This is a genomic window from Streptomyces sp. NPDC051286 (assembly GCF_044455345.1).
Classification (GTDB): Bacteria; Actinomycetota; Actinomycetes; order Streptomycetales; family Streptomycetaceae; genus Streptomyces.
In genome coordinates this window covers 170,008-259,653 of record NZ_JBITER010000004.1, presented here as the reverse complement: position 1 = coordinate 259,653, position 89,646 = coordinate 170,008, and the positions used below count along the sequence as shown (strand labels likewise).

The window sequence follows — 89,646 nt, the reverse complement described above, 5'->3', positions numbered from 1 at the left end:
GTTGATAGGCCAGATGTGGAAGCCCGGTAACGGGTGGAGCTGACTGGTACTAATAGGCCGAGGGCTTGTCCTCAGTTGCTCGCGTCCACTGTGTTAGTTCTGAAATAACGAACGGCCGTGTTGTTGTCCGGTGTTGGTTAATTTCATAGTGTTTCGGTGGTCATTGCGTTAGGGAAACGCCCGGTTACATTCCGAACCCGGAAGCTAAGCCTTTCAGCGCCGATGGTACTGCAGGGGGGACCCTGTGGGAGAGTAGGACGCCGCCGAACAATTATTCCGGGAAAGCCCCGCACCTCTGGTGCGGGGCTTTTCTGCGTTCACGAGGCCGGCCGTCCTCACGTCCCTGGTCGTCGCGTCCCTGCAGTGCCCGCTGCTTCGCGTGGCTGGTCTTTCGGATGTCCTCGCGCGTGGTTATGCATTTCCCCGAATTCGGGGTATGCTCTATCTCGTTGCCGCAGGGCAGCAGGCCCCAATAGCTCAGTCGGTAGAGCGTCTCCATGGTAAGGAGAAGGTCTACGGTTCGATTCCGTATTGGGGCTCAATCAAAGCGAAAGGTCCTCACCACTGGTGGGGACCTTTCGCTTTACCCATGGAACGAGCCGAGGCGAGCCAGTTCGCCTGCTGAAAGGCGCAGCGCGGCCGCGGCCACGTTCTCCATGAGGTGGTCCGGATTGCCGGTCCCAGGGATGGCCAGCACGTGCGGACCCTGTTGCAGAGTCCAGGCCAGGCGGACCTGTGCGACCGTCGCGCTGTGCGCGCGAGCGATGGTGCGCAACACCTCGTCGCCGCTCCAGTCGGCGGCACGGGCCCCCCGCTCGCGGCCTTCGCCTGCGATGGCGAAGAAGGGCACGAAGGCGATGCCCTGTTCTCCGCAGAGCCGCAGGATGGCATCGGCATCCGCGGACCTGGACTGGAGGCCGTAGCGGTTCTGCACGCAGACCACCGGGGCCACGGACTGTGCCTCGGCGAGGTGTTCGCTGTTGATGTTGGAGATGCCGAGGTGGCGGATGAGGCCGGCCTCGCGGAGTTCGGCCAGGGCGGCGAAGTGCTCGGAGACCGAATCCTGGCCCATGAGACGGAGGTTGACCACGTCGAGGTGGTCGCGGCCCAGCTGGCGCAGGTTCTCCTCCACCTGGCCGCGCAACTCCTCCGGCCGGGCATGGGGCTGCCATGCGCCCGACGGGTCCCGTACCGGGCCGACCTTGGTGGTGATGACCAGTTCCTTGGGATACGGCGCAAGTGCCCGGTTGATCAGCTCGTTGGCCGAGCGCAGCGACGAGAAATAGAACGCTGCGGTGTCGATGTGGTTCACACCGAGCTCGACCGCGCGCCGGAGCACTCCGATCGACTGCTCACGGTTGCTCGGCGTACCGAGGTCGAAAGCGGCGCTGCCGGTCAGGCGCATTGCGCCGAAACCGAGACGGTTGACGGTCAGGTCGCCGAGCTGCCACGTGCCCGCGGCATCCGCGGTGATCGTTTCTGTGGTCATGACCCGGAGTCTGTCAGAGGCGACTCACCGGTGAAGCGCAGTCAGGCGGCGGGCGGTTCAGGGACACGCATGGCCAGGATGGCCATGTCGTCGGAGGCGGGGTCGGCGGCGAAGCGCTCCACGGCCCGCAGGACACGGCCCGCCACCGCGCCGGCCGTCAGGCCCGTACATCCTGTGAGCACATCGGCCAGACCGTCGTCGCCGAGCATGCGAGTGCCTTCACGGCGTTCCGTGACGCCGTCCGTCACGCACAGCAGGACGTCGCCCGGGTCGAGGGTGACGGTCTGTTCGTACAGTTCGAGGTCCTCGATGACGCCCAGCAGTGGCTGCGGTTCGGCCGCGGCCTCGACGGTGCCGTCCTGCCGCAGGCGCAGCGGAAGAGGATGCCCGGCGCACACCACCTTCAGCAGGGCGCTGCCGTCCTCCTGAGGCCACAGTTCCCCGTAGAGCAGGGTGAGGAAACGACTGCGGGAGCCCTCGTCGAGGATCGCGGCGTTGAGGCGCTCCAGAACGGCGGGACCGCCGAAGCCCTCGCGGGCGAGCAGGCGCAGGGCGTGGCGCGCCAGCCCTGTGACGGCCGCGGCCTCCGGGCCCGTACCGCAGACGTCACCGATGGCGAAACCGTAGGCGCCGTCGCGGATCGGGAAGACGTCGTAGAAGTCGCCACCGACTTCGTTGCCCTCGCCCGCGGCCCGGTAGATGACCTCGATCTCGACATTGGGGACGTCGGGCAGGCCCGGGGGCAGCAGGCTGCGCTGGAGGGACTGGCTGATCGCCACGCGTTCCGAGTAGAGGCGGGCGTTGTCGAGGGCGAGCGCGGCGCGACGGGAGAGGTCCTCGGCGAGTTCGAGGATCTCTTGACGGAAGTGGTCGTCGGACGGCTTGCCGAGCGTGAGCATGCCGATGACGCGGTTGCGGGCGACGAGAGGGAGGACCACTGTCTCGCCTCCCACCGCGGCCGCGGTGGCCAGGATCGTACGGATGCCGGAGTCGAGACCGTCTGCCTGGTCGCGGCCGAGGCTGCGCATGGAGGCGCGCAGGGCGGCCTCATGGGCCGCCTCGGAGGGGGCGGCCCAGACGCGGGCGCCAGGAGTCGGCACGGGGTCAGGCGGGGAGATCTTGGAGAGCAGGTCTTTGAGACCGTCGATGAGTTCTTCGTCCTCGTGGAGGACGTACGAGAGGTACGGCTCCGAGGACTGGTCGGCGATCGTGTAGACGGCGCACCAGGTGGCCAGGGTGGGGACCGTCATCTGGGCCATCAGGGCAAGTGTCTGGTCCCGGTCGAGGGTGCCGGCGAGGAGGTCGGACGCCTCGACGAGGAAGGACAGCGAACCGCGGCGGAGCCGTTCCAGTTCGCCGAGGCGAGCCGATTCGACGGCGAGCGCGATACGGTCCGCGGCGAACTGGAGACGCAGGGCCTCCTCGTTGGTGTACCGGCCGGGCGATTCCGTCGCGACGCCCAGGGACCCCGTGAGGCGTCCTTCGACCTTCAGCGGGACGGTCACGACGGAGCGCATTCCCGTGTCGCTGAGCAGCGGCACGGCGCCGGGGACGACCGTGAGGTCTTCGTGCACGGCCGGCATCCGGGCGGAGCCGTACCGACCCGCTCCTGCTTCCACAGGGACGCGGGCGAAACGCTGACGGGCGGACGGGAGGCCGGTCGTGGCCCGGACCTCCAGCTCGGTCTCGTCATCGGTGGCCAGCAGCAGGAAGGCGGAATCCGCGTCGAGCATGTCGCGGGCCCGTTCGACGGTGCGCTGGAGCAGCCCGTCGAGGTCGTCGGGGGCGGGGGAGCCGATGAACACCTCGAAGGGGTCCGTCGTGCGGCTCTCGGAGCCCGCGTCGGTGACCGGGGTGCGCACCGGTGACTGGAGTACGGCACGTTCGTGGTCGCGGACCAGAAGACAGACCGTGGACGGTTCGCCCTGGGTGTCGCGGACTCTGAGGTGAGAGGCGTACACGGGCATGGTGCGGCCGTCGGCGCCTCGGATGCCGTAACTGCCTTCCCAGCGGGAGAGCTGGAGCGCGTCGGCGATTCCGGTGCTGGTGCCGGGGGTGTGCGGCCAGGCGGTGAAGTCGGTGAGCTGTTTGCCGGTGACCTGTTCCGCGGAGTGGCCGAAGAGGAACGCGGCGTCGTCGTTCCACCCGGCGATGGAACCGGAGTGGTCGATCTGTACGACGGCGACCCGGACGCGCTCGTCCGCGACCGGGAGGAGGTCGACGGGGAGCAGCGGGCCCGCGGAACGGATGCCCACCGGGCGCTCGGGAAGATCGAGCTGGAACCAGACCTGTTTGCGCGCCGGGGTGTACTCGACGCCCCACCGGGAAGCGAGTGCCGCGCAGAGCAGCAGACCGCGGCCGCCCTCACGATCGGGGCTGCCGAAGTCGAGTCCGGTGCTCTGGAGCGGGATCTCCCGCTCCGGGTAGTGGTCGGAGACCTCGACCCGGACGCCGTCCTCCGTACGCAGGCACAGCACATCGGCGGCGGTGCCTGCATGCACCACAGCATTGGTCACGAGCTCGCTGGTGAGCACGACCGCGTCGTCGACGATGTCGGCGTACCCCCACCCCTGCAGGGTGTCACGGACAAAGGCGCGGGCGGTCGCGACGGAGCGCCCGGCCGGGTCGAAGGTGGCAGCCGCGCGCGCGGTGATCACAGCACTCCCCATATGGTGTCTCGTCGCTTCCCCGAGTCCTGTGCCCGTTTCTCGCCGCTTCGATTCGCCTGCCAGGCTAGACGCTCGCTCCCGGTGTCGGGTACACGAGGGCCGACTTCGGGCAAGCGCGACCAGGAAACGGTGTCTGGTCGGACAAGTGTGGTCTTCTCAACGGAGGGATGCGGGACAACCGTTGGAGGTTCCACCTCGATCAGTTCCGGCCTGGTAGCTTTCAACGATTTGACGTCCGCATGGTCACCCGTCGACGGTGGACCGTGGCGGTGAGCCAATGTGGAACTGGGCAAGATCCCAGGCAAGGCCCGAGCGATACGGTCAACCCCTGCGGGAGGGACACGGTGGAGTCTGGCGTGGCGGCGCGGGGATCAGCAACGCGCACAAAAGGCGGACAGTCCGTGAAGAAGCAGCGCAATGGAACCATCGAAGTGGACGCCGCGGCACTCAACAGACTGCTGGCCGGCCTGGTGGCGATGCGCGACGGGAATTTCCGCAGGCGTCTGACCGTCTCCGGCGAGGGGCCGTTGGCAGAGATCTCGGCGGTCTTCAACGAGGTCGCCGACCGCAATCTCCACCTCACCGGCGAGCTGGCCCGGGTACGTCGGGTGGTCGGGCGTGAGGGGAAGCTCACCGAGCGCCTGGAGACAGGGGCCTGCGAGGGCTCGTGGGCCGCGGCCATCGATGCGTCGAACGAGTTGGTCGACGACCTGGCGCGGCCGGTCTCGGAGGTCGGGCGGGTGCTGTCGGCGGTGGCCGACGGTGATCTGGAACAGCGGATGGAACTCCGGTCGCACACGGCCGACGAGACCGTGCGCCCGCTGCGCGGCGAGTTCCTGAAGGTGGCCCGTACGGTCAACAATCTGGTCGACCAGTTGTCGGCATTCACCGAGCAGGTGACGCGGGTCGCGGTCGAGGTGGGTACCGAGGGCAAGCTGGGCGGACAGGCCCAGGTGCGCGGAATGTCCGGTTCCTGGAAGGACCTCACGGACTCCGTCAACACCATGGCGTACCGGCTGACCGCGCAGGTGCGGGATATCGCCCTGGTGACGACGGCGGTCGCCAAGGGCGATCTGTCGCGGAAGGTCACCGTGCACGTGGCCGGCGAGATGCTGCAGCTGAAGAACACCGTCAACACGATGGTCGACCAGCTGTCGTCGTTCTCCTCCGAGGTGACCCGGGTCGCCCGTGAGGTGGGCACGGAGGGGGAGCTCGGCGGGCAGGCGACGGTCCCCGGTGTGGCCGGGGTGTGGAAGGACCTCACCGACTCCGTCAACACGATGGCCGGGAACCTCACCTCGCAGGTGCGCGGGATCGCGGAGGTGACGACGGCGGTCGCCAGCGGCGACCTGTCGCAGAAGGTCACCGTGAGCGCCCGTGGCGAGGTGGCGCAGCTCGCCGAGACGATCAACCAGATGACCGAGACGCTGCGGACCTTCGCGGACGAAGTGACGCGAGTGGCCAGCGAGGTCGGTGGCGAGGGGCTGCTCGGCGGGCAGGCGCAGGTGCCGGGTGCGGCGGGCACCTGGAAGGACCTCACCGACTCGGTGAACACGGTCTTCCGGAACCTGACGACGCAGGTGCGGGACATCGCGCAGGTGACCACGGCGGTGGCCAGCGGTGACATGACGCAGAAGGTCACCGTGGATGTGGCCGGCGAGATGCTGGAGCTGAAGAACACCGTCAACACGATGGTGGACCAGCTCCAGTCCTTCGGTTCGGAAGTGACCCGGGTCGCCCGGGAGGTCGGTGTCGAGGGCCGGCTGGGCGGTCAGGCCGAGGTGCCGGGTGCGGCGGGTACGTGGAAGGACCTCACGGACTCGGTGAACACGGCGTTCCGGAACCTGACGGGTCAGGTGCGGGACATCGCGCAGGTGACGACCGCGGTCGCGAACGGTGATCTGTCGCAGAAGGTCACCGTGGATGTGGCCGGCGAGATGCTGGAGCTGAAGAACACCGTCAACACGATGGTGGCGCAGCTGTCGTCCTTCGCCGACCAGGTGACCCGGATGGCGCGGGACGTGGGCACGGAGGGCCGCCTCGGCGGTCAGGCGCGGGTCGACGGCGTCTCCGGTACCTGGAAGGAGCTCACCGACTCCGTCAACTTCATGGCCGGGAATCTGACCTCCCAGGTGCGTCAGATCGCGCAGGTGACCACGGCGGTCGCCCGGGGCGATCTGTCGCAGAAGATCGACGTGGACGCCCGAGGCGAGATCCTCGAACTGAAGAACACCATCAACACGATGGTGGACCAGCTTTCCGCTTTCGCCGACCAGGTGACCAGGGTGGCCCGCGAGGTGGGCACCGACGGTCGGCTCGGCGGCCAGGCGCAGGTCCCCGGCGTGGCCGGGGTGTGGCGCGATCTGACCGACTCGGTGAACGGCATGGCGGGGAACCTCACCGCTCAGGTCCGTAACATCGCGCAGGTCGCCACCGCGGTGGCGCGCGGTGACCTGTCCCAGAAGATCGACGTGGACGCCCGCGGCGAGATCCTGGAGCTGAAGAACACCCTCAACACGATGGTGGACCAGCTCTCGAACTTCGCCGAGCAGGTGACGCGGGTCGCCCGTGAGGTGGGTACGGAAGGCATCCTGGGCGGCCAGGCCGAGGTGCAGGGTGTGTCCGGTACGTGGAAGGACCTCACCCAGTCCGTCAACGGCATGGCGAACAACCTGACCTTGCAGGTCCGCAACATCGCCGAGGTCACCACCGCGGTCGCCAAGGGCGATCTCTCCAAGAAGATCACCGTCGACGCCAAGGGCGAGATCCTCGAACTGGTGACGACCGTCAACACGATGGTCGACCAGCTGCTCAACTTTGCCGACGAGGTGACGCGGGTCGCCCGTGAGGTGGGTACCGAGGGCATCCTGGGCGGTCAGGCGCGGGTGCGCGGTGCGACCGGCATCTGGAAGGACCTCAGCGACAACGTCAACCTGATGGCCAACAACCTGACCAGCCAGGTCCGGAACATCTCCCGGGTCTCGTCCGCGGTCGCCAACGGCGATCTGACCAAGAAGGTCACCGTCGAGGCACGTGGCGAGGTCGCCGAGCTCGCCGACACCGTCAACACGATGGTGACGACGCTGTCCTCGTTCGCCGACGAGGTGACGCGAGTCGCCCGCGAGGTGGGTACCGAGGGCGAGCTGGGCGGTCAGGCGCGGGTGCCGGGCGTCTCCGGTACGTGGAAGGACCTCACCGAGTCGGTGAACTCGATGGCGTCCAATCTGACCGGCCAGGTGCGCCAGATCGCCACGGTCACCACCGCCATCGCCAAGGGCGATCTCACCAAGAAGATCGACATCGACGCGCGTGGTGAGATCCAGGAGCTGAAGAACACCATCAACACGATGGTCGACCAGCTGTCGTCCTTCGCCGAGCAGGTGACCCGGGTGGCCCGTGAGGTGGGTACGGAGGGTCAGCTGGGCGGTCAGGCGCGGGTCCGGGACGTCGACGGAACCTGGCGCGATCTCACCGAGTCCGTGAACGAGATGGCCGGGAACCTGACCCGCCAGGTGCGGGCCATCGCGGCCGTCGCCACCGCAGTGACCCGTGGCGATCTCAACCTCAAGATCGATGTGGACGCGGCCGGCGAGATCCAGGCCCTGCAGGACAACATCAACACGATGATCGCCAACCTGCGCGACACCACGGCCACCAACAAGGAGCAGGACTGGCTCAAGGGCAACCTCGCCCGGATCTCCGGTCTGATGCAGGGACGCCGTGATCTCGACGACGTCGCCTCGCTGATCATGAGCGAGCTGACCCCGGTCGTCTCGGCGCAGCACGGGGCGTTCTTCCTGGCCATGCCGACCGGTGACACCGACGCGGTGGTGGCGGACGCGGACCAGGAGGGTGCGTACGTACTCCGCATGCGGGGCAGCTACGGCTACTCCGCAGGCTCGATGCCGACGTCCTTCCGGCCCGGCGAAACGCTCATCGGTACGGCGGCGGAGGAGAAGCGGACGATCCAGGTGGACAACGTGCCGCCGGGCTATCTCAAGATCTCCTCGGGCCTGGGCGAGGCACCGCCGGCGCATGTGATCGTGCTGCCGGTGCTCTTCGAGGGGCAGGTCCTCGGTGTGATCGAACTGGCCTCGTTCCAGCCGTTCACCCACATTCAGCGGGACTTCCTCAACCAGCTCGCCGAGATGATCGCGACCAGCGTCAACACGATCAGCGTCAACACCAAGACGGAGAAGCTCCTGGAGCAGTCGCAGGAGCTGACCGAGCAGCTCCGCGACCGCTCGGAGGAGCTGGAGAACCGGCAGAAGGCGCTCCAGGCATCCAACGCCGAACTGGAGGAGAAGGCCGAACTGCTGGCCCGGCAGAACCGTGACATCGAGGTGAAGAACACCGAGATCGAGGAGGCGCGGCAGGTCCTGGAGGAGCGTGCCGAACAGCTTGCGGTCTCGATGCGGTACAAGTCCGAGTTCCTGGCGAACATGTCGCACGAGCTGCGCACGCCGCTCAACTCACTGCTCATCCTGGCCAAGCTGCTCGCGGACAACGCCGAGGAAAATCTCTCCCCGAAGCAGGTGGAGTTCGCCGAGACGATCCACGGCGCAGGTTCCGACCTGCTGCAGCTGATCAACGACATCCTCGATCTGTCGAAGGTCGAGGCGGGCAAGATGGACGTCAGCCCGACCCGGATCGCACTCGTCCAGCTGGTCGACTACGTGGAGGCGACCTTCCGGCCGCTCACTGCCGAGAAGGGGCTCGACTTCTCCGTACGGGTGTCGCCGGAGCTTCCCGCCACGCTGCACACGGACGAGCAGCGTCTCCTCCAGGTACTGCGGAACCTCCTTTCCAACGCGGTGAAGTTCACCGACAGCGGCGCCGTCGAGCTGGTGATCCGGCCGGCCGGCGCGGATGTGCCGAACGCCATCCGCGAGCAGCTCCTGGAAGCCGGTTCGCTGCGCGACGCCGACGCCGATCTGATCGCGTTCTCGGTCGCCGACACCGGGATCGGGATCGCGTCGAGCAAGATGCTGGTGATCTTCGAGGCGTTCAAGCAGGCGGACGGTACGACCAGTCGCAAGTACGGCGGTACGGGGCTCGGGCTGTCCATCAGCCGGGAGATCGCCCGGCTGCTCGGTGGCGAGATCCATGCGTCGAGCGAGCCGGGCCGCGGCTCGACCTTCACGCTGTATCTGCCGCTGCACCTCAGCGAGCTGCCGGCGCAGGGCTACCCGCAGATCGGCCCCGGTTCCATCGAGGCGCACGGTGCCGTGTCCGGGAACGGTCCGGTTCCGGACGCGGGTTCGGGGACGGCGCTGCATGAAGCGGCCGGTTCCGCGGGGCTGTTCCGGCGGCGTCGCAAGGCACTCGGCGGGGTGGAGCGGCGGACCGCGCTGCCGCCCAGGACCGCCGGGCATGCCGAGCCGGCTGCGCCGGCTCAGGAGTCGTTGACCCAGTCCGGCCAGGAGGAGTCCGAGGCCCGCAGGGTCTTCCGGTTCAACGGCGAGAAGGTCCTCATCGTCGACGACGACATCCGTAACGTCTTCGCGCTCACCAGCGTGCTGGAGCAGCACGGGCTCTCGGTGCTGTACGCGGAGAACGGGCGCGAGGGCATCGAAGTCCTGGAGCAGCACGACGATGTGACGGTCGTGCTGATGGACATCATGATGCCGGAGATGGACGGCTACGCGACGACGACGGCGATCCGCAGGATGCCGCAGTTCGCCGGGCTGCCCATCATCGCGCTGACCGCGAAGGCGATGAAGGGCGACCGGGAGAAGGCGATCGACTCCGGTGCTTCCGACTATGTCACCAAGCCTGCCGATGCTGATCATCTGCTCTCCGTCATGGAGCAGTGGATGCGCGGAGAGTGATCGCCTCTGGAACGAATAGCGGTAAGTTGCTGATCGACTGCGCTCGAAGGGGTGTGAGAACGCGGTGGGCGGGGAACCTTCTGGTCTCCCACCGCGTTTCCGGTATGTGCACAGTGACATCGCGGTGACAGGGTGTGGTGACAGGCGGGGTGCGGCTACCATGACCGGCACAAGGACGGACGGCGTAAGGGAGTCGTCCCCTGGGGCGGCGCCCGGTGCAATTCCGGGGCGAGGAGGACGGGCCATGGTGCAGAAGGCCAAGATCCTCCTGGTCGATGACCGGCCGGAGAATCTGCTGGCGCTGGAGGCCATCCTCTCTGCGCTCGATCAGACGCTGGTACGGGCATCGTCAGGGGAGGAAGCGCTCAAAGCGCTGCTCACGGACGATTTCGCGGTCATTCTGCTGGACGTCCAGATGCCTGGGATGGACGGTTTCGAGACCGCCGCGCACATCAAGCGACGGGAGCGGACCCGGGACATCCCGATCATCTTCCTCACCGCGATCAACCACGGTCCGCACCACACCTTCCGGGGTTACGCGGCCGGCGCGGTGGACTACATCTCGAAGCCGTTCGATCCCTGGGTGCTGCGCGCCAAGGTCTCGGTCTTCGTCGAGCTGTACATGAAGAACTGCCAGTTGCGTGAACAGGCGGCGCTGTTGCGGCTACAGCTGGAGGGCGGCGGCCACCCCGGCGCCGGCCAGGAGAAGGAGCCTGCCGGTCTGCTGGCCGAGCTCTCGGCGCGCCTCGCGGCCGTCGAGGAGCAGGCGGAGGCGCTCTCCAAGCAGCTTGACGACGAGTCGGCGGACGCCGCCGCGGTGGCCACCGCGGCCCATCTCGAACGGAAACTGACCGGACTGAGGCGCGCGCTCGATGCGCTGGAGCCCGGCACCGGAAGCGGCACGGCCGCGCTTCCCTCATAACGCCGCCGCTCGCCGAACCCCCCGGCCCGGGAACCGGGTTCGGGGGCAGCCGCTCGATCCGCCCCTGGTGAGGGCGTGTCAGTTTCCGGTCTCTGCAGGACGACACGGTCGGGTGAACCAAGAGGGGCACGTGTTCACGGCGGCCAACACCGGTAACCTCGGCCCCATGGCCTCACGTACGTCCGGCAAGGGTTCCCAGGGCACGGCGGGCACCGCGAAGCGTCCCGGCCGTACCGCGGGCCCGGCGAAGAAAGCCGCGCCCGCGAAGAAGACCGCACCCGCGAAGAAGGCTCCGGCCAAGAAGGCGGTGGCGAAGAAGGCGGCTGCGCCCAAGCCCGCACCGTCTCCCACCGGGGGTGTGTACCGGTTGGTGCGCGCCGTCTGGCTCGGTGCGGCCCACGCCGTCGGCGCGATGTTCCGCGGCATAGGCCGCGGTGCCAAGGGACTCGATCCCGCACACCGCAAGGACGGCGTCGCGCTGTTGCTGCTCGGTCTCGCGCTGGTCGTGGCCGCGGGCACCTGGTCGAATCTGCGGGGTCCCGTCGGCGACCTTGTCGAGATGCTCGTCACCGGTGCCTTCGGGCGGCTCGATCTGCTCGTGCCCATACTGCTCGGTGCCATTGCCGTACGGCTGATCCTCTACCCCGAGAAGCCCGAGGCCAACGGCCGTATCGTCATCGGACTCTCGGCTCTGGTCATCGGTGTGCTCGGGCAGGTCCACATCGCGTGCGGATCGCCCGGCCGCGGAGACGGCACCGCGGCGATGCAGGACGCCGGCGGACTCATCGGCTGGGCCGCCTCCAAGCCGCTGGTCTTCACCATGGGCGAGGTCCTCGCCGTACCGCTGCTCCTGCTGCTCACTGTCTTCGGTCTGCTCGTCGTCACCGCGACCCCGGTGAACGCGATTCCGCAGCGGCTGCGGCTGCTCGGCTCCAGGCTGGGGATCGTCGACCCGGTGTACGACCCCGAGGCGGAGGGCGAGAGCGACGACGAGCGGTACGACGAGCAGTGGCGCGAGGCGCTTCCCGCCCGCTCGCGACGCCCGTCCGTGCGCCGCTCCGAGGCGCCCGAGGAGTACGCTCCCGAGCAGGCGGAGGCCGAGGCGCTCTCCAAGCGCCGCAGGCCGCGCAGGCCGTCCGTGCAGCCCGCGATGAACCGCACCATGGACGCGGTGGATGTCGCAGCGGCCGCGGCCGCGGCGCTCGACGGCGCGGTGCTCAACGGCATGCCGCCCTCGGCGATCGTCGCCGACCTGACCCAGGGCGTCTCCGTCGAGCGTGACCGCGCGCAGTCGGGCAATCCGGTGCCGGGCGCCCGTGAGGCGGAGCCGGGCACCGGGGCGGGGAAGGGTGCGGCGACCTCCGGCGGTGTACCCGATCTGACGAAGCCCGCCCCCGATCCGTCGCAGTCCCAGCCCTTGCCGGCCCGCGCCGAGCAGCTGCAGCTCTCCGGCGACATCACGTACGCGCTGCCCTCGCTCGACCTGCTGGAACGCGGCGGTCCGGGCAAGACGCGGAGTGCTGCCAACGACGCGATCGTCGCCTCCCTGACCAACGTCTTCACCGAGTTCAAGGTCGACGCCGCCGTCACCGGCTTCACCCGTGGACCGACGGTGACGCGGTACGAGGTGGAGCTCGGCCCGGCCGTGAAGGTCGAGCGGATCACCGCGCTGGCCAAGAACATCGCGTACGCCGTCGCCAGCCCCGACGTCCGGATCATCTCGCCGATCCCGGGGAAGTCCGCCGTCGGCATCGAGATCCCCAACACCGACCGGGAGATGGTCAACCTCGGCGATGTGCTGCGGCTCGCGGACGCGGCCGAGGACGACCACCCGATGCTGGTCGCGCTCGGCAAGGACGTCGAGGGCGGCTACGTGATGGCCAACCTCGCGAAGATGCCGCACGTACTGGTGGCCGGTGCGACCGGTTCCGGCAAGTCGTCCTGCATCAACTGCCTGATCACCTCGGTCATGGTGCGGGCGACCCCGGACGACGTGCGGATGGTACTGGTCGACCCCAAGCGCGTCGAACTGACCGCTTACGAGGGCATCCCGCACCTGATCACGCCGATCATCACCAACCCGAAGCGCGCCGCCGAGGCCCTGCAATGGGTCGTACGGGAGATGGACCTCCGGTACGACGACCTGGCCGCGTTCGGTTTCCGGCACATCGACGACTTCAACCAGGCCGTGCGCAACGGCAAGGTCAAGCCGCCGGAAGGCAGCGAGCGCGAGCTCTCGCCGTACCCGTATCTCCTGGTGATCGTCGACGAGCTCGCCGACCTGATGATGGTCGCTCCACGCGACGTCGAGGACGCCATCGTCCGCATCACCCAGCTGGCGCGCGCTGCCGGAATCCACCTGGTGCTCGCGACCCAGCGGCCGTCGGTCGACGTGGTCACCGGTCTGATCAAGGCGAACGTGCCATCCCGGCTCGCCTTCGCGACTTCGTCGCTCGCTGACAGCCGCGTGATCCTGGATCAACCCGGCGCCGAGAAGCTCATCGGAAAGGGCGACGGACTGTTTCTGCCGATGGGTGCCAACAAGCCCACCCGCATGCAGGGCGCCTTCGTCACCGAGGGCGAGGTCGCGGCCATCGTCCAGCACTGCAAGGATCAGATGGCGCCGGTCTTCCGCGAGGACGTGGTGGTCGGCTCCGCCAAGAAGAAGGAGATCGACGAGGACATCGGCGACGACCTCGACCTGCTCTGCCAGGCAGCCGAACTGGTCGTCTCCACCCAGTTCGGGTCCACCTCGATGCTCCAGCGCAAGCTGCGGGTCGGTTTCGCCAAGGCAGGCCGGCTGATGGATCTGATGGAGTCGCGCAACATCGTCGGACCGAGCGAGGGGTCCAAGGCGCGCGACGTCATGGTGAAACCGGACGAGCTGGATGGGGTGTTGGCCCAGATCCGCGGGGAAACAGCGTCGTAAGGGTGGGAAGAGCAACCGTTTCGTCGGGTCGTACGTCAATTTGACTGGAGGGACAGCAGAATGTACTTCCACGGGGCGGTCCGGTAAATGGGACAGTGTTCGAATCTGATGGCGTACAAAGTCCTCTCTCCCGGTTGCCCCACCCTTTCGTACCACCCCTAGACTGAACACCCAGCAGGTGGCTCACGCTCGAAAGGCGCCCCCGTGTCCATCGGCAACTCCCCCGAAGACGACCGGCCTTCGATCGGTCGAGTGCTCCAGCAGGCTCGAATCGCCGCAGGTCTCACGGTCGAAGAGGTCAGCTCGTCCACCCGGGTGCGCATCCCCATCGTGCACGCGATCGAAGAGGACGACTTCACCCGCTGTGGCGGCGATGTATACGCCCGCGGCCATATCCGTACGCTGGCGCGTGCAGTCGGCATCGATCCGGAACCACTGGTTTCGCAATACGACGGCGAGCACGGCGGCCGACCCGCGCCCACACCGGCGGCGCCGCTGTTCGAAGCCGAGCGGATCCGTTCCGATCCTCGTCGGCCCAACTGGACCGCCGCCATGGTCGCGGCGATCGTCGTCGTGATCGGCTTCGTCGGCTTCACCTTCTTGAAGGGTGGCGACGACGGCGGTACGAACACCCAGGTCGCGGAGGGCTCGACGCCCAACACGAACAGTCCCAAGCCCAAGTCCACCAAGACCTCAGCCCCCAAGCCCGCACCCTCCGACAGTGCCATCGCCGCGGCCCCGCGGGACAAGGTGACGGTCAAGCTCAGCGCCACTCAGGGCAAGAGCTGGATCTCCGCCAAGGACCACAACGGGCGGATGCTCTTCGACGGTCTGCTGCAGAAGGGCCAGTCCAAGACCTTCCAGGACAAGGAGCGCGTCGACCTCGTCCTCGGAGACGCCGGTTCGATCGAGCTCTTCGTCAACGGCAAGAAGGTCGAGGACAAGTTCCAGCCGGGTCAGGTCGAACGGCTCACGTACACGAAGGGCGACCCTGAGGTCGGCTGACCGACAGCACGTTGTGACACGAGCGCCCGGCTGTTCAGCCGGGCGCTCGACTCGTTGTTACTCGCTGTCACAGGGGAACCCTGCTCGGCGGGGCCCGTGCCAGGACAACGTAGTCTTGAGCCCATGCCCGAACGCCGTACCGTCGCCCTTGTCACTCTTGGCTGCGCCCGTAACGAGGTGGACTCGGAGGAGCTCGCAGGCCGCTTGGCAGCGGACGGCTGGGAGCTCGTCGAGGATGCCTCCGACGCGGATGTCGCCGTCGTCAACACCTGTGGGTTCGTCGAGGCCGCCAAGAAGGACTCCGTCGACGCACTCCTCGAAGCCAACGATCTGAAGGACCATGGCCGGACCCAGGCCGTGGTCGCCGTCGGCTGCATGGCCGAACGCTACGGCAAGGACCTTGCCGAAGCCCTGCCGGAAGCCGACGGAGTCCTCGGATTCGACGACTACGCCGACATCTCCGACCGCCTCCAGACCATCCTCAGCGGGGGCATCCACGCCTCCCACACCCCGCGTGACCGGCGCAAGCTGCTGCCGATCAGCCCGGCCGAGCGGCAGGACGCCGCCGTCGCGCTGCCCGGACACGCGCAGGAAGCCGCCCCGGCCCCCGCGGACCTCCCGGACGGCGTTGCTCCGGTCTCCGGGCCGCGCGCCCCGCTGCGCCGCCGGCTGGGCACCAGCCCGGTCGCCTCGGTGAAGCTCGCCTCCGGCTGCGACCGCCGCTGCTCGTTCTGCGCCATCCCGTCCTTCCGCGGTTCCTTCATCTCGCGGCGCCCCTCGGACGTGCTGCAGGAGACCCGCTGGCTGGCCGAGCAGGGCGTCAAGGAGGTCATGCTGGTCTCCGAGAACAACACCTCGTACGGCAAGGACCTCGGCGACATCCGGCTGCTGGAGACGCTGCTGCCGGAGCTCGCCGACGTCGACGGGATCGAGCGGATCCGGGTCAGCTACCTGCAGCCCGCCGAGATGCGGCCCGGTCTGATCGACGTACTGACCTCGACGCCGAAGGTCGCCCCGTACTTCGACCTCTCCTTCCAGCACTCCGCCCCCGGTGTGCTGCGGGCGATGCGCCGCTTCGGCGACACCGACCGCTTCCTGGAGCTTCTGGAGACCATCCGGAACAAGGCGCCGCAGGCCGGTGCGCGGTCGAACTTCATCGTGGGCTTCCCCGGGGAGACCGAGGCGGACCTCGCCGAGCTGGAACGCTTCCTCACGGGCGCACGGCTCGACGCGATCGGCGTCTTCGGTTACTCCGACGAGGAGGGCACCGAGGCGGTCGGTTACGACAACAAGCTGGACGCCGACGTCATCGCGGAGCGGCTCGCGCACATCTCGCAGCTGGCCGAGGAGCTGACCTCGCAGCGTGCCGAGGAGCGGCTCGGGGAGTCCCTGCAGGTGCTGGTCGAGTCCGTCGACCCCACCGAGGACGAGCCGCGCGCGGTGGGGCGTGCTGCGCACCAGGCACCCGAAACGGACGGCCAGGTGCTCTTCACCGCACGCGAGGGTCTCGCGCCGGGCCGTATGGTCGAGGCAAAGGTGGTGGGCACCGAAGGAGTGGACCTGGTGGCCGAGTGTTCCGAGCTTGCGGAGGCGGCCAGATGACGGGAGTCCCGGCATCCGCGGCAGGCGGTTCCGGCGCGAAGCCGGTCCGCGGCGGCAAGCTGGGCGCTGCGGCCGTCAACCAGGCCAGCCTGTGGAACATCGCCAATATCCTCACCATGGCGCGGCTGCTGCTGGTGCCGGGTTTCGTTGTGCTGCTGCTCCACGACGGCGGCTACGACCCCGCCTGGCGGTCCTTCGCCTGGGCGGCGTTCGCCATCGCCATGATCACCGACCTCTTCGACGGTCATCTGGCGCGTACGTACAACCTGGTCACCGACTTCGGGAAGATCGCCGACCCGATCGCCGACAAGGCGATCATGGGGGCCGCGCTGATCTGTCTGTCGTACCTCGGTGATCTGCCGTGGTGGGTCACCGGCCTGATCCTCTTCCGCGAGATCGGCATCACGCTGATGCGGTTCTGGGTGATCCGGCATGCGGTGATCCCGGCCAGTCGCGGCGGGAAGATGAAGACGCTGGCACAGGGGACGGCCGTCGGGATGTACATCCTGGCGCTGACCGGCCCGCTCGCCACACTGCGCTTCTGGGTGATGGCGGTGGCCGTCGTGCTGACGGTCGTCACCGGACTCGACTACGTGCGTCAGGCCGTGGTGCTGCGGCGCCAGGGTCTGGCGGCCGAACGGGCCGCAGCGGCGGCTGCCGAGGCGGCCGAGGTCCGTGGCCCGGCGGAGGCCGAGCGGTGACTGCCGCGGCCCGGGTGCTGCAGCAGCTCGTACGGCGAGGGGAGACCCTCGCCGTCGCCGAGTCGCTGACCGGCGGCCTGGTTGCGGCGGAGCTCACTTCCGTACCCGGTGCCTCGCGCTCCTTCCGCGGGTCCGTGACGGCCTACGCGACGTCCCTGAAGCGGGATGTGCTGGCCGTGGACGGGGCCCTGCTGGCAGCGCGCGGAGCCGTGGATCCCGAGGTCGCCCGACAGATGGCGATCGGTGTCCGGCGGATTCTCGGTGCAGACTGGGGAGTGGCGACGACCGGCGTCGCGGGACCCGATGAACAGGACGGAAAGCCGGTCGGCACGGTCTACGTCGCTGTGGCGGGACCGGAGGGCGCGGAGAAAGTGGCCGCGCTGCGGTTGAACGGTGACCGGGCGGACATCCGTAGAAAGAGCGTACGGAGCCTGCTCGAACTGCTCTCCGGAGAACTCGACGACAATGCGAGCGCACAGGATACGGAACAGAACGGGGGGAATTGATGTTTGCAGCCCTGAGTGAACACGACATCGCTCCCCGCACGGCCGCAGCGCGAGGCGGTACGGTGGGGCGTGAAGGATGCGGCTACGCGGTCCGAGGAGGGAGCCACCGATGATTCTGCTCCGTCGCCTGCTTGGTGACGTGCTGCGTCGGCAGCGCCAGCGCCAAGGCCGTACTCTGCGCGAAGTCTCCTCGTCCGCCCGAGTCTCGCTCGGCTATCTCTCCGAGGTGGAGCGGGGGCAGAAGGAGGCATCCTCCGAGCTGCTCTCCGCCATTTGCGACGCGCTTGACGTACGGATGTCCGAGCTCATGCGTGAAGTGAGCGATGAGCTGTCGCTGGCTGAGCTGGCCGAGTCGGCAGCAGCCAGCGATCCGGTGCCAGTGCCGGTACGCCCAATGCTCAATTCCGTCTCCGTGACGTCGGTGGCAGGTGTGCCGACGGGAAGGGTGACGATCAAGGCACCCGCGGAAGCGGTGGATGTCGTCGCCGCCTGACCCGCGCGGTCCGGTGTGAACCAGAGCCCCGGTCGGCCCCCTTCGCGGGGGTGGCCGGGGCTCTGGTGTGTGCGGACGCCGCCGTCAGGGACTCGCGCGCCCTTCCGGACGGGTGTGCCGGTCAACGAAGCTTGTGTCCTCAGGGCGCCCTGCGTCCGGAGCACCGCTTCAGCTCAACCACCGCGTAGAAGTAGCTGCCCCCGACGGCGACACCAGAGATTCTGGATGCGGCTCCGGTGGTCCCGGGCGAGACTGCAGAGGGGAACACCACGGTCACCGAGATCGCAGTGCCTGAGCGGTATCGGTTCCGGAGCGCTGTTCCCTGCGCAGCTCGGGCCGTCAACCTGCGGCAGCACGCCTGGACGAGCCAGACGGAGAGCGCGTAACGGTGTCCGCCCCCGGACAAGCGCGCCGGTACTGCGCCGGTACGCCCTCCCGCTGGGCGATCGGGCCGGACTAGGTTCGGCCGGAGGAGGCAGCCATGGTACGGAGATGGGTGCCCGCGCTCGTTCTCGGCGGAGTGTGGTGGTGGGCCGTGCTCCGGCTGGTCCTTCAGCCGGAACATGCCGGGCTGGTCGAGGGCGCGGTGACGGCGGGCGGGTGGGGGCTCAGCCTCCTGCCCGTCCATGTGGCCGCGAGCGTCCGGCCCACGGGAACGCTCAGGGCGCGTGCGGAGGCGATCGGTGCTGCCGCGGGCGCGTGGTGCGTGGCAGGGGTGCGCGGTGTCGAGACGGCCTGGCGTACTACCAGGGCATGGCGACGCCACCGTTCGGACGGAGAATCTGACCCGTCATGAAGGACGAAGCATCGGATGCGAGGTGCAGGACCGTGTGGGCGACATCCTCGGCCTCACCCACGCGGCCGAGCGGGGATATCCGTACCATCACGCCCTCGGCCCGGTGCTGCTGCTCTGCGTCGTGGCGGGCGGTCATCGGCGTACGGATCCAGCCGGGGGCGACAGCGTTGACGCGGATGCCCTGAGGGCCCAGCTCGGTCGCCAGAGTCCTGGTCAACTGGACGACCGCCGCCTTGGCCGCGCTGTAGCAGAGCAGGCCCGGACTTGAGGCGTCTACCGCGCCCGAGGCCATGGTGATCATCGAGCCCGGTGCGCCGCGCGCGATCATGCTGCGGGCGACTTCCTGGCACGCATACAGAACCCCCTTGAAATTGACGGCCATGACCCGGTCGAGGTCCTCGTCAGCCGTCTCCAGAACGCTGCTCGTATGCATGATTCCGGCGACGGCGGCCAGGATGCCGACCTCACCCGCTGTGGTGACCGCACTCCTGAGCTGACTGCGGTCGGTGACGTCGAGGGGATGGGCGTGGGCTTCGCCACCTGCCGCAGTGATCATTTCCCGGGTCTCCAGCAGGCCCTTCTCGTCGAGGTCTGCGCAGTGGACGGCGGCTCCCGCCTCCGCGAGCAGGACGGCACAGGCTCGGCCGATGCCGCCGCCCGCTCCGGTGATGAACGCGGATCGGCCGGTGAGGTCGTACGCGGTGAGAGGCATGTCCGGACCGTACGGGTGGATCTGACGATGCGTCAACTATGGTGTGGGGCCTGATTGGCAACGTGGGCACCAGTAGGCGGGGCGGGTGTTCTGCTCCGCCACGCGGATGGGGGTGCCGCAGCGCAGACAGGGGCGGTGCGTCCTGCCGTAGACCCAGAGACGCTCACGGGGGCCGTAGCCGTTGGGCTGTGCTCGGGTGGTCGTGCGGACCGTGCGGTTGCGGTTGGCTTCGAGGAGCTGCTTGGCCGTGGCGACCAGACGGGCGGCGGTGGAGGCGGGCAGCTCACCGACGGGGAGCCAGGGGGTGGCGCGCGCGAGGAAGCAGAGCTCGGCCTTGTAGATGTTGCCGATACCGGCCAGGTTGCGCTGGTCGAGGAGGGCTTCGCCGAGGGGGCGGTCAGGGTCGGCCAGCAGGTTGCGCAGGGCGGTGTCGGGGTCCCAGCCGGGGCCCAGCAGATCGGGCCCGAGGTGGCCGACCGCCTTCTCCTCGTCGACTGTGCGGAGGAGTTCGAGAACGGGGAGCCGGTAGCCGACCGCGGTGTGGTGGGCGGTGGAGAGGACCGCGCGGATCTGGTGGTCCGGGCCGCCGCGCCAGCGCTCACGCGGAGTGTAGAGGCGCCAGGCGCCGTCCAGCCCGAGATGACTGTGCAGGGTGAGGCCGCCCTCGATCCGGGTGAGGAGATGCTTGCCGCGCGGGGTGACGTCGTGAACGGTCCGGCCCGTGAGGTCCGCCGTGGCGAAGCGGGGAACGCGCAGGTCGGAGTGGGTGAGGATCTGACCGGCCAGCGCGGTTTGCAGACGCTGGGCGGTCTGCAGGACGGTGTCTCCTTCGGGCATACCTCCATGATGCGTGGTGCGGGGCGGGTATGCGGGTGGGTATCGGTGGATGTGTGGGCTGAGAGCCTGTCGGGTGACCTTCGATCGGAGAGCAGACGCGGCGTGGTGCGTGCGATTCCAAGGCGCCGGAAGGTCCTCGGATGGGTTCTCCCCTGCTCGAACGAAGCTGAGAGATTGGGGAAGGAGCTGCTAGGGCCTGTTCTGAGTTCCCCGTCGTTCGCGCGAAGCGCGGGCGCAGCGGCGGTCGGTGCGTGCGATCGGCGTGCGGTGTCGCAGGTCGTGTGGCGGAGCCACCTGTCCTGCGGGGCCGTGCGGCGAGCGTGCGTGCGGGGCGTCGGGGCGCAGGCGGGGAACTCAGAACAGGCCCTAGGGGGCATTTCGGCAACGCCGGAAGCGTGCGTGCCACGCCGTGGCCGCCCGATCAGAGGGCGGCCGACAGGCTCTGAGGTGCGGTGCGGGGTCACGCGCGCAGGCGGAGGCCTCTTGGAGTGGCGTGGAATCCGGCCGTCTCCAGCGTGCGGCCCAGCGGCGAGGTCAGGGACGAGGCGCCGTTGGTGCGCTCCACCGTGACCGTGCCGAGCGCCCCGGCGCGCGCTGCACCGGCCAGCGCCTCAGCCGCCGCCCGGAGCGCGGGGTCCTCCGGGTCGGTCGGCCAAGCGAGCAGCGTCTTGCCGCCGCGCTCCATGTACAGCGTCAGTTCGCCGTCGACCAGGACGACCAGGGCACCTGCCTTGCGCCCCGGTCTGTGTCCGGCGCCGTCCGGCGGTTCGGGCCAGGACAGGGCCGCGCCGTACGCATTGGCCGGGTCGGCGGCCGCGAGAACCAGTGCGCGGGGCGCCGCGCCCATTTCCGCACGGTCGCGGGCGGTGGAGGCCGCACGGAGCCGGTCGACCGCGCCGTCCATCGCGAACTGGGCCGCCCCCAGACCCTCGACGACATAGCCGCGGCGGGCCTGCCCGTTGTCCTCGAAGGCGGCCAGGATCCGATACGTCGCGGCAAAGCCGCCCTCGACGCCTTCGGCCTGGACCGCGCCACGGGTCACCACACCGTGCCGGTCGAGGAGGGTGCGGGCCAGGGCGTGGGCGCGGTGCGTGGGATCGGGCTCGGTTCCGGTCAGCAGTGACCAACGGCCCGAGACGGTGGGCGGACCGGTGCGCGATGCGGGGCGGGCCGTGGCGGTGAGTGAGCCGTAACGGCCGCGTGGGACGCTGCGCTTGGCGCGGTGGGCCGTCGATCCCGCTGTGCGTCCGGAGCCGAGAAGTGAGCGCAGCGGAGCCAGCGTGTCGTTGGTCAGCCGGCCGGACCAGGTCAGGTCCCAGAGGGCATCGGCGAGTTGGGGATCGGTGCAGTCCGGGTGCGTGGTGGCGCGCACCTGATCGGCGATCTGCCGGAAGAACAGCCCGTATCCGCCGGTCAGTGCGGTGAGGACGGATTCGTGCAGCGAACTGAGTTCGAGAGGGTGCGGGGGCGGGAGGAGCAGGGGTGCGCTGTCGGCGAGATAGAGGGACAGCCAGCCGTCCTTCCCGGGAAGGGCACCGGCACCGGCCCAGATCACCTCGCCGGTGGTGGTGAGTTCATCGAGCAGGGCTGGGGTGTATCCCGTGATGCGTCCCGGCAGGATCAGCTTTTCCAGTGCCGACGCGGGGACGGGAGCGCCCTGCAACTGCTCGATGGCGCGGGCCAGTCCGTCGATTCCTCGCAGGCTGTTGTTCCCGAGATGCTGCCACTGCGGAAGGAAGCCGGCGAGGGCTGCGGGCGGGACCGGCTCCAGCTCTTGACGCAGGGCGGCGAGCGAGCGGCGGCGGAGCCGGCGCAGCACCGTGGCGTCACACCACTCCTGGCCGATGCCGGCGGGGTGGAACTCGCCCTGCACAATCCGGCCCGAGGCGGCGAGCCGCTGCAGCGCGCCGTCCGTGACGGCGATGCCGAGACCGAAGCGGGCAGCCGCCTGGGTGGAGGTGAACGGGCCGTGCGTGCGGGCATAGCGGGCAAGGAGATCGCCGAGCGGGTCCTTCACCGGCTCGGTGAACGCCTCCGGCACGCCGACCGGGAGGGCCGTGCCCAGCGCGTCCCGCAGCCGGCCTGCGTCCTCGATCGCCGCCCAGTGGTCGGCTCCGCCGATCCGGACCCGGATGGCCCGTCGGGCCGAGGCCAGCTCCGGGGCCCAGGGCTGCTCGGCGCCGCGCTCGGCCAACTCGGCCTCGGTGAGCGGGCCGAGGACGCGCAGCAAATCGGCGACGCCTTCGATGTCCTTGATCCGGCGGTCCTCGGTGAGCCACTGGAGTTCCTGCTGCAGCTCGCCCAGTACCTCGGCGTCGAGCAGCTCGCGCAGTTCCGCCTGGCCGAGAAGCTCGGCGAGGAGGTGGGAGTCCAGCGAGAGCGCGGCCGCCCGCCGCTCGGCCAGCGGCGAGTCGCCCTCGTACAGGAACTGCGCGACGTAACCGAAGAGGAGCGAGCGGGCGAAGGGCGAGGGCTCCTGGGTGGTCACCTCGACCAGACGGACGCGGCGTGCTTCGAGGTCGCCCATCAGCTCCACGAGCCCGGGAACGTCGAAGACGTCCTGAAGACATTCGCGGACCGCTTCGAGAACGATCGGGAAGGAGCCGAACTCAGAGGCCACCTGGAGGAGCTGGGCGGCACGCTGGCGCTGCTGCCAGAGCGGGGTGCGCTTGCCGGGGCTGCGACGGGGCAGCAGCAGGGCACGCGCCGCGCACTCGCGGAAGCGGGAGGCGAACAGGGCCGATCCGCCGACCTGGTCGGTGACGATCTGGTTGATCTCGCCCTGGTCGAAGGCGACGTCCGCGGCGCCGACCGGAGGCTGGTCGCTGTCGTATGCCGCGGCCAACGGGGCAGCCGCCTCCCGGACCGGGTTCCCGGACGGATCGAAGGACGGATCGAAATCCAGGAGGTCCAGGCCCATCATGTCGGCGTCGGGGAGCCGCAGCACGATGCCGTCGTCGGCATGCATCACCTGGGCATCCATGCCGTACCGCTCGGCGAGGCGCGCACTCAGAGCCAGCGCCCAAGGGGCGTGGACCTGCGCGCCGAAGGGGGAGTGCACGACGACCCGCCAGTCGCCCAGCTCGTCGCGGAAGCGCTCGACGAGGATGGTCCGGTCGTCGGGGACATGGCCGCAGGCGTCGCGCTGCTCGTCGATGTACGACAGGACGTTGTCGGCGGCCCAGGTGTCGAGACCGGCGGCGAGCAGCCGCGACCTGGCGTCCCCGGGCGACAGTCCGCCGATCTCGCGGAGGAACGCGCCCAGCGCGCGGCCGAGCTCCAGCGGGCGGCCCAGCTGGTCGCCCTTCCAGAACGGCAGCCGTCCCGGAACGCCCGGGGCGGGCGACACCAGGACCCGGTCGCGGGTGATGTCCTCGATCCGCCAGGACGTGGTGCCCAGGGTGAAGACATCGCCGACCCGGGACTCGTACACCATCTCCTCGTCCAGCTCGCCGACCCGGCCGCCGCCCTTCTTGGGGTCGGCCCCGGCGAGGAAGACCCCGAACAGCCCGCGGTCGGGGATCGTGCCGCCGGAGGTGACGGCGAGCCGCTGGGCGCCGGGGCGGCCCGTGACCGTACCGGCGACGCGGTCCCACACCACGCGCGGACGCAGCTCGGCGAAGGCATCGGACGGATAGCGGCCCGCCAGCATGTCCAGCACGGCAGTGAACGCCGACTCCGGGAGCGAGGCGAAGGGGGCCGCGCGGCGGGTCACGGCCAGCAGGTCGTCCACCTGCCAGGTGTCCAGGGCGACCATGGCGACCAGCTGCTGGGCCAGCACGTCCAGCGGGTTCGACGGGATCCGGAGCGCCTCGATCGCGCCTGTGCGCATCCGCTCGGTGACCACCGCCGACTGCACCAGGTCCCCCCGGTACTTCGGGAACACCACTCCGGTGGAGACCGCGCCGACCTGGTGGCCGGCCCGGCCGACCCGCTGCAGCCCGGAGGCGACCGACGGCGGTGACTCCACCTGGATCACCAGATCGACCGCGCCCATGTCGATGCCCAGCTCCAGGCTGGAGGTGGCGACCACGGCGGGCAGCCGGCCCGCCTTGAGGTCCTCCTCGACCTGGGCGCGCTGCTCCTTGGAGACCGAACCGTGGTGGGCGCGGGCGAGCAGCGCGGGGGCGCCCTTCGCCGCACCGGACTCGGCCATGATCCCGGCGGGGGAGTGGGCCTCCGGCATCGTTTCGCCGGTGGCTCGCTCGTAGGCGATCTCGTTGAGCCGGTTGCACAACCGTTCCGCGAGACGGCGGGAGTTGGCGAAGACGATGGTGGAGCGGTGTGCCTGGACGAGATCGGCGATCCGCTCCTCGACATGCGGCCAGATCGATGGCTTGTCCGCCTGGCCCGCCTGGTCCGGGTCCGTGGCGGGAGAACCGCCGAGCTCGCCCAGATCCTCCACCGGCACGACCACCGACAGGTCGAACTGCTTGGTGGACGGCGGCTGGACGATCTCCACCTTCCGCTGCGGGGAGAGGAACCGCGCCACCTCGTCGACCGGACGGACCGTCGCGGACAGACCGATCCGCCGCGCGGGACGCGGCAGCAGCTCGTCGAGGCGCTCCAGCGATACGGCGAGATGGGCGCCCCGCTTCGTACCGGCGACGGCGTGCACCTCGTCCAGAATCACCGTCTCGATCCCCGACAGCGCCTCGCGCGCCGACGACGTCAGCATCAGGAACAGCGACTCGGGGGTGGTGATCAGGATGTCCGGCGGGCGGGTCGCCATGGAGCGACGCTCGGCGGGCGGGGTGTCGCCCGACCGGATGGCCACCCGCACATCGGGCTCGGGCAGCCCGAGGCGCACCGATTCCTGGCGGATGCCGGTCAGCGGCGAGCGGAGGTTGCGCTCCACATCGACCGCGAGGGCCTTGAGCGGCGACACGTACAACACGCGGCAGCGCTTCTTCGCCTCGGCGGGCGGCGGAACGGCTGCCAGCCGGTCCAGCGCGGCGAGAAACGCGGCGAGCGTCTTGCCCGATCCGGTGGGCGCGACGACCAGCACGTCCGAGCCCTCGCCGATCGCCCGCCAGGCGCCCTCCTGCGCGGACGTCGGCGCGCTGAAGGCACCCGCGAACCAGCTGCGGGTGGCGGGGGAGAACGCATGGAGAGCAGAGCCGGCCATGTCCCCCATCGTGCACCCGACCACTGACAACGGACTGATGCCGGGGGTGACAAGGATCGGTACCCCAGGGTGACGAGGGCCGGTACTGGACGGTGAGGATGGCCGGTACCGGGCGCTGACCACGTCCGGTACCTGCGAGAATTCCGGCTATGGCGGCACCATTGAATCCGGGGCCGGCCCCGGATTCGGCCCCGGGGGAGTGGGCCAGGTACTGGCAGTACGCGGAACTGCCCGATCTCGATCTTCTGCGCGCCCGGTACGTCCGCCACACCTTCCCGCGCCACAGTCACGAGGGCTATGTCTTCGGCACCATCACCCGGGGCGTCGAGGACGTCGGGCTGCCCGGCGGCACCGTGCACGCGGGTCCCGGCACCGTCGTCATGATCAATCCGGAGGTGCCGCACACCGCCCGGGCCGGGACCCCCGAGGGCTGGGTGTACGCCACGCTGTACCCGTCCGCGCAGGTGATCAACGACATCGCTGCCGATACGACGCGGCTGCGCGGCACGGTCGGCTTCGCCGAGACCAGCGTCCTGGACCCGGAGGCGGCCCGGCTCATCGGCGAGGTGCACCGGGCGGCCGAGGAGGGCAATGCGCTCGCCGCCGACAGCATGCTGCGGATCATGGTCGCGCGGCTGCTCAGCCGCCACGGCACCGTGCTGCCCGCCCGTGCTCCCCGGTCGGCCGGCACCCAGGACGCGGAGCGGGCGCGTGCGGTGCTGGAGAGCCGCATGGCCGAGCCGCCGACACTGGAGACGCTGGCCGCCGAGCTCGGCACCAGCCCCTTCGCCCTGTTGCGTGCGTTCAAGAAGCAGTACGGGATGCCGCCGCACACCTGGCTCACCGATGCCCGGGTGCGGCGTGCACGGCGGCTGCTCGATGCGGGCATCGCGCCGGCGGACGCGGCGGCAGGGGTCGGCTTCACCGATCAGCCGCACCTCAACCGTCATTTCACCCGGATCGTGGGGGTGCCGCCCGGCGCGTACCAGCGCGAACGCGCAAAAACGTACAAGACCGGTCCAGCTTCGTCCGCGTAGCGTTCTGGCCGTGCCAGAACAGACAGCATCCTCAAAGAGACTCGGCGAGACAGCCGAGACAGCCGAGACCGCCGTCGGCGAGGCGAAGCCGGACGCGGCCGTCATCCGCGACGCCCTCGGCGTCGGTATCGCGGTGGGCCTCTCCGGCTTCGCCTTCGGTGTCACCTCGGCGGGCTCCGGCCTGAGCCTGCTCCAGACCTGCGCGCTCAGCCTCCTCGTCTTCACAGGCGCCTCGCAGTTCGCGCTGGTGGGCGCCCTTGCCGCAGGCGGAAACCCGTACACCGCCGCCGCCGGTGCGTTCTTCCTCGGCGTACGCAACGCCTTCTACGGTCTGCGGCTGTCACAGCTGCTCGCCCTCCCGCGCGCCGTGCGACCGCTCGCCGCCCACTGGGTCATCGACGAGACGACCGCGGTGACGCTGCCGCAGCCCACCCGGCGGGCCGCACGGATCGGCTTCACCGTCACCGGACTCACCCTGTACGTGCTGTGGAACCTGACCACACTGCTGGGGGCGCTGGGCGCCGAGGCGCTCGGCGACACCGACACCTGGGGGCTGGACGCGGCAAGCCCCGCCGTCTTCCTCGCCCTGCTCGCTCCGATGCTGAAGAGCACCACGGAGCGCGTCACGGCCGCTCTCGCCGTCCTGCTCGCCCTGGGGGCGCTGCCCGTGCTGCCCGCGGGCGTACCCGTGCTGCTTGCCGCGCTCGCCGCACCCGCTGTCCTCTTCTTGATGGGACGCAGGAAGGCATCGGCCACGGACAGCGCGGCCAAGGACGCGACCACGACGGAGGACGCCCGATGAACGTATGGATAGCGATCGCCCTCACCGCCGCCGGCTGCTACCTCGCCAAGCTGCTGGGACTGCTCGTCCCCGCGGGGGCACTGGAACGCCCGCTCGTACAGCGTCTTGCCGCGCTCCTGCCGGTGGCGCTCCTGGCGGCCCTCACGGCACAGCAGACCTTCGGGAACGGACAGCACCTGGTGCTCGACGCCCGGGGTGCGGGGCTCGCCGCCGCCGCACTCGCCTTGGTGCTGCGCGCACCCTTCCTGGTGGTCGTGGGAGCTGCCGTCGTCGTCACGGCGGGGGTGCGCGCGCTCGGGTAGCCAACCTGGCCGGACAGGCAACGCGTGCGTCCGTCGCGCCCCGGCCCTGGCAGCCACCGGGTCGCTGCCCTGTTGCGCTGCCCCGCCCCGGGGATCGACGGCGCGTCCGCCGCCCCATGGCGGCTGCGTCGGGGGCGAACCGCGCCGCCCGGTCTCAGTGGAGGCTGCGGCCGTGCGCCCGCAGCGTCAGCAGCGCCTTGAGCGTCACCAGGGGGCGGCCCTCCAGTGCGGTGCCAGGTGCCCACTGCCGCCAGTTCACCGGCCAGCCGCCGTCCGCCTGCTGCTCCGCCGCCAGATGGTCGAGCGAGCGTTCCAGCTCCTCGTCGGTGAACCAGCGGCGGGCGAGCGATTCGGGGGTGCGGGCGTAGTCGTACGGGAAATGCTGCTCGCCCGGTGCGTAACCGGCCGCCACCGGGTACTCCGCACGCCGCTCCGGATCCAGTACGGCCAGCCGCTGTTCCCGTACCAGCCGCCCGAGGCGGTCCGCCGTCGCCTCCGCCCGTGCCTGGTCCGGAGCGCCGTCGAGGAAGGCGACCGCGGCTGCGATCTCGTACGGATGCGATTTCTCCAGCGAGTCGACCGCCGCCCAGCAGAAATCGGTGGCCCGGAACAGCCAGGCGTGCCACACCGCGTTGCGGTGCAGCAGTCCGACGACGGGGCCGGTGGCCAGCAACTGGGCCGGAGGGTCGTCGACGATCGGGATGAACGGCGCGGCCGGATAGCCGCGCTGCGAGGGGAGAAGTGCGGGCAGCGCCCCCTCCTTGGTCGACACATCGGTCAGGAAGCGGCAGATCCGTTCCACCCGCAGGCCGCTGCAACGCCCGATGGAGTCCAGGACGCTGAGCGCATGGGCCGTGTGCAGCGGCTGGCTGACAGGGCCCCGCAGATCCGGTTCGAGTGCGTGACCATATCCGCCGTCCTCATTGAGATAGGCAGCGAGCGCGGTCTCCACCGCGTCCGCGCCCCCTCCCAGGAAGTGATGGGCGAACCGCCGCTGTTCGAGGACGCGGGCCGTGAGCCAGATGAACTGCTCGGCACGCTTGAGGGGGCTTGCTCCTGTTCCGGCCATGGACCGACCGTAGGCCGGTAAGCGCTCTCGACAATGCATAGCGGCGCGGCTGCACTCCCAGGAGCGGGATACTGAAGTCATGCGGTTGACGATTTTCTGGGAACGGATGGCGGACCACTTCGGTGCGGGGTACGCCGACTCCTTTGCGCGCGACCACGTGATGGCCGAGCTCGGCGGGCGTACGGTGCACCAGGCGCTGGCCGAGGGCTGGGAAGCGAAGGACGTCTGGCGCGGTGTCTGCACGGCGGTCGGCATCCCCGCCGACAAACGCTGACGCCTTGCCCGCCCACCGCTGGACCTCAGCTGTTCCGGGGGCGGGCGGCCGGCTGGCACAGCCGTAGGCGAGACTGGATCCGTGGCACCGACAGACGAGACAGCACAGACCCAGCCGCCCTTGACCCAGCCCGTCCCGCCGGCCGCGCCACCGACCCCGCCTTCCGGCAGCGGGTCGGCCCGAATGCCCGCATGGTTGCCGCGAGCCATGGTTCTCGCCCTGGCGCTCTACGCCTGCTTCCGGCTCGGCAGTTGGGCGTTCGACCAGCTCATCGGGCTGTTGATCAATATCCTGATCGCCTTCTTCCTGGCGCTCGCCATAGAGCCTGCGGTGAGCCGGATGTCGGCGCGCGGTATGCGCCGCGGTCTGGCCACCTTCCTGGTCTTCCTCGTGGTGCTGATCGCCGTGGCCGGGTTCGTCGCGCTGCTCGGCTCGATGCTCGCGGGCCAGATCGTCGACATGGTCGAGGAGTTCCCCAAGTACCTCGACTCGGTGATCAACTGGATCAACCAGAGTTTCCACACCGATCTCTCCCGGGTCGAGGTTCAGGACAGCCTTCTGCACTCCGACTGGCTGCAGAAGTACGTCCAGAACAGCGCGACCGGTGTGCTCGACGTGTCGACCACCGTGCTCAGCGGGCTCTTCCGGCTGCTGACGATCTTCCTGTTCTCGTTCTACTTCGCGGCCGACGGTCCCCGGCTGCGCCGCGCCCTGTGCTCCATGCTGCCGCCCGCCCGGCAGGCCGAAGTGCTGAGGGCCTGGGAGATCGCGGTCGACAAGACCGGCGGTTTTCTCTACTCGCGTGGACTGATGGCGCTCATCTCCGGGATCGCGCACTACATCCTGCTGGTGATCCTCGGTGTGCCGTACGCCCCGGCGCTCGCGGTCTGGGTCGGCCTCGTCTCGCAGTTCATTCCCACGATCGGTACGTATCTGGCGGGCGCCCTGCCGATGCTGATCGCGTTCACCGTCGACCCCTGGTACGCCCTGTGGGTACTCGGATTCGTCGTGATCTACCAGCAGTTCGAGAACTATGTGCTGCAGCCCAAGCTCACCTCGAAAACCGTGGACATTCATCCGGCGGTCGCCTTCGGCTCGGTCATCGCCGGTACGGCTCTGATGGGCGCCGTGGGCGCGCTCATCGCGATCCCGGCAGTCGCCACGCTGCAGGCATTCCTCGGTGCCTATGTGAAGCGCTACGACGTGACGGACGACCCGCGCGTGCACGGACGGCATCTGTGGCGGCGCGGCGAGTCGGTGCTCCCACGGCTGAGGGGCGTGGCGACCCGGGCTCCGGGGGGCGACGGTGACGCGGATGCCGAGCGGCCGAACGTCCCGGACCCGAGGGCCTGAAACGACAACCGGACGGGAGGTGGCCCGGCAGGTTGCGTCGCGCGCGGTGCGGGAGCGCGGGTTGCGGAGGTGTGGGGGTGTGGTCCGCGGGCGGGCTCAGCGATAGCCCGTCACGTCGGCCGACAGGCCCGTGTCCTGGACCTCGGGGACGTACCGCCAGGCGTCGGGGCGGCTGTCGTCAAGGTCGGTGAAGCCGTAGACCTGCGCCGGTCGCCCGCTGGACAACGACTGCCCGTTCCGGCGTGCGACCTCCGGGTCCTGCGCGAGCGCGGCCACCGCCCTGCCGACGAATGCGGAACTCTCGGAGATGGCGGAATGCGGCGCGTGGGCGATCGCGTCGCGCCGGTTCGCCTCGGTGACGCCGTCCGCGGTCTCATCGATGGTCTCCGGACGGTTCATCTCCGACCGTTGGGTCCCGGTCGTCCGCCCGGTCACGTGGACAGTCGCTCCGACCGCTCCCAGCTGAACGGCGATGCCTCGGACCGCGCCGCGCGTGGCGCCGGCGACGAGGGCCGCTCTTTCTGTCGGCGATGTCCCCTTGCGACCGGAATCCGGTGTGAGGTCGACCATGTTTTCTTGACTCCCCAAGTGCGTGATGCTAGGGCGCTACCCTGGGGGCGAGCTGGTCCGGCGTGGTGCGCTTGACACTGAAATCGAACATCCATTCTCATGGGATTCCGGCCGGGTTTTCCCGGGCCCGACCGTGGAGTTGTCCACAGGCCGGGAGGACGTCGAGGCCCATTGTCAGTGGCAGGGGTTAGCGTCTTTGACGTGAAGCGATCGACTCAAGCAAATCGGGTGGAACCCATGGCAGGAACCGACCGCGAGAAGGCGCTGGACGCCGCACTCGCACAGATTGAACGGCAATTCGGCAAGGGCGCGGTGATGCGCCTCGGTGAGCGGCCGAACGAGCCCATCGAGGTGATCCCCACCGGGTCGACCGCACTCGACGTCGCCCTCGGCGTCGGCGGACTGCCGCGCGGCCGTGTGGTGGAGGTCTACGGGCCGGAGTCCTCCGGCAAGACGACACTGACGCTGCACGCGGTGGCGAATGCGCAGCGGCTCGGCGGTTCGGTGGCCTTCATCGACGCGGAGCACGCCCTCGATCCCGAGTACGCGAAGAAGCTCGGCGTCGACATCGACAGCCTCATCCTGTCCCAGCCGGACAACGGTGAGCAGGCGCTCGAGATCGTGGACATGCTGGTTCGTTCGGGCGCTCTCGACCTGATCGTCATCGACTCCGTCGCGGCGCTCGTGCCGCGCGCGGAGATCGAGGGTGAGATGGGTGACTCGCACGTGGGTCTGCAGGCCCGTCTGATGAGCCAGGCGCTCCGCAAGATCACCAGCGCGCTCAACCAGTCCAAGACCACCGCGATCTTCATCAACCAGCTCCGCGAGAAGATCGGTGTGATGTTCGGCTCCCCGGAGACCACGACCGGTGGCCGGGCGCTGAAGTTCTACGCATCGGTGCGCCTTGACATCCGCCGCATCGAGACGCTGAAGGACGGCACCGACGCGGTCGGCAACCGCACCCGCGTCAAGGTCGTCAAGAACAAGGTCGCGCCGCCGTTCAAGCAGGCCGAGTTCGACATCCTCTACGGCCAGGGCATCAGCCGCGAGGGCGGTCTGATCGACATGGGCGTGGAGCACGGCTTCGTGCGCAAGGCGGGCGCCTGGTACACCTACGAGGGCGACCAGCTCGGCCAGGGCAAGGAGAACGCCCGTAACTTCCTCAAGGACAACCCCGACCTCGCCAACGAGATCGAGAAGAAGATTCTCGAAAAGCTGGGCATCGGCGTCAGGCCGGACGCGGCTCTGGGTGTCGAGCCCGGTGCGGACGCGGCGGGCGGCGCTGCGGCTCCGGCCGACGGCGCGAAGTCGGTGCCCGCTCCGGCCGGCAAGGTCAAGCCGGCCAAGGCTGCGGCGGCCAAGAGCTAGGCCGTGACGCGTCGTACGGAGTGGCCGGACAGTGCTGTCGGCGCCGGTCCCGGCCCAGGAGCCGCCGGGCGCACGGCCGATTCCGCGTCCGAGTCCGCATACGGGTCGGAGGCCGGTCACGGCACCGGCTCGGGCGGGCGATTCGGCGAGGGGGCGGACCGTCATGCCCGCTCCCGCTCAAGGAACAGCGGCTCCCCTTCCTCGTCGAGGGCCGAGAAGGGGGAGCCGCGAGACCCGGTCGAGCAGGCGCGCAATATATGTCTGCGGCTGCTCACTGGAACGCCGCGCACCCGCAAGCAGCTTGCGGATGCGTTGCGTAAACGGGAGATCCCGGACGAGGCGGCCGAAGAGGTGCTGTCGCGTTTCGAGGATGTCGGGCTGATCGACGACGCGGCGTTCGCGGACGCCTGGGTGGAGTCCCGGCACCACGGCCGGGGGCTGGCCCGCCGCGCTCTCGTCCGGGAGCTGCGGACCAAGGGGGTGGACTCGGCGGTGATCGACGAGGCCGTCGGGCAGCTCGACTCCGAGCAGGAGGAGGAGACGGCCCACGAACTCGTCGCGCGCAAACTCCGCTCCACTCGCGGACTGGACCGCGACAAGCGGCTGCGCCGCCTTGCGGGCATGCTCGCGCGCAAGGGGTACGGGGAGGGGATGGCCCTGCGCGTGGTGCGCCAGGCACTCGAAGCGGAGGGCGAGGACACAGAAGGCCTGGACGAGCCGTTCTGACGGCGTCCCTGTGGGGATGTGCAGGGCTGCGTACAGGGGGCATGTACGCAGCGGATGTACACGGCGCGGGCGTTGAGCGCAGCGGGCGTGCACGGTCACGGTGTGCACGCCGGGGGTTGCTGCGGGTCGGGGAGGCGTGGCGGTCACTGTCCGGCATGTGAGGCGCGGCGGATGGTGGCGTCCAGCAGGGCCACAGCATCCGCCGCGGTGCGGCCTGGGTGTCGGTTCCAGGGGCCGATCAGGTCGGTCCAGCCCTGCGAGCGAAGCTCGGCGACGATCCAGGCGCCGGCCCGGTCCACGGTGTCGAGGGAGCCGTAGCCCAGGCGGTGTGCGGTGAGGAGGGCGCCGCAGACGCACCGGGCGCCGCGGGCATTCCGCAGCCGGTACGGGGTGTTCTGCCAGCCCCACTCGGTCAGGATCTGCCGCGCGTAGGCGAGGTGGGTGGAGGGCCGCAGTTCGGGCTGCCCGATGCGGCGCCAGCTGTGGAACCGATCGGGGAGGATCGCGCCGAGGCGCCCGGGGAGCGGGCGCTCGCGTGGGGCGGCCGGGGGCACGGAGCGGACCGAGTCGGCGATCAGCTGATCGACGGTCACGGACAGCAGATCGCGCCAGTCGGCCGGATGCCGGTCCGCCGGGTGCGGCACGGTGCCGGGTGAGGCGGAACGCACCGGTTCGGGGACGGTGATGTCCCAGCCCGTGACGATCTGTTGCCAGGCCTCCGTGTCATGGAGGCGGGCGGCCTGACGGTCGAGCTGGTCGGGGGTGAGGGCGGTGGTCGGCATCTGCGTGGCATCTCCGTCATATCGATTTCTTGTATGAGGCGAATGTCTGCCTTGTGTGGAATGTGCTCCACCGGGGTGAGCCATTCGGGTGGGTGTCGGTTCGGATCCCGGTCGGTCCCGGGTCAGTCCCGGCTCGGTTCCGGGTCGGTTCCGAGGGAAGGCGGGGCAGCGGCCGGGGGAAAACCCCCGTACGAAGACGCCGACGCGCTCCAGTGCCCAGGCATCTGTGCACAGAGCACTGTGTGACGCATGGCAGAGAAGTCCGGTGGCACCGACATCACAGAGCTGGCCGCTCTCGCAGTGCTCGCACAGCCGAGGCGGCAGCAGATCCTTCAGCACCTCACCCTGCACGGCCCCGCGACGTCCACGATCCTTGCCCGCGCCCTCGGGCTGAACACCGGGGCCACCAGCTACCACCTGCGCGAACTGGCCAGGTACGGCTTCGTGGAGGACATCCCGGCCGAGGAGCCGGACGGGCGTCGGGCGAGGTGGTGGCGGGCGGTTCCCGGCGACCGGCGCTTCCCGCCCCGGTCCCGCCAGAGCCCCGAGGTGCGGCGCGCCATGGATGAGCTGAACCGCCATGCATACGCCGCCGACCTCGCCCTCTTCGAGCAGCTTCAGCGCGACAGCGGCGAACGGGGCGAGTGGGCCGACGCGTTCCCGTACTCGCGCGGCACCATCCGGCTTACGCTCCCCGAGCTCCGCGCGTTCTTCGAGGAGTACATCGCCCTCATGAACCGCTACAAGCGGTCCGACGCCGACACTCCGCCGGGGGCCCGCACGGTCCACACCCGGCTGCTCGCCTTCCCGGCCCCGCCCCTTGCGGCCGACAACCGCACGAGAGAGACGGACGCATCATGATGCTGCGCTACGCCCTGCAGACGATCCGAGACCGCAAGGGCGGGTTCCTCGGCGCCCTGGTGGCCCTGATGTGCGCCGCTGCCCTTGTCACCGCCTGCGGCACGCTTCTGGAGACCGGTCTGCGCGGACGGATCGCGACCGAGCGCTATGCCGCGGCTCCGCTCATCGTCTCCGCCGACCAGAATGTCCACCGGACCACCGTCAAGCACAAGGGCAACGGGAAGACGAAGGTCAAGCACAAGGCGAAACCCGTCGCTGAGCGCGCCTGGCTCCCCGCAGCCACCGCGGACCGGATCCGGAACGTGGTCGGCGTACGCAAGGTGGTCCCCGAACTCACCTTCCTCGCCGTGCCCGTTGCCCAGTCCGCCGGCAAGCCGGCCAGCAAGGCCACTACATCTTCCACGCCTTCCTACGGACACTCCTGGGCCTCCGCCTCTCTCACGCCTTTCGCTCTCACCGCGGGCCGTCCCCCCGTCTCCGCCGACGACGTGGTGATCGACCGGGGTCTCGCCGAGCGGACCGGCCTGAAGCCCGGAGACCGGCTCACCGTGCAGTCCACCGGCGCTCCCCGCCCGTACCGCATCAGCGGTGTCGCGGCCCCGGCCCACCGCGGCGATCTCCGGCAGCAGACCACCCTCTTCTTCTCCGGCGCCGAGGCCGCCCGCCTCTCCGCCCGTCCCGGCCAGGTCACCGCCCTCGGCGTGGTGCCCGCGCCGGGCACGGACCTCGACCGGCTGAAGCAGCAGGTGGAGCAGGCGCTCAGGGGCACCACCGCGCAGGTGTCCACAGGCGACGACCGCGGCCCCGTCGAGTTCCGGGATGCCGCGGGCGCCCGGATCAAGCTCATTTCCATGGGCGGTGCGATGGGGGGCACCTCACTCCTCGTCGCGATCCTCGTGGTCGTCGGCACCTTTGCGCTCTCCATCCAGCAGCGCCACCGTGAGCTGGCCCTGCTGCGCGCCATCGCCGCCACACCGCGCCAGGTCCGCCGTCTTCTGGGGCGTGAGGCGCTGGTTGTCGGGGCCGTGGCCGGCGTGCTCGGCTCCTTCGCCGGACTGCCGCTCGCGGGCTGGCTCCACGGTCGATTCATCGACATGGGTGCGATCCCACCGTCACTGGAACGCACCACGGGCATCTTCCCGGTTTTCGCCGCCCTCGCCGTCACGCTCCTCGGCGCCTGGGCAGCCGCCAGGATCTCCGGCCGCAGGATCGCCCGTATCCGCCCTGGCGAGGCCATGGCCGAGTCCACGGTCGAGCGCGAGCGGCCGGCCACGGTCCGGATCGCCGCAGGTCTGGTGCTGCTCGCGGGCGGCGGAGCGCTCGTCGCCGTACTCGGCAGCCTGCGCACCGAGGCGGCCTCGACCCCCGTCACCTTCCTGGCCGTCGTGGTGCTGGCCACGGCCGTGTCGCTGCTCGGACCGCTGCTCGTCAAGATGGCGGCGGCACTGCTCGCGGGCCCGCTCCGGCCGACCGGGTCCGGGGGCACTCTCGCCACCGCGAACATCCGTGGAAACTCCATCCGGATGGCCGCCGTCGTCACTCCGTTCACCCTGCTCATCGCGATGACCTGCACGGTTCTCTTCGTCCAGCCGACCCTCGGTGACGCTGCCCGCGCCCAGGCCCGCGAAGGAACCCGTGCCACCTGGGTCCTCTCCTCCCAGGGGCCCGGGGTCCCGTCCGCCGCCGCGGAGACCGTGCGCAGGACACAGGGGGTGACGGCCGCCACCGAGGTTGTACGGACCACGGTCAGGGTCGGCCTCGAGAAGTTCACGGCTCAGGGCGTCACCCAGGCCGGTCTCGCCCAGACCTGGGACCCCGAGGTGACCAGCGGCTCGCTTGCCGGTTTCGCCGCCCGCCCCGGCACCGCCGCGATCAGTGAACTCGCCGCCGAACAGTTGGGGCTGCACGCCGGCAGCGAGCTGACAGTGCACCTCGGCGACGGCACACCCACCACCCTCACGGTCGCCGCGGTCTACACCCGCGGCCTCGGTTTCGGCGATCTGACCCTGCCCCACGACCTGATTGCCCGTCACATGGACAACCCCCTCGCGGCCACGGTCCTGGTAGCCGGAGACAGCGACCGCGGCCGGCTCGTCGCCGCTCTGCGGAAGTTCCCCGGCGTCTCCGTGCTCGCCCCTGCCACCGCCGACCGGCTCCAGGCGGACCGGCAGCAGCAGAACGCAGAGGTCAACTATCTGGCCATGGGCCTGGTTCTCGCCTTCACCGCGATCGCGGTCGTCAACACCCTCGCCATGTCGGTGTCCGAGCGGATCCGGGAGTTCGCCATGCTCCGGCTGGCCGGTGCCACTCGCCGCCAGGTCCTGCGGATGCTCCGCATCGAAGCCCTGTCGGTTCTGCTGATCGCCGCCGTCCTCGGCACCGGCATCGCTCTCGCCGTGCTGACCGCCTTCAGCATCGGCATGACCGGCAGTGCGGCGCCCACCGTCCTGCCGTCGGTGTACGCGATGGTGGTGGGCGCAGCCGCACTGCTGGCACTCGTCGCCTCGACGCTGCCCGGCCGGCTGGCACTCAGGGTCAGCCCGGTGGAGGTGGCGACGTCCAAGCAGTGACACCGCGGGCCGGTGGAGGGCGGAACAGTGCAGCGAGCAGCGCGGCCGGGCCGCCACCGGTCAGGCGCCGACCGGCAGCCCCGCCGCCCGCCACGCCTGGAACCCGCCGATCAGATCGGTCGCCCGGTGCAGCCCCAACTGCCTCAGGGACGCGACCGCGAGACTCGACGCGTACCCCTCGTTGCAGACCACCACCACCTGCACATCGTGGCTGACCGCCTCCGGCGCGCGATGGCTGCCCTGCGGGTCGAGCCGCCACTCCAGCTCGTTGCGCTCGACGACCAGCGCCCCCGGAATCAGCCCGTCCCGCTCGCGCAGCGCCGCGTAGCGTATGTCCACCAGCAGGGCGCCGTCCGCGGCGGCGGCGATCGCCTCGTGCGGACCGATGCGGTCGTATCCGGCCCGGACCCGCTCCAGCAGTTCGTCGATCCCCACCCGCTCCGCACCGTTGTCGTGCTCGTCGCTCACTGCCAGTCCTCCGGGCGTTCGATGTGCTCAAGACGGAGTAGCGCACCGCTACGGCTGTAGCGCCTGATCTGCGGCAGCGGCGGATAGTACGCATGGACCGAGACCGCGTGCTCGGTGCCGGATTCGTTCAGCACCTCGTGCACATGGTGCCGGCCGAACGCCCTGCCCCGGCCGGTCGTCAACTGCCGGGACCGGTCGACGCCTTCGGCCAGTTCGAGGGTTTTCCAGCCGTCGGCGGGCAGCCTGGCCGCGAGCGAATGCTCCGTGAGCGTGCCGGCCGCGGTGGTGAAGGCGCCGATCGAGTCGGCGTGGTCGTGCCAGCCGGTGCCGGTGCTCGGCGGCCAGCCGATCAGCCAGGCCTCGCTGCCGCCGGGTCCGTCGAGCCGGATCCAGGTGCGGCCCTCGGGATCGAGGGGGAGCGAGGCGATCAGACCGGGGTCCGCCGCCGTACGACGGACGAAGTCGAGCAGTTCCGCAGCCGTGGGACCGGCACCGGAGTCCGGGCCGGAAGAAGGCGTGCGCACAGAAGGCAGGGGAGAGACAGACACAGGGACCGTCCTGAGAGTTCGCGCGTGATGCCCGGCATGCGGTAGAGGGCACGCCGTGGCAGGGAGAGGCGGTTCAGCAGGACGAGCGACACACACAGCCCGCATAGCGGACGAGGTCCATATGGACCCTCCGCCACAGGCGCACATCGGTGTCGGTCACATTTCGGAGTAGACCATGTGCTGCCCGTGGGGGTCAATTGATGTCTGCGGTCTGGTCGGAGCGTACGGAGGCACGTGGCGCGCCGCCGCGCACCGCGTCCGCCGCAGCGAAAAGTTCTGCGGGCCGGACCCCGCCGAACGATGCCACCAGATGTCCGTCCGGCCTGATCAGCAGCACGGTATGGGCCGGGGCACCCGGGTAGGCCTCGGTCACCAGCAACTCCCCCTTCACCGGCAGAGCGTCGACCGACTCGACGAGCCGGGGCATCACCCCCGCGGTCAACCAGTGGCGCCGGTCCCACACCCCGGTCCCCGGAGCGACCAGCACGACCAGCAGACGGCCCCGCCCCAGCCGCTCGCGCAGCCGTACGGTCGTGCCGTCGGGCGCCGTCACCCGTACATCGTCGACCGGTGCGCCCGGGGGCGTACCCACCGATGTGTGCGCCTCGGCGTACGCAGGCGCAAGGGGGGAGTGCGAGTAGGAGGGCGGCGCACCCAGTGGGCCGCACCCCAGGTGCCCGTCGGCGAGCAGTGAATCGTGCCCCCGTGCGCTCCCGGGGACGATGCTCCGTAGCCCTCCGCCGCCCCGCAGTATCGGCAGCGACTGGTCCGCCGCGCGCAGACGTGAGGCGACCGCGGCCCGCCGCTCCGCCTGGTAGCTGTCGAGCAGCACGTCGGAGGCGCCGTGATGCCAGGCCTGCGCCAGCTTCCAGGCCAGGTTCTCGGCGTCCCGCAGGCCTTCGTCGAGCCCCTGCGTACCGAGTGCACCGAGCAGATGGGCGGCGTCCCCGGCAAGGAAGGCCCGCTGGACCCGCCAGCGCCTGGCCAGCCGGTGATGCAGCGTGTACACGCCTGTGTCCAGCAGTTCGTACGGCGGGGTTTCGCCGCCGCACCAGCCCGCGAGAGTGTCCCGCACCCGGGTGATCAACGCGTCGGGGGTGACGAGCTCGCCGCGTGGCGGGAGCAGCCAGTCCAGCCGCCACGCACCGTCCGGCAGCGGGCGAGCGGTGACCTCGGTGCCCCCGGTGCGCCACGGCGGCAGCCGGTGCAGCACGGCCTCGCCCGGCCAGGGCAGGTCGGTGCGCAGTGCGGCGACGGCGTGCCGCTCCACTGCTGTGCGCCCCGGGAACCGGACGTCCAGGAGCTTGCGGACGGTGGATCTGGCGCCGTCGCAGCCGACCAGGTAACTCCCGCGCCACCAGGTCGAATCGGGTTCCCTGGTGTGCACCGTGAGCCCGGCCGGATCCTGCTCCAGGGTGTCGATCCGGCTGGGCGGCGCCATGTGCACCAGCTCCTGCCCGGCGACCGCGGCCCGCAGCCCGCGCATCAGGGCGTGCTGGGGCAGATGGAGCGGGGCCGGGAGCGGATCACCGTACGGGGAGTCCTCGCCGAGGCGCAGTTCGCGTACCAGCTGCTTGCGGCGCATGGAGCGCCAGCCCCTCCAGCGGGCCCCCTCGTTCCGAAGTGCCTTGCACCCGAGCCGCTCCACCAGGGCCGCGGTGTCCTCGCGCAGCACCACCGTCCGGGCGGGGCGGGTCTCGTCCCTCCCCGGATCCTCGTCGAGGACGACGGAGGGAACGCCCTGCGCGGCGAGGGCGAGCGACAGCGTCAGGCCCACAGGTCCGGCGCCGACGACAATCACCGGGTCCACGGCGCGACTCCCTGGGCCCGTGCGGTCGGAGGAGTGGAAGCGGAAGCGGGGGCTCGGTCGGGGATCACAGAACGTATGCAACCCACTGCCGGTGCTTGCGTCAAGTGACTACCGAGCGCGGCGAGGGGCGCCGGTGCATGCACCGGCGCCCCTGCGCAGACATTGCCGACGTACGGTCAGACGGCGCGTCCGTCGTCGACGACGAGCGCCGGCGTACCGATGGTCTCCAGGTCACCGGAGGGTGCGGCACCGACCACCGCACCGGTGCCCTTCTTTGTCCGCCGGAGCCGCCGCTCCAGCCAGCTCGCGAACGACGTGAGTGCGAAGTTCACGACGACGTAGATCAAGGCGACGACGGTGAAGCACGCGATGGTGTTCGCGCCGTAGTTCGCGCTCATCGGGCGGATCGAGGCCAGCAGCTCGGGGAAGGTCATCATGGCGCCACCGAGCGCGGTGTCCTTCACGATAACGACCAGCTGGCTGACGATCGCCGGCAGCATGGCCGTCACCGCCTGCGGCAGCAGCACGAACACCATGGTCTGGCCCTTGCGCATACCGATGGCCTTGGCTGCGTCCGTCTGGCCCTGCGGAAGGGAGTGGATGCCGGCCCGCACGATCTCGGCGAGCACAGAGGCGTTGTAGAGGACCAGGCCCGTGACCACGGCGTACAGTGGCCGCGAGTCGCTGCTGATGTTCGTGTACTCGGAGTACACCGCATTCGCGATGATCATCAGGATCAGCACCGGGATGGCGCGGAAGAACTCCACCACTGCACCGGCCGGCAGCCGTACCCACCGATGGTCGGAGAGCCGTCCGATGCCGAACAGCGCACCGAGCGGCAGCGCGATGATCAGGGCGAAGAACGCGGCCTTGAGCGTGTTCTGGAGGCCCGGCCAGATGTACGTCTCCCAGGGCTGCGCGCTGGTGAAGAACGGCTTCCACTTGATCCAGTCGAGCTGGTGCTTGGAAGCGAGGCCGTCGTAGACCCACCACGCCACCGCCGCGGCGCACAGCACGAACAGCACCGTGTACAGGATGTTGCGCTGCTTGGCGCGCGGTCCCTGGGCGTCGTAGAGGACGGAAGTCATCGCTTCACCGCCACCTTCTTGCTCACCCAGCCGAGGATCAGGCCGGTCGGGAGGGTCAGGATGATGAAGCCGAACGCGAAGACCGCGGCGATGAGCATCAGCTGGGCCTCGGCCTCGATCATGCCCTTCATCAGGTAAGAGGCCTCGGCGACTCCGATCGCGGAGGCGACCGTGGTGTTCTTGGTCAGCGCGATCAGCACATTGGACAGCGGGTTGACGACCGCACGGAACGCCTGCGGGAGGACGATCAGCCGCAGCACCTGGGTGAAGCTCAGACCGAGGGCACGTGCCGCCTCGGCCTGACCGACCGGGACGGTGTTGATGCCGGAACGCAGTGCCTCGCACACGAACGCGGAGGTGTAGGCGATCAGGGCGAGCACCGCGAGCCGGAAGTTGATGTCCTTGGAATCGCTGGCGCCGAGGGTGATGCTCAGGGTCTGGTAGAGGCCCAGCGACGAGCACACGATGATCACGGTCAGCGGAATGTTCCGGACCACGTTCACATAGGCGGTTGCGAAGCCGCGCATAAGGGGGACCGGGCTGACCTTCATGCCGGTCAGCAGCGTTCCCCATATGAGGGAGCCGAGGGCGGAGTAGACGGTGAGCTGCACCGTTACCCAGAAGGCCCCCAGCAGGTCGTAACCTTCAAGAAAGTCGAACACGATCTCCCGCGCTTCTGCGTGTCGGAGGGCACGGCGCGCCGCCGTTCACAGGCGGCGCGCCCGGTCAGCCCTGCTTCACTTGACGATGTTGCCGATCTTCGGGGCGGGCTCGTTCTTGTAGTTCGCCGGGCCGAAGTTGTCCTTCACGGCCTTGTCCCAGGAACCGTCCGAGACCATCTTGGTGAGCGCGTCGTTGATCTTCTTCTTGAGGTCGGCGTCGCCCTTCTTGAGACCGATGCCGTAGTTCTCGTTGCTCATCTTGAAACCGGCCAGCTTGAACTTGCCCTGGAAGTTCTGCTGCGCGGCGAAACCGGCCAGGATGGAGTCGTCGGTGGTCAGTGCGTCGACGACCTTGTTCTCCAGGCCGGTCAGGCACTCCGAGTACCCACCGAACTCCTGGAGGTCGGCCTTCGGGGCCAGCTTGTCCTTGACATTCTGCGCCGAGGTCGAGCCGGTGACCGAACACAGCTTCTTCTTGTTCAGGTCCTCCGGCGACTTGATCGAGTCGTCGTCGGCACGGACGAGGATGTCCTGGTGCGCCAGCAGGTACGGGCCCGCGAAGTCGACCTTCTGCTGCCGCTCGTCGTTGATCGAGTAGGTGGCGGCGATGAATTTCACGTCACCGCGCTCGATGGCCGTCTCGCGGTCGGCGCTCTTGGTCTCCTTGAAGACGATGTCCTTGGCGTCGTAGCCGAGTTCCTTGGCAACATACGTGGCGACGTCGACATCGAAACCGGTGTACTTGCCGTCGGGGGTCTTCAGACCCAGGCCCGGCTGGTCGATCTTGATGCCGATGGTGATCTTCTTGCCGCCGCCCGAACCGTTCGAGCCGCTGTCCTTGTCGTCGGAACCACAGGCGGTGGCGGTCAGGGCGAGGGCGAGCACGGCGGCCGAGGCGGCGGTGACCTTATGAAGCTGCATGATGAATTTCCCTAGGGTTGACGCGATGTGAGTGATCAGCCGGTGCGGGAACCGGTGGTGAAGGCTCCATCAGTGGTGAAGGATCTTCGAGAGGAAGTCCTTGGCCCGGTCACTGCGCGGGTTGCTGAAGAACTGGTCGGGCGTCGCCTCTTCGACGATCTTCCCGTCCGCCATGAAGACGACACGGTTGGCCGCCGAGCGCGCGAAGCCCATCTCGTGGGTGACGACGACCATGGTCATGCCGTCCCGGGCGAGCTGCTGCATGACTTCCAGCACCTCATTGATCATCTCCGGGTCGAGCGCGGACGTCGGCTCGTCGAAGAGCATGACCTTGGGGTCCATCGCCAACGCCCGTGCGATGGCCACGCGTTGCTGCTGGCCTCCGGAGAGCTGCGAGGGGTACTTGTCGGCCTGCGTCGCCACGCCCACCCGGTCGAGCAGCGAACGGGCCTTCTCCTCGGCAGCCGTCTTGTCCGCCTTGCGGACCTTGAGCTGCCCCAGCATCACGTTCTCGAGCACCGTCTTGTGCGCGAAGAGATTGAACGACTGGAAGACCATGCCGACATCGGCACGCAGCCTGGCCAGCTCCTTGCCCTCCTGGGGCAACGGCTTGCCGTCGATCGATATCGTGCCCGAGTCGATCGTCTCCAAGCGGTTGATCGTGCGGCACAGCGTGGACTTTCCGGACCCGGAAGGCCCGATCACGACCACGACCTCGCCGCGCGCGATGGTCAGGTCGATGTCCTGGAGCACATGCAGCGCGCCGAAGTGCTTGTTGACGTTGCTCAGTACGACAAGGTCGTTCGCCGTGGGTACGGCATCCTCGGCGGCCTTGCTCACTGAAACTCCGCTCATCGGCTTCTTGCTCCGTCCTCCTCGGTTGGAAAGGACCCTAGTGACGCAGCGCGACCACCGTCATCACATCTGAGCGGAAATTGAGCATAACGATCCGGCGGCAACCGGACACTCGGCGTGAACGGGACGGTGGGAGAGGTACCGGGGGCGTACCGGGTGCATAACGGAAACCCCGATGTAACAGGAAGGGCCTTGACTGGCGTACCGGTCATCGGAGTGGATGCCCTGGTACGTGATGACGTGAAACGCCTCGGTACGGGGAAGTGCCGGGAAGATGGACAGGCGCCGGGGAGTGCGGGAAGACCGCGCCACGAAACAACAGCGGAGAGGAAGGGGGGCCATGAGACTGCTGCTCGTCGAGGACGACAACCATGTGGCGGCCGCCCTGTCCGCGGTGCTCGCCCGGCACGGTTTCCAGGTCGTGCACGCGCGCAGCGGCGACGAGGCCCTGAAGGCCCTGCTGCCGGCGGACACGGAGCCCTTCGGCGTCGTGCTCCTCGACCTCGGGCTGCCCGACCAGGACGGTTACGAGGTCTGCGGGAAGATCCGCAAGCGCTGTTCCATTCCCGTGATCATGGTGACCGCGCGGGCCGATGTCCGGTCGAGGATCCATGGTCTGAACCTCGGGGCGGACGACTACGTGGTCAAGCCGTACGACACCGGTGAACTCCTCGCGCGTATCCACGCGGTCAGCAGGCGCAACTCGGTCGGCGAGGACACGGTGCCGACGCCCGTCGCGGCGCTGCGCCTGGGGCATGTCCACATCGAGCTGCCGACCCGCAGGGTCAGTGTCGACGGCGCCGAAGTCCAGCTCACCCGCAAGGAGTTCGATCTGCTCGCGCTCCTCGCCCAGCGCCCCGGCGTGGTGTTCCGCCGGGAGCAGATCATCAGCGAGGTGTGGCGCACGAGTTGGGAGGGAACGGGGCGCACGCTCGAAGTGCATGTCGCGTCCCTGCGGTCCAAACTGCGGCTGCCCGCACTGATCGAGACCGTGCGCGGGGTCGGCTACCGCCTCGTCGCCCCGTCCGCGTAAAGGCGTACGGCCCCGGTGCGTACCCGTCTTCTCCCCCTGCTCATCATCCTCATGGCAGCCGTGCTGCTCGCGCTCGGCTTTCCGCTGGCCGTCAGCGTGGCCGCCGCCCAGCAGCAGGGCGTCGTGATCGACCGCATCGACGACACGGCGCGCTTCGCCGCACTGGCCCAGTTCGTCACGGAACCGGCCGGGAGCAACGACGAGCGGCGCCGCGTGCTCCAGTCGGAGCTGGAGACGTACGACTCGGTGTACGGAATCCGGGCCGGCGTCTTCTACCGCGACGACACCGCCATGGCGAAGGCACCGGCCGACTGGCATCTCCCTGTCGAGGGGGTGGGCCGCGAGGCGTTCAGAGAGGCGCTCCTCGGGCGCCGCAGTCATGATCCGCCGCAGGTCTGGCCCTGGCAGCGCGGCCGGGTCGTCGTCGCCTCGCCCGTCGTACGGGACGGCGATGTGGTCGCCGTCGTCGTCCTCGACTCGCCCACCGGTGGGATGCGCACCCACACGCTGCGCGGCTGGCTGCTGATCGCAGCCGGCGAAGTGGTCGCGATGCTGGTGGCCGTCGGTGCGGCGATCCGGCTCACCGGCTGGGTCCTGCTGCCCGTCCAGACCCTGGACGCGGCGACCCACGACATCGCCAGCGGCCGGATGCGGTCCCGGGTGGTGGCATCGGGAGGTCCGCCGGAACTCAGACGCCTGGCCCGTTCGTTCAATGAGATGGCCGACAACGTCGAGGAAGTGCTGGAGCAGCAGCGCGCTTTCGTCGCCGACGCCTCGCACCAACTGCGCAACCCCCTCGCCGCGCTGCTGCTGCGCATCGAGCTCCTCGCCCTCGAACTCCCCGAGGGGAACGAGGAGATCGCCTCCGTCCGCATGGAGGGAAAGCGTCTCGGGCAGGTCCTGGACGACCTGCTGGACCTGGCGCTGGCCGAGCATGCCGCGGCCGACCTCCAGCTCACCGACATCGGCGCGCTCACCGCAGAACGGGTGGCTTCCTGGCGCCCGTTCGCGGAGGAGAACGGTGTACGGCTGACAGCCGACGGGGCGTCCGCCGTGACAGCCTGGGCGGACCCCATCGCGCTCTCCAGCGCCCTCGACGCCGTCATCGACAACGCGTGCAAGTTCACCCCCGCCGGTGAGGAGGTCCGGGTCACCGTCGCCGCCGGCCGCGACACCGTCACCGTGGCCGTCGCCGACCGCGGCCCGGGGCTGACCGATGAGGAGCTGGAGCGGATCGGCGATCGGTTCTGGCGCAGCGCCCAGCACCAGAACGTGCAGGGGTCCGGTCTCGGGCTCTCCATCTCCCACGCACTGCTCGCCGCGGGCGGCGGCTCGCTCTCCTACGCCCCGCACGAGCCGCACGGACTGCGGGTGACGGTGGCGGTTCCGCGCAGCAGTCCGAGCGACTGACTCCGGTACCGGGTGCCGCGACGGTGCGCCCCGCCGGAGTGCGTCAGGGCTTGACGGACCGGTAGTAGCGTCTGGCCCCGTCGTGCAGCTGCAGCGGATCGGTGTAGATCGCTGTCCGCAGGTCCACCAACTGCGCCGCATGCACCTCGCGTCCGATGCGGTCCCGGCTGTCGATCACCGTACGGGTGAACGCCTCGGTCATCGCCGGATCCGTGCGGTCCGTGGTGACCAGCACGTTGGCGACGGCCACCGTCGTGATGGCCGATTCCTGCTGGGCGCCGCGGTACGCGTCGGCGGGCATCACGGCCGAGCGGTAGTAGCGAGTGGGGCCGCCACCGGCCCGCAGCCGCTTGATCAGCGATGCCTCCAGGGGTACGAGCCTGATCGGGAAGCGGTCCGACAGCTCCTGCACAGCGGTGGTAGGGAGCCCGCCGGACCAGAAGAAGGCATCGATGAGACCGTTCTGCAACTGCGTCGGCATGGTGTCGATCCCGGCCGGGACCGGGGTGATGCCGTGCGTCGGATCAAGACCCGCGGCGGTCATCAGCCGGTCGGCGACCAGCCGCACGCCCGAACCCTCCTGCCCCACCGCGACCCGCTTACCGGCGAGATCCGCGACCGTCTGCACGTCCGAGTCCCGGGGCACCACCAGTTGGATGTAGTCGTCGTACAGCCGGACACAGCCGCGCAGCCGGTCGGCCCCGGCCTTGCCGTCCCGTAGATACGTGGCGAGGGCATCGGTCGTGGCGATGGTGAAGTCGGCCTTCCCGGTCGCCACCCGCTGGATGTTCTGCTGGGAGCCCTCGCTGGTCTGCAGCCGAATCGAGACCTTGGGCAGGTCCTTGGCGAGGGCTCCCTCGAGCCGCTCGCCGTAGCGCTGGTAGACCCCGCTGCGTACCCCTGTGCTGAAGGTCAGAGATCCGCTCGGCGGCGGATCCCCGAGCGGCAGCACCCACCACAGCAGCAGCCCGAGAACGACGGCAACGACGGCGCCCCCCTGAAGGGTGCGTCGGCGGCCGATACGGGACAGTGCGTGGAGCATGGCGCGATCCTGCCAGCTCACTCCTCGTGATGGCCAGGGCCGGTCCTGGGGAAGAGAGGCCCTGGGTGTCCGTACGACCTCGTACCCTGGTGGACGAGATGAGCGAGGTAGAGGGTTTGAAAACGTACGAGGTGCGCACCTACGGGTGCCAGATGAACGTCCACGACTCCGAGCGGCTGTCGGGGCTGCTGGAGGGCGCGGGGTACGTACGTGCGCCCGAGGGCGCCGACGGTGACGCCGATGTCGTCGTCTTCAACACCTGCGCGGTGCGGGAGAACGCGGACAACAAGCTCTACGGCAATCTCGGCCGGCTTGCCCCGATGAAGACGAAGCGGCCCGGGATGCAGATCGCGGTCGGCGGCTGTCTGGCGCAGAAGGACCGCGACACGATCGTCCAGCGGGCCCCATGGGTCGACGTCGTCTTCGGAACGCACAACATCGGCAAGCTGCCGGTGCTTCTGGAGCGCGCCCGTATCCAGGAGGAGGCGCAGATCGAGATCGCCGAATCCCTGGAGGCCTTCCCCTCCACCCTCCCCACCCGCCGCGAGTCCGCCTACGCCGCGTGGGTCTCCATCTCCGTCGGCTGCAACAACACCTGCACCTTCTGCATTGTCCCGGCACTGCGCGGCAAGGAGAAGGACCGCCGCACCGGCGACATCCTGGCCGAGATCGAGGCGTTGGTCGCCGAGGGCGTCTCCGAGATCACCCTGCTCGGCCAGAACGTGAACGCGTACGGCTCCGACATCGGCGACCGCGAGGCCTTCTCCAAGCTGCTGCGCGCCTGCGGGAAGATCGAAGGCCTGGAGCGGGTCCGCTTCACCTCGCCGCACCCCCGCGACTTCACCGACGACGTCATCGCGGCGATGGCCGAGACGCCGAACGTCATGCCGCAGCTGCACATGCCGATGCAGTCGGGTTCGGACACGATCCTGAAGGCGATGCGGCGCTCGTACCGGCAGGAGCGGTTCCTCGGCATCATCGAGAAGGTGCGCGCCGCGATGCCGGACGCCGCCATCTCCACCGACATCATCGTGGGCTTCCCCGGCGAGACGGAGGAGGACTTCGAGCAGACCATGCACGCGGTCCGTCAGGCGCGCTTCGCCAACGCCTTCACCTTCCAGTACTCCAAGCGCCCCGGAACCCCGGCTGCCGACATGGAGGGGCAGATCCCGAAGGAGGTCGTCCAGGAGCGGTACATGCGCCTGGCCGCCCTCCAGGAGGAGATCTCCTGGGACGAGAACAAGAAGCAGGTCGGCCGCACCCTGGAGATCATGGTCGCTGAGGGCGAGGGCCGTAAGGACGGCGCCACACACCGTCTCTCCGGCCGTGCTCCCGACAACCGCCTGGTCCACTTCACCAAGCCGGACGAGGAGGTGCGCCCCGGCGATGTGGTGACGGTCGAGATCACCTACGCCGCCCCGCACCACCTGCTCGCCGAGGGCGCGCCGCTCGGTGTGAGGCGAACCCGGTCCGGGGACGCCTGGGAGAAGCGCACCGTAGCCGAGGCCGCCAAGCCGGCCGGAGTGATGCTCGGGCTGCCCGGCATCGGTGCCCCGGCGCCGTTGCCGCCCGCGGCGGCTCCCGGCTGCGGGTGCGACTGACCTCGTAGGGGAAGGGGCACAGACCCGCGGCCGGAACGGACGGGGGAAACGGCGGGAATCGGCTGACGCAGTACGCTGCCCAGCATGCTTGTCGCCGCAGCTGTCTGCCCCTGTCCGCCCGTGCTGGTACCCGAGGTCGCCGCAGGAGCCGCGCCAGAGCTCCTGGCCGCGAGGACCGCGTGCATCGATGCCCTGGGCGTGCTCGCCGCGGCCCGCCCCGACCTGCTGATCGTGATCGGGCCCGCGGATCCCGATGGCCGTGGGCCGCATCCCGAGGGGGCCCACGGATCCTTCAAGGGCTTCGGCGTCGATCTCGACGTCCGGCTCGGGCTCGGAGGAGACCCCGGCGCTGCGGCGGTGCGCCCGCTTCCGCCGTCCCTCTCCGTCGCCGCGTGGCTGCTTGCCCGTGCGAAGTGGGCGGACGCGCCGGTCGAGAGCCTGGGCGTGGGGGAGGCGCTCGAAGCCGGGCGCTGCGCGAGCACCGGACGGGAGCTGGCAGCCAGGGCCCGCCGCGTGGCCATGCTGGTGATGGGGGACGGCAGCGCCTGCCGCACGGTGAAGGCCCCCGGCTATCTGGACGAGCGCGCCCTCTCGTTCGACATGGAGGTGTCACGGGCCCTGGGCGCCGCGGACCTCGCCGTGCTCAGTGCGCTGGACGAGTCATTGGCGTACGAACTGAAGGCGGCGGGCCGGGCGCCGTGGCAGGTGCTGGCGGGTGCGGCGGAAGGGGCCGGGTTGAGCGGGCGGCTGCTCTACGAGGACGCTCCGTACGGCGTCGGATACATGGTTGCCACCTGGTTCTGAGGACGGATCCGGCTGCTCTCGGACAGGGTCGGAGGGTTTCGGGCCGAACACGCACGTGACGGCCGCGGAGCGGTGCTGCTCCACGGCCGTCCACCGTGATCAGGTCGAGGTGCCGCGGTCAGGCAGCCGGTGGCGGCGTACCGCCCTCGCCCATGTGGGACAGACGGTCAATCGCATGCTTGGCCTTCTTCGAGCCGGACTCGATCTTGTCGCTGTACTTGCCTTTTGTCTTTTGATCGACCGTCCGTGCTGCCTTGTCGATTCCATGGTCGATCTTGTCCCCGTGCTGCTGCGCGAGGTCACCGACCTTGCCCTTCGCCGGACTCAGCTTGGCCTTCAGACTGTCCATGAAGCCCATCGGACACCTTCCCTGCTGGGGGGACTATGTGCGGGCGTTGTCTCCGGCCGCGTTGTCCGCCGCTTCGTCGGCCGACTGCTGCTTCGGGATTTCCACGCCCTCGGAGGACTCCGACCCGGTGGACGTCACCGACTCGTCCACCGTCGCCCCGGGCGCCGACGCGGCGACCTCGGATGCCTCGTCCCTCGGTGCTGCGGCTTCCTCGGCCGACGTCTCGACCGCTCCGGAAGAGGAACGGCGAAACCATGAAAAAACGCCCATATTTTCTCCATATTTTACTCGTGTGATCGAAATTCCGCGCCGCCCGGAGCGTCTCATCGCGCCGCGCGGGCTCTCGTCCGTCAGCCCTCGTCTGGCCTTCGGCCATCCGACCGTCTGCTGGACGGGGGCGGTCCGAACCGGCGCGCGACACCTCGGAACAGCAAACGACTCCGGCTTCGTGCCGTCACGTAGCCCATTCGGGGGGAGGGCTGGACATTTGCGAGACTGGGGCAGTGAGTAGTCCATCTCCCGCACCGCGGGTCATCGCCGTCGTCGGTCCCACTGCAGCCGGAAAGTCTGATCTGGGGGTATTCCTGGCCCAGCAGCTCGGTGGCGAAGTGGTCAACGCCGACTCCATGCAGCTCTACCGGGGGATGGATATCGGCACCGCGAAGCTGACGCTCGCCGAGCGCGGGTCCGTACCCCACCGGCTGCTGGACATCTGGGACGTCACCGAGACGGCCAGCGTCGCCGAGTACCAGCGGCTGGCCCGAGCCGAGATCGACAGGCTGCTCGCCGAGGGCCGGACCCCTGTTCTGGTCGGCGGCTCCGGGCTGTACGTGAAGGGTGCGATCGACGCACTGGAATTCCCCGGCACGGACCCCGGCGTACGCGCCAGGCTGGAACAGGAACTGGCGGAGCACGGTTCAGGGGCGTTGCACGGCCGACTGGCCGCCGCCGACCCCGGGGCGGGCCGGGCCATCCTGCCGAGCAACGGCCGCCGCATCGTCCGGGCCCTCGAAGTCATCGAGATCACCGGGAAGCCCTTCACGGCCAACCTCCCAGGTAACGAAGCGGTCTACGATGCGGTCCAGATCGGCGTCGACGTGGCTCGCCCCGAACTCGACGAACGCATCGCCCTCCGGGTCGACCGGATGTGGGAGGCAGGGCTCGTGGACGAGGTGCGCACACTGGAGGCCCGCGGTCTGCGTGACGGGCGCACCGCCTCCCGTGCGCTCGGCTATCAGCAGGTGCTCGGCGCACTGGCCAAGGAGTGCACGGAGGACGAGGCGCGCGCCGAGACGGTCCGCGCCACCAAACGCTTCGCGCGCCGTCAGGACTCCTGGTTCCGCCGCGACCCCCGCGTCCACTGGCTGAGCGGCGCCGAGGAGCACCGCGGGGAACTCCCGCACCGGGCGCTGGCGTTGGTCGAACGAGCGGTTACAGCCTGATCACGTGATGGCATCGGGAAGCCCTGCCCGTCATTAAGGCGACCGGGAGCGTGCCATCATCGAGCATCGATCGACCAGTGGAGTCCGAGTTGGGAGGGCGCGTGGCGATGGAGGCCGGCCCTCGCGACACAGAACAAGACGCACCGGACACGCAGCACGAGGCGGGACGCCTGAGCCCTGACGGGCCCGACGAGCCCCAGGTGACCCCCGAGGTCGAGGTCGAGCTGCGGCCCGCGCGCCGTCTGAGGCTCTGGCAGCTCGCTCCGATCGTCATGCTTGCCGCGGTCGGTTCTCTGATGTTCGCCTTCCCGCTCGCCTTCGAGTTCGGCGACGGGGGCGCGGTCGTCGCCATGCTCGGTCTGCTGATCAGCTGCTGCGCCGCGGGCTGGGGGATGATGGCCGCCCGCCGTGTCGGCCACACCTGGCCGGGCCTGCCGGCCGGGGGCTCGGGGGAGCGCCCCGACTGGCGCGTGATCACCCTGTACGTGGCCGTGTGCGGCGCACTCGTCGCGCTGGCCATCTGGCGCGTGGCGCGACTGCGCTGAGTCCGGGCTCGCGCCCCGTCATCTGTCCACAGCCGCGCCCGTCCACCGTTCGGCCCGGCTTGGTCCGCTGTCGGCGCGGCCTCGTACAGTTGCCCTGTGAGCACCTCGGAGATTCCCTTCCTCAAGGGTCACGGCACCGAGAACGACTTCGTGATCGTTCCCGACCCGGACAACGCCGTCGACCTGCCCGCATCCGTCGTCGCCCGGCTCTGCGACCGACGGGCCGGTATCGGCGGTGACGGGCTGCTGCACGTCGTGCGGTCCGCCGCACACCCCGAGGCGCGGACCATGGCGGCCGAAGCCGAGTGGTTCATGGACTACCGCAATGCCGACGGCTCGATCGCCGAGATGTGCGGCAACGGCGTGCGGGTCTTCGCCCACTATCTGCAGCGCGCCGGACTTGTCGAGGAGGGCGACCTGGCGGTCGCGACCCGCGGCGGTGTGAAGAAGGTCCACCTCGCCAAGGGCGGCGACATCACGGTCTCCATGGGGCGCGCCCAGCTCCCCGAGGACGGCGTCACGGTCACCGTGGACGGCCGCAGCTGGGACGCCCGCAACGTGAACATGGGAAACCCGCACGCGGTGGCCTTCGTCGACGACCTGGCACACGCGGGCAAGCTGTTCTCCGTACCGCCGTTCAGCCCTGCCGCCGTCTACCCCGACGGCGTCAACATCGAGTTCGTCGTGGACCGCGGACCGCGCCATGTGGCGATGCGGGTCCACGAACGCGGTTCCGGAGAGACCCGCTCCTGTGGCACCGGCGCCTGCGCCGTGGCCGTCGCCGCCGCCCGCAGGGACGGCGCGGACCCCGCCGAGACCGGCACCCCGGTCACGTACACCGTCGATCTGCCGGGCGGCACCCTTGTGATCACCGAGCGGCCGGACGGCGAGATCGAGATGACCGGAGCCGCTGTCATCGTCGCCGAGGGCAAGATCGATCCGGCCTGGCTCGAAACGGTGACCGGCTAGAGCTTCGCTCGAATGGGTGATCCGGTTCACGCTGAGCGAGAGCGGGACTCCGCCACGTGGTGGGCTCGGTAGCATCAAGCACCGGCCCGGAGGTGCGTCCGCACCTCCCCACCGCCGGTCGACGTTTGCCGGAGGTGCCCCCATGAGCGCAGAGGCCACCAACCCAGGTGCTCCCATCCGCAGACGAGGCCGTCCCCGGATCGATCTCCGCAGACTCGGCCGCGTCGCCGTGCTCGGACCGGTCTCCCGTGACCGGCTGCCCGACGCGATCGGCCACGTCGCCGAGGCCCACCGCGCCCACTACCCGGACGCCGATCTCAGCATCCTCCGCAAGGCCTACGTCCTGGCAGAGTCCTCCCACCGCGGGCAGATGCGCAAGAGCGGCGAGCCCTACATCACGCATCCGCTCGCGGTCACGCTGATCCTCGCCGAGCTCGGGGCCGAGACCACGACACTGACCGCTTCGCTGCTCCACGACACGGTCGAGGACACCGAGGTGACCCTCGATCAGGTGCGCGAACAATTCGGCGACGAGGTCTGCTACCTCGTCGACGGCGTCACCAAACTGGAGAAGGTCGACTACGGGGCGGCCGCCGAACCCGAGACGTTCCGCAAGATGCTGGTCGCCACCGGGGATGACGTCCGGGTCATGTCGATCAAGCTCGCCGACCGGCTGCACAACATGCGCACCCTCGGCGTGATGCGCCCGGAGAAACAGGCGAGGATCGCCAGGGTCACCCGCGACGTGCTGATCCCGCTCGCCGAACGGCTCGGGGTGCAGGCACTCAAGACCGAGCTGGAGGATCTTGTCTTCGCGATCCTCCATCCCGAGGAGTACGCGCACACCCGGGCATTGATCGCCGCGTTCTCGGCACCGGAATCCGGCTCCCCGGGCACCACCGGCGAGCCCCTCTCCGCCATCGCAGAGAACGTCAGAACCGTGCTGCGGGACGCCGACATCCCCGCAGAAGTCCTCATCAGGCCCCGCCATTACGTCTCCGTGCACCGCGTCAGGGTCAAACGCGGAGAGCTGCGCGGCACCGACTTCGGGCGGCTGCTTGTGCTCGTCGGTGAGGACGCCGACTGCTATGCCGTCCTCGGCGAGCTCCACACCTGCTTCACCCCCGTGATCTCCGAGTTCAAGGACTTCATCGCGGCTCCCAAGTTCAACCTGTACCAGTCGCTGCACACCGCTGTCGTGGGCGCGGAGGGCGCGGTCGCGGAAGTCCTCATCCGTACCCATCGGATGCACAAGGTCGCCGAGGCGGGCGTGATCGCCCTCGGCAACCCCTACACCACGGACGGCACCTCCACGCTGCCGCAAGCCGAACCTGCGGACGGCGAGCGCGCCGACCCGACCCGGCCCGGCTGGCTCTCCCGGCTCCTCGCCTGGCAGCAGTCCGCCCCCGACCCGGACACTTTCTGGACCACCCTCCGCGCCGACCTCGCCGAGGACCGGGAGATCACGGTCTTCCGCACCGATGGCGGCACGCTCGGACTCCCCGCCGGCGCCAGTTGCGTCGACGCCGCCTACGCGCAGTACGGCGACGAGGCCCACAGCTGCATCGGGGCCCGGGTCAACGGCCGGCTCGCCACGCTCTCCACCGTGCTCAGCGACGGGGACACCGTGCAGTTGCTGATCGCCGAGGACACCGCCTCCGGCCCCTCACCGGACTGGCTCGACCACGCCCGTACGCCCGCCGCGCGCATCGCCATCACCGGGTGGCTCGACGCCCACCCGGAGGGTGCCCAGGGGACGTACGGCAGCCAGCCCGCGGGCCGCAGGCCCGAGCGGCAGCCGGCCTACCTGTCGGACGCCGGAGCCAACCGGGCCGCACGCCGCGCCGCGACCGCCGTCGTAGGCATGCCGGACGCCACCGTACGGCTCGCAGGCTGCTGCACCCCCGTACCGCCCGACGACGTCACCGGATTCACCGTGCGCGGCGGCGTCGTCACCGTGCACCGGCGAGAGTGTCCCGGGGTGGCCCGGATGCAGGCAGCGGGCCGGACGCCCGTCACGGTGGGCTGGGGCGACGCGGCGGAATGCCGGGTCACCCTGGTCGCCGAGTCCTTCGGCCGGCCAGGGCTGCTCGCCGATCTCACCGAGGCCATCGCGTCAGCGGACGCGGCGATCATCTCCGCCACCGTGGAACCGCCCAGCGAACAACGTGTTCGGCACACCTACACCCTGCAGCTCCCGGACGCCGCCGGACTGCCTGCACTGATGCGCGCGATGCGGGACGTACCGGGGGTGTACGACGTGAACCGCGCCCAGCACCCGGCCGCCGCCGTCTGAACCAGTCCTTCGCGGCGCCCAGCTGTCCCGGCGACCTCATTCGAGTGGCGTGGCGCGTGCCGCGCCCGTCCCTGTGCGGGTCGCTGATAGCCGTAGTCCATGCCGTTCATCCCCCGCCGCCTGCGGGCCGCCCTGCTGGCCACTGCATCGGCCACCCTCGTTGCCGCCACCCTGCACTCGCCCGTGCCGCTCGGCATCGGAGATTCACTCTTTCCCACCCTCGGCAACCCGGGGTACGACGTCCTCTCGTACGACATCGGATTCACCTACCACGGCAACAACAGCGAACCCCTGGACGCCGTCACCACGATCGACGCGCGGACCACCGAGCCACTGGACCGGATCAACCTCGACTTCACCCGCGGCAGCGTCCGTTCCGTCGCGGTCAACGGCCTGCGCGCCGACTTCGCCGTCACGGGCGAGGACCTTGTCGTCGAACCCCCGGGCACGCTGCCCGCCGGAGTGCCGCTCCGGATTACCGTCCGGCACACCAGCGACCCCAGCGGCGACCAGGACAGCGGCGGCTGGCTGCGCACCTCCGACGGGCTGGCCATGGCCAACCAGGCCGACGCTGCGCACCGGGTCTTCCCCAGCAACGACCACCCCGCCGACAAGGCCTACTTCACTTTCCGGGTGACTGCCCCCAAGGACCTGACGGTGGTGGCCAACGGCCTGCCCGCCGGTAGGGTCCGGCACGGCGCCTCGACCACCTGGACGTACCGGACCGAGCACCCCATGGCCACCGAGCTGGCCCAGGTCTCCATCGGGCATTCGACTGTCCGGAAGCGGACCGGGCCGCACGGACTGCCGGTTCGTGATGTGGTGCCGGCCGCGGACGCCGCCCGCCTGGAGCCCTGGCTCAAGAAGACGCCCGGACAGCTGGAATGGATGGAGCGCCAGGTCGGCCGGTACCCCTTCGAGACGTACGGACTGCTGGTCGCCGACACAGAGACCGGTTTCGAGCTGGAGACCCAGACACTCACACTCTTCGAACGGACCCTGTTCACCAACACGGCATATCCCCAGTGGTACGTCGACTCGATCATGGTCCATGAGCTGGCTCACCATTGGTTCGGCGACAGCGTCTCCCTACAGACCTGGTCCGATCTCTGGCTCAGCGAAGGACATGCCAGCTGGTACGAGGCCCGCTACGCGGAGGAGCACGCCAAGAAGTCGCTGGAGAACCGGATGCGCGACGCCTACACCCGGTCCGACAGCTGGCGCGCAGTCGGAGGGCCGCCCGCCCGTCCCGCCGCGCCCTCGCCGGGACAGAAGATCAGCCTCTTCCGGCCCGTGGTGTACGACGGCAGCGCGCTGGTCCTTTACGCGCTGCGACAGGAGATCGGCAAGAGCGCCTTCGACCGGCTGGAACGCCGCTGGGTGAGGTCGCACCGTGACTCCACCGTGACCACGGCGGACTTCGTCCGGCTGGCGTCAGAGACTGCGGGACGTGACCTGACCGCATTCTTCGACGGCTGGCTGTACGGCGAGAAGACCCCGCCGATGCCCGGGCACCCGGACTGGCACAGCACGCAGCCCGCCGGACACCGGTAAACCCGGGTGACGGGGCCGTCCGGGCCGTGCCACTATCGACGGGTCGCCGCGGCAGCCGGACCGGAGATTCTCCCGAGCGGGAATCATCCGGACAGGTCACGCGTTGTGACTCACGTAACGGACTTCCATCGACGTAAGGATCCAATGACCTCCTCTTCTTCCCTTCCCCAGGACGCGCAGAATGCGCGGAGCGCCACGGAGAACGCCACCGAGAGCCTCACCGAAAGCCTTCGGGCCAACGCCCTGATGGAAGAGGACGTCGCCTGGAGCCACGAGATCGACGGAGAGCGGGACGGCGAGCAGTTCGACCGCTCCGAGCGCGCGGCACTGCGGCGTGTGGCGGGCCTCTCCACAGAGCTTGAGGACGTCACCGAGGTCGAGTACCGACAGCTGCGCTTGGAGCGTGTGGTGCTGGTCGGCGTCTGGACCTCGGGGACCGTGCAGGACGCCGAGAACTCCCTCGCGGAGCTGGCGGCGCTCGCCGAGACGGCAGGAGCGCAGGTGCTGGACGCCGTCTTCCAGCGGCGCGACAAGCCCGACCCGGCCACTTACATCGGCTCGGGCAAGGCGCTGGAGCTGCGTGACATCGTCCTCGAATCAGGAGCCGACACCGTCGTCTGCGACGGTGAACTCAGCCCCGGCCAGCTGATCCATCTGGAAGACGTCGTCAAGGTCAAGGTGGTCGACAGGACCGCCCTGATCCTCGACATCTTCGCCCAACACGCCAAGTCCCGAGAGGGCAAGGCACAGGTCTCGCTGGCACAGATGCAGTACATGCTGCCGCGCCTGCGCGGTTGGGGACAGTCGCTCTCCCGTCAGATGGGCGGCGGTGGTTCCAGCGGCGGTGGCGGCATGGCCACCCGTGGTCCCGGTGAGACCAAGATCGAAACGGACCGGCGCCGGATCCGCGAGAAGATGGCGAAGATGCGCCGGGAGATCGCGGAGATGAAGACCGGCCGCGAGATCAAGCGGCAGGAGCGCAAACGCAACAAGGTGCCCTCGGTCGCCATCGCCGGCTACACCAACGCAGGTAAGTCGTCGCTGCTCAACCGGCTGACCGGGGCGGGCGTCCTGGTGGAGAACGCACTCTTCGCCACACTCGACCCGACCGTGCGCCGGGCCGAGACGCCGAGCGGCCGGATCTACACCCTGGCCGACACCGTCGGGTTCGTCCGGCATCTGCCGCACCACCTCGTCGAGGCGTTCCGCTCCACCATGGAGGAGGTCGGCGAGTCCGACCTGATCCTGCACGTGGTGGACGGCTCGCATCCGGTTCCCGAGGAGCAGCTCGCCGCGGTGCGCGAAGTGATCCGCGAAGTGGGTGCGCTGGACGTGCCCGAGGTCGTGGTGATCAACAAGGCGGATGCGACCGACCCGCTGGTCCTCCAGCGTCTGCTGCGGAACGAGAAGTACGCCATTGCCGTCTCGGCGCGGACGGGGGCCGGAATCGACGAGCTGCTCGCGCTCATCGATGCGGAACTGCCCCGGCCGTCGGTCGAGATCGAGGCACTCGTCCCGTACACGCACGGCGGACTCATCTCCCGGGCGCACGCCGACGGCGAAGTGATCTCCGAGGAACACACCTTGGAGGGCACTCTCCTCAAGGCGCGGGTGCATGAGGAACTGGCCGCGGAACTCACACCGTTCGTGCCGGTGGCGCACTGACAGCACGACACGGTACGGACCGAAGGCCCGCCCCCTCACGAGGGAGCGGGCCTTCGGGCGTGAACCGGCCCCTGACTAGTGGCCGACGAACTTGTCGCTCATCATGGTGAAGATCTCCTGCGCGCCCTGGCCCAGATGGGGTCCTGCGAGCCAGCCCGAAGTCACCGGGCCGATGGAGGTGTTGGAGACCAGCGCCAGCTTGCCGTCGGAGCCCTCACTGAACCAGCCGCCACCGGAGGAACCGCCGGTCATGGTGCAGCCGATGCGGTACATCGTCGGGGTGCTGGGGCTGATGGAGAGCCGGCCGGGACGGTCGATGCACTTGTGCATGATCAGACCGTCGTACGGGGCGGCAGCGGGGTAGCCCCAGGCGCCCATGGCGCTGATCTGCGAGATCTCGGGGGCGTCGAAGTTGACCGGCAGGGCGTTGCCCACGGTCTCCTCAAGCGACTTGGTGCCGTTCTGCGGCTTCACGTGCAGCACGGAGTAGTCGTACGGAGCGCCCTGGCCACCGGTGGGGCCGCCGTCGGCGATCCACTCACCGGAGGTCGTGACCCAGTCGGCCCAGAACGCGCCGTACGGGGCGATCTCCTCGGGCCGGGCGTTCTCCAGCGCGGCGGCGGACTTGCCCTTGTCGTTGTAGGCGGGCACGAAGACGATGTTGCGGTACCAGCCGCCCTTCGAACCGGCGTGGACACAGTGACCGGCCGTCCACACCAGGTTGGACCTGCCCGGTTTCTTCGGGTCCTTGACGACCGTGCCCGAGCAGACCATGGACCCCTCGGGGGAGTCGAAGAACACCTTGCCGACCGGGGCGGCGTGCTCGTGGTACGGCAGTTCCTCGGGCTCTGCCTTGACCGGCGCGGGCTCCGGGTCCGTGACGCCCTGGTCGCCGGAGAAGTCACTGGCTGCCATCATCTTCGCCGGGTCCTTGGCGGACTTCATCCGCTCGGGCTTCCACAGCCCGTCGATCACCGGGTTGACGAAGTCCTTGGCCTCACGCAGCCACTTGTCCTTGTCCCAGTTCTTCCACGCGCCGTTCCTCCACTTTTCCGGGTCGACGCCGTGCTTCTTGAGCGTCTCGGCCAGATCGGCGGATATGCCGCCGCCGCTGTCGTTGTCACCGGCGGATTCGGCGGCGGGCTTGCCGTCCGCCTTGTCCTCGCTAGGACCACATGCTGTGGCCGTCAGCGAGAGAGCGGCGACGAGGCCGGTCGCGACGAGCAGTGGTCGTATGGATCGCATGGAAAACTTCCCCCCTGAGCACTTAGAGAATGCCATGAACGCGTCATGTGGGTGCCAGGATCAGTGGCCACCCCGAGATGCAGGCCCACCCTATGACGGTCCGGCGCATGCTTTCCGCCACCGAGGCGTCGGCGCATAAGGGGGCCCCGGCGGACTGCTGTCGCGCCGAGGGCCCCCTGAGCACCCGTCACCGGCAAGGCTGCCGGTCATAGTCCGTGTGCGTTACTGTCCCGCGTACTTCTTGCTGACCGCGTCGTAGACGCCCTTGGCCTCCTTGCCGAGGCGCGGCCCTGCCAGCCAGCCGGCCGTCACCGGGCCGATGGACGTGTTCGATACCAGTGCGGGCTTGCCGTCCTGGCCCGCCGCGACCCAGCCACCGCCGGAGGAGCCGCCGGTCATGGAGCAGCCGATGCGGTACATCGTCGGGTCTGCCTCGGTGAGCGAGAGGCGGCCCGGCTGGTCCTTGCACTGCAGCATCTTCTGGCCGTCGTACGGCGGAGCGGCCGGGAAGCCGGTTGCCGTCATGCTGTCGATCTTCGGCACGGCCGGGGCGTTGAATTCCACAGGAAGCGCCGAACCGACCGTCTCCTCAAGGGACTTCCCGGTCGAGCCCTTCTCCGGTGCCACATGCAGGACCGCGAAGTCGTACGGGGCTCCCTGGCCACCGGTGGGGCCGCCGTCGGCGATCCACTGGTCGGACGTCTGCGCCCACTGCCCCCACCACACGCCATAGGGAGCGATCTTTTCCTTGGGCGCGTTCTTCAGCTCGGCGAGCGAAAGCCCGCTGTTGTTGTACGACGGCACGAAGGCGATGTTGCGGTACCAGCCGCCCTTCTTGCCCGCGTGCACACAGTGCCCGGCGGTCCACACCATGTTGGACCTTCCGGGATTGGCCGGGTCCTTCACCACGGTCGCGGAGCAGACCATGGACCCCTCGGGGCCGTCGAAGAAGAGCTTCCCCGACTCTGCGGCATTGCCGTGGTAGGGCGACTGCACATTCGTGGCCCGGACCGGCACGGGCGTCGGGTCCGTCACACCCTTGTCACCCGATATGTCGTTGTCGACCGGCTGCTCGGGCGCCTTGTCGGCATCCCGCATGCGGTCCGGGTCCCAGAGGCCCTCGATGACCGGGTTGATGAAGTCCTTGGCCTCACGCAGCCACTTGTCCTTGTCCCAGTTCTTCCACTCGCCGTTCTTCCACTTGTCGAGGTCGACTCCGTGTTCCTTGAGCCGGTCCCGCAGATCATCCGGAATAGTGATCTTGTTGTCCGAGGTCATCCCGGCGGAGTTGCTCGGCTCGGCATTCGCACCGTCCTCGCTCGGCCCGCAGGCGGTGGCCGTGAGCGCGAGAACGGCAGTGACCGCGGCCACTGCGAGCACGGACGAGGGCGTGCGGCGTGCGCTCCTCCCTGGACGTGCGGTGAGAACTGGTCGAATCGGTCGCATGCGGTGATCCCCCTGGGACTTCGTAACTCAACACTTCTGTAGTGCATTTGGGCACTTTTCCGAATGTGCCGCACGCTCCGGTGATGGTGCCCGGAGTGTCGGCGCGGCCCCCACTATGCCGGTGCCGGTGGTGACGGTACGCAGCAGGTCCACGGTTCCGTGTCCGCAAGGATCTTCCGGTTACCCGTGATCCCCTGCGTCCGGCGTCGTTGGTACGTACGAGGGACTTATGGGCAGCATTCATCGCCGTGGTCCGTCCTTGCGGAAACGTACTGACGTGCAACGCAACTGTTACAGCGGGAGGACCAGAAGCCGTGGCCGTGACCGAACCAGCTCCGGTGGCACCGCCCGCGGTGCACGAGGGAATCCTGCGCCGCCAGTCGCTGCGCGAATCGGCCGCTCGCACCTATGCGCGGTCACTGCCGATCGTGCCGGTGCGGGCGCGCGGGCTGACCATCGAAGGCGCGGACGGACGGCGCTATCTCGACTGTCTCTCCGGAGCCGGCACGCTGGCGCTCGGACACAACCATCCGGTGGTTCTGGAGGCGATCAAGAAGGTCATCGACTCGGGTGCGCCCCTCCACGTCCTCGACCTTGCGACCCCGGTCAAGGACGCGTTCACCACGGAACTGTTCGCCACATTGCCACGGCAGTTCGCCGACAACGCCCGTATCCAGTTCTGCGGACCGGCCGGCACGGACGCCGTCGAGGCGGCCTTCAAGCTGGTCCGTGCCGCGACCGGACGCAGCGGACTCCTGGCCTTCACCGGCGCCTACCACGGGATGACGGCGGGAGCCCTTGCGGCCTCAGGTGGAGCCGACGACGTCCGCGTGACCCGACTTCCCTTCCCGCTGCAGTACCGGTGCCCGTTCGGCATCGGTGGCGAACGCGGCGCCGACATCGCCGCCCGGTGGACCGAGAGCTTGCTGGACGATCCCAAGGGGGGAGCACCGGCGCCGGCCGGAATGATCCTCGAACCGGTGCAGGGGGAGGGCGGTGTGAACCCCGCCCCCGACGGCTGGATGCGCCGGATGCGTGAGATCACCGCGTCCCGATCCATTCCCCTGATCGCCGACGAGGTCCAGACCGGCGTCGGCCGGACCGGTGCTTTCTGGGCAGTCGAGCACAGCGGGATCACCCCTGATGTGATGGTGCTCTCGAAGGCCATCGGCGGTTCCCTCCCGCTTGCAGTGATCATTTACCGCTCCGAGCTGGACACCTGGCAACCGGGCGCCCACGCCGGCACATTCCGCGGCAACCAACTCGCGATGGCCGCCGGCACGGCCACCCTTGCCTATGTGCGCGAGAACCGACTCGCCGAGCACGCCGCGTCGCTCGGCGCCCGTATGCTCGCCCGCCTCCGCACGCTGGCTACCGACCACCCGTGCGTCGGAGACGTCCGCGGGCGGGGGCTGATGATCGGGGTCGAACTCATCGACCCCGAGGCCGCCCCGCTCACCGGCGGTACCGGAAGCGCCACCGAGGCATCGCCCGATCCGGTCCTCGCCGCCGCTGTCCAGCAGGAATGCCTCCGACGCGGCCTCATCGTCGAACTCGGCGGACGCCACTCCACCGTCGTACGCCTGCTCCCTCCCCTCACACTCACCGACGAACAGGCAACAGCGGTCGTCGACCGCCTCGCCGACGCACTGGCAGCCGCTGAACGCTCGCCGCATCGCCGAATCACGACCGGGTCGCCCCACTGACCCCGGACACCCTCACAAGGAAGACCGCCGTGAACCCCACCCCCGCGCCCGCGCCCGAGGCCGACGGCGCTCCCGTCGGCCAGCAACGAGGCCAGTCCGTCCTCGTCGGCCGAGTGGCAGTCGAGCAGACGACGGTGCCGCGCCAGATGGCATCCCTCCATGGCGAGCGGTGCACTCCACAGGCCCCCCCTGCCGGCGGAAGAACGGCCGATCCTCTCGACCACCCGGACCCGCTCCGGGCCGCAGACGCATCAGGCGTCGAGAACCTGCTGCGCTGCTGGGTCCGCGAGAACGATCTGCCCCGACCCGACGGGAACGCTCTCCGTATCCCGCTTCCCGCCAGCGGCACCGCCCTGCTCGTCCCCGTCCTCTATTGGTCCGCCACGGGATGGCACCGCTTCGGCCCGCCCAACCTGGTGCACGCACCTGACGAGGCGCCGACCACCGATGCCGTCACCGTCGCCGCCCTCCTGGGCCGAGAGGCAGACCGCAATGAAGGTGCCGACATGGTGGCCAGGGTCGCCGACTCCGTACGCCGTACAGCCGGTTTCATCGCCGAGCGACGCCGCACACCCGCACCTCCCACCGACGCGGACCTCTTCCTCACCGCCGAGCAGTCGCTTTTGCTGGGTCACCCCCTGCACCCCAGCCCCAAGAGCCGCGAAGGCATCTCCGAGACCGAATCCCGTCTCTACTCACCTGAGTTGCACGGCTCTTTCCCGCTGCACTGGATGGCTGTGGACCGCTCCCTGCTGGCCACCGAGTCCTCCTGGACGGACGGAGGCCGCCCCGTCCCCGCCGAAGACCTCGTCGCCTCCCACGCCGGCGGGCTGCACCTCCCCGCCAACGCGGCGCCGCTTCCGCTCCACCCCTGGCAGGCCCGGGAACTGGGCAGCCGTCCGGACGTCGCGGCCCTGCTCGAAGCCGGTCTTCTCCATGACCTGGGGCCGCACGGCGAGCCCTGGCACCCCACCTCCTCCGTCCGTACCGTCCATCAGTCCGGTGCCGACGTCATGCTCAAGCTCTCCCTCGGCGTACGCATCACCAACTCCCGTCGTGAGAATCTCCGCAAGGAACTCCACCGGGGCGTGGAGGTCCACCGGCTGCTCCGCAGTGGACTTGCTGCGCAGTGGCACGCTGTCCACCCCGGCTTCGACATCGTTCGCGACCCGGCCTGGCTCGCCGTCGACACACCGGATGGCGAGCCCGTCCCCGGCCTCGACGTCATGCTGCGCCACAACCCCTTCGGCCCGTACGACGATGCGGTGTGCATCGCCGGGCTGACTTCCCTGCGCCCCTGGTCCGACCGGCCAGGCATGCAATCGCGCCTCGCCGACGTCGTCTTCCGCCTCGCTGCCACCACCGGCAGATCCAAGGGAGCGGTTGCCGCCGAGTGGTTCCTGCGCTACCTCGACCGGGTCGTGCGCCCCGTGCTGTGGCTCGATGCCACGGCAGGCGTTGCCCTCGAAGCCCACCAGCAGAACACGCTGGTGGTGCTCGACGCCGCCGGCTGGCCCGTCGGGGGTCGATATCGGGACAATCAGGGCTATTATTTCCGCGAATCGCATCGCCAGGCACTTGAGCAGAGGCTCCCCGGCATCGGAACCCTCAGCGACACCTTCGTCTCCGATGCGGTCACCGACGAGCGCTTCGCCTACTACTTGGGCATCAACAACATCTTCGGTCTGATCGGGGCCTTCGGCGCCGAGCATCTCGCCGATGAACGAGTGCTCATCGCCGGCCTCCGTCGGTTCCTCGGCGGTGTCATCGACCTCGGCTCCCCGCTTCCCGCGCAACTGCTGCAGAAGTCGCACCTGCGGTGCAAGGCCAACATGCTGACCCGGCTCCACGGTCTCGACGAACTCGTCGGCCCCGTCGACACTCAGTCCGTCTATGTCACCATCGCCAACCCCCTGTACGCGTGAAGGAACATGACCACCGCCTGAACCACTGAACCGCTGAGAGGAGGGCGTCACCGTGCCTCCCGACGATGCGCACGCTGATGCAGGAACCGGCCCAGCCCCACAGGCTGGTCCGGGCATCGAGGACACCCTGGACCTGAAGCTCTCCGACGAGTTCCTCGCGCTGTTCGGGGAAGACACACCGGCGTCAACACCGGCCACCGCCCTGTCCGGCACCTCCGACCTGCTCGACAACCCGGCCGAATGGCGACCGGTCACCACGACCGCCGGCGTGTTCCAACTCGTCCCGGTGCGACTGGACCGCGACCTGGCCGTGATCAGTCGTTGGATGAACGACCCCGCGGTCGCCACCTTCTGGGAGCTCGCAGGGGACGAAGCCGTCACCGCCACCCATCTACGTCTGCAACTCGACGGTGACGGACGCAGCGTCCCCTGCGTGGGTGTGCTCTCCGGCATTCCCATGAGCTACTGGGAGATCTATCGTGCGGACCTCGACCCTCTCGCACGCCACTATCCCGCCCGACCACATGACACCGGAATCCACCTCCTCATCGGCGGTGTGAACAACCGCGGGCGCGGCGTCGGCACCACCCTGCTCCGGGCCGTTTCCGACCTCGTACTCGACAACCGTCCTCTCTGCGCACGCGTCGTGGCGGAACCCGACTTGCGCAACACTCCCTCCGTCTCCGCCTTCCTGAGCGCCGGCTTCCGGTTCTCCGCGGAAGTCGAACTCCCCGACAAGCGAGCCGCCCTGATGGTCCGCGACCGAGCCCACCGTGCCCAGCTGTGAACGACCTGTTGCATTAACTACACCGCTCGAAGCCCATCGGTTCCGTCCCGAGGAGTCCCCGTGCCGAACAATCCTGCGAGCCATGAATCAGCGGAGTCTCCCGCGCTGCTCAGCACTCCAGAACTGAACCGGACGGTCTGGGAACGGGCTGCCGCCCGCCTGCTCGCGAAAATGCTCGGCGAGTTCGCCTACGAGGAAGTCATCGACCCGGTTCCCAGGGCTGCCGGGAGCGACACCTACACCCTTGCGCTGGACGACGGCGAAACCCTGAACTTCCGCGCGGGACGGGGCGTCTACGGCGGCTGGCACGTCGCCACCGACTCGATGCGGGTCAGCGACCGGAGCGCGCCCGCGGGTACCGGTCAGGACGAGAGCACCGGGACCATCCCGTTCCGCGATCCGCTGCAGTTCCTTGCCCGCGCCCACCGTCTTCTCGAACTCGACGGCGCCACTCTCGGCCACCTGATCCGCGAGATCACCACCACACTCGCTGCCGACGCCCGGCTGGACCACACCGCGTTCACCGCCGCCCGGCTGGCCGAACTCGACTACGCCGAGCTCGAGGGACACCAGACCGGCCATCCGTGGCTCGTCGCCAACAAGGGGCGCCTCGGATTCTCCGCCGCCGACGCCTCCCGCTTCACGCCAGAGGCCCGCAGACCGGTCAGACTGCCGTGGATCGCCGTGAGCACCCGGATCGCCGGCTACCGAGGTGTGACCCGCCTTGCCACTCCGGAGCAGCTGTACGCGCAGGAACTCGACGCCTCGGTCCTCGCATCATTCACCACCAAGCTCCGCGCCCGCGGCCTCGACCCGGACTCCTATCTCTTTCTTCCTGTGCACCCCTGGCAGTGGGACGAATGGATCGTTCCGCTGTTCGCCCCGGCCATCGCCGACGGTGACATCGTTCCGCTGCACACCGACGAAGACCCGCGGTTGCCGCAGCAGTCCATCCGTACTTTCGCCAACCTTGGACACCCCGACCGGCACACCGTCAAACTGCCGCTGTCGATCCTCAACACGCTGGTGTGGCGGGGTCTCCCGACCGAGCGCACCCTCGCGGCACCCGCCGTCACCACCTGGGTCCAGGGCCTGCGCGACCGCGATCCCTTTCTGCGTGACACCTGTGGGGTCATCCTGCTCGGAGAGGTGGCCTCCGTAACCGTCGAGCATCCGCTCTATGACCATCTCCCCGAGACCCCGTACCAGTTCAAGGAAATCCTCGGCGCGATCTGGCGAGAACCACTCCAACCCCGGCTCGCGCCCGGCGAGCGCGCCCGCACCCTTGCGTCGCTGCTCCACACGGATCCGCACGGCCGCGCCTTCACGGCCGAGCTCGTCGCCCGATCGGGTCTGGCCCCCTCCGCCTGGCTGACCCGGCTCTTCGCCGCACTGCTCCCGCCGTTGCTGCACTTCCTCTATCAGTACGGCACGGTCTTCTCCCCACACGGCGAGAACGCCATCGTGGTCTTCGACGGCCAGGACGTGCCCGTACGGCTGGCGATCAAGGACTTCGTCGACGATGTGAACATCAGCGCCCGGCCGCTGCCGGAGCACGCGACCATGCCGGACGACGTACGCAGCATCCTTCTCACCGAGGAGCCCGGCTTTCTCACTCAGTTCATCCACTCAGGGCTCTTCGTCGGTGTCTTCCGATTCCTGTCCAGGCTGTGCGAGGAGCAGCTGGCTGTCCCCGAGGGCGAATTCTGGTCACTCGTCCGAGCCGAGATCCTGCGCCACCACGCGCGCTTTCCCGAGCTCAAGGACCGCTTCGAGATGTTCGACATGCTGAAGCCGCGCATCGAACGCCTCTGTCTCAACCGCAACCGCCTGTATCGCGACGGCTACCGCGACCGGCCCGAGCGCCCCCACGCCGCCGTCCACGGCACGGTTCCCAACCCACTCCACCCCTCCGCATGAGTCCTGGAGTGACCCCCGTTGTCAGTGGTGCATCGTAGGCTGGTCACGCTATGACAAAGCCATCCCTCCCCGAGCTCCTGCACGCCGCCGTGACCGCCGTCGGCGGTACGGAACGGCCTGGTCAGGCCTCCATGGCCGAGGCCGTTGCCGAGGCTGTTGACGACAATTCCCATCTGCTGGTCCAGGCCGGTACCGGCACGGGCAAGTCGCTCGGTTACCTGGTGCCCGCGCTGGCGCACGGGGAGCGCGTCGTGGTTGCCACGGCCACCCTGGCGCTGCAGCGCCAGCTCGTGGAGCGCGACCTTCCGCGTACGGTCGACGCCCTGCAGCCGCTACTGCGCCGTAGACCCCAGTTCGCAATGCTCAAGGGGCGCTCGAACTATCTCTGTCTGCACCGGCTCCACGAAGGTGCCCCGCAGGAAGAGGAAGAGGGACTCTTCGACCAGTTCGAGGCCGCTGCGCCGTCGAGCAAGCTCGGCCAGGATCTGCTGCGGCTGCGGGACTGGTCGGACGAGACCGAGACCGGAGACCGCGACGACCTCACCCCCGGCGTCTCCGACCGGGCCTGGGCGCAGGTCTCCGTTTCCTCCCGGGAGTGCCTGGGTGCCAGCAAGTGCGCGTACGGCGCAGAGTGCTTCGCGGAGATGGCCCGCGAGCGCGCCAAGCTCGCTGATGTCGTCGTCACCAACCACGCGCTCCTCGCCATCGACGCGATCGAGGGGGCCCCGGTGCTCCCGCAGCATGAAGTGCTGATCGTGGACGAGGCCCACGAGCTGGTTTCCAGGGTCACCGGAGTGGCCACGGGAGAACTCACCCCCGGGCAGGTGAACCGGGCCGTGCGCCGCGCGGCGAAGCTGGTCAATGAGAAGGCCGCCGATGCCCTGCAGACCGCGGCGGAGGGCTTCGAGCGGGTGATGGAGCTGGCGCTCCCCGGCCGCCTGGAAGAGGTCCCGGAGGACCTCGGCTACGCGCTGATGGCGCTCCGCGACGCTGCACGCACCGTGATCACGGCCCTGGGTTCCACCCGGGACAAGTCCGTCCAGGACGAGGATGCCGTCCGCAAGCAGGCGATGGCCTCCGTGGAGACGGTCCACGGCGTGGCCGAGCGCATCACCCAGGGGTCCGAGTACGACGTCGTCTGGTACGAGCGCCATGACCGCTTCGGCGCGTCCGTGCGCGTTGCCCCGCTCTCCGTCTCCGGCCTCCTGCGGGAGAAGCTCTTCGCGGACCGTTCCGTCGTCCTGACCTCCGCCACGCTCAAGCTCGGCGGAGATTTCAACGGTGTGGGTGCGTCCCTGGGCCTGGCTCCCGAGGGCACCGAGGGCGACGACATCCCGCAGTGGAAGGGGCTCGACGTCGGCTCGCCCTTCGATTACCCCAAGCAGGGCATCCTGTACGTCGCCAAGCACCTGGCCACGCCCGGCCGGGAGGGTTCGCGCACCGACATGCTGGATGAGCTTGCCGAACTCGTGGAGGCTGCCGGCGGGCGCACGCTCGGACTTTTCTCCTCCATGAGGGCGGCCCAGGCCGCCGCGGAGGAATTGCGTGGCCGGCTCGACAAGCCGATCCTGCTGCAGGGCGAGGAGACGCTCGGTGAGCTGATCAAGAACTTCGCGGCCGACCCCGAGACCTGTCTCTTCGGCACCCTCTCGCTCTGGCAGGGCGTCGATGTCCCGGGAGCGAGCTGCCAGTTGGTGATCATGGACAGGATCCCGTTCCCGCGTCCCGACGACCCGCTGATGAGCGCGCGCCAGAAGGCCGTCGAGGAGGCGGGGGGCAACGGGTTCATGGCTGTCGCAGCAACCCATGCCGCGCTGCTGATGGCCCAGGGCGCCGGTCGCCTGGTCAGAGCCACGGGCGACAAGGGTGTGGTCGCGGTGCTCGACCCGAGGCTGGCCAATGCCCGGTACGGCAGCTATCTCCGGGCCTCGCTTCCCGACTTCTGGTACACGACGGACCGCAACCAGGCCCGCCGCTCACTCGCGGCGATCGACGCTGCCGCCAAGGCCGACGGGCGGTGATCCGGAAGCCCGTCCGGGGCCTCTGCTCATCTGCGAGCGGTCGGCGGCTTCAGCCGCACCGACGGGGCCCCGGGACCGGTGCAGCGGATCCCGGGGCCCCGTCGGAACAGTGTCTCTTCACACCCGCCGCAGCACCGCCACGACCTTGCCGAGAATGGTTGCCTCGTCGCCAGGGATCGGTTGGTACGCGGAGTTGTGCGGGAGCAGCCATACATGGCCGTCCTCCCGCTTGAAGCGCTTGACGGTGGCCTCGCCGTCCAGCATCGCGGCCACGATGTCGCCGTTCTCCGCTACGGGCTGACGTCGGACGGTGACCCAGTCGCCGTCACAGATCGCTGCCTCGATCATCGAGTCGCCGACGACCTTCAGAACGAACAGCTCGCCGTCCCCGACCAGCTGGCGGGGGAGCGGAAAGACGTCCTCGACCGATTCCTCGGCGAGGATCGGGCCACCGGCTGCGATCCGCCCGACGAGCGGTACGTACGATGCGGCGGGCTTGCCGGTCGTATCGGTCGGCTGCGTACTGGGCTGATCCGAACCACGGACCTCGTATGCCCGGGGACGGTGTGGGTCGCGGCGCAGGAAACCCTTGCGCTCCAAGGCCATCAGCTGATGGGCGACGGAGGACGTGCTGGACAGGCCCACCGCCTGACCGATCTCCCGCATCGATGGCGGGTATCCGCGGCGTTGCACGGAATCCCGGATGACCTCGATCACGCGCCGTTGGCGGTCCGTGAGCCCCGAGCTGTCCGCTCGGATGCCTGGAGGTCGGCCGGGGAGCGAGCGTGCCGGTCGTGCCGGCTCTGGCCCCTCCGTGTTCGTGACTGAGTCATTCATGGCATGGACCGGCTGGAGTCGGCTCTGGGAGCGGTCCTGGGCGGTGATGGTGGCACTGTCTGCGGTGGTGGTCACGTCGGCCCCTCTCGAATGGTCTCCCTAGCTGGACAACGGTAGTAGCTTTCGAAAGGTTGCGCCAAACACACGTTCGAGTGAAAAACGAATAAAAGTCTGTGCCCTGTTTACTGCTGGGTGTATGAGCGAGGGTCGGGTGGGTTTCCGACGGTGTTCCGGCCCAGGTCCGGGTCGCTCTGCGGCGTTCCGGCGCGACCGGCAATTCGGAGCATTACGGTAGCCTTCGCGGCCGCGCCGCTGCCACGCGGGGTGGTCCTCCGGCGGCCGTTCGGGTCACGCGCCGGGTGCCCCGCGATCCGTGCGGCCGGGAGTGTCCCGTAACCTCGTGGGCGGCCGCACGTTGCCTGCGGGCCGCCCGGAGTGTGTGACACGCGCTAGGGCCAAATGTGCAACCAAACCCAAGATCTAGTGGTTGGATTGTTCCAGCCACCCAGAAGTTGTGGTTGCCGGTCGATCCGGCCGTGGCCATCGCCTATGCTTGTGGCTGCTTCGAAGGGCCCCAACAGGGCCTGGAGAGGCTATTCAGTCGTGCCGTGAAGGAGGGTTCGGAGCCATGCACTGCCCCTTCTGCAGGCACCCCGACAGCCGGGTCGTCGACAGTCGCACCACCGACGACGGCACGTCGATCCGTCGGCGCCGTCAGTGCCCCGACTGCTCCCGCCGTTTCACCACGGTGGAGACCTGCTCGCTGATGGTGGTGAAGCGCAGCGGGGTGACCGAACCCTTCAGTCGCACCAAGGTCATTTCCGGTGTGCGCAAGGCGTGCCAGGGGCGGCCGGTCACCGAGGACGCCCTCGCCAAGCTCGGGCAGCGGGTCGAGGAGGCGGTGCGCGCCACCGGAAGCGCCGAGCTGACCACTCACGACGTGGGTCTGGCCATTCTTGGCCCCTTGCAGGAACTCGACCTCGTCGCGTACCTGCGCTTCGCATCCGTGTACCGGGCGTTCGACACACTTGAAGACTTCGAGGCCGCGATCGTGGAACTCCGCGAGCGACGGTCTCCCGTGGAGGGATGCGGGACCGGCGGGACTCTTGAGGTTCCCGTTCCCGCCGTCGCCGCCGACTGAGTGACACCGGCTGATCGACACAGGGCTGTGAGATCAGCGGCAGGGCGGCTGCAGGAACCTGCTCCGGGCGCTGTGCGCGGCATCCGAAGCATCAGACACACACTGTGCCCCGGGAAGTTCTGGGCACTTCAGGGCGTTTTTGCCCACATATGGGAGGCGGCATGACAGAGACGGCGAGCGGCCCGGCACGAGGTTCCCGAGCCAAGGGATCCAAGTCGACTGCGACGAAGCAGGGCCTGCGTATCGAGCGCATCCACACCACCCCCGGCGTGCATCCGTACGACGAGGTGGCATGGGAGCGCCGTGACGTCGTCATGACCAACTGGCGCGACGGCTCGATCAACTTCGAGCAGCGTGGCGTCGAGTTCCCCGACTTCTGGTCGGTGAACGCGGTCAACATCGTCACCAGCAAGTACTTCCGCGGTGCTGTGGGCACGCCGCAGCGCGAGACCGGTCTGCGACAGCTCATCGACCGGATCGTGAAGACGTACCGGAAGGCGGGCGAGGACTACAACTACTTCGCCTCCCCGGCCGACGCCGAGATCTTCGAGCACGAGCTGGCGTACGCCCTCCTGCACCAGATCTTCAGCTTCAACTCGCCGGTCTGGTTCAACGTCGGCACGCCGCAGCCGCAGCAGGTCTCGGCCTGCTTCATCCTGGCCGTCGACGACTCCATGGAGTCGATCCTCGACTGGTACAAGGAAGAGGGCATGATCTTCAAGGGCGGCTCCGGCGCCGGCCTGAACCTCTCCCGTATCCGCTCCTCCAAGGAGCTGCTGTCCTCAGGTGGCAACGCCTCCGGTCCTGTCTCCTTCATGCGTGGCGCCGACGCGTCCGCCGGAACGATCAAGTCCGGTGGCGCCACCCGCCGTGCGGCCAAGATGGTCATTCTCGATGTCGACCACCCCGACATCGAGAACTTCATCGAGACCAAGGTGAAGGAAGAGGAGAAGATCCGCGCCCTGCGTGACGCGGGCTTCGACATGGACCTGGGCGGCGACGACATCACGTCCGTCCAGTACCAGAACGCCAACAACTCGGTCCGTGTGAACGACGAGTTCATGAAGGCCGTGGAGTCCGGCGGCAAGTTCGGGCTGCGCGCCCGGATGACCGGTGACGTCATCGAAGAGGTCGAGGCCAAGTCGCTCTTCCGCAAGATGGCCGAGGCAGCATGGGCCTGCGCCGACCCGGGTATCCAGTACGACGACACGATCAACCAGTGGCACACCTGCCCCGAGTCCGGCCGGATCAACGGCTCGAACCCGTGCAGCGAGTACATGCACCTGGACAACACGTCGTGCAACCTGGCCTCGCTGAACCTGATGAAGTTCCTCAAGGACGACGGCAAGGGCAACCAGTCCTTCGAGTCCGAGCGCTTCGCCAAGGTCGTCGAGCTCGTCATCACCGCGATGGACATCTCCATCTGCTTCGCCGACTTCCCGACCCAGAAGATCGGCGAGAACACCCGCGCCTTCCGTCAGCTGGGTATCGGCTACGCAAACCTCGGCGCCCTGCTGATGGCGACCGGCCACGCGTACGACAGCGACGGCGGCCGCGCCCTCGCCGGGGCCATCACCTCGCTGATGACCGGCACCTCGTACAAGCGCTCCGCCGAGCTCGCGGCGGTCGTCGGCCCGTACGACGGCTACGCCCGCAACGCCGAGCCGCACCAGCGGGTCATGAAGCAGCACGCCGACGCCAACACCGCGGCCGTCCACATGGACGACCTGGACAGCCCGATCTGGGCCGCCGCCACGGAGGCCTGGCAGGATGTCATCCGCCTCGGCGCGAAGAACGGTTTCCGCAACGCACAGGCCTCGGTCATCGCACCCACCGGCACCATCGGTCTCGCGATGTCCTGCGACACCACCGGCCTCGAGCCCGACCTCGCCCTGGTCAAGTTCAAGAAGCTGGTCGGCGGCGGCTCGATGCAGATCGTCAACGGCACCGTTCCGCAGGCTCTGCGCCGCCTGGGCTACCAGGAGGAGCAGATCGAGGCGATCGTCGCCCACATCGCCGAGCACGGCAATGTGATCGACGCCCCCGGTCTGAAGGCCGAGCACTACGAGGTCTTCGACTGCGCGATGGGCGAGCGTTCCATCTCCGCGATGGGCCACGTGCGCATGATGGCGGCCATCCAGCCGTGGATCTCCGGCGCGCTCTCCAAGACGGTGAACCTGCCGGAGACGGCCACCGTCGAGGACGTCGAGGAGGTCTACTTCGAGGCGTGGAAGATGGGCGTCAAGGCGCTCGCCATCTATCGCGACAACTGCAAGGTCGGCCAGCCCCTCTCCGCGAAGACCAAGGAGAAGGAAAAGTCCGCGGCGGATGCAGTCACGGCCAAGGCCGAGGAGACCATCCGTAGCGCGGTCGAGAAGGTCGTCGAGTACCGCCCGGTCCGCAAGCGTCTGCCCAAGGGCCGTCCCGGCATCACCACCTCCTTCACGGTGGGCGGCGCCGAGGGCTACATGACCGCCAATTCCTACCCGGACGACGGCCTCGGTGAGGTCTTCCTGAAGATGTCCAAGCAGGGTTCCACCCTCGCCGGCATGATGGACGCCTTCTCCATCGCCGTCTCGGTCGGTCTGCAGTACGGCGTCCCGCTGGAGACGTACGTCTCGAAGTTCACCAACATGCGCTTCGAGCCGGCCGGCATGACGGACGACCCGGATGTGCGGATGGCGCAGTCGATCGTCGACTACATCTTCCGCCGCCTGGCGCTGGACTTTCTGCCCTTCGAAACCCGCTCGGCGCTCGGCATCCACTCGGCCGAGGAGCGTCAGCGTCACCTCGACACCGGTTCGTACGAGCCGTCTCTCGAGGACGACGAGCTGGATGTCGAGGGCCTGGCCCAGTCCGCCCCGCTCCGGACGGAGCCGCTGAAGGCGGTAGCCGCTCCGCAGGACGCGGAGATGCCCGCTCCGAGGACGGCACACACCTCGGCGGAGCTCGTCGAGATGCAGCTGGGCATCAGCGCGGACGCGCCGCTGTGCTTCTCCTGCGGTACGAAGATGCAGCGTGCCGGGTCCTGCTACATCTGTGAGGGCTGCGGCTCGACCAGCGGCTGCAGCTGATCCAGAGCCCTGTAGGGGCATGAAGCACCAGTCAGGGCGGTGGAGTCGGTCTCTCGACTCCACCGCCCTCGGCGTCTGTCCTGCCGGGGCTCAAGGTGTCAGGTGCCCGGCTTGTGGTTTCCCATGATCGCGGCGTACGAACCGGGGTCGCCGTCGAAACCCCGGACCGTTCCGTGGAACGTCCAGACGCCCGATCCGTCCCGGACGAACTCGGCCACGGTCGCCTCGGTAGCGGTGGCGACCCCGGAGAAGTCGTCCTCCGTCAGGTTCGTGTACCCCTCGCGAATCTGCACGCCGGTATTGGCTATGTCGCCGAACGTCTTCCGGCCCTCGCGCTGCTGAATGACCACTCCGACCACGACCCGGGCGTACGCGGTCGACAGCCGCTCCAGTTCCAGGGTCATCACCTCGTCGAAACCGAGACCCTGGCCGGTCCTGCTGTCGCGGTTCAGCGTGATGGTGCCGTCCGGCGAGCGGCTGTCGAAGTGCACGAGATACGAGGGGCTGCCGGACGGTTCGTCCGCCGGGTAGGTCGCCGCGATGATGTCGAGGTCGTGAGCGGGCGCACCCGGCGGACTCGGGTCCCACTTGAGCCTGACCTCGACCTTCTCGAAGTCCTTGCTGGGAGTGCTCATCGGGCTTCCCTCCTTGTCGCTGGGCCATCGGATCGGTCGTACCATCCGATCATGTCCGTAACTCTCCCCGGAGCCAACCGGCTTGGGCGCGGGCGGCGGAATCGGGCCATCGTTGTTTCCGGCGCCGTTCAGTGCGGGATGCGGCGCGGTGGACGCTGGCTGATCTCTTCACGGAAGAGCTCGATCGCGCTGCTCACCTGCCGCATCAGGTGGGTGTTCTCGATGCGGTCGAGATAGAGACAGTTGCGGGCCAGCCCTTCCAGCTCGAAGGCGAAGCAGAGCGTCATCAGCGGGTTGATGAACAGCTCGCTGCCACGGGTGCGTGACGTGAGCTGGACGTCCCCGAAAGCGCCCTGGACCGCGGCGGCGATCGATCCATTGACAATGCTCGGGTGCTCGGGCGTGTGCTCCTGGGCGTGTGCCACCGCGTCGACGAAGAGGGCTCCCTCGCGCGTCGTACGGGAGACGGAGAATGCTCCGAGGCAGGCGCCGTCGCGTTCGAGAGCGGCGATGTTCTCCAGGACGAGTCCGTGGCTCACTCCGTGGTACGCGTCGATTCCGAAGCCGACGGAGACGACCAGGCGCTCCGGTACGTCGATTCCGGCGAGGGCGGCGACGCTGGTCAGGTCCTCCTCCGGGGTGCCGAGCCCGGTTTCGTCGCCACGCATCAGGATGTCCGTACCGCCGTCGACAAGGACGACCGCATCGATGTCGTACCGCTCGATCAGCGCCCGGTAGGCCGCGCGCAGCGGCTGCACTCCCACCCGGGTGAAGGCGTGCACGGTGCTCGGGTAGTGGTGCAGCTCGAGCCACTGGGCGAGGGTGCGTTCCGGGAAGTACGCCTGATGGAGGGCCGTTTCGGGAGTGATGACGGCGACGTCAGGTGCCGGCCACGCATCGGGGGGAAGCCCTTCGAGCGCGCTGAACGACAGATTGGCGAGCCGGACGTCCTTGCCTTGATGGAGCAGGGAGAGCGCCACCGGCAGGCCCGCGTAGATGTCGAAGCCGCCACCCGCCCCGGCCACGAGGATGCGCTCGGCTGATTCGAGACGCGCGAACAGAGGGTTGGTGTGGAAGGCCGTCATGGAGATCATTCTCCGGTCCTGGTTAACCGGTTCGGGCGCACTCCGGCAGAGCATGACCCGCGCCACGTTCGGCGCCGTACGATAGCGCGGTGCTGGTCAAGTGGATTCGCTGCACCGTGATGGATCGTCGTGGTTTCGAGCGGGGGCAGCGAAAGTGGGCGGGGCTGCTCGGTGAGCCGGGGTTCAGGGGACAGGGGGGCGGATGGAGTCGGGGGCGACCGGAGGTTGCCCATGTGTTCGCGTTCTGGGAGAACCGGGTCTTCTACGACTCCTTCATGGCGCGCGCGCATGACCAGTTGGCTGCGGCGCAGTCCGGAACGTACAGCGACATCCAGGTCAAACTGTTCGAATGCCGCTTCGATGTGAAGACCGGCTTCGAGCCGCATTTCACTGATGCGGACGTGGTCAGAGTGGCACACAGCACCGTGCACGAGGACCGCGTGGAGCATTTCACGCTGATGCAGCAGCGGGTGTGGAATCCGGCGATGGCCGGATCGCCCGGGATGCTGCGCGGTGTTTTCGGCGAAGCGCCGGGGCACGAGTTCCTCGTGTTGTCGATGTGGCAGTCGAGCGCTGAGCGAGGCAAGTACCGGCCGGGGAGCGTCGAACGGCTTTCGCAACGGGCACAGACCGAGGACGATGTCGCGGCTCTTTCGGGAGACGTCGTGCAGCTCGAGCCCTCCTGGACGATCTGAGCCGACGGCACCCGGGGCCCTTGCGCTCCTGATCAGCCAGGTCCTGCCGCGGTACGGCGGACGCTGAACGGCATGCCGGGGCGGCAGCCTGGGCTGCGTCGGCGGGCCGGTCGGCGATGTCTCCGGCAACGGGCTGTTCCGTGTCCAGGACCTGGGTACCCGGCGGATCGCTCTCCGTGGGGCAGCGCTGGCGACTCACCCCCGCCCGTATCCCTGCCGGCCCGGCCCGCGGATCTGCTGCTCGACTGTGGCTGGAACCGATCTAGGGTCTGTACATGGCACGACCGCAGCGCATTGTCCTCGTCCGGCACGGCGAGTCCGAGGGCAATGTCGATGACACGGTGTACGAGCGTGAGCCCGACCATGCATTGCGGCTTACCGCGACGGGCTTGCGGCAGGCCAGGGAGACGGGGGCCCAGCTGCGCGAACTCTTCGGCACGGAGCGGGTCAGCGTGTACGTCTCGCCCTACCGCCGCACGCACGAGACCTTCAGGTCCTTCGGCCTCGACCTGGAGCGGGCGCGGGTGCGGGAGGAGCCACGGCTGCGTGAACAGGACTGGGGGAACTGGCAGGACCGCGAGGACGTAAGACTGCAGAAGGCGTACCGGGATGCCTATGGGCACTTCTTCTACCGCTTCGCGCAGGGGGAGTCCGGTGCCGATGTGTACGACCGGGTCGGAGCATTTCTGGAGAGTCTGCACCGGAGCTTCGAGGCCCCCGACCATCCGCCCAACGTTCTGCTGGTCACCCACGGACTGACGATGCGGTTGTTCTGCATGCGCTGGTTCCACTGGACGGTGGCCGAATTCGAGTCACTGTCCAATCCCGGCAACGGGGAGAAGCGGACGCTGATACTCGGCGAGGACGGGCGCTACACCCTTGACCGGCCGTTCGAGCGGTGGCGCACCCCTGAGCCCTACGGCATCACCGGATAGAGTGGAAGGGCGATGACCGCTGACTCCGCTACCGCCTCACGCTTCGAGCGCGCCCTGGCCAGCCTGCGCGGGCTGGCCGTGGGAGACGCCCTGGGATCCCAGTTTTTTGTGCCCGTCAACTATCCGCTCCTGAAACAGCGTGCATTGCCGCCCGGACCCTGGCAATGGACCGATGACACGGAGATGGCCTGCTCGGTCCTGGCCGTGCTCGTCGGGCACGACCGTATCGATCAGGACGCGCTCGCCCACTCCTTCGCCGACCACCACGACTTCGACCGGGGATACGGCCCCGCCGTGAACCGGATGCTCCGACTGATCCGGGAGGGCGGCGACTGGCGCGAGCTGGCGTCGGCGCTTTTCAACGGTCAGGGCTCCTGGGGCAACGGTTCAGCGATGCGCATCGCACCCCTCGGCGCCTGGTACGCGGACGACCCCGAGCAGGCCACGCACCAGGCCGAGATCTCCTCGTACACCACGCATCAGCACCGGGAAGCCGTCGTGGGTGCGATGGCCGTGGCGGCAGCCGCCTCGCTCGCAGCCGCACCCGGGGGGCTACCGACGCCTGAGGAACTCCTCGACGGCGTGGTCGCGCTCGTACCGCGCAGCGCGGTGGGCGCCGGGCTCCGCCGGGCCCGCGACATGCTCGACTACGGCGATGCCGGGACCGTGGCCGCGGTTCTGGGCAACGGCCGCCGTACCAGTGCACATGACACGGTGCCGTTCGCTCTCTGGTCTGCGGCGCGGAGCCTCGGCGACTTCGAGAAGGCGTTCTGGGTGACCGCTCAGGCCGGTGGGGACGTGGACACGACCTGCGCGATCGTCGGTGGGATCGTCGCGGCGGGCAAAGCGGGCGCACCGCCGGCCGACTGGTCGGCGCAGGCGGAAGAGCTGCCGGACTGGCTTCCCCGCCCGGGCCGCAGCTGAGACGGGCCGACTGTCACGGTACTGACACATCCCTGCCGCGGACGGCTTCGAGCGGCAGCAGGAGGCTAACCTTTCGGCCACGCCGCCCTCGGTGATCACCGTGACGGGCGTGTGCCGAATGAGATGCCGAGCTGCTCGCACTCTTCAACTGCCGTGTGAGCGCCTCGGTGGGGAGGGGTCCCATGCCCGATCACGCGTCAGACTCAGCCGTCCAGCCAGAGGCGCCCGAGCCGCCTCGTACGTCGGAGCCGTCTCGCGCGATGACGTCGGAGCCGGAGGGTAAGCCGACGCAGTGACCGGAGCCGTCCGAGGTGCCGGAGTCCCGGGACGCCGTTCCGCAGGCGCCGAGGGTCCCGGCGTACGCGCAACAAGGGGGGCAACCGCAGCAGCCCAACCCATGGCAGAGCAGTCGGCAGACAGCCGGTACGCTCGCGCGGCTGCGCCCGGCCCGCCCGGCCGCCATCCGTAACGCCACGCTCCGGGCGGCCGCCGCCACCGCGCTCCTCAGCGCATTGTTGCTCGGTGACGGACTCGGCCCGAACCTGCTGATCGTGGCAGTCCCCGCCGCACTCGCGGCCTACTTCGCCGCGCAGGCAGCGGGTCGTCGACTCCGGTCCTGGTCCGCGGCCTGGGCGGTCGGCGGCCTTGCTTTGCTCGCGGTCCCGGCGCTCAGGGATGCGGGCTGGCCGGTCTTCCTCGCCGTTGTGTCGGCCGTCGCGCTGGGCTCGCTGACGCTGCACGGCAGCCGCAGCTGGCTCGGCGTGTTCCTCGGATCCGTGGGTCTCTTCTCCTCCGTGGCAGGGGGACTGAGGTGGGGGGCAGGCGGTGTTCGCGACCGAATGACCGGTTCCCGCGGCCGGTGGGGTGTCGTGTTCCGTTCCACTGCGGTGGCGATCGGCCTGCTCATCGTCTTCGGAACGCTCTTCGCCAGCGCGGATGCCGCGTTCGCCGATGTGCTCGGCAACCTGCTCCCCGAGGTGTCGCTGGGCGAGGCCCCGTGGCGGTTCTTCCTGTTCGTGGTTGGTCTGGTCGGTGCGCTCACCGCCGCATACACCGCCGCAGCCCCGGTGCGCTGGGACGACGTCACCGTGCGTGACGGGAAGCCCCGCGGACGCCTGGAATGGGCGCTGCCGCTCATCGTGCTGAATCTGCTCTTCGCCGTATTCATCGCCATCCAGCTCACCGTGCTGCTCGGCGGGTACGACAGGGTGATGGCCGAGACCGATCTCAGCTACTCCGCATACGCCCGCCAGGGCTTCTGGCAGCTGCTGTGGGCCACCCTGCTCACCCTCCTGGTCATCGCGCTCGCACTGCGCTGGGCACCGCGCGGGCACTCGCGCGACCGCACGCTCGTACGGACCGTCCTCGGCGCGCTCTGCCTCCTCACTCTCGTGGTGGTCGCCTCGGCGCTGCGGCGCATGGACCTGTACGTCGATGCCTACGGCCTGACCCGGCTGCGCATATCCGTGGCTGCGGTGGAACTCTGGCTGGGCGTGGTGCTCGTCCTGATCATGGCGGCGGGCGTGTTCGGCGCCCGTATGCTGCCGCGCGCCGTGGCGGCGAGCGCCGCCGCCGCTGTACTCACGTTCGGTCTGATCTCGCCCGACGGGCTGATCGCGGAACAGAACGTGCAGCGTTACCGCAGCCATCACACCATCGACATCGACTACCTCCGGGGACTCTCGGCCGACGCCGTACCGGCTCTCGACAGGCTTCCCGAACCGCTGCGGTCCTGTGCCCTCAACGAGATCCAGCACACGCTCCGTGTGTCCGATGCACCGTGGTACGCCACCAGTTGGGGCGAGGCGCGGGCACGCGACATTCTGGAGAAGCGGAGCGCGAATGCTCTTGTGACGGACTGCCGGGGGCAGGGGAGCGAAGGAGACAGCGGGCGCAACGGTGACGCGGGCGACGACTCGTACGACCCGTACTGACCCCTACCCGCCCCGCACTCACCCCGCATGGCGTTGGCCCCGGTGCCGTGCGACGGCACCGGGGGCCCACCCCCTCTCCTCCTGCCGGAGGGGACTATCCGAAGGCCAGCATCACCATCCAGCCCGAGCCGATGACGGTCTTCGCCGGCGGGTTGGTGTTGGTGGTCGACGGGAGGTAGATGCTCATGTGCCCGTCGGCCACGAAGCGGGCCCAGATGTCCGGGATCCCGATCGCGTGGTCGATCGCGGCCTTGGTCCAGCTGGTGCCGAACGGGACGTCGAGTCCGTCGGCCGAGTTCACGACCTGCTTCAGCGACTCCAGGTCGACGCTGCCGGCCACCGCACCGCGCTTGCCGTGGCGGACGTACATGTTGCCGTTGTCGACGTTGCGCCAGAGCAGGTCGGGCACGTTGTCCTTGTCCATGTCCGCGAGGTTGACGATGTCACGCCCGGTGCCCCAGGCGGTACCCTCCATCAGCGTGGCGCTCTGGAAGGTGCCGCCGCTCCACCGACGACAGCATCACGCTCAACTCGGTGCGGTTCGAGCCGAACACCGAGGACATGCCCAACCGCGTCAAGGCGGTCCACCCGTCGCGTCCGGGCTTCTCCCGGCTGCGCATCGCGCGTGTCGTCAACGAGTACGGCGGCGAGACCGTCGTCAACTACAAGCCGATCGAGGACGACTGCCTCAACGGTCCGTTTCCGGGCAAGGACGACAAGGCGGCACTGAAGGCCAACCACCGGCTGTGCTACCCGTCGTTCTGGAACCCGGACCCCGAGGTCGAGGACATCGACTGGTTCCACAAGTACGTCGTGGACTCCATCGAGGAACTGCCCAACATCGAGGGCAGCTTCACGACCCGGACCTCCTACGAGTACAAGAACCCGGCGTGGAAATTCGCCGACGCCGAGTTCACCAAGAAGTCCACGCGTACGTATTCGCAGTTCGCCGGCTTCGAGCAGACCACGGTGATCACCGGCCCGAAGAAGTCCGCCGCGGACAGCGGCGAGGGCTCCACCCCCGACGAGGACACCCCGGGCCCCGACAGCCCGCGCTCCAAGCCCGTCACCCGCTACTTCCGCGGCATGGGCGACACCGTTCCGGTCAAGGACATCACCGGTGCCGAGATCGCCAAGGACCGCGAGGCGTTCGCCGGCCGGATCGCCGAGGAGCTCACGTACACCGACTCCACCCAGGCCGACAAGGACTGGCTGTCCCGCTCGATCACCAAGCCCGAGGCCACCGAGCTGGCCAAGCGCGACCGTGACGACGGCCTGGACCCGCTCAAGGTGTGGCGGGTCACGGAGCCCGAGGAGATCGCCTACACCAAGACGTCCGGCAAGAACAAGGACGACAAGGACGACAAGGACGACAAGGGCAACGTCGGCCGCACCCTGCGCTCGGTGAAGACCACGACGACGTACGACGCGACGTACGGTCTGCCCGAGTTCGTGGAGTCGCTGGGCGACACCGGGAAGACCGGCGACGAGTCCTGCACCAAGCTGGAGTACCTGCACCAGACCGCCAAGAACCTCATCGGCCTGTCCAAGCAGGTCCTGGTCTCGCCGACGACCTGTGTGAACGCCAAGTGGACCGACCTGTCCACGCTCAGCGGCGCCAACCGCACCGCGTACGACGGCACGGTCTACGACACCGCACTCGCAGCGAACAGCCGCGGTCTGGCCACCGAGTCGTGGTCGCTCAACGGCGCCGGCACCGGCTTCGAGACCAACGGCACCACGGGCTTCGACGAGGTCGGCCGGGTGATCCGGAAGACCAGCCCGGAACAGCTGAAGCAGCTGAGCCCGAAGTCCTCCACGATCACCTACGACCCGCCCCAGGGCCAGGTGTTCAAGGTCACCACGACCAACGTCCTCGGCCACAGCCAGATCCAGGAGCTGGAGCCGGGCCGCGCGGTCACCCTCAAGACGACCGACGTCAACAACTTCGTCAGTGAGGCCGTGTACGACCCGCTGGGTCGTCTGGCCGAGGCGTGGGCCCCGGGCCGTACCCCTGGCAGCGGCGTCCCGGACTTCCGCGCGGTCTACACGGTCCCGAAGGAGGAGACCGACCCGAAGGACCCGAAAACCAAGATCCGCAAGCCTCCGTACGTCACCACGTACGCGCGTGGCTACGAGGACCGGATCGAGACCTCCGTCACCCTCTACGACGGCCTCGGCCGTGAGCGCCAGACGCAGGAGGAGTCGGACAACGGCTCCGGCTGGCTGATCACCGACGAGCTGTCGCGGCCGAAGCAGCAGCGCCTGAACAGCGCCGCCGGAACCGTGCTGGCCGACTACACGTACGACACCGTCCCGGGCGGCAAGGGCATGCCCGCGACCGCCACGCGCTACACCGACGGTCTGGCATACACGCAGAAGGTCAACGGCTACACCAAGGACTACGCGCCGACCTCGACCACGCTGTCCCTGCCGCAGTCGATCGCCGCTAAGGACCAGCCGCACACCCTGACCAAGGTCACCAAGAAGTACACGACCCCCGCGGGGGCGCAGGTCACGGCCGAGGCCACGCGACCGTACGACCTGACCGGCGAGACCAAGTCGATCACCTCGGTCCAGAACGGTGACAAGCAGGACCTGACCTGGACCTGGGACGGCCAGGTCGAGCGGATCACCGGTTCGGGCTCCGGAGGCAAGACCCCGTACGTGGGTCTCGGCCAGAAGTGCATCGACCTCAAGTCCGGTCTCGCCGCGGCGGGTCAGCCGGTCCAGCTCTACCAGTGCAACGGCACGGTGGCGCAGGCCTGGCACTTCGACCCGGTCCCCGGCACGGCCTCGGCTCCGCAGGCGAACCCGGACCTCGGCACCCTGAAGATGTACGACACCTGGTGTCTGCAGCCGGCCGCCAACGCTGCCGGTTCCGCGGTCCAGCTGAAGAAGTGCGACGGCGGCAGCGCCCAGCAGCTGAACCGCAACGCCTCGGGTCAGCTGACCCACGTCGACTCCAACCTGTGCCTCGCGGTGCAGGGCGCGGCGAACGTGAGCGGCACCGCGATCGTGCTCGCCACCTGTGACGCGGCCCAGGCCGCCCAGCAGTGGCTGCCGCAGAACGACACCCGGCACAGCTACGGCCCCGACGGCGGACGTCTGCTGACCATCCAGGGCAAGCAGGCCACGCTGAATCTCGGTGAGGCGCAGGTCACCGTCCAGCAGGGCGGCGTCCTCGTCCGTACCGAGCGCACCTACGCGGCCCCTGGCGGCGCGGTCATGCGTTACGCCAACGGCACGGGCGGGGAGGTGCTTACCGCGCTCGCCTCGGACCACCAGGGTTCCGCGTACGCGGAGGTCGCGCTCACCAGCGGCATGCCGGTCCGGATACGCAAGCAGGATCCGTTCGGCAACCAGCGCGGCGCCGACACGGTGGGGCAGAACTTCCAGAACAGCAACGGATTCCTGGGCAAGTCCCGCGACGACGCCTCCGGCTTCCAGCCGCTGGGCGCCCGTCTCTACGATCCGACGGTCGGACGTTTCCTGTCCGCCGACCCGGTGCTCGACCTGAACGACCCGCAGCAGGCCAACGGGTACGTCTACGCCCACAACAACCCGGTCACGTACTCGGACTCGACGGGTCTGGCCATCAGCCTGACCGCCTCGGAGAAGGCCGCGGCCCTCGCGGGCGCGGGTCTGTCGGCGGCCCAGGTCGCGCAGGCGCAGGCGATGCAGGGCAAGTCCCTCACCTCCGTCATCCTCGGGGTCGCGTGGGAGACGCTGAAGGACTTCATCGGCATCAACGACGCCATGGCCTGCTTCGGCGGTGACATGTGGTCCTGCGTGAGCATCGCGGTCCCCGCGATCCCGTGGGCGAAGCTCGGCAAGATCCCGGCGGTCATCAAGGCCGTCAACCGCACGATCGACGCCATCAAGGCGTTCAAGGTCGCCAAGAAGGCCGCCGAGGCCGTCCTCAAGGCAGCCAAGGCCGCCGAAGCGGCAGCGCTACGGGCCAAGAAGCTCGCCATCGAGAAGGCCAAGAAGGAGGCCGCGCAACGAGCGAAGAAGAAGGCCGCCGAGGCCGCCAAGAGGAGAGCCGACGCGGCCGCCGCCGCGAAGCGGAAGACAGGTAATCCCGCCCAGAAGCAGGCCCAGGCCAAGGCCGCTCCGAAGGTCTCCTCCCACAGCACAGGCGGCGGCAAGGGCGGCGGCAGCAAGAGCTCCGGCGGAGGCGGCGGCGGCAGCTCCGGTGGATCCGCCCGCAGCAAGGGCGGATCGAGCGGCTCCGGCGGCGCCGGCAAGGTGGAGGAAGGCGGCAGCAGCGGCTCCTGCTCGATCGGCAACAGCTTCGTGCCGGGCACCAAGGTCCTCATGGCCGACGGCACCACGAAGCCGATCGAGCAGGTCAAGGCCGGCGACAAGGTCGTGGCGACCGATCCGAAGACGGGCGAGACTCGGATCGAGACGGTCACGGCCGAGATCAAGGGCCAGGGCCTGAAGCACCTCGTCAAGGTCACGATCGACGTAGACGGCAAGAAGGGCACCAAGACGGCCCAGGTCACCGCGACCGACGGCCACCCGTTCTGGGTCCCCGAGCTGGGCAAGTGGATCAAGGCCACCGACCTGCACGGCGGCCAGTGGCTGCAGACCAGCGCTGGTGTGTACGTCCAGATCAGCTCCGTCCAGCGCTGGACGAGCCCCGGAGCGACGGTTCACAACCTGACCGTCGGCGACGTCCACACGTACTATGTGCTGGCGGGGGCCACACCAATACTCGTTCACAACTGCAATTCTGGCGTAATCTCTGCTGGCGAAGCGTGTGCTTGCGGAAGCGGCCCCCAATCCTATTCAGTTGCCTTCGAGATGACTCTTGATGTAGCCGATTTCGGTCGATCGCGAGGTACGCATTTCAGGCGGGAAAATGAGGCGCTTGACGTGGCGCTTCAGTCGGACGCTGGCTTCGCTCAGTCAATGGAGCAAATGATTCCGGGAATCGGTGGAGCTGTCTCCTCGCAGGGGGGTAGGCGAACCCCGGCTGGGTGGACCTGGCACCATGAGCCGGCCTCCAACGCCGGCGGGCGACAGGGTGTGATGCGCCTCGTGCCGCGTTCCCAGCATGATCCTGGGTCGCTCTGGCAGCATCTGCTGCATCCCGGTGGCTCCGGCGGCTACTCGGAGTGGGCCGTTCCGAACGGCGCCCCACGTAATAGGGGGTGAGTCGACGATGTCGATTACATTCACGCATCGAGACGGGGGTATGGAGGACGGCACCGAGGTCGGTGTACCGTCACTCATCGCTGAGCTCGATGGGCCCATCGATGATGAGCACCCAGACGTATCGGTCACGGATGATGACTCCTCCTGGATTGTTTCAGCGTTTCAGGACGGAACTCTGGTGCTTGAAAATCTCGATGACAGCGACGTCCAGCCTCGCCATCTCCAGCACGTTTCGCGCGCAGAGATGATCCGGGTGATGGCCATCTTGATTCGCGGTGACCTGACTGCTCTCCAGCAGTTGGATTGGCTTCCCGGTTACAACTAACTCGCAGAGGTAAGCCCCAGTCGGCGGTTACTGCCGACTGGGGCTTCTGTGGTTTCAGTGATGTCGAGGAGGTAATGGGGAGACGCGTCTGCAAATTTAAAGCCGTCTGGGGAGTGAGTTTGTGAGGCTTTTGTGCGCCGTTGACGGCAACGTCAGCGGATGAGGGCGGTGGAGGGTGGCTTGTCGCCACCGGAGCTGACCGTCTCGGCGTTCGTCGGGTCGTTGAGTGCGTTGCTGAGGGTGTCGATGGCGTCTCGCTGGAGGCGGAGTCGGACGTGGGCGTAGACGGTGGCGGTGACGCCGATGTGGGCGTGGCCGAGGAGTTCCTTGATCACGACGAGTTCGACGCCCTGCTCCAGGAGCAGGGTGGCGGTCGAGTGGCGAAGGTCGTGGAATCGGATGCGGCGGAGGCCGGCCATACGGAGGAGCGTGGTGAAGGCGCGGGTGAGGTTGGTCGGGTCGATCGGTCGGCCCTGCGCGGTGGTGAACACGTGCCCGTCGTGCCGCCACGTGGTGCCCGCGGCCTCACGCTCGCGCTGCTGCTGCTGCTCGTGGTGGAGCTTCAGCGACTGGACGCAGCGGGTGGGAAGGGCGATGCGGCGCTCGGAGGCCCGCGTTTTGGTGGGCAGCGTGGTGAGCCCGCCTGCGGCGGTTCGCTGAAGTGTGCGGCGGATTGCGGCGGTGCCCTCGTCGAGGTCGAGGTCTGTCCAGCGCAGGCCGAGGAGTTCGCCCTTGCGGAGTCCGGTGTGGAGGGCGAGTTCGAGCAGCGCGTGCAGCCTGTGGTCCTGGGCGGCGGTGAGGAACTGCCGGGCTTCGTCGGCGGTGAGGGGTTCGAAGCGTCGGGGGCGTGGGGTGCCGGTGCGGACGTTGCGGGCGACGTTGCGCGGGATCTCCTCTTCGCGGACGGCGTGCTCCAGGGCTGACTTGAGCACGGAGTGGATGTAGGTGAGCGTCAGCGGGGAGAGCGGCTTGTGGCAGCACTGGCCGGCGGCGCAGCAGCGGGGCTGGTCGCGCCGGGCGTCGAGGCCGCGCGTGCAGCACTGGCAGGTGGTGCGGAGCTGGTTGAGCCAGGTGCGGACGTCCTTGGCGGTGAGCTTGGTGAGCTTCTTCTTGCCCAGGCCGGGGATCAGGTACCGGTCGACGCAGGTGGTGTAGCGGGTGTGGGTGTTCTCTCGGAGGTGGTGGACGGCGACGTTCTCCAGCCAGTACGTCAGGTACGCGGCCACGCTGCCCTGCGGGGAGGGGACGGGGAGGCCGCGGTTGCTGGCGGCGATCTTTTCGGTGAGCTTGGCCAGGGCGTCCTTGCGGGTGGTGCCGTAGACGCGGATGCGCTTGCGGGTGTTGCCGGGGGCGAGGACGTATCCGGCGGCTTCCCAGCGGCCGTCCTTGCGCTGGTAGACGGTTCCGTCGCCGTTGGCGCGCACACGGCGGGAGGCGGGAATGTCTCGGGGTGTGCTCATCAGGCGGCGGCTTCCTGTTCGAGGCGGGTGCGGATGAAGTCGGTCAGCGCGTGGGCGGGGATGCGGCGGGCGCGGCCGAGGGTGATCGAGGCGAGCTGGCGGGTTCGGAGCAGGTCGTAGACGGCGGAACGGCCGAGCTGGAGGCGGGCCATGACCTGGGGGACGGTGAGGAGTTCCGTGTTGGCGGTCACGCGACGGCCCCAGGCCGGACAGCACTGGTCAGCCGATCAGTGGAGTGACCGACTGGGTGACCGGCACGGTCACCGGAGCGCTTCGAGCGCCGGGTTCGGGTCGGTTGCTCGGGCCGGGTCTGCCGTTTTCGGCCAGGAGGTCGGCGAGATGGTCGAGTTCGGGCAGGAGGCCGGTTCCGGCGTACTGCCAGTGGGAGATGACCAGCGTCGTGTCCGAGTCCACTCGCTGACCGGCGATGTTGCGGTGACCGGCTGCCAGGTCGGTGGAGTGTCCGGCGCGGTCACCGACCGGACTGCCGCCCGTCTGGCCAGACTGCGTCTGAGCCGACGCCGAGGCGGGGGCCTGGGTGTCGGCTCGATCGGTTCGCCAGGCGGTGCGTTCGGCTTGGAGGTGGGCGAGGGTGGTGGAGTAGTGGCGTGTGCGGGTGGAGAAGTGGCCTCGGAAGCCGAGCATGTGGGCCCATTGGCGCAGGCGGAGGTGGGCGTGCCGGCGCTTGGTGGCGAGGTGCCAGGCGGTGTGGATCATGCGGCGGGCGTGCTCGGTGATGTCGTGGTTGGCGAGCGAGTTCGGCGAGGAAGCGGAGGCGGTGGTCGACGGTGCCGGTGGTGGTTTCGGCCCCCTTGGTGGCGTACTTGGCGATGTAGCCAGCGACGTGCCGCTCGGTGACCGCGCCGCCACCGGTGAAGTCCGTACTGCGGATCGCGCGGACGTCGATCTGCCGCCCGAACCGAAACACCAGGTGCCCCGTTCGATCTGAGTCTCGGGGCGGGGACGCGGGGACGTGTCCGGCGGGCTGCGCTTGCTTCGGCGGTTCGCCCATGTGGTGGACGCGGGTGCGAGCGGCGGCGGCGCGGACAGCGTGGTCGAGGAGCCGGACGGTGGTCCAGGCGGGCGGGGTGCTGTCGGGGCCGGTGGGGCCGTCGAGGCGGATGACGGCATGGAAGTGGACCTAGCCCCGTTTCTGATACTCGGCGACCTTCGCGTACGAGAGCGTGGCGTGGTCCCGCAGGACCCGCTGCGCCAGCCCCGCCGCCTTCGCGATCTCCCGCCGCAGGTGGGTGGTGAAGCGTGCCCACAGAGCCGGGGCGTGCGCGTTCCACAGCACCGCGCCCGCGTAGTCGTACCGCTCGGGGTCGAGCGGCGTGCCAAGGAGCGGGTCGTCGCCGGGGTGGGTGTGGCCACAGTGGCAGCGGCCGATGTCGGGCTGGTTGTGGACGGGGCCGAAGCCGGGCGCGGTGAGGGTGGCGAACACGCGCGGGTGGGAGGCGACGCTCGCGGGGACGGTCTTGCCGCCCCGCAGGCCGGCGGCGATGAGTTGGTAGGTGTCGTAGCGGTAGACGGTGGAGCAGGCGGGACATCGGGTGGCGCGGCGGTTGCCGCAGCGGACCAGCAGTTCGCCCGCCGGGAGTTGGCCGGAGTCGAGGTGGTCGAGGATCTCGCCGGTCGCGCTGTCCAGGCGGGTGCGGTGCCCGGTGAGGCGCATCGGGTGCACGCAGCCGCCGAGTCCAGTTATCTGTCGTGCGAGGGGTGCGAGATGGCCGGTGGTGGCGAGCTTCGCCAGCCTGGCGGTGAGCCTGGCGCGGCGTTCCAGCGCCGACGACGAGGGACGCGAGGTGGCTGGAACGGCCACGGAGTGCGGGAGTTGGAGCTGTGCGGGCATGCGTGACGGGCCTTTCGGCGGGAGCGCGGAAGCGGTACGGCGCGGGGTGGCGTGGGCAGGCCGAAGTGATCGGCTCACAGAGGAACGGGGCGCCTCGAAGCTGGGCGCGGGGGCCGGACCAGGAGGCTGGTCGGCGG

General features: G+C 69.1%; 67 protein-coding genes, 1 tRNA gene, 2 rRNA genes and 2 pseudogenes. 44 read left to right on the top strand and 28 right to left on the bottom strand.

Annotated features, from left to right (window positions below):
- The 3 genes from ACIBB8_RS07165 to ACIBB8_RS07155 form a co-directional block, all read left to right on the top strand.
- Window positions 1-73, top strand: a 23S ribosomal RNA gene (locus ACIBB8_RS07165); the annotation flags it as partial.
- 79 nt (window positions 74-152) lie between these two features.
- Window positions 153-269: ribosomal RNA gene (gene rrf / locus ACIBB8_RS07160) — 5S ribosomal RNA — on the top strand.
- 197 nt (window positions 270-466) lie between these two features.
- Window positions 467-539, top strand: a tRNA-Thr gene (locus ACIBB8_RS07155).
- 44 nt (window positions 540-583) lie between these two features.
- On the opposite strand, the gene ACIBB8_RS07150 is transcribed toward ACIBB8_RS07155, so the two are convergent.
- Window positions 584-1,489: an oxidoreductase gene (locus tag ACIBB8_RS07150; protein ID WP_398949410.1), complete on the bottom strand. Its 906-nt coding sequence runs from the start codon at window positions 1,487-1,489 to the stop codon at window positions 584-586.
- A gap of 41 nt (window positions 1,490-1,530) precedes the next feature.
- Window positions 1,531-4,158: a SpoIIE family protein phosphatase gene (locus ACIBB8_RS07145; protein WP_398949409.1), complete on the bottom strand. Its 2,628-nt coding sequence runs from the start codon at window positions 4,156-4,158 to the stop codon at window positions 1,531-1,533.
- Window positions 4,159-4,559: 401 nt separating this feature from the next.
- Here ACIBB8_RS07145 and ACIBB8_RS07140 point away from each other — a divergent pair, with 401 nt between their 5' ends.
- From ACIBB8_RS07140 to ACIBB8_RS07100, 9 genes are all read left to right on the top strand, one after another.
- Window positions 4,560-9,989 (top strand): HAMP domain-containing protein, encoded by a 5,430-nt coding sequence (locus tag ACIBB8_RS07140; RefSeq protein ID WP_398949408.1) that lies wholly within the window; start codon window positions 4,560-4,562, stop codon window positions 9,987-9,989.
- A 244-nt stretch (window positions 9,990-10,233) separates the two neighbouring features.
- Window positions 10,234-10,911 carry a response regulator gene (locus ACIBB8_RS07135; protein ID WP_358858908.1) on the top strand — a complete coding sequence of 226 codons (678 nt, stop codon included), beginning with the start codon at window positions 10,234-10,236 and terminating at the stop codon, window positions 10,909-10,911.
- Between the two features lie 166 nt (window positions 10,912-11,077).
- A complete protein-coding gene (locus ACIBB8_RS07130; RefSeq protein ID WP_398949407.1) occupies window positions 11,078-13,840 on the top strand; it encodes a DNA translocase FtsK in 2,763 nt (920 codons plus the stop codon).
- A gap of 204 nt (window positions 13,841-14,044) precedes the next feature.
- A complete protein-coding gene (locus ACIBB8_RS07125) occupies window positions 14,045-14,845 on the top strand; it encodes a helix-turn-helix domain-containing protein (RefSeq protein WP_398949406.1) in 801 nt (266 codons plus the stop codon).
- A gap of 123 nt (window positions 14,846-14,968) precedes the next feature.
- The gene (gene rimO, locus ACIBB8_RS07120; protein WP_366138275.1) at window positions 14,969-16,447 is read left to right on the top strand and encodes a 30S ribosomal protein S12 methylthiotransferase RimO; all 1,479 of its coding nucleotides are present in this window, start codon (window positions 14,969-14,971) and stop codon (window positions 16,445-16,447) included.
- The gene (gene pgsA, locus ACIBB8_RS07115; RefSeq protein WP_398949405.1) at window positions 16,444-17,148 is read left to right on the top strand and encodes a CDP-diacylglycerol--glycerol-3-phosphate 3-phosphatidyltransferase; all 705 of its coding nucleotides are present in this window, start codon (window positions 16,444-16,446) and stop codon (window positions 17,146-17,148) included. The genes rimO and pgsA overlap by 4 nt, the downstream gene beginning before the upstream one ends.
- The gene (locus ACIBB8_RS07110; protein ID WP_398949404.1) at window positions 17,145-17,654 is read left to right on the top strand and encodes a CinA family protein; all 510 of its coding nucleotides are present in this window, start codon (window positions 17,145-17,147) and stop codon (window positions 17,652-17,654) included. Before pgsA ends, ACIBB8_RS07110 begins: the two co-directional genes overlap by 4 nt.
- A gap of 109 nt (window positions 17,655-17,763) precedes the next feature.
- Window positions 17,764-18,147 carry a helix-turn-helix domain-containing protein gene (locus ACIBB8_RS07105; protein WP_018105285.1) on the top strand — a complete coding sequence of 128 codons (384 nt, stop codon included), beginning with the start codon at window positions 17,764-17,766 and terminating at the stop codon, window positions 18,145-18,147.
- A gap of 481 nt (window positions 18,148-18,628) precedes the next feature.
- Window positions 18,629-18,943, top strand: a complete 315-nt coding sequence (locus ACIBB8_RS07100) for a hypothetical protein (protein WP_398949403.1) — start codon at window positions 18,629-18,631, stop codon at window positions 18,941-18,943.
- Here the strand turns inward: ACIBB8_RS07100 and ACIBB8_RS07095 are convergent.
- The 3 genes from ACIBB8_RS07095 to ACIBB8_RS07085 form a co-directional block, all read right to left on the bottom strand.
- Window positions 18,891-19,655, bottom strand: coding sequence for an SDR family NAD(P)-dependent oxidoreductase (locus ACIBB8_RS07095; RefSeq protein WP_398949402.1), 765 nt, complete (start codon window positions 19,653-19,655; stop codon window positions 18,891-18,893). The genes ACIBB8_RS07100 and ACIBB8_RS07095 overlap by 53 nt on opposite strands.
- 36 nt (window positions 19,656-19,691) lie before the next feature.
- Window positions 19,692-20,492 carry a DNA-formamidopyrimidine glycosylase family protein gene (locus ACIBB8_RS07090; protein ID WP_398949401.1) on the bottom strand — a complete coding sequence of 267 codons (801 nt, stop codon included), beginning with the start codon at window positions 20,490-20,492 and terminating at the stop codon, window positions 19,692-19,694.
- Between the two features lie 460 nt (window positions 20,493-20,952).
- On the bottom strand, window positions 20,953-25,620 hold the full coding sequence (locus ACIBB8_RS07085; RefSeq protein ID WP_398949400.1) for a DEAD/DEAH box helicase: 4,668 nt from the start codon (window positions 25,618-25,620) through the stop codon (window positions 20,953-20,955).
- Window positions 25,621-25,769: 149 nt separating this feature from the next.
- Here ACIBB8_RS07085 and ACIBB8_RS07080 point away from each other — a divergent pair, with 149 nt between their 5' ends.
- Genes ACIBB8_RS07080 through ACIBB8_RS07070 form a run of 3 tightly spaced genes read left to right on the top strand, consistent with a single transcriptional unit; the run spans window position 25,770 to window position 27,761 of the window.
- Window positions 25,770-26,657: an AraC family ligand binding domain-containing protein gene (locus ACIBB8_RS07080; protein ID WP_398949399.1), complete on the top strand. Its 888-nt coding sequence runs from the start codon at window positions 25,770-25,772 to the stop codon at window positions 26,655-26,657.
- Between the two features lie 10 nt (window positions 26,658-26,667).
- Window positions 26,668-27,459: an AzlC family ABC transporter permease gene (locus ACIBB8_RS07075; protein WP_398949398.1), complete on the top strand. Its 792-nt coding sequence runs from the start codon at window positions 26,668-26,670 to the stop codon at window positions 27,457-27,459.
- Window positions 27,456-27,761, top strand: coding sequence for an AzlD domain-containing protein (locus tag ACIBB8_RS07070; protein WP_398949397.1), 306 nt, complete (start codon window positions 27,456-27,458; stop codon window positions 27,759-27,761). Before ACIBB8_RS07075 ends, ACIBB8_RS07070 begins: the two co-directional genes overlap by 4 nt.
- A 154-nt stretch (window positions 27,762-27,915) precedes the next feature.
- Here the strand turns inward: ACIBB8_RS07070 and ACIBB8_RS07065 are convergent, their stop codons facing one another.
- Window positions 27,916-28,830, bottom strand: a complete 915-nt coding sequence (locus tag ACIBB8_RS07065) for a hypothetical protein (protein WP_398949396.1) — start codon at window positions 28,828-28,830, stop codon at window positions 27,916-27,918.
- A gap of 79 nt (window positions 28,831-28,909) precedes the next feature.
- Between ACIBB8_RS07065 and ACIBB8_RS07060 the strand changes: the two genes are divergently transcribed.
- Window positions 28,910-29,104 (top strand): DUF3046 domain-containing protein, encoded by a 195-nt coding sequence (locus tag ACIBB8_RS07060; RefSeq protein WP_037701444.1) that lies wholly within the window; start codon window positions 28,910-28,912, stop codon window positions 29,102-29,104.
- Between the two features lie 183 nt (window positions 29,105-29,287).
- Window positions 29,288-30,457 (top strand): AI-2E family transporter, encoded by a 1,170-nt coding sequence (locus ACIBB8_RS07055; protein WP_398949394.1) that lies wholly within the window; start codon window positions 29,288-29,290, stop codon window positions 30,455-30,457.
- Between the two features lie 96 nt (window positions 30,458-30,553).
- Here ACIBB8_RS07055 and ACIBB8_RS07050 read toward each other — a convergent pair whose 3' ends face one another.
- A complete protein-coding gene (locus ACIBB8_RS07050; RefSeq protein ID WP_398949422.1) occupies window positions 30,554-31,027 on the bottom strand; it encodes a hypothetical protein in 474 nt (157 codons plus the stop codon).
- Window positions 31,028-31,264: 237 nt separating this feature from the next.
- Between ACIBB8_RS07050 and recA the strand changes: the two genes are divergently transcribed.
- On the top strand, window positions 31,265-32,395 hold the full coding sequence (recA, locus tag ACIBB8_RS07045; RefSeq protein ID WP_398949393.1) for a recombinase RecA: 1,131 nt from the start codon (window positions 31,265-31,267) through the stop codon (window positions 32,393-32,395).
- Window positions 32,396-32,398: 3 nt separating this feature from the next.
- Window positions 32,399-33,121: a recombination regulator RecX gene (recX, locus tag ACIBB8_RS07040; protein ID WP_398949392.1), complete on the top strand. Its 723-nt coding sequence runs from the start codon at window positions 32,399-32,401 to the stop codon at window positions 33,119-33,121.
- A gap of 143 nt (window positions 33,122-33,264) precedes the next feature.
- Here recX and ACIBB8_RS07035 read toward each other — a convergent pair whose 3' ends face one another.
- Window positions 33,265-33,903: a hypothetical protein gene (locus tag ACIBB8_RS07035; protein ID WP_398949391.1), complete on the bottom strand. Its 639-nt coding sequence runs from the start codon at window positions 33,901-33,903 to the stop codon at window positions 33,265-33,267.
- A 249-nt stretch (window positions 33,904-34,152) separates the two neighbouring features.
- Here ACIBB8_RS07035 and ACIBB8_RS07030 point away from each other — a divergent pair, with 249 nt between their 5' ends.
- Both ACIBB8_RS07030 and ACIBB8_RS07025 read left to right on the top strand, forming a co-directional pair.
- Complete coding sequence (locus ACIBB8_RS07030; RefSeq protein ID WP_398949390.1) at window positions 34,153-34,764, top strand: ArsR/SmtB family transcription factor; 612 nt, start codon at window positions 34,153-34,155, stop codon at window positions 34,762-34,764.
- Complete coding sequence (locus tag ACIBB8_RS07025) at window positions 34,761-37,334, top strand: FtsX-like permease family protein (protein WP_398949389.1); 2,574 nt, start codon at window positions 34,761-34,763, stop codon at window positions 37,332-37,334. The genes ACIBB8_RS07030 and ACIBB8_RS07025 overlap by 4 nt, the downstream gene beginning before the upstream one ends.
- 60 nt (window positions 37,335-37,394) lie before the next feature.
- Here ACIBB8_RS07025 and ACIBB8_RS07020 read toward each other — a convergent pair whose 3' ends face one another.
- The 8 genes from ACIBB8_RS07020 to ACIBB8_RS06985 all read right to left on the bottom strand — a co-directional run bounded on the left by ACIBB8_RS07020 (window position 37,395) and on the right by ACIBB8_RS06985 (window position 43,686).
- Window positions 37,395-37,802: a rhodanese-like domain-containing protein gene (locus ACIBB8_RS07020; RefSeq protein WP_398949388.1), complete on the bottom strand. Its 408-nt coding sequence runs from the start codon at window positions 37,800-37,802 to the stop codon at window positions 37,395-37,397.
- The gene (locus tag ACIBB8_RS07015) at window positions 37,799-38,350 is read right to left on the bottom strand and encodes a cysteine dioxygenase (RefSeq protein WP_398949387.1); all 552 of its coding nucleotides are present in this window, start codon (window positions 38,348-38,350) and stop codon (window positions 37,799-37,801) included. Before ACIBB8_RS07015 ends, ACIBB8_RS07020 begins: the two co-directional genes overlap by 4 nt.
- 73 nt (window positions 38,351-38,423) lie before the next feature.
- A complete protein-coding gene (locus tag ACIBB8_RS07010) occupies window positions 38,424-38,495 on the bottom strand; it encodes a putative leader peptide (protein WP_314224548.1) in 72 nt (23 codons plus the stop codon).
- A 48-nt stretch (window positions 38,496-38,543) separates the two neighbouring features.
- Window positions 38,544-40,160 carry an FAD-dependent monooxygenase gene (locus ACIBB8_RS07005; RefSeq protein WP_398949386.1) on the bottom strand — a complete coding sequence of 539 codons (1,617 nt, stop codon included), beginning with the start codon at window positions 40,158-40,160 and terminating at the stop codon, window positions 38,544-38,546.
- Between the two features lie 176 nt (window positions 40,161-40,336).
- Window positions 40,337-41,248: an amino acid ABC transporter permease gene (locus ACIBB8_RS07000; RefSeq protein WP_398949385.1), complete on the bottom strand. Its 912-nt coding sequence runs from the start codon at window positions 41,246-41,248 to the stop codon at window positions 40,337-40,339.
- The gene (locus ACIBB8_RS06995) at window positions 41,245-41,910 is read right to left on the bottom strand and encodes an amino acid ABC transporter permease (RefSeq protein WP_398949384.1); all 666 of its coding nucleotides are present in this window, start codon (window positions 41,908-41,910) and stop codon (window positions 41,245-41,247) included. The genes ACIBB8_RS07000 and ACIBB8_RS06995 overlap by 4 nt, the downstream gene beginning before the upstream one ends.
- Window positions 41,911-41,985: 75 nt before the next feature.
- On the bottom strand, window positions 41,986-42,831 hold the full coding sequence (locus ACIBB8_RS06990) for a glutamate ABC transporter substrate-binding protein (protein ID WP_398949383.1): 846 nt from the start codon (window positions 42,829-42,831) through the stop codon (window positions 41,986-41,988).
- A gap of 69 nt (window positions 42,832-42,900) precedes the next feature.
- On the bottom strand, window positions 42,901-43,686 hold the full coding sequence (locus ACIBB8_RS06985) for an amino acid ABC transporter ATP-binding protein (protein WP_398949382.1): 786 nt from the start codon (window positions 43,684-43,686) through the stop codon (window positions 42,901-42,903).
- 340 nt (window positions 43,687-44,026) lie between these two features.
- Here ACIBB8_RS06985 and ACIBB8_RS06980 point away from each other — a divergent pair, with 340 nt between their 5' ends.
- Both ACIBB8_RS06980 and ACIBB8_RS06975 read left to right on the top strand, forming a co-directional pair.
- Window positions 44,027-44,719, top strand: coding sequence for a response regulator transcription factor (locus ACIBB8_RS06980; RefSeq protein WP_398949381.1), 693 nt, complete (start codon window positions 44,027-44,029; stop codon window positions 44,717-44,719).
- Window positions 44,720-44,734: 15 nt separating this feature from the next.
- Complete coding sequence (locus tag ACIBB8_RS06975) at window positions 44,735-46,129, top strand: ATP-binding protein (RefSeq protein WP_398949380.1); 1,395 nt, start codon at window positions 44,735-44,737, stop codon at window positions 46,127-46,129.
- Between the two features lie 43 nt (window positions 46,130-46,172).
- Here ACIBB8_RS06975 and ACIBB8_RS06970 read toward each other — a convergent pair whose 3' ends face one another.
- Window positions 46,173-47,171: a TAXI family TRAP transporter solute-binding subunit gene (locus ACIBB8_RS06970; protein WP_398949379.1), complete on the bottom strand. Its 999-nt coding sequence runs from the start codon at window positions 47,169-47,171 to the stop codon at window positions 46,173-46,175.
- A gap of 98 nt (window positions 47,172-47,269) precedes the next feature.
- On the opposite strand from ACIBB8_RS06970, the gene miaB reads away from it, so the two are divergent.
- Together miaB and ACIBB8_RS06960 are read left to right on the top strand one after the other, a co-directional pair.
- Window positions 47,270-48,772, top strand: a complete 1,503-nt coding sequence (gene miaB, locus ACIBB8_RS06965; RefSeq protein ID WP_398949378.1) for a tRNA (N6-isopentenyl adenosine(37)-C2)-methylthiotransferase MiaB — start codon at window positions 47,270-47,272, stop codon at window positions 48,770-48,772.
- Between the two features lie 84 nt (window positions 48,773-48,856).
- Window positions 48,857-49,576 (top strand): class III extradiol dioxygenase subunit B-like domain-containing protein, encoded by a 720-nt coding sequence (locus ACIBB8_RS06960; RefSeq protein WP_398949377.1) that lies wholly within the window; start codon window positions 48,857-48,859, stop codon window positions 49,574-49,576.
- Window positions 49,577-49,694: 118 nt separating this feature from the next.
- On the opposite strand, the gene ACIBB8_RS06955 is transcribed toward ACIBB8_RS06960, so the two are convergent.
- Window positions 49,695-49,934 carry an antitoxin gene (locus ACIBB8_RS06955; protein WP_398949376.1) on the bottom strand — a complete coding sequence of 80 codons (240 nt, stop codon included), beginning with the start codon at window positions 49,932-49,934 and terminating at the stop codon, window positions 49,695-49,697.
- A gap of 24 nt (window positions 49,935-49,958) precedes the next feature.
- On the bottom strand, window positions 49,959-50,195 hold the full coding sequence (locus tag ACIBB8_RS06950) for a hypothetical protein (protein ID WP_398949375.1): 237 nt from the start codon (window positions 50,193-50,195) through the stop codon (window positions 49,959-49,961).
- 233 nt (window positions 50,196-50,428) lie between these two features.
- Here ACIBB8_RS06950 and miaA point away from each other — a divergent pair, with 233 nt between their 5' ends.
- From miaA to hflX, 6 genes are all read left to right on the top strand, one after another.
- Window positions 50,429-51,367 (top strand): tRNA (adenosine(37)-N6)-dimethylallyltransferase MiaA, encoded by a 939-nt coding sequence (gene miaA, locus ACIBB8_RS06945; protein WP_398949374.1) that lies wholly within the window; start codon window positions 50,429-50,431, stop codon window positions 51,365-51,367.
- 107 nt (window positions 51,368-51,474) lie between these two features.
- Window positions 51,475-51,912: a hypothetical protein gene (locus ACIBB8_RS06940; RefSeq protein WP_398949421.1), complete on the top strand. Its 438-nt coding sequence runs from the start codon at window positions 51,475-51,477 to the stop codon at window positions 51,910-51,912.
- A gap of 96 nt (window positions 51,913-52,008) precedes the next feature.
- Window positions 52,009-52,881 carry a diaminopimelate epimerase gene (dapF, locus tag ACIBB8_RS06935; protein WP_398949373.1) on the top strand — a complete coding sequence of 291 codons (873 nt, stop codon included), beginning with the start codon at window positions 52,009-52,011 and terminating at the stop codon, window positions 52,879-52,881.
- Window positions 52,882-53,023: 142 nt separating this feature from the next.
- Window positions 53,024-55,177 (top strand): RelA/SpoT family protein, encoded by a 2,154-nt coding sequence (locus ACIBB8_RS06930; protein ID WP_398949372.1) that lies wholly within the window; start codon window positions 53,024-53,026, stop codon window positions 55,175-55,177.
- 99 nt (window positions 55,178-55,276) lie between these two features.
- Complete coding sequence (locus tag ACIBB8_RS06925; RefSeq protein ID WP_398949371.1) at window positions 55,277-56,731, top strand: M1 family metallopeptidase; 1,455 nt, start codon at window positions 55,277-55,279, stop codon at window positions 56,729-56,731.
- 144 nt (window positions 56,732-56,875) lie between these two features.
- Window positions 56,876-58,396 carry a GTPase HflX gene (gene hflX, locus ACIBB8_RS06920; RefSeq protein ID WP_398949370.1) on the top strand — a complete coding sequence of 507 codons (1,521 nt, stop codon included), beginning with the start codon at window positions 56,876-56,878 and terminating at the stop codon, window positions 58,394-58,396.
- 75 nt (window positions 58,397-58,471) lie between these two features.
- On the opposite strand, the gene ACIBB8_RS06915 is transcribed toward hflX, so the two are convergent.
- A complete protein-coding gene (locus ACIBB8_RS06915; RefSeq protein WP_398949368.1) occupies window positions 58,472-59,641 on the bottom strand; it encodes a trypsin-like serine peptidase in 1,170 nt (389 codons plus the stop codon).
- Between the two features lie 222 nt (window positions 59,642-59,863).
- Window positions 59,864-61,087 carry a trypsin-like serine peptidase gene (locus ACIBB8_RS06910; RefSeq protein WP_398949367.1) on the bottom strand — a complete coding sequence of 408 codons (1,224 nt, stop codon included), beginning with the start codon at window positions 61,085-61,087 and terminating at the stop codon, window positions 59,864-59,866.
- Between the two features lie 314 nt (window positions 61,088-61,401).
- Between ACIBB8_RS06910 and ACIBB8_RS06905 the strand changes: the two genes are divergently transcribed.
- Genes ACIBB8_RS06905 through ACIBB8_RS06885 form a run of 5 tightly spaced genes read left to right on the top strand, consistent with a single transcriptional unit; the run spans window position 61,402 to window position 69,446 of the window.
- The gene (locus ACIBB8_RS06905; protein WP_398949366.1) at window positions 61,402-62,793 is read left to right on the top strand and encodes a diaminobutyrate--2-oxoglutarate transaminase family protein; all 1,392 of its coding nucleotides are present in this window, start codon (window positions 61,402-61,404) and stop codon (window positions 62,791-62,793) included.
- A 29-nt stretch (window positions 62,794-62,822) separates the two neighbouring features.
- Window positions 62,823-64,718: an IucA/IucC family protein gene (locus ACIBB8_RS06900; RefSeq protein ID WP_398949365.1), complete on the top strand. Its 1,896-nt coding sequence runs from the start codon at window positions 62,823-62,825 to the stop codon at window positions 64,716-64,718.
- A 52-nt stretch (window positions 64,719-64,770) separates the two neighbouring features.
- Window positions 64,771-65,505 carry a GNAT family N-acetyltransferase gene (locus tag ACIBB8_RS06895; RefSeq protein WP_398949364.1) on the top strand — a complete coding sequence of 245 codons (735 nt, stop codon included), beginning with the start codon at window positions 64,771-64,773 and terminating at the stop codon, window positions 65,503-65,505.
- Window positions 65,506-65,565: 60 nt separating this feature from the next.
- On the top strand, window positions 65,566-67,425 hold the full coding sequence (locus ACIBB8_RS06890; RefSeq protein WP_398949362.1) for an IucA/IucC family protein: 1,860 nt from the start codon (window positions 65,566-65,568) through the stop codon (window positions 67,423-67,425).
- Window positions 67,426-67,475: 50 nt separating this feature from the next.
- Window positions 67,476-69,446 carry an ATP-dependent DNA helicase gene (locus ACIBB8_RS06885; RefSeq protein ID WP_398949361.1) on the top strand — a complete coding sequence of 657 codons (1,971 nt, stop codon included), beginning with the start codon at window positions 67,476-67,478 and terminating at the stop codon, window positions 69,444-69,446.
- A gap of 117 nt (window positions 69,447-69,563) precedes the next feature.
- Here the strand turns inward: ACIBB8_RS06885 and lexA are convergent, their stop codons facing one another.
- Window positions 69,564-70,358, bottom strand: coding sequence for a transcriptional repressor LexA (gene lexA / locus ACIBB8_RS06880; RefSeq protein WP_266980763.1), 795 nt, complete (start codon window positions 70,356-70,358; stop codon window positions 69,564-69,566).
- Between the two features lie 553 nt (window positions 70,359-70,911).
- On the opposite strand from lexA, the gene nrdR reads away from it, so the two are divergent.
- Window positions 70,912-71,424, top strand: a complete 513-nt coding sequence (nrdR, locus tag ACIBB8_RS06875) for a transcriptional regulator NrdR (protein ID WP_266980761.1) — start codon at window positions 70,912-70,914, stop codon at window positions 71,422-71,424.
- 161 nt (window positions 71,425-71,585) lie between these two features.
- Complete coding sequence (locus ACIBB8_RS06870) at window positions 71,586-74,498, top strand: vitamin B12-dependent ribonucleotide reductase (protein WP_398949360.1); 2,913 nt, start codon at window positions 71,586-71,588, stop codon at window positions 74,496-74,498.
- Window positions 74,499-74,596: 98 nt separating this feature from the next.
- Here ACIBB8_RS06870 and ACIBB8_RS06865 read toward each other — a convergent pair whose 3' ends face one another.
- Both ACIBB8_RS06865 and ACIBB8_RS06860 read right to left on the bottom strand, forming a co-directional pair.
- Window positions 74,597-75,133 carry a TerD family protein gene (locus tag ACIBB8_RS06865; protein ID WP_398949359.1) on the bottom strand — a complete coding sequence of 179 codons (537 nt, stop codon included), beginning with the start codon at window positions 75,131-75,133 and terminating at the stop codon, window positions 74,597-74,599.
- Window positions 75,134-75,261: 128 nt separating this feature from the next.
- A complete protein-coding gene (locus ACIBB8_RS06860; RefSeq protein WP_398949420.1) occupies window positions 75,262-76,218 on the bottom strand; it encodes a DUF1152 domain-containing protein in 957 nt (318 codons plus the stop codon).
- Between the two features lie 89 nt (window positions 76,219-76,307).
- On the opposite strand from ACIBB8_RS06860, the gene ACIBB8_RS06855 reads away from it, so the two are divergent.
- From ACIBB8_RS06855 to ACIBB8_RS06840, 4 genes are all read left to right on the top strand, one after another.
- Window positions 76,308-76,913 (top strand): YdbC family protein, encoded by a 606-nt coding sequence (locus ACIBB8_RS06855; RefSeq protein ID WP_398949358.1) that lies wholly within the window; start codon window positions 76,308-76,310, stop codon window positions 76,911-76,913.
- 275 nt (window positions 76,914-77,188) lie between these two features.
- A complete protein-coding gene (locus ACIBB8_RS06850; RefSeq protein ID WP_398949357.1) occupies window positions 77,189-77,848 on the top strand; it encodes a histidine phosphatase family protein in 660 nt (219 codons plus the stop codon).
- A 12-nt stretch (window positions 77,849-77,860) separates the two neighbouring features.
- Window positions 77,861-78,772 (top strand): ADP-ribosylglycohydrolase family protein, encoded by a 912-nt coding sequence (locus ACIBB8_RS06845; RefSeq protein WP_398949356.1) that lies wholly within the window; start codon window positions 77,861-77,863, stop codon window positions 78,770-78,772.
- Window positions 78,773-79,233: 461 nt separating this feature from the next.
- Complete coding sequence (locus ACIBB8_RS06840) at window positions 79,234-80,706, top strand: DUF4153 domain-containing protein (protein ID WP_398949419.1); 1,473 nt, start codon at window positions 79,234-79,236, stop codon at window positions 80,704-80,706.
- A gap of 94 nt (window positions 80,707-80,800) precedes the next feature.
- Here ACIBB8_RS06840 and ACIBB8_RS06835 read toward each other — a convergent pair whose 3' ends face one another.
- Entirely contained in the window at window positions 80,801-81,181 is a 381-nt protein-coding gene (locus ACIBB8_RS06835) for a hypothetical protein (protein WP_398949355.1), read from the bottom strand.
- Window positions 81,182-81,855: 674 nt separating this feature from the next.
- Here ACIBB8_RS06835 and ACIBB8_RS06830 point away from each other — a divergent pair.
- Together ACIBB8_RS06830 and ACIBB8_RS06825 are read left to right on the top strand one after the other, a co-directional pair.
- A pseudogene (locus ACIBB8_RS06830) lies at window positions 81,856-85,872 on the top strand (polymorphic toxin-type HINT domain-containing protein); the annotation flags it as partial.
- A gap of 40 nt (window positions 85,873-85,912) precedes the next feature.
- The gene (locus ACIBB8_RS06825) at window positions 85,913-86,197 is read left to right on the top strand and encodes a hypothetical protein (RefSeq protein ID WP_398949354.1); all 285 of its coding nucleotides are present in this window, start codon (window positions 85,913-85,915) and stop codon (window positions 86,195-86,197) included.
- A gap of 152 nt (window positions 86,198-86,349) precedes the next feature.
- On the opposite strand, the gene ACIBB8_RS06820 is transcribed toward ACIBB8_RS06825, so the two are convergent.
- The 3 genes and pseudogenes from ACIBB8_RS06820 to ACIBB8_RS06810 all read right to left on the bottom strand — a co-directional run bounded on the left by ACIBB8_RS06820 (window position 86,350) and on the right by ACIBB8_RS06810 (window position 89,332).
- Window positions 86,350-87,657, bottom strand: coding sequence for a tyrosine-type recombinase/integrase (locus tag ACIBB8_RS06820; protein WP_398949353.1), 1,308 nt, complete (start codon window positions 87,655-87,657; stop codon window positions 86,350-86,352).
- Window positions 87,657-87,848 (bottom strand): helix-turn-helix domain-containing protein, encoded by a 192-nt coding sequence (locus tag ACIBB8_RS06815; protein ID WP_398949352.1) that lies wholly within the window; start codon window positions 87,846-87,848, stop codon window positions 87,657-87,659. Before ACIBB8_RS06815 ends, ACIBB8_RS06820 begins: the two co-directional genes overlap by 1 nt.
- A 28-nt stretch (window positions 87,849-87,876) precedes the next feature.
- Window positions 87,877-89,332: pseudogene (locus ACIBB8_RS06810) on the bottom strand (replication initiator).
- Window positions 89,333-89,646: the final 314 nt, after the last annotated feature.

What these genes read in the sequence shown, in the direction of transcription:
- ACIBB8_RS07150 (WP_398949410.1), bottom strand. Translation starts at nt 1,489, where the DNA reads ATGACCACAGAAACGATCACCGCGGATGCCGCGGGCACGTGGCAGCTC.
- ACIBB8_RS07145 (WP_398949409.1), bottom strand. Translation starts at nt 4,158, where the DNA reads ATGGGGAGTGCTGTGATCACCGCGCGCGCGGCTGCCACCTTCGACCCG.
- ACIBB8_RS07135 (WP_358858908.1), top strand. Translation starts at nt 10,234, where the DNA reads ATGGTGCAGAAGGCCAAGATCCTCCTGGTCGATGACCGGCCGGAGAAT.
- ACIBB8_RS07130 (WP_398949407.1), top strand. Translation starts at nt 11,078, where the DNA reads ATGGCCTCACGTACGTCCGGCAAGGGTTCCCAGGGCACGGCGGGCACC.
- rimO (WP_366138275.1), top strand. Translation starts at nt 14,969, where the DNA reads ATGCCCGAACGCCGTACCGTCGCCCTTGTCACTCTTGGCTGCGCCCGT.
- pgsA (WP_398949405.1), top strand. Translation starts at nt 16,444, where the DNA reads ATGACGGGAGTCCCGGCATCCGCGGCAGGCGGTTCCGGCGCGAAGCCG.
- ACIBB8_RS07105 (WP_018105285.1), top strand. Translation starts at nt 17,764, where the DNA reads ATGATTCTGCTCCGTCGCCTGCTTGGTGACGTGCTGCGTCGGCAGCGC.
- ACIBB8_RS07100 (WP_398949403.1), top strand. Translation starts at nt 18,629, where the DNA reads ATGGTACGGAGATGGGTGCCCGCGCTCGTTCTCGGCGGAGTGTGGTGG.
- ACIBB8_RS07095 (WP_398949402.1), bottom strand. Translation starts at nt 19,655, where the DNA reads ATGCCTCTCACCGCGTACGACCTCACCGGCCGATCCGCGTTCATCACC.
- ACIBB8_RS07090 (WP_398949401.1), bottom strand. Translation starts at nt 20,492, where the DNA reads ATGCCCGAAGGAGACACCGTCCTGCAGACCGCCCAGCGTCTGCAAACC.
- ACIBB8_RS07085 (WP_398949400.1), bottom strand. Translation starts at nt 25,620, where the DNA reads ATGGCCGGCTCTGCTCTCCATGCGTTCTCCCCCGCCACCCGCAGCTGG.
- ACIBB8_RS07080 (WP_398949399.1), top strand. Translation starts at nt 25,770, where the DNA reads ATGGCGGCACCATTGAATCCGGGGCCGGCCCCGGATTCGGCCCCGGGG.
- ACIBB8_RS07070 (WP_398949397.1), top strand. Translation starts at nt 27,456, where the DNA reads ATGAACGTATGGATAGCGATCGCCCTCACCGCCGCCGGCTGCTACCTC.
- ACIBB8_RS07065 (WP_398949396.1), bottom strand. Translation starts at nt 28,830, where the DNA reads ATGGCCGGAACAGGAGCAAGCCCCCTCAAGCGTGCCGAGCAGTTCATC.
- ACIBB8_RS07060 (WP_037701444.1), top strand. Translation starts at nt 28,910, where the DNA reads ATGCGGTTGACGATTTTCTGGGAACGGATGGCGGACCACTTCGGTGCG.
- ACIBB8_RS07055 (WP_398949394.1), top strand. Translation starts at nt 29,288, where the DNA reads ATGCCCGCATGGTTGCCGCGAGCCATGGTTCTCGCCCTGGCGCTCTAC.
- ACIBB8_RS07050 (WP_398949422.1), bottom strand. Translation starts at nt 31,027, where the DNA reads ATGGTCGACCTCACACCGGATTCCGGTCGCAAGGGGACATCGCCGACA.
- recA (WP_398949393.1), top strand. Translation starts at nt 31,265, where the DNA reads ATGGCAGGAACCGACCGCGAGAAGGCGCTGGACGCCGCACTCGCACAG.
- ACIBB8_RS07035 (WP_398949391.1), bottom strand. Translation starts at nt 33,903, where the DNA reads ATGCCGACCACCGCCCTCACCCCCGACCAGCTCGACCGTCAGGCCGCC.
- ACIBB8_RS07030 (WP_398949390.1), top strand. Translation starts at nt 34,153, where the DNA reads ATGGCAGAGAAGTCCGGTGGCACCGACATCACAGAGCTGGCCGCTCTC.
- ACIBB8_RS07025 (WP_398949389.1), top strand. Translation starts at nt 34,761, where the DNA reads ATGATGCTGCGCTACGCCCTGCAGACGATCCGAGACCGCAAGGGCGGG.
- ACIBB8_RS07000 (WP_398949385.1), bottom strand. Translation starts at nt 41,248, where the DNA reads ATGACTTCCGTCCTCTACGACGCCCAGGGACCGCGCGCCAAGCAGCGC.
- ACIBB8_RS06990 (WP_398949383.1), bottom strand. Translation starts at nt 42,831, where the DNA reads ATGCAGCTTCATAAGGTCACCGCCGCCTCGGCCGCCGTGCTCGCCCTC.
- ACIBB8_RS06985 (WP_398949382.1), bottom strand. Translation starts at nt 43,686, where the DNA reads ATGAGCGGAGTTTCAGTGAGCAAGGCCGCCGAGGATGCCGTACCCACG.
- ACIBB8_RS06980 (WP_398949381.1), top strand. Translation starts at nt 44,027, where the DNA reads ATGAGACTGCTGCTCGTCGAGGACGACAACCATGTGGCGGCCGCCCTG.
- ACIBB8_RS06970 (WP_398949379.1), bottom strand. Translation starts at nt 47,171, where the DNA reads ATGCTCCACGCACTGTCCCGTATCGGCCGCCGACGCACCCTTCAGGGG.
- miaB (WP_398949378.1), top strand. Translation starts at nt 47,270, where the DNA reads ATGAGCGAGGTAGAGGGTTTGAAAACGTACGAGGTGCGCACCTACGGG.
- ACIBB8_RS06960 (WP_398949377.1), top strand. Translation starts at nt 48,857, where the DNA reads ATGCTTGTCGCCGCAGCTGTCTGCCCCTGTCCGCCCGTGCTGGTACCC.
- ACIBB8_RS06955 (WP_398949376.1), bottom strand. Translation starts at nt 49,934, where the DNA reads ATGGGCTTCATGGACAGTCTGAAGGCCAAGCTGAGTCCGGCGAAGGGC.
- ACIBB8_RS06950 (WP_398949375.1), bottom strand. Translation starts at nt 50,195, where the DNA reads ATGGGCGTTTTTTCATGGTTTCGCCGTTCCTCTTCCGGAGCGGTCGAG.
- ACIBB8_RS06940 (WP_398949421.1), top strand. Translation starts at nt 51,475, where the DNA reads ATGGAGGCCGGCCCTCGCGACACAGAACAAGACGCACCGGACACGCAG.
- ACIBB8_RS06930 (WP_398949372.1), top strand. Translation starts at nt 53,024, where the DNA reads ATGAGCGCAGAGGCCACCAACCCAGGTGCTCCCATCCGCAGACGAGGC.
- ACIBB8_RS06925 (WP_398949371.1), top strand. Translation starts at nt 55,277, where the DNA reads ATGCCGTTCATCCCCCGCCGCCTGCGGGCCGCCCTGCTGGCCACTGCA.
- hflX (WP_398949370.1), top strand. Translation starts at nt 56,876, where the DNA reads ATGACCTCCTCTTCTTCCCTTCCCCAGGACGCGCAGAATGCGCGGAGC.
- ACIBB8_RS06915 (WP_398949368.1), bottom strand. Translation starts at nt 59,641, where the DNA reads ATGCGATCCATACGACCACTGCTCGTCGCGACCGGCCTCGTCGCCGCT.
- ACIBB8_RS06910 (WP_398949367.1), bottom strand. Translation starts at nt 61,087, where the DNA reads ATGCGACCGATTCGACCAGTTCTCACCGCACGTCCAGGGAGGAGCGCA.
- ACIBB8_RS06885 (WP_398949361.1), top strand. Translation starts at nt 67,476, where the DNA reads ATGACAAAGCCATCCCTCCCCGAGCTCCTGCACGCCGCCGTGACCGCC.
- nrdR (WP_266980761.1), top strand. Translation starts at nt 70,912, where the DNA reads ATGCACTGCCCCTTCTGCAGGCACCCCGACAGCCGGGTCGTCGACAGT.
- ACIBB8_RS06870 (WP_398949360.1), top strand. Translation starts at nt 71,586, where the DNA reads ATGACAGAGACGGCGAGCGGCCCGGCACGAGGTTCCCGAGCCAAGGGA.
- ACIBB8_RS06865 (WP_398949359.1), bottom strand. Translation starts at nt 75,133, where the DNA reads ATGAGCACTCCCAGCAAGGACTTCGAGAAGGTCGAGGTCAGGCTCAAG.
- ACIBB8_RS06860 (WP_398949420.1), bottom strand. Translation starts at nt 76,218, where the DNA reads ATGACGGCCTTCCACACCAACCCTCTGTTCGCGCGTCTCGAATCAGCC.
- ACIBB8_RS06850 (WP_398949357.1), top strand. Translation starts at nt 77,189, where the DNA reads ATGGCACGACCGCAGCGCATTGTCCTCGTCCGGCACGGCGAGTCCGAG.
- ACIBB8_RS06845 (WP_398949356.1), top strand. Translation starts at nt 77,861, where the DNA reads ATGACCGCTGACTCCGCTACCGCCTCACGCTTCGAGCGCGCCCTGGCC.
- ACIBB8_RS06835 (WP_398949355.1), bottom strand. Translation starts at nt 81,181, where the DNA reads ATGGAGGGTACCGCCTGGGGCACCGGGCGTGACATCGTCAACCTCGCG.
- ACIBB8_RS06825 (WP_398949354.1), top strand. Translation starts at nt 85,913, where the DNA reads ATGGAGGACGGCACCGAGGTCGGTGTACCGTCACTCATCGCTGAGCTC.
- ACIBB8_RS06820 (WP_398949353.1), bottom strand. Translation starts at nt 87,657, where the DNA reads ATGAGCACACCCCGAGACATTCCCGCCTCCCGCCGTGTGCGCGCCAAC.